This window comes from Bacillus sp. TSO22 (assembly GCF_020223595.1).
GTDB classification, from domain to species: Bacteria; Bacillota; Bacilli; order Bacillales; family Bacillaceae; genus Bacillus; species Bacillus inaquosorum.
Genome location: NZ_JAHAWO010000004.1, coordinates 1 through 115,343, shown reverse-complemented (window position 1 = coordinate 115,343; position 115,343 = coordinate 1). Strand labels below are relative to the sequence as shown.

112 protein-coding genes, 7 pseudogenes and 3 other annotated features (1 of these 122 running past the window's edge) are annotated in these 115,343 nt (G+C 46.0%); of the genes and pseudogenes, 30 read left to right on the top strand and 89 right to left on the bottom strand.

What is annotated here, in order from left to right:
* From KHQ79_RS05550 to spoIIR, 7 genes are all read right to left on the bottom strand, one after another.
* Nucleotides 1-239: the 5' portion of a TIGR01440 family protein gene (locus KHQ79_RS05550; RefSeq protein ID WP_133485653.1), read on the bottom strand. It extends 304 nt beyond the left edge of the window; only the first 239 of its 543 coding nucleotides appear in the window; the start codon lies at nt 237-239; its stop codon lies off the left edge, out of view.
* A gap of 12 nt (nt 240-251) precedes the next feature.
* Nucleotides 252-701: a ribose 5-phosphate isomerase B gene (rpiB, locus tag KHQ79_RS05545; RefSeq protein WP_029316922.1), complete on the bottom strand. Its 450-nt coding sequence runs from the start codon at nt 699-701 to the stop codon at nt 252-254.
* 157 nt (nt 702-858) lie between these two features.
* Nucleotides 859-1,311, bottom strand: coding sequence for a low molecular weight protein arginine phosphatase (locus tag KHQ79_RS05540; RefSeq protein WP_225514352.1), 453 nt, complete (start codon nt 1,309-1,311; stop codon nt 859-861).
* 75 nt (nt 1,312-1,386) lie between these two features.
* Nucleotides 1,387-1,944 carry a manganese efflux pump MntP gene (locus KHQ79_RS05535; RefSeq protein WP_003235788.1) on the bottom strand — a complete coding sequence of 186 codons (558 nt, stop codon included), beginning with the start codon at nt 1,942-1,944 and terminating at the stop codon, nt 1,387-1,389.
* A gap of 78 nt (nt 1,945-2,022) precedes the next feature.
* Nucleotides 2,023-3,063, bottom strand: a complete 1,041-nt coding sequence (locus tag KHQ79_RS05530) for an L-threonylcarbamoyladenylate synthase (protein ID WP_225514351.1) — start codon at nt 3,061-3,063, stop codon at nt 2,023-2,025.
* A 150-nt stretch (nt 3,064-3,213) separates the two neighbouring features.
* Nucleotides 3,214-3,663, bottom strand: a complete 450-nt coding sequence (locus tag KHQ79_RS05525; protein ID WP_032731818.1) for a GNAT family N-acetyltransferase — start codon at nt 3,661-3,663, stop codon at nt 3,214-3,216.
* Between the two features lie 66 nt (nt 3,664-3,729).
* Complete coding sequence (gene spoIIR / locus KHQ79_RS05520) at nt 3,730-4,404, bottom strand: stage II sporulation protein R (protein ID WP_003235794.1); 675 nt, start codon at nt 4,402-4,404, stop codon at nt 3,730-3,732.
* Nucleotides 4,405-4,545: 141 nt separating this feature from the next.
* Here spoIIR and KHQ79_RS05515 point away from each other — a divergent pair, with 141 nt between their 5' ends.
* On the top strand, nt 4,546-4,908 hold the full coding sequence (locus KHQ79_RS05515; protein ID WP_060399714.1) for a UPF0715 family protein: 363 nt from the start codon (nt 4,546-4,548) through the stop codon (nt 4,906-4,908).
* Between the two features lie 16 nt (nt 4,909-4,924).
* Here KHQ79_RS05515 and KHQ79_RS05510 read toward each other — a convergent pair whose 3' ends face one another.
* The 3 genes from KHQ79_RS05510 to prfA all read right to left on the bottom strand — a co-directional run bounded on the left by KHQ79_RS05510 (nt 4,925) and on the right by prfA (nt 7,212).
* Entirely contained in the window at nt 4,925-5,212 is a 288-nt protein-coding gene (locus KHQ79_RS05510) for a DUF5316 family protein (RefSeq protein WP_119914393.1), read from the bottom strand.
* Nucleotides 5,213-5,273: 61 nt separating this feature from the next.
* Nucleotides 5,274-6,140 (bottom strand): peptide chain release factor N(5)-glutamine methyltransferase, encoded by an 867-nt coding sequence (gene prmC / locus KHQ79_RS05505; protein WP_019259737.1) that lies wholly within the window; start codon nt 6,138-6,140, stop codon nt 5,274-5,276.
* A gap of 1 nt (nt 6,141) precedes the next feature.
* Nucleotides 6,142-7,212, bottom strand: coding sequence for a peptide chain release factor 1 (prfA, locus tag KHQ79_RS05500; protein ID WP_003235802.1), 1,071 nt, complete (start codon nt 7,210-7,212; stop codon nt 6,142-6,144).
* A 125-nt stretch (nt 7,213-7,337) separates the two neighbouring features.
* Here prfA and gloA2 point away from each other — a divergent pair, with 125 nt between their 5' ends.
* Both gloA2 and racA read left to right on the top strand, forming a co-directional pair.
* Nucleotides 7,338-7,724, top strand: coding sequence for an SMU1112c/YaeR family gloxylase I-like metalloprotein (gloA2, locus tag KHQ79_RS05495; RefSeq protein ID WP_225514349.1), 387 nt, complete (start codon nt 7,338-7,340; stop codon nt 7,722-7,724).
* A gap of 121 nt (nt 7,725-7,845) precedes the next feature.
* On the top strand, nt 7,846-8,400 hold the full coding sequence (gene racA / locus KHQ79_RS05490; protein WP_100275393.1) for a chromosome-anchoring protein RacA: 555 nt from the start codon (nt 7,846-7,848) through the stop codon (nt 8,398-8,400).
* A gap of 35 nt (nt 8,401-8,435) precedes the next feature.
* Here racA and KHQ79_RS05485 read toward each other — a convergent pair whose 3' ends face one another.
* From KHQ79_RS05485 to spo0F, 11 genes and pseudogenes are all read right to left on the bottom strand, one after another.
* Nucleotides 8,436-9,395, bottom strand: coding sequence for an AEC family transporter (locus KHQ79_RS05485; RefSeq protein WP_003235811.1), 960 nt, complete (start codon nt 9,393-9,395; stop codon nt 8,436-8,438).
* Nucleotides 9,396-9,476: 81 nt separating this feature from the next.
* Nucleotides 9,477-11,174, bottom strand: a complete 1,698-nt coding sequence (gene malS, locus KHQ79_RS05480; protein WP_003235813.1) for an oxaloacetate-decarboxylating malate dehydrogenase — start codon at nt 11,172-11,174, stop codon at nt 9,477-9,479.
* A gap of 289 nt (nt 11,175-11,463) precedes the next feature.
* Nucleotides 11,464-12,051, bottom strand: a complete 588-nt coding sequence (locus tag KHQ79_RS05475) for a thymidine kinase (RefSeq protein WP_003235815.1) — start codon at nt 12,049-12,051, stop codon at nt 11,464-11,466.
* Between the two features lie 88 nt (nt 12,052-12,139).
* Entirely contained in the window at nt 12,140-12,340 is a 201-nt protein-coding gene (gene rpmE, locus KHQ79_RS05470) for a 50S ribosomal protein L31 (RefSeq protein WP_003151132.1), read from the bottom strand.
* Between the two features lie 118 nt (nt 12,341-12,458).
* On the bottom strand, nt 12,459-13,742 hold the full coding sequence (rho, locus tag KHQ79_RS05465) for a transcription termination factor Rho (protein WP_003221939.1): 1,284 nt from the start codon (nt 13,740-13,742) through the stop codon (nt 12,459-12,461).
* Nucleotides 13,743-13,772: 30 nt separating this feature from the next.
* Nucleotides 13,773-13,935 (bottom strand): annotated as a pseudogene (locus tag KHQ79_RS05460) (hypothetical protein).
* Between the two features lie 212 nt (nt 13,936-14,147).
* Entirely contained in the window at nt 14,148-15,113 is a 966-nt protein-coding gene (glpX, locus tag KHQ79_RS05455) for a class II fructose-bisphosphatase (RefSeq protein ID WP_225514347.1), read from the bottom strand.
* A gap of 30 nt (nt 15,114-15,143) precedes the next feature.
* Nucleotides 15,144-16,433 carry a UDP-N-acetylglucosamine 1-carboxyvinyltransferase gene (locus KHQ79_RS05450; RefSeq protein ID WP_003235821.1) on the bottom strand — a complete coding sequence of 430 codons (1,290 nt, stop codon included), beginning with the start codon at nt 16,431-16,433 and terminating at the stop codon, nt 15,144-15,146.
* A 378-nt stretch (nt 16,434-16,811) separates the two neighbouring features.
* A complete protein-coding gene (gene fsa, locus KHQ79_RS05445) occupies nt 16,812-17,450 on the bottom strand; it encodes a fructose-6-phosphate aldolase (protein ID WP_003235823.1) in 639 nt (212 codons plus the stop codon).
* A 118-nt stretch (nt 17,451-17,568) separates the two neighbouring features.
* The gene (locus KHQ79_RS05440) at nt 17,569-18,426 is read right to left on the bottom strand and encodes a class II fructose-bisphosphate aldolase (protein WP_003243339.1); all 858 of its coding nucleotides are present in this window, start codon (nt 18,424-18,426) and stop codon (nt 17,569-17,571) included.
* 179 nt (nt 18,427-18,605) lie between these two features.
* Nucleotides 18,606-18,980, bottom strand: a complete 375-nt coding sequence (spo0F, locus tag KHQ79_RS05435; RefSeq protein ID WP_003227621.1) for a sporulation initiation phosphotransferase Spo0F — start codon at nt 18,978-18,980, stop codon at nt 18,606-18,608.
* A 165-nt stretch (nt 18,981-19,145) separates the two neighbouring features.
* On the opposite strand from spo0F, the gene KHQ79_RS05430 reads away from it, so the two are divergent.
* Nucleotides 19,146-19,667, top strand: coding sequence for a DUF2529 domain-containing protein (locus KHQ79_RS05430; protein ID WP_119914394.1), 522 nt, complete (start codon nt 19,146-19,148; stop codon nt 19,665-19,667).
* An 81-nt stretch (nt 19,668-19,748) separates the two neighbouring features.
* Here KHQ79_RS05430 and pyrG read toward each other — a convergent pair whose 3' ends face one another.
* The 4 genes from pyrG to KHQ79_RS05410 all read right to left on the bottom strand — a co-directional run bounded on the left by pyrG (nt 19,749) and on the right by KHQ79_RS05410 (nt 25,558).
* Entirely contained in the window at nt 19,749-21,356 is a 1,608-nt protein-coding gene (gene pyrG, locus KHQ79_RS05425; RefSeq protein WP_003235830.1) for a glutamine hydrolyzing CTP synthase, read from the bottom strand.
* A 241-nt stretch (nt 21,357-21,597) separates the two neighbouring features.
* Nucleotides 21,598-22,122: a DNA-directed RNA polymerase subunit delta gene (rpoE, locus tag KHQ79_RS05420; RefSeq protein WP_225514345.1), complete on the bottom strand. Its 525-nt coding sequence runs from the start codon at nt 22,120-22,122 to the stop codon at nt 21,598-21,600.
* Nucleotides 22,123-22,304: 182 nt separating this feature from the next.
* Nucleotides 22,305-23,444 (bottom strand): acyl-CoA dehydrogenase AcdA, encoded by a 1,140-nt coding sequence (gene acdA, locus KHQ79_RS05415; protein ID WP_003235835.1) that lies wholly within the window; start codon nt 23,442-23,444, stop codon nt 22,305-22,307.
* Complete coding sequence (locus tag KHQ79_RS05410) at nt 23,441-25,558, bottom strand: heterodisulfide reductase-related iron-sulfur binding cluster (RefSeq protein WP_225514344.1); 2,118 nt, start codon at nt 25,556-25,558, stop codon at nt 23,441-23,443. Before KHQ79_RS05410 ends, acdA begins: the two co-directional genes overlap by 4 nt.
* 154 nt (nt 25,559-25,712) lie before the next feature.
* On the opposite strand from KHQ79_RS05410, the gene cls (KHQ79_RS05405) reads away from it, so the two are divergent.
* The 3 genes from cls (KHQ79_RS05405) (at nt 25,713) to KHQ79_RS05395 (ending at nt 28,240) form a co-directional block, all read left to right on the top strand.
* Entirely contained in the window at nt 25,713-26,912 is a 1,200-nt protein-coding gene (gene cls / locus KHQ79_RS05405; RefSeq protein WP_225514342.1) for a cardiolipin synthase, read from the top strand.
* 12 nt (nt 26,913-26,924) lie between these two features.
* Entirely contained in the window at nt 26,925-27,887 is a 963-nt protein-coding gene (uvsE, locus tag KHQ79_RS05400) for a UV DNA damage repair endonuclease UvsE (protein WP_225514340.1), read from the top strand.
* An 80-nt stretch (nt 27,888-27,967) separates the two neighbouring features.
* A complete protein-coding gene (locus KHQ79_RS05395; protein WP_003235842.1) occupies nt 27,968-28,240 on the top strand; it encodes a hypothetical protein in 273 nt (90 codons plus the stop codon).
* Nucleotides 28,241-28,281: 41 nt separating this feature from the next.
* Here the strand turns inward: KHQ79_RS05395 and KHQ79_RS05390 are convergent, their stop codons facing one another.
* The 9 genes from KHQ79_RS05390 to arfM all read right to left on the bottom strand — a co-directional run bounded on the left by KHQ79_RS05390 (nt 28,282) and on the right by arfM (nt 40,103).
* On the bottom strand, nt 28,282-28,806 hold the full coding sequence (locus KHQ79_RS05390; RefSeq protein WP_225514338.1) for a dihydrofolate reductase family protein: 525 nt from the start codon (nt 28,804-28,806) through the stop codon (nt 28,282-28,284).
* Between the two features lie 9 nt (nt 28,807-28,815).
* The gene (locus KHQ79_RS05385) at nt 28,816-30,543 is read right to left on the bottom strand and encodes an ABC transporter ATP-binding protein (RefSeq protein WP_225514337.1); all 1,728 of its coding nucleotides are present in this window, start codon (nt 30,541-30,543) and stop codon (nt 28,816-28,818) included.
* An 88-nt stretch (nt 30,544-30,631) separates the two neighbouring features.
* Nucleotides 30,632-32,134: a cardiolipin synthase gene (gene cls, locus KHQ79_RS05380; protein WP_019259749.1), complete on the bottom strand. Its 1,503-nt coding sequence runs from the start codon at nt 32,132-32,134 to the stop codon at nt 30,632-30,634.
* 102 nt (nt 32,135-32,236) lie between these two features.
* Entirely contained in the window at nt 32,237-32,866 is a 630-nt protein-coding gene (locus KHQ79_RS05375) for a YitT family protein (protein WP_225514335.1), read from the bottom strand.
* A 153-nt stretch (nt 32,867-33,019) separates the two neighbouring features.
* Nucleotides 33,020-33,691, bottom strand: a complete 672-nt coding sequence (gene narI, locus KHQ79_RS05370; protein WP_003235851.1) for a respiratory nitrate reductase subunit gamma — start codon at nt 33,689-33,691, stop codon at nt 33,020-33,022.
* Nucleotides 33,688-34,242, bottom strand: coding sequence for a nitrate reductase molybdenum cofactor assembly chaperone (gene narJ / locus KHQ79_RS05365; RefSeq protein ID WP_003235853.1), 555 nt, complete (start codon nt 34,240-34,242; stop codon nt 33,688-33,690). The genes narI and narJ overlap by 4 nt, the downstream gene beginning before the upstream one ends.
* A 26-nt stretch (nt 34,243-34,268) precedes the next feature.
* The gene (gene narH, locus KHQ79_RS05360; RefSeq protein ID WP_003235855.1) at nt 34,269-35,732 is read right to left on the bottom strand and encodes a nitrate reductase subunit beta; all 1,464 of its coding nucleotides are present in this window, start codon (nt 35,730-35,732) and stop codon (nt 34,269-34,271) included.
* A complete protein-coding gene (locus KHQ79_RS05355) occupies nt 35,722-39,408 on the bottom strand; it encodes a nitrate reductase subunit alpha (RefSeq protein WP_060399729.1) in 3,687 nt (1,228 codons plus the stop codon). Before KHQ79_RS05355 ends, narH begins: the two co-directional genes overlap by 11 nt.
* A 218-nt stretch (nt 39,409-39,626) precedes the next feature.
* Nucleotides 39,627-40,103 (bottom strand): Crp/Fnr family transcriptional regulator ArfM, encoded by a 477-nt coding sequence (arfM, locus tag KHQ79_RS05350; protein WP_003235860.1) that lies wholly within the window; start codon nt 40,101-40,103, stop codon nt 39,627-39,629.
* A 143-nt stretch (nt 40,104-40,246) separates the two neighbouring features.
* Between arfM and KHQ79_RS05345 the strand changes: the two genes are divergently transcribed.
* A complete protein-coding gene (locus KHQ79_RS05345) occupies nt 40,247-40,966 on the top strand; it encodes a YwiC-like family protein (protein ID WP_225514334.1) in 720 nt (239 codons plus the stop codon).
* A 33-nt stretch (nt 40,967-40,999) separates the two neighbouring features.
* Here the strand turns inward: KHQ79_RS05345 and fnr are convergent, their stop codons facing one another.
* The 4 genes from fnr to KHQ79_RS05325 all read right to left on the bottom strand — a co-directional run bounded on the left by fnr (nt 41,000) and on the right by KHQ79_RS05325 (nt 45,232).
* Entirely contained in the window at nt 41,000-41,716 is a 717-nt protein-coding gene (fnr, locus tag KHQ79_RS05340; protein ID WP_003235867.1) for a fumarate/nitrate reduction transcriptional regulator Fnr, read from the bottom strand.
* A gap of 99 nt (nt 41,717-41,815) precedes the next feature.
* The gene (gene narK, locus KHQ79_RS05335; protein WP_225514332.1) at nt 41,816-43,003 is read right to left on the bottom strand and encodes a nitrate transporter NarK; all 1,188 of its coding nucleotides are present in this window, start codon (nt 43,001-43,003) and stop codon (nt 41,816-41,818) included.
* A 133-nt stretch (nt 43,004-43,136) separates the two neighbouring features.
* On the bottom strand, nt 43,137-44,807 hold the full coding sequence (gene argS / locus KHQ79_RS05330; RefSeq protein ID WP_060399733.1) for an arginine--tRNA ligase: 1,671 nt from the start codon (nt 44,805-44,807) through the stop codon (nt 43,137-43,139).
* A complete protein-coding gene (locus KHQ79_RS05325; protein WP_003235873.1) occupies nt 44,804-45,232 on the bottom strand; it encodes a YwiB family protein in 429 nt (142 codons plus the stop codon). The genes argS and KHQ79_RS05325 overlap by 4 nt, the downstream gene beginning before the upstream one ends.
* A 313-nt stretch (nt 45,233-45,545) precedes the next feature.
* Between KHQ79_RS05325 and sboA the strand changes: the two genes are divergently transcribed.
* The 9 genes and pseudogenes from sboA to KHQ79_RS05280 all read left to right on the top strand — a co-directional run bounded on the left by sboA (nt 45,546) and on the right by KHQ79_RS05280 (nt 52,484).
* Nucleotides 45,546-45,677 (top strand): subtilosin A, encoded by a 132-nt coding sequence (gene sboA / locus KHQ79_RS05320; protein ID WP_003222002.1) that lies wholly within the window; start codon nt 45,546-45,548, stop codon nt 45,675-45,677.
* Nucleotides 45,634-45,741: pseudogene (locus tag KHQ79_RS05315) on the top strand (bacteriocin-like protein SboX); the annotation flags it as partial. The gene sboA and the pseudogene KHQ79_RS05315, both read left to right, overlap by 44 nt.
* Before the next feature lie 70 nt (nt 45,742-45,811).
* Nucleotides 45,812-47,158, top strand: a complete 1,347-nt coding sequence (gene albA / locus KHQ79_RS05310; RefSeq protein ID WP_225514331.1) for a subtilosin maturase AlbA — start codon at nt 45,812-45,814, stop codon at nt 47,156-47,158.
* Between the two features lie 12 nt (nt 47,159-47,170).
* Nucleotides 47,171-47,332 carry an antilisterial bacteriocin subtilosin biosynthesis protein AlbB gene (gene albB, locus KHQ79_RS05305; RefSeq protein WP_003222006.1) on the top strand — a complete coding sequence of 54 codons (162 nt, stop codon included), beginning with the start codon at nt 47,171-47,173 and terminating at the stop codon, nt 47,330-47,332.
* Nucleotides 47,329-48,048, top strand: coding sequence for an ATP-binding cassette domain-containing protein (locus tag KHQ79_RS05300; protein WP_003235877.1), 720 nt, complete (start codon nt 47,329-47,331; stop codon nt 48,046-48,048). Before albB ends, KHQ79_RS05300 begins: the two co-directional genes overlap by 4 nt.
* On the top strand, nt 48,041-49,351 hold the full coding sequence (gene albD / locus KHQ79_RS05295; protein ID WP_060399735.1) for an antilisterial bacteriocin subtilosin biosynthesis protein AlbD: 1,311 nt from the start codon (nt 48,041-48,043) through the stop codon (nt 49,349-49,351). Before KHQ79_RS05300 ends, albD begins: the two co-directional genes overlap by 8 nt.
* Entirely contained in the window at nt 49,341-50,501 is a 1,161-nt protein-coding gene (locus KHQ79_RS05290) for an insulinase family protein (RefSeq protein ID WP_119914413.1), read from the top strand. The genes albD and KHQ79_RS05290 overlap by 11 nt, the downstream gene beginning before the upstream one ends.
* Before the next feature lie 4 nt (nt 50,502-50,505).
* Nucleotides 50,506-51,786 carry a M16 family metallopeptidase gene (locus tag KHQ79_RS05285; protein ID WP_003235883.1) on the top strand — a complete coding sequence of 427 codons (1,281 nt, stop codon included), beginning with the start codon at nt 50,506-50,508 and terminating at the stop codon, nt 51,784-51,786.
* Entirely contained in the window at nt 51,783-52,484 is a 702-nt protein-coding gene (locus KHQ79_RS05280) for a bacteriocin biosynthesis protein AlbG (RefSeq protein ID WP_225514329.1), read from the top strand. The genes KHQ79_RS05285 and KHQ79_RS05280 overlap by 4 nt, the downstream gene beginning before the upstream one ends.
* 6 nt (nt 52,485-52,490) lie before the next feature.
* Here the strand turns inward: KHQ79_RS05280 and KHQ79_RS05275 are convergent, their stop codons facing one another.
* Together KHQ79_RS05275 and KHQ79_RS05270 are read right to left on the bottom strand one after the other, a co-directional pair.
* Nucleotides 52,491-53,867 carry a YncE family protein gene (locus KHQ79_RS05275; protein ID WP_119914416.1) on the bottom strand — a complete coding sequence of 459 codons (1,377 nt, stop codon included), beginning with the start codon at nt 53,865-53,867 and terminating at the stop codon, nt 52,491-52,493.
* Nucleotides 53,868-53,906: 39 nt separating this feature from the next.
* Nucleotides 53,907-55,262, bottom strand: coding sequence for a YncE family protein (locus tag KHQ79_RS05270; RefSeq protein ID WP_003235891.1), 1,356 nt, complete (start codon nt 55,260-55,262; stop codon nt 53,907-53,909).
* A gap of 229 nt (nt 55,263-55,491) precedes the next feature.
* On the opposite strand from KHQ79_RS05270, the gene KHQ79_RS05265 reads away from it, so the two are divergent.
* The 3 genes and pseudogenes from KHQ79_RS05265 (at nt 55,492) to KHQ79_RS05255 (ending at nt 57,303) form a co-directional block, all read left to right on the top strand.
* A complete protein-coding gene (locus KHQ79_RS05265) occupies nt 55,492-56,637 on the top strand; it encodes a response regulator aspartate phosphatase (protein WP_225514327.1) in 1,146 nt (381 codons plus the stop codon).
* Nucleotides 56,621-56,740, top strand: coding sequence for a PhrC/PhrF family phosphatase-inhibitory pheromone (locus KHQ79_RS05260; RefSeq protein WP_014665774.1), 120 nt, complete (start codon nt 56,621-56,623; stop codon nt 56,738-56,740). The genes KHQ79_RS05265 and KHQ79_RS05260 overlap by 17 nt, the downstream gene beginning before the upstream one ends.
* A 100-nt stretch (nt 56,741-56,840) precedes the next feature.
* A pseudogene (locus KHQ79_RS05255) lies at nt 56,841-57,303 on the top strand (YbaK/EbsC family protein).
* A gap of 32 nt (nt 57,304-57,335) precedes the next feature.
* On the opposite strand, the gene speB reads toward KHQ79_RS05255, so the two are convergent.
* Both speB and speE read right to left on the bottom strand, forming a co-directional pair.
* Nucleotides 57,336-58,208 (bottom strand): agmatinase, encoded by an 873-nt coding sequence (gene speB / locus KHQ79_RS05250; protein WP_225514326.1) that lies wholly within the window; start codon nt 58,206-58,208, stop codon nt 57,336-57,338.
* 60 nt (nt 58,209-58,268) lie between these two features.
* On the bottom strand, nt 58,269-59,099 hold the full coding sequence (speE, locus tag KHQ79_RS05245) for a spermidine synthase (protein WP_003235914.1): 831 nt from the start codon (nt 59,097-59,099) through the stop codon (nt 58,269-58,271).
* A 201-nt stretch (nt 59,100-59,300) separates the two neighbouring features.
* Between speE and KHQ79_RS05240 the strand changes: the two genes are divergently transcribed.
* Nucleotides 59,301-61,379, top strand: coding sequence for a transglycosylase domain-containing protein (locus tag KHQ79_RS05240; protein WP_225514324.1), 2,079 nt, complete (start codon nt 59,301-59,303; stop codon nt 61,377-61,379).
* 27 nt (nt 61,380-61,406) lie between these two features.
* On the opposite strand, the gene KHQ79_RS05235 is transcribed toward KHQ79_RS05240, so the two are convergent.
* The 3 genes from KHQ79_RS05235 to KHQ79_RS05225 form a co-directional block, all read right to left on the bottom strand.
* Entirely contained in the window at nt 61,407-61,841 is a 435-nt protein-coding gene (locus KHQ79_RS05235) for a hypothetical protein (RefSeq protein ID WP_225514323.1), read from the bottom strand.
* 139 nt (nt 61,842-61,980) lie between these two features.
* The gene (locus KHQ79_RS05230; protein WP_003235920.1) at nt 61,981-62,499 is read right to left on the bottom strand and encodes a YwhD family protein; all 519 of its coding nucleotides are present in this window, start codon (nt 62,497-62,499) and stop codon (nt 61,981-61,983) included.
* 12 nt (nt 62,500-62,511) lie between these two features.
* A complete protein-coding gene (locus tag KHQ79_RS05225; RefSeq protein ID WP_003235922.1) occupies nt 62,512-63,171 on the bottom strand; it encodes a site-2 protease family protein in 660 nt (219 codons plus the stop codon).
* 108 nt (nt 63,172-63,279) lie between these two features.
* On the opposite strand from KHQ79_RS05225, the gene KHQ79_RS05220 reads away from it, so the two are divergent.
* The gene (locus KHQ79_RS05220) at nt 63,280-63,468 is read left to right on the top strand and encodes a 2-hydroxymuconate tautomerase (protein WP_225514321.1); all 189 of its coding nucleotides are present in this window, start codon (nt 63,280-63,282) and stop codon (nt 63,466-63,468) included.
* A gap of 42 nt (nt 63,469-63,510) precedes the next feature.
* Here the strand turns inward: KHQ79_RS05220 and KHQ79_RS05215 are convergent, their stop codons facing one another.
* The 7 genes from KHQ79_RS05215 to KHQ79_RS05180 form a co-directional block, all read right to left on the bottom strand.
* Entirely contained in the window at nt 63,511-63,930 is a 420-nt protein-coding gene (locus tag KHQ79_RS05215; RefSeq protein ID WP_060399745.1) for a MarR family transcriptional regulator, read from the bottom strand.
* A gap of 119 nt (nt 63,931-64,049) precedes the next feature.
* Entirely contained in the window at nt 64,050-65,966 is a 1,917-nt protein-coding gene (gene thrS, locus KHQ79_RS05210) for a threonine--tRNA ligase (RefSeq protein ID WP_225514320.1), read from the bottom strand.
* A 52-nt stretch (nt 65,967-66,018) separates the two neighbouring features.
* Nucleotides 66,019-66,241: a binding site (T-box leader), on the bottom strand.
* A gap of 31 nt (nt 66,242-66,272) precedes the next feature.
* Nucleotides 66,273-66,495 (bottom strand) — a binding site (T-box leader).
* A 32-nt stretch (nt 66,496-66,527) separates the two neighbouring features.
* Nucleotides 66,528-66,756 (bottom strand) — a binding site (T-box leader).
* 46 nt (nt 66,757-66,802) lie between these two features.
* A complete protein-coding gene (locus KHQ79_RS05200) occupies nt 66,803-68,209 on the bottom strand; it encodes an MFS transporter (protein ID WP_225514318.1) in 1,407 nt (468 codons plus the stop codon).
* A complete protein-coding gene (locus tag KHQ79_RS05195; RefSeq protein ID WP_225514317.1) occupies nt 68,206-68,679 on the bottom strand; it encodes an Rrf2 family transcriptional regulator in 474 nt (157 codons plus the stop codon). The genes KHQ79_RS05200 and KHQ79_RS05195 overlap by 4 nt, the downstream gene beginning before the upstream one ends.
* A gap of 111 nt (nt 68,680-68,790) precedes the next feature.
* Complete coding sequence (locus KHQ79_RS05190; RefSeq protein ID WP_003222046.1) at nt 68,791-69,291, bottom strand: YwgA family protein; 501 nt, start codon at nt 69,289-69,291, stop codon at nt 68,791-68,793.
* Nucleotides 69,292-69,326: 35 nt separating this feature from the next.
* The gene (locus KHQ79_RS05185; RefSeq protein WP_225514315.1) at nt 69,327-70,628 is read right to left on the bottom strand and encodes an HD domain-containing protein; all 1,302 of its coding nucleotides are present in this window, start codon (nt 70,626-70,628) and stop codon (nt 69,327-69,329) included.
* A gap of 160 nt (nt 70,629-70,788) precedes the next feature.
* Entirely contained in the window at nt 70,789-71,013 is a 225-nt protein-coding gene (locus KHQ79_RS05180) for a YuzB family protein (RefSeq protein ID WP_225514313.1), read from the bottom strand.
* 213 nt (nt 71,014-71,226) lie between these two features.
* Between KHQ79_RS05180 and rsfA the strand changes: the two genes are divergently transcribed.
* Entirely contained in the window at nt 71,227-72,006 is a 780-nt protein-coding gene (gene rsfA, locus KHQ79_RS05175; protein WP_003235937.1) for a prespore-specific transcription regulator RsfA, read from the top strand.
* A gap of 142 nt (nt 72,007-72,148) precedes the next feature.
* On the opposite strand, the gene KHQ79_RS05170 is transcribed toward rsfA, so the two are convergent.
* The 4 genes from KHQ79_RS05170 to pta form a co-directional block, all read right to left on the bottom strand.
* Nucleotides 72,149-73,039 (bottom strand): carboxylate/amino acid/amine transporter, encoded by an 891-nt coding sequence (locus KHQ79_RS05170; RefSeq protein ID WP_225514312.1) that lies wholly within the window; start codon nt 73,037-73,039, stop codon nt 72,149-72,151.
* A gap of 172 nt (nt 73,040-73,211) precedes the next feature.
* Nucleotides 73,212-74,057 (bottom strand): octanoyl-[GcvH]:protein N-octanoyltransferase, encoded by an 846-nt coding sequence (gene ywfL / locus KHQ79_RS05165; RefSeq protein WP_084993929.1) that lies wholly within the window; start codon nt 74,055-74,057, stop codon nt 73,212-73,214.
* A 47-nt stretch (nt 74,058-74,104) separates the two neighbouring features.
* Nucleotides 74,105-75,004, bottom strand: a complete 900-nt coding sequence (cysL, locus tag KHQ79_RS05160; protein WP_003222059.1) for a cysJI operon transcriptional regulator CysL — start codon at nt 75,002-75,004, stop codon at nt 74,105-74,107.
* A 144-nt stretch (nt 75,005-75,148) separates the two neighbouring features.
* A complete protein-coding gene (gene pta / locus KHQ79_RS05155) occupies nt 75,149-76,120 on the bottom strand; it encodes a phosphate acetyltransferase (RefSeq protein ID WP_003235941.1) in 972 nt (323 codons plus the stop codon).
* 271 nt (nt 76,121-76,391) lie between these two features.
* Between pta and hemQ the strand changes: the two genes are divergently transcribed.
* A complete protein-coding gene (gene hemQ / locus KHQ79_RS05150; RefSeq protein WP_003235942.1) occupies nt 76,392-77,156 on the top strand; it encodes a hydrogen peroxide-dependent heme synthase in 765 nt (254 codons plus the stop codon).
* A gap of 131 nt (nt 77,157-77,287) precedes the next feature.
* Nucleotides 77,288-78,067, top strand: coding sequence for an NADPH-dependent reductase BacG (bacG, locus tag KHQ79_RS05145; RefSeq protein WP_225514310.1), 780 nt, complete (start codon nt 77,288-77,290; stop codon nt 78,065-78,067).
* A 13-nt stretch (nt 78,068-78,080) separates the two neighbouring features.
* Here the strand turns inward: bacG and bacF are convergent, their stop codons facing one another.
* From bacF to spsA, 23 genes and pseudogenes are all read right to left on the bottom strand, one after another.
* Entirely contained in the window at nt 78,081-79,280 is a 1,200-nt protein-coding gene (gene bacF / locus KHQ79_RS05140; RefSeq protein WP_225514309.1) for a transaminase BacF, read from the bottom strand.
* Nucleotides 79,281-80,465, bottom strand: a complete 1,185-nt coding sequence (gene bacE, locus KHQ79_RS05135) for a bacilysin exporter BacE (RefSeq protein ID WP_225514308.1) — start codon at nt 80,463-80,465, stop codon at nt 79,281-79,283. It lies immediately after the preceding gene.
* Nucleotides 80,462-81,880 (bottom strand): alanine--anticapsin ligase, encoded by a 1,419-nt coding sequence (bacD, locus tag KHQ79_RS05130; RefSeq protein WP_225514307.1) that lies wholly within the window; start codon nt 81,878-81,880, stop codon nt 80,462-80,464. The genes bacE and bacD overlap by 4 nt, the downstream gene beginning before the upstream one ends.
* Before the next feature lie 18 nt (nt 81,881-81,898).
* Nucleotides 81,899-82,660 (bottom strand): dihydroanticapsin 7-dehydrogenase, encoded by a 762-nt coding sequence (gene bacC / locus KHQ79_RS05125; RefSeq protein WP_225514306.1) that lies wholly within the window; start codon nt 82,658-82,660, stop codon nt 81,899-81,901.
* A gap of 2 nt (nt 82,661-82,662) precedes the next feature.
* Nucleotides 82,663-83,370, bottom strand: a complete 708-nt coding sequence (gene bacB, locus KHQ79_RS05120; RefSeq protein ID WP_060399751.1) for a 3-((4R)-4-hydroxycyclohexa-1,5-dien-1-yl)-2-oxopropanoate isomerase — start codon at nt 83,368-83,370, stop codon at nt 82,663-82,665.
* A complete protein-coding gene (gene bacA / locus KHQ79_RS05115; protein ID WP_084993938.1) occupies nt 83,360-83,974 on the bottom strand; it encodes a prephenate decarboxylase in 615 nt (204 codons plus the stop codon). The genes bacB and bacA overlap by 11 nt, the downstream gene beginning before the upstream one ends.
* Nucleotides 83,975-84,125: 151 nt before the next feature.
* Nucleotides 84,126-85,364, bottom strand: a complete 1,239-nt coding sequence (locus tag KHQ79_RS05110; protein ID WP_003235951.1) for an MFS transporter — start codon at nt 85,362-85,364, stop codon at nt 84,126-84,128.
* A 207-nt stretch (nt 85,365-85,571) separates the two neighbouring features.
* Nucleotides 85,572-86,984: an amino acid permease gene (locus KHQ79_RS05105; protein ID WP_032731694.1), complete on the bottom strand. Its 1,413-nt coding sequence runs from the start codon at nt 86,982-86,984 to the stop codon at nt 85,572-85,574.
* The gene (locus tag KHQ79_RS05100) at nt 86,984-88,684 is read right to left on the bottom strand and encodes a M20 family metallopeptidase (protein ID WP_225514305.1); all 1,701 of its coding nucleotides are present in this window, start codon (nt 88,682-88,684) and stop codon (nt 86,984-86,986) included. Before KHQ79_RS05100 ends, KHQ79_RS05105 begins: the two co-directional genes overlap by 1 nt.
* A gap of 73 nt (nt 88,685-88,757) precedes the next feature.
* On the bottom strand, nt 88,758-90,305 hold the full coding sequence (pruA, locus tag KHQ79_RS05095; protein WP_225514304.1) for an L-glutamate gamma-semialdehyde dehydrogenase: 1,548 nt from the start codon (nt 90,303-90,305) through the stop codon (nt 88,758-88,760).
* Nucleotides 90,306-90,544: 239 nt separating this feature from the next.
* Nucleotides 90,545-91,819: a glutamate dehydrogenase gene (rocG, locus tag KHQ79_RS05090; RefSeq protein WP_003235960.1), complete on the bottom strand. Its 1,275-nt coding sequence runs from the start codon at nt 91,817-91,819 to the stop codon at nt 90,545-90,547.
* Nucleotides 91,820-91,995: 176 nt separating this feature from the next.
* On the bottom strand, nt 91,996-92,460 hold the full coding sequence (gene bslB, locus KHQ79_RS05085) for a biofilm surface layer hydrophobin BslB (protein WP_225514303.1): 465 nt from the start codon (nt 92,458-92,460) through the stop codon (nt 91,996-91,998).
* A 323-nt stretch (nt 92,461-92,783) separates the two neighbouring features.
* Entirely contained in the window at nt 92,784-93,239 is a 456-nt protein-coding gene (locus KHQ79_RS05080) for a dTDP-4-dehydrorhamnose 3,5-epimerase family protein (RefSeq protein WP_119914434.1), read from the bottom strand.
* On the bottom strand, nt 93,232-94,083 hold the full coding sequence (gene rfbD / locus KHQ79_RS05075) for a dTDP-4-dehydrorhamnose reductase (protein ID WP_225514302.1): 852 nt from the start codon (nt 94,081-94,083) through the stop codon (nt 93,232-93,234). Before rfbD ends, KHQ79_RS05080 begins: the two co-directional genes overlap by 8 nt.
* Before the next feature lie 13 nt (nt 94,084-94,096).
* Entirely contained in the window at nt 94,097-95,044 is a 948-nt protein-coding gene (gene rfbB, locus KHQ79_RS05070) for a dTDP-glucose 4,6-dehydratase (RefSeq protein ID WP_133485577.1), read from the bottom strand.
* Complete coding sequence (locus KHQ79_RS05065) at nt 95,044-95,784, bottom strand: sugar phosphate nucleotidyltransferase (RefSeq protein WP_084993956.1); 741 nt, start codon at nt 95,782-95,784, stop codon at nt 95,044-95,046. The genes rfbB and KHQ79_RS05065 overlap by 1 nt, the downstream gene beginning before the upstream one ends.
* Nucleotides 95,785-95,933: 149 nt before the next feature.
* A pseudogene (locus KHQ79_RS22310) lies at nt 95,934-96,134 on the bottom strand (PseG/SpsG family protein); the annotation flags it as partial.
* Nucleotides 96,124-96,223: pseudogene (locus tag KHQ79_RS22370) on the bottom strand (hypothetical protein); the annotation flags it as partial. The pseudogenes KHQ79_RS22370 and KHQ79_RS22310, both read right to left, overlap by 11 nt.
* Complete coding sequence (locus tag KHQ79_RS05060) at nt 96,223-97,092, bottom strand: GNAT family N-acetyltransferase (RefSeq protein ID WP_225514301.1); 870 nt, start codon at nt 97,090-97,092, stop codon at nt 96,223-96,225. The pseudogene KHQ79_RS22370 and the gene KHQ79_RS05060, both read right to left, overlap by 1 nt.
* Nucleotides 97,080-97,337, bottom strand: a pseudogene (locus tag KHQ79_RS05055) (DegT/DnrJ/EryC1/StrS family aminotransferase); the annotation flags it as partial. The pseudogene KHQ79_RS05055 and the gene KHQ79_RS05060, both read right to left, overlap by 13 nt.
* Nucleotides 97,338-97,340: 3 nt before the next feature.
* Nucleotides 97,341-97,451 (bottom strand): annotated as a pseudogene (locus KHQ79_RS22155) (DegT/DnrJ/EryC1/StrS family aminotransferase); the annotation flags it as partial.
* Nucleotide 97,452: 1 nt separating this feature from the next.
* Entirely contained in the window at nt 97,453-98,877 is a 1,425-nt protein-coding gene (locus KHQ79_RS05050; RefSeq protein WP_225514300.1) for a CDP-glycerol glycerophosphotransferase family protein, read from the bottom strand.
* A 4-nt stretch (nt 98,878-98,881) separates the two neighbouring features.
* Nucleotides 98,882-99,652, bottom strand: coding sequence for a spore coat dTDP-glycosyltransferase SpsA (spsA, locus tag KHQ79_RS05045; RefSeq protein ID WP_019259805.1), 771 nt, complete (start codon nt 99,650-99,652; stop codon nt 98,882-98,884).
* A gap of 318 nt (nt 99,653-99,970) precedes the next feature.
* Here spsA and gerQ point away from each other — a divergent pair, with 318 nt between their 5' ends.
* Nucleotides 99,971-100,507: a spore coat protein GerQ gene (gene gerQ, locus KHQ79_RS05040; protein ID WP_019259806.1), complete on the top strand. Its 537-nt coding sequence runs from the start codon at nt 99,971-99,973 to the stop codon at nt 100,505-100,507.
* A 43-nt stretch (nt 100,508-100,550) separates the two neighbouring features.
* On the opposite strand, the gene KHQ79_RS05035 is transcribed toward gerQ, so the two are convergent.
* From KHQ79_RS05035 to KHQ79_RS05025, 3 genes are all read right to left on the bottom strand, one after another.
* Nucleotides 100,551-100,922, bottom strand: a complete 372-nt coding sequence (locus KHQ79_RS05035; RefSeq protein ID WP_225514299.1) for a DUF423 domain-containing protein — start codon at nt 100,920-100,922, stop codon at nt 100,551-100,553.
* A 61-nt stretch (nt 100,923-100,983) separates the two neighbouring features.
* Nucleotides 100,984-102,306 carry a purine/pyrimidine permease gene (locus KHQ79_RS05030; RefSeq protein ID WP_133485569.1) on the bottom strand — a complete coding sequence of 441 codons (1,323 nt, stop codon included), beginning with the start codon at nt 102,304-102,306 and terminating at the stop codon, nt 100,984-100,986.
* A gap of 19 nt (nt 102,307-102,325) precedes the next feature.
* On the bottom strand, nt 102,326-102,643 hold the full coding sequence (locus tag KHQ79_RS05025; RefSeq protein ID WP_029316930.1) for a YwdI family protein: 318 nt from the start codon (nt 102,641-102,643) through the stop codon (nt 102,326-102,328).
* 166 nt (nt 102,644-102,809) lie between these two features.
* Here KHQ79_RS05025 and KHQ79_RS05020 point away from each other — a divergent pair, with 166 nt between their 5' ends.
* Entirely contained in the window at nt 102,810-104,180 is a 1,371-nt protein-coding gene (locus KHQ79_RS05020; protein WP_225514298.1) for an aldehyde dehydrogenase, read from the top strand.
* Between the two features lie 24 nt (nt 104,181-104,204).
* On the opposite strand, the gene KHQ79_RS05015 is transcribed toward KHQ79_RS05020, so the two are convergent.
* Nucleotides 104,205-104,882 carry a uracil-DNA glycosylase gene (locus KHQ79_RS05015; protein WP_225514297.1) on the bottom strand — a complete coding sequence of 226 codons (678 nt, stop codon included), beginning with the start codon at nt 104,880-104,882 and terminating at the stop codon, nt 104,205-104,207.
* A 14-nt stretch (nt 104,883-104,896) separates the two neighbouring features.
* A complete protein-coding gene (locus KHQ79_RS05010) occupies nt 104,897-105,703 on the bottom strand; it encodes a glycosyltransferase family 2 protein (protein ID WP_133485565.1) in 807 nt (268 codons plus the stop codon).
* A 190-nt stretch (nt 105,704-105,893) separates the two neighbouring features.
* On the opposite strand from KHQ79_RS05010, the gene KHQ79_RS05005 reads away from it, so the two are divergent.
* The gene (locus tag KHQ79_RS05005; RefSeq protein ID WP_003236004.1) at nt 105,894-106,709 is read left to right on the top strand and encodes a bifunctional hydroxymethylpyrimidine kinase/phosphomethylpyrimidine kinase; all 816 of its coding nucleotides are present in this window, start codon (nt 105,894-105,896) and stop codon (nt 106,707-106,709) included.
* An 89-nt stretch (nt 106,710-106,798) separates the two neighbouring features.
* Here the strand turns inward: KHQ79_RS05005 and KHQ79_RS05000 are convergent, their stop codons facing one another.
* The 3 genes from KHQ79_RS05000 to scrA form a co-directional block, all read right to left on the bottom strand.
* A complete protein-coding gene (locus tag KHQ79_RS05000; protein ID WP_003236006.1) occupies nt 106,799-107,047 on the bottom strand; it encodes a hypothetical protein in 249 nt (82 codons plus the stop codon).
* Between the two features lie 93 nt (nt 107,048-107,140).
* Complete coding sequence (sacA, locus tag KHQ79_RS04995; RefSeq protein WP_225514296.1) at nt 107,141-108,580, bottom strand: sucrose-6-phosphate hydrolase; 1,440 nt, start codon at nt 108,578-108,580, stop codon at nt 107,141-107,143.
* Nucleotides 108,577-109,962, bottom strand: coding sequence for a PTS system sucrose transporter subunit IIBC (scrA, locus tag KHQ79_RS04990; RefSeq protein ID WP_225514295.1), 1,386 nt, complete (start codon nt 109,960-109,962; stop codon nt 108,577-108,579). Before scrA ends, sacA begins: the two co-directional genes overlap by 4 nt.
* A 302-nt stretch (nt 109,963-110,264) precedes the next feature.
* Here scrA and KHQ79_RS04985 point away from each other — a divergent pair, with 302 nt between their 5' ends.
* Nucleotides 110,265-111,035, top strand: coding sequence for a formate/nitrite transporter family protein (locus KHQ79_RS04985; protein ID WP_225514294.1), 771 nt, complete (start codon nt 110,265-110,267; stop codon nt 111,033-111,035).
* A 39-nt stretch (nt 111,036-111,074) separates the two neighbouring features.
* Here the strand turns inward: KHQ79_RS04985 and sacT are convergent, their stop codons facing one another.
* Both sacT and KHQ79_RS04975 read right to left on the bottom strand, forming a co-directional pair.
* Nucleotides 111,075-111,905, bottom strand: coding sequence for a sac operon transcriptional antiterminator SacT (gene sacT / locus KHQ79_RS04980; RefSeq protein WP_003236015.1), 831 nt, complete (start codon nt 111,903-111,905; stop codon nt 111,075-111,077).
* Nucleotides 111,906-111,944: 39 nt separating this feature from the next.
* Complete coding sequence (locus KHQ79_RS04975; RefSeq protein WP_225514293.1) at nt 111,945-112,247, bottom strand: hypothetical protein; 303 nt, start codon at nt 112,245-112,247, stop codon at nt 111,945-111,947.
* Between the two features lie 530 nt (nt 112,248-112,777).
* Here KHQ79_RS04975 and vpr point away from each other — a divergent pair.
* Nucleotides 112,778-115,198 carry a serine protease Vpr gene (gene vpr, locus KHQ79_RS04970; RefSeq protein WP_225514292.1) on the top strand — a complete coding sequence of 807 codons (2,421 nt, stop codon included), beginning with the start codon at nt 112,778-112,780 and terminating at the stop codon, nt 115,196-115,198.
* Nucleotides 115,199-115,343 lie beyond the last annotated feature (145 nt).

The window sequence follows — 115,343 nt, the reverse complement described above, 5'->3', positions numbered from 1 at the left end:
AGCGCTCTGTTCAAATGCTCACAGCATTGAAATGCCAGATGGATACCCGTTATTTCCTTGAGCTCAGCAAGTCCGCTGTAGATGCTTTCCGCAATGTCTTCGCTGCCTGATGTTCCGATCCGGCTGCCGGCCACTTCACTCGTGCTGCATCCAAGGACAAAGAGCTGATCTTGTTTCAATCCTGCTTGTTCCTGAAACTCAGACAGCATCGTCTTCCACGTTTGTTTGATCTCACTCATCGAACAGCACCCCTACAGGTTTTTCTCTTCATAATCTGAGATTTTTCCGATGCGCTTTTGATGTCTTCCGCCGGTAAACTCTGTAGTCAGCCAGATTTCTGCGATTTCCCGCGCCAAACCGGGGCCAATCACCCGTTCACCCATCGCGAGGATGTTTGTGTCATTGTGCTCTCTCGTTGCCTTTGCGCTGAATGTATCGTGCGCCAGCGCGCAGCGGATGCCTTTGACTTTATTAGCGGAAATGCTCATGCCGATTCCTGTCCCGCAAATTAATATGCCTCTGTCAACTTCGCCGCTAACCACTTTTTCGGCCACCGGAAAAGCATAATCCGGATAATCGACAGATCCGCTGCCGCAGTCACAGCCCATATCAATATATTCAATTTGCAATTCGTCCATTAACTCTTTGATTTCATTTCGAATGTGAACGCCGCCATGATCCGATGCTATGGCTACTTTCATCAGCTTTTCCTCCCCAGCGTGTGTGATGCGGCCCGCCCGCTTTGTTGACCGCGCAGCCTGTCCGCTCTTTGATTCACACCATATGATGTGCTTTTCACTATATTCTACTCCTTCACGCAGGATTTGCAAATGACCTGTTTGCAGATTTTCTGACAACTTACCTGCTGTCTTTTTTCAGCTGTTTTGCCAGCTGCCGAAGAAGATCTTCAAGCTCATCTCTCGTTTGTTTATAGATGTCAATTGAGCCACCAAACGGATCAATGACATCCCCATAGCTGCCTGTGACGTATTCTTTTAGCGTAAATACTTTATCACGATAACGTCCAAAATGGCTGACAATGATCTGTTTGTGCTGATGGGTCATAGCCAGAACCAAATCAGCCGCTTCCATATGTTCTTCAGTTAATGGAGAAGATACATGATTAAGGGCAATGTGTTTTTCAAACAGCGCTTCGACTGCATGAGGCGTCGCTCTCGCATTAAGCGAAGCAAACACGCCTGCCGAGCGGACACTGACATTCAGCCCTTCCGCTTCTGCAATTGATTTAAAAAGCGCCTCAGCCATTGGGCTGCGGCACGTATTTCCAGTACAGACAAAAATAATGTTCATGTCAGTCACCCCTTATTTTTCTCTATTATATATGAAGAAAAAAGAAACGGCGACTTCGTTTCTTTTATTGGTATATTAAATTGGCAAAAGCAGCTTTAGGCCGAATGCGATTAATATGATGCCCCCGAGCGCTTCGCTGTATGTGCCAAGCCATGACTGCACTTGTTTTCCGATCAGCAGGCCCAGCCATGTCAAAATCATGCTGAACAGCCCAAACAAGGTAATTGTGAGGAGCGGATGCGAGCCGTATATCCCCAAGCTCAAACCAACGGAGAAGCTGTCAAGGCTGACGCCGACGGCAAACAGCAATAAGCCCGGCCCTGCCGGCGACATAAGTCGTTCTTCTGACTGTTTAAAAGAAGCCATAAGCATTTGAACCCCAAGAACAAAAAGCAGCGAACCCCCGATATAAACCGCTAACACGCCGAGGAGCCCTGACAGCATGTTACCGGCCGCCATCCCCCCGAGAGGCATGATAACGTGAAAGAGGCCGATGATAAAACCAATATAGAATATCTGCTTTTTTCTGAGTTTGACCATGCCCATTCCGAGACCGACAGAAAAAGCATCCATCCCTAAAGCAAACGCCATGATGCTTAATGTAATCAGTTCGCCTATGAACAAATCCGACATACATAAATAACCCCCTTGGACACGCCCCGCTTTTTTAGCCTATGCGTGTCCAAAAAGGGTTAGAACATCTGACTGTGTTCAGCGAATCACTCTTCCTCCGGCGGCTTTCATCAGCCTGTTCATAATGGCGAGTCCGACGCCAGTGTCCGGAAAGGATTCTGCGATAATAAAATCCACCTTCTTCTCATCAAAGCTGCGTAAAGCATCATACAGCCCTGCCGCAACAGTCTCAAGCTGAGCCCGTCTGCCGCAGTTCTTCACATAATCAGCGGAATAAACGCCCGCGTTTTCTTCTGTCGTCAGGACACCGACCCGTCTGCCGCCCTGTTGATATTCTTGAATGAGAAGCTGAATGCGCTCCGGGCTACCTTCGCAAATCGCTAGCGGCGCTGTCGGCGCGTAATGTGTGTATTTCATCCCCGGGGAAATCGGCTTCTCATTTTGATCGCTGAGCCCTTTATCCACAAGGATCGGTCCGATCTCCGCTTCAATTTGTTCTTTCGTAATGCCGCCTGGGCGCAGGAGAACAGGGATGTCGCCAGCACATGAAAGTACGGTTGATTCGACCCCAATCCCGGTAGGGCCTCCGTCCATAATTCCGGCTATGCGGCCATCCAAGTCATAGGCCACATGTTCCGCCTTTGTCGGACTTGGCTTCCCTGATAGATTGGCGCTCGGTGCTGCAATCGGCAACCCCGACTCGCGAATCAACGCAAGAGCAAGCGGATGATCCGGCATTCGAATGGCAACCGTTTCAAGCCCTGCCGTTACACGAGGTGAGAGTGCACCAGGTTTGCAAGGTAGAATGAGCGTGAGTGCTCCCGGCCAAAACCGTTTTATCAATGTTTTCGCTTTTTCCGGCGCTGGACCCGTTAAATCATCAAGCTGGCTAATGTCCGCAATGTGGACAATCAGGGGATTATCGCTCGGCCGCCCTTTCGCTTCATATATTTTTTTGACGGCATCTGTGCTTTTCGCGTTTGCGCCGAGGCCGTATACCGTTTCTGTCGGGAACGCAACAACCTCATTTTCCCGGAGCAAAGCGGCTGCTTGTGCAATTTGTGGATCATTTGTGGATAACTCATCAGTTACATCCACAAACCATCTTTTCGTTTTCATTTCTGACCAAACTCCTTATTCACAACAATAAAACGATAGTTTTACGCGTGTAATCCTTTTGAAAGTATAAAAGATGTCCTATAATAAAACAAGCGTTATCCACAAATTGTGGACAACGCTAATGAAGAAGTGGATAAGTATGTGTATAAATCAAACTGATCCAGACGCTTTTTTCATCAAGACGGCCCCTTCTGTTTGCCGCGATTCACAGAAATGATCAGAAGAAAACAGCTCTTCCGGTACACTTTCAGCTCGTTCAAACCCCATGGCCGTCAGGAAATCAGCAGAGGAATGCTGATTCGCTATTAAGTATACTGTTTTGATCTGATGCTTTTCGCACAGCAGTTCCATGCTCTGAAAGAGCGTCACAATATGGCCTTGGTGAAGCTTGTCCGATATCACAAGTGATCGCAGCAGCCCTTGATCACAGCTGATTTTTTCAATTCCGAGACATCCGGCAATGTTTTTCTCGCTGTCCTCCAGCATAAGAAACTGGGTGAAGCCTTCTTTCACGCCTTCATAATTGGTTTTCGCCTGTTTTAGAAATTCCTCGAGCACATCTCCGTCTTTTTCCCTTGCCACCCGCAGTTGATAAAACATCCGTTCACCCCGTTTTTGCATTCTTTCTTCCAATCTATGAGGCAAATCTATTTTTAGACCAGGTGATTAGGAAAAAAGGTCGGAAATCCATTCGACTAAGAAGAATTTCACTTCTGTGCCGTCTTCATTCTCTTCCTTCTCTTCTTTTTTGGCTTTTTCCGCTTTAGCGGTTACGTCCTCAAGCACTTTTTCAGTCTGCTTTTTTGAGGCTTCTTGATCTTCTTGTTCTTTTACGGCTTCTCCGTTGGAAAAATCGAGAAAGCAGAGCGGCGGGAACAGCACACACCACCAGTTGGCGCCGTCTCCATTTCCAAGCGTAATCAGAATCGCTTCATACTCGCCAGCGGGATATACCATATTGCCGTAAAGCTTTGTCGGAAATGAGATTTTGTCAAAATCAACGGATATCGATTGGTTTGCTCCTTCTTCCTCCATTGTTTCCTTTGCAATTTCTTTGATTTCAGGAAGCTTTGAGCGAATCACACGCCGCGCTTCTTCTATAGAAGTGATATCCTCTACCCAGGTTGTGATTTCTTTATTGACCGCGTCTCTGATATGCCGCTTTAATTGCTGGTCCTGATTACTATCGCTGTTTGCCAATATTCTCAGGCGAATCGCCTCATCCGGTATGACCACCGGCTGATTTTCTGATTGCTGTGCCGTCTCTTCTTTTGCCAGCCCTACAAGTGCTCCGGATAATAAAAGAAAGATATATATACAAATGATTACTGTTTTTTTCATCGGTCCCCACCGTTCCTCTCCGTGCTTTATTTCTAGCCCTATTATGGACAAGGAGAGCCCGGGGTAAACGTGCAGAGTGAAAAAAATCTAGCAAGCTGTTAATCTTATTTATGGTACGATAGTGTTTTAGGAGGTTTAAAGATGAAATATAATTACACAGTGCTGTTATCAGCCTTCACGATGTCGGTTCTTTATTCAATTATTTATATCCATTCATTCATCATTGCCGCTCTCATAACGATGGCATTTTATTTTCTGTTCCCTTATTTGATATTCGCGCTGCCGCTTCAATTCATGATGAATAAAAAGCCGAAACGGTTCAGCCCTTTGTATCTGCTGTATTACCTTGTAGCAGCTTTTATTGCCAACGCGATCATTTTCGGCGTGCTGCAGCCTTCGGGACAATCTCTGCTTCAAAATATGGCCTTCTATCTTTTCGCTGTATTAACAGCTCTTGTCTATTGGATATGGGATTCTGTTTTACTCCAAAAAAAGGAAGCCTAAGAGGCTTCCTTTTTCATTAAAACAAAACCGTCAGCAAATAACATAGAATAGAAGGTATCGCCGCGACAAAGAAAGCAGCCGCCATTTTCAAGCGGGATGTACGGCCTTCTTTAGTTTCTGAATGGTAGTTTGCCCGCTGATCACTTCCGCTTACAGCCAAACCCGATGTGATGATCGCGAGCCCAATCAAAACGAGAGACGCAACCCCAAAAATCACTTCATATGAAAGAGCCTGCGGAAAAACGGTGCCAATCATGCTCTCAATCGCAATGAACAAGATTCCTGCTGTCAGGGCCTTTTTCATCCTTTACATCCCCTTTGCTGGTGTTAAAACAGCTTGATTCATCAACTCGCCAGTAAGCTGCTTATTTATTTTTATGAATCACAGCGCATATGGTTCTGTCTTTTCCGTTAATATCTTTCAGCACTTCCACTTCCGCATGTTTAAACGCCTTGAGGATCAGCTCTTTGACCGCTTCGCCCTGTTTCCATCCGATTTCAAAAACGACAAACACTTTCTCCTTCATGACAAGCGGGATGTCTTCCATAAACCGCTTATAAAATTTCAGCCCGTCTCCGCCATCAGTGAGAGCGTGCAGCGGCTCATGAAAACGGACAATCTCTGATAGATCAGCCATTTCTTCTTCTGAAATATAAGGAGGATTTGAGACGACAATATCCGCTTTTTTTCCTGCCTTAATAAAAGGCTCAAGCAAATCGCCCTGATAAAAGCGCACATCCGCTCCGAGCTTTTCCGCATTGGCAGAGGCGACTTGCAGCGCTTCTTTTGAAATATCAACCGCCGAAACCGAAAAGTTTTTGTTTTCAAGCGCAAGCGTGACAGCTATCGCGCCGCTTCCTGTCCCGACGTCAACGACATCAAGCCGCCCGTCTTCTGAAAAGACATGCTGATATTTTTCAAGCAGATGATAGACAACCTCTTCTGTTTCCGGCCGCGGGATCAGCACGTCATCATTCACCATAAATTCCCGTCCGTAAAAAAACTCTTTTCCGATAATGTACTGAACCGGGACGCCCTCTTTATGCATCTCAACGTGACGCGTAAAGCGATACAGTTCGTCTTCGCCAATCGGTTCCTGTAAGCTGGCGAGCAGCTTGCTTCTGTCCATTCCGGTATCATAAAGCAAAAGAAGCTCAGCCGCATTTTCTTCTCTTCCCGCTTCGGTTAAATAAGAAGAAGCCCATTTCAGGGCTTCAAATATCGTCTTCATCTTAACCTTCCGACTGCTGAAGCTTGCTTGCCTGATCTTCAACAATCAGCGCTTCAACCACTTCGTCAAGTTTTCCTTCAAGAATCTGATCAAGCTTTTGAATCGTCAGGCCGATTCTGTGATCCGTCACACGGTTTTGCGGGAAGTTGTATGTGCGGATACGCTCAGAGCGGTCACCTGATCCAACTGCTGATTTCCGTGTTTGATCATATTCAGCTTGGGCTTCCTGCTGAAATTTATCATAGATTCTGGCACGGAGAACCTTCATTGCTTTTTCTTTGTTCTTGATTTGAGATTTTTCATCCTGGCATGATACAACAACACCTGTCGGCAAATGCGTCAGACGAACGGCAGACATTGTTGTGTTAACGCTTTGTCCGCCCGGTCCGCTTGATGCAAACGTATCGACTCGGATATCCTTCTCATGAATGTCAACCTCTACCTCTTCTGCCTCAGGAAGACATGCTACTGTTGCAGTTGATGTATGGATACGGCCGCCTGATTCTGTTTCCGGAACACGCTGTACGCGGTGGGCGCCGTTTTCATATTTGAGTTTAGAATATGCGCCGCTACCCGTAATCATAAAGATGATCTCTTTGTAGCCGCCAGTTCCGGTTACACTCGCTTCCATGACCTCTGTTTTCCAGCCTTGAAGCTCGGCATAACGGGAATACATTCTGTACAGGCTGCCCGCGAATAAAGCGGCTTCCTCGCCTCCCGCAGCTCCGCGGATCTCCATGATAACGTTTTTGTCGTCATTAGGATCTTTCGGGATCAGGAGCACTTTCAGGCGTTCTGACAGTGTTTCCGTTTCCTTCTGAAGTTCAGAAATCTCTTCCTTCACCATGTCGCGCATCTCAGCGTCCAGCTTCTCTTCTAGCATCGCTTTTGCATCAGCCAGCTGTTCTGACGCATCTCTGTATTGTCTATATACGTCAACTGTTTCTTGTATATCAGATTGCTCTTTTGAATATTCTCTTAGCTTTTTCGGATCGTTGACTACTTCTGGATCGCTTAAAAGCTCATTTAATTTTTCGTATCGTTCTTCGATTGACTTTAAACGGTCTAACACGGTCTTCACCTCTGTTTTCCTGTGCGTAACATTCTCATTATAGTATAGTGATTAACCCCAGTCAAAAGCATTTCAATCCCAGCTTGAAAAGCCTCCTCTGCTATACTGGGAATCGAGGAGGGATGATGTTGCTGAAATCCATACATCACATTGCAATCATATGTTCAGATTATGAAAAGTCGAAAGCTTTCTACGTACATAAGCTTGGTTTTCAAGTGATTCAAGAAACGTACCGCGAAGAGCGCGGCTCCTATAAGCTTGATTTGTCGCTTAACGGCACGTATGTCATTGAGCTGTTCTCGTTTCCCGATCCGCCCGCGCGCCAAACCCGGCCTGAAGCGGCAGGCCTGCGCCACCTTGCCTTCACAGTCAGCAGCTTGGATAAGGCGGTTCAGGAGCTTCATGAAAAAGGAATCGAAACAGAGCCGATCAGAATAGATCCGCTGACCGGCAAACGTTTCACCTTCTTTTTTGATCCGGACCAGCTTCCTTTAGAGCTGTATGAACAGTAACGGTTTTTGAAGAAAAAAAGGAGATACCCACTTTCTTTGCCGAATCTTTTCTTGTTTTGTCTAATAGGAAGGGAACCGCATTCTATGGTCGAATACCTAGCTAAAAAGGAGGTATGGGATCATGAATACAAATATGGTAGCAAGTGAACTCGGCGTCTCCGCAAAAACGGTGCAGCGGTGGGTAAAGCAGCTGAATCTTCCGGCCGAACGCAATGAGCTTGGACACTATTCGTTTACGGCAGAAGATGTAAAGGTTCTAAAATCTGTTCAAAAACAAATTTCTGAAGGCACGGCGATTCAGGATATTCATGTGCCGCAAAGCACTAAAAAGCGCACAGGCTTCCTTGTCCAAAAAACAAATGGCGACACAGAACGGAGAATCGAACAGCTCGAACAGAAGCTCGACGCCCTTTTACAGCAAAAGCAGGACGAAAACGAGCTGCTGGCAAGGATCGGGGAACTGGAACGCCAGCTAAAACAAAAAGCCGATGAGGGTGTATCTTATCAGCTGCTTCAGCACCGCAGAGAAATTGATGACATCCTTGCAGACCTACAATCACTGACCTCACAAATGAAAGAATTCACCGCCCAGCCGATCCCCGAGACTGCTGCTTCTTCTGAAAAAACAAAAACAAGAAAAAAACCGCTTTTATCACTTTTCAAATTTCAAACCTAAAGTAAAAAAGCTCCCTTTACGGGGAGCTTTTTTGATTACGCAGTAAGCGCAATAATAATCGGTAGTGAAATCAATGACAGAATCGCACTGACCACAAACGCAGTCGCAGTTTCTTCTTCTTGTTTCTCGAAACGAGTCGCAATCATGGCTGCAACAGCAGAACCAGGGAATGCTACAAGAAGGATTGCTTTTGTCATTTGGTCCGCTGGAAGTCCGACTGCAAGAGCAATCAGGAACATTAACGCAGGCTGAACCGCAACTTTTAGTAACGCAATACCGATAGCCGGCATACTGAGTTTGATTTTACGGATACCAACAGTAACACCGACAGCAAAGAGAGCAACACCAGATGTTGTGCTTCCAAGCTGATCAAGCATTTTAACACCCAGCTCAGGAAGAGTGAAGTTGAAAACCAGCACTAAGATCATACTGATTAACGGAGCAGCTGCAAGCGGCTCACAAAGGCCATGCAGGATTGATTTTCCTGTCATCTTCCAGAAGCTGTCGCCGTCCTTTTCGTTTTTCTTAGAAGACTCACCGACAGTAGCGATAATAATCGCAAGCGGATCAAGAATCGCGTTTACCACGATACCTGTAACCGCGATCGGAATCGCAACTTCATTCGCCCCGAACAAGCTTCCCAATACAGGAATACCCATAAATGCGAATGTTGGCTGTGCAGAGTTCAAAGAAAATACAGATGAGTTCGTTAAATCATACTTCAAGATAAATCTGCAAACCAAAAGAATGATGATATAGAAACCAACAATCCCAATAATTAAAGAAACCATCAATGGAACTTGTGATAAAAATTCACTTCTGGAAGTTGTCAAAATACCAGCGATAAAGTGAGCTGGAAGTGCGTATTTCGTTACTAACGTACTTACCCCTTTTGCCGACTTGGCATCATAACTTCCAAAATGTCCTGCAAACCAACCCAGCACAATAACAAAGAATATCGGTGCCAGGAGGATTAAGATATCTAAGATGCTCAAAATATTCTCCTCCAAATCCTATGTCCGTATACTTTAGCTTTACAAAAAGCTTTCCCTCGGACGAAAAAATTTACTCGCTAATTATTTCGCGATGACTTTTTTGTATTCAGGTGTCCACATTGCATCAAGGACAGCTTGTTTTACATCTTCAGGCTGACGATTTGCTACGCCTTCTTTAATTGCTGCTTCAGCAACGGCAATCGCAACTTGAATAGAAACTTCTTGAAGCTTATCGATGCTTGGAAGCAATCCTGCTCCAGGTGTTTCGAAGTCAACCATTTCAGCAATCGCATCAGCAGTTGCAGCAAACATCGCAGGCGTAATGATACGCGCTTCAGCTACAATTGAACCAAGTCCAAGACCAGGGAACGCGAATGCGTTGTTAGATTGTCCGATTTCATAAGAAACACCGTTGTATTCTACATTGTCAAATGGGCTTCCTGTTGCAATAAGCACTTTTCCGTCAGTCCATTTGAACAGATCTTCAGGAACTGCTTCAGCAAGGTGAGTCGGGTTAGACATCGGCATGATAACCGGACGGTCTACGTGAGATGCCATTTCTTTTACAATTTCCTCTGTGAACGCACCTGAAACCCCTGAAGTACCAATCAAGATCGTTGGTTTCGCTTGGCGAACCACTTCATCGAATGGAATTTGGCCTTTTTCATCGCGCTTCCAGTCTTTTACTTCATCCGCACTGCGTAGGTAAGGTTTTTGGAAATCAAGGATGCCTTCGATTTCTTCAGTCAGCAAGCCTCTGTAATCAAGTGTGTAGAAGCGTTTGTTAGCTTCTTCTTCAGATAATCCAGCAAGCACCATTGTGTCGCGGATTTGGTCAGCAATACCGATACCAGCAGAACCAGCACCGAAGACAACAACACGCTGATCTTTAATAGAAGCGCCAGTTTTCTTCATCGCCGCAAGCACACCAGCAAGTGTGATCGCTCCTGTACCTTGGATATCATCATTAAATGTAAGAATTTCATGATTGTATTTTTTCATGATATTACGTGCATTTTTGTTACCAAGGTCTTCCCAGTGAAGAAGCGCTTTAGGGAAGAATTTCAATGCCGCTTTTACATAAGCGTCAATGAAAGCTTCATAGCGTTCGCCTTGTACACGCTCATGCTTGTTACCAATATATAAAGGATCATTCAGAAGTTTTTCGTTGTTCGTACCGACATCAAGCACAACCGGGATAACACGGCTAGGGTCAATACCAGCTGCAGCAGTGTAAACAGCCAATTTACCGATTGCGATGTTAATACCGCCTACACCCCAGTCACCGATACCGAGAATACTTTCAGAGTCAGTAGCAACGATAAGATCAATATCTCCTGCAGTCGCATGAAGGTTTTCAAACGCTTTTTCAATACCGTCAATGTTGTCGATTGACAAGTAGATACCTTGAGGTCTTCTATATTCATGGCTGTATTCCTGAATCGCTTCACCAACTGTTGGTGTGTACACAACAGGAAGCATTTCGCGAAGATGGTTTTTCAGCAATTTATAGAAAAGAACTTCGTTACGGTTTGCAAGATCACTTAAGTAAACATTTTGACGAAGGCGGTCAGGCTGCGCTTGGAATTGCTCGTATGCGCGTTGTGCTTGTTGATCAAGAGAAAGTACAGTTGGCGGCAGAAGTCCTTCTAAGCCAAGTTCTTGTCTTTCTTCTACTGAAAAAGCAACGCCTTTATTTAAAGTAGGAATAGATAAAACTTCTTTCCCTCTAAGAGTTGTTTCTAAGTGGCCTTCTTTCGTTTTTTTTATGTTATTCAAGCAAATCTCCTTCTTTCTTGAAATAGTTAACCAAGTTAAGTAATAACCCATCTAAAATATGACCGATCATGATCTTTATGCGACTTTGTGACAATTATTCGAACAATGTCTCAAAACTATTTACATTACGTTAGTTATTTTATGCCTGTCAAAATCAAAATTCAAGAGAAGAAAATTACTTAATTTTTTAATACACTTAATTAAATTTTTTAATTGGATGTTATCAGAATATAAAAAAAACACCGGTGTTTTCACACGGTGCTTTCTATCTTTTTACCCATGTTTTGGGTTAATTTTTAGATTTTCCTGGGACTTCGTGATGATGTCTGCATCTTGCTTCATACGATTCGGATGCGCCCACCTTTATGACCGGATCATCGTAAGAAGCAGGTTTGCCGTCAATCAGGCGCTGTGTTCTGCTCGCCGGTGATCCGCAGACGGAACAGACGGCTTGCAGCTTCGTCACACTTTCCGCAATCGCCATAATATCCGGGACGACACCGAACGGCTCTCCTCTAAAATCCATATCAAGACCCGCTGCAATCACACGGTAGCCTTTATCGGCAAGAGATGATAATACCTCAACAATGTCTTGGTCAAAAAACTGCACTTCATCAACCGCAATCACATCCGTACTCTCACTGATGTGATCCCAAATGTCCGCAGCAGAAGAAATGGCATAGCTCGTCATGGATGTTCCATTATGGGAGACAACAGCATCTTCGCTGTAGCGATTATCAATCACAGGCTTAAATACCCTGACTTCCTGCTTGGCGTAAGTCGCTCTCTTCACTCTTCTGATCAGCTCTTCAGATTTCCCCGAGAACATGCTGCCGCAAATCAGCTCAAGCCACCCGCTTTGTTTCATTATGTACATAGGCTCCGCTCCCCTCTCTCTGCCAGCTGTGTTTTAGACAATATAAAAAACAGGCAAGACTGCTTCCTGCCTGTTGAAAAATCTATTATTACTTAAGACCGTATTTTTTGTTAAAGCGATCAACACGACCATCAGCAGAAGCGAATTTTTGACGGCCAGTGTAGAATGGGTGGCATTCAGAGCAAATCTCAACGCGTACCTCTTCTTTTACTGAGCCTGTTTCAAATTCATTTCCGCAAGCGCATTTAACTGTTGCTTTTTTGAAATTAGGATGAATTCCTGCTTTCATTGTATCCATCTCCTTCCGCCCTGAATCCCGTGTGGAAACAGAGTTATTATTTCGGAGCATTGTCCGAAACGCATATGAGAAAATTATATCAGTGATTTACTTCTTTTGCAAATACAATTTATCTTCTAGCAGATGATAGATTTGCCTGTTTCCATTCTTGATTGAGAATATCGAAAAATTCCTGGTTTGTTTTGGTTTTTTTCATTTTTCTCATGAATTTTTCTGCGAAATCAGGTGAATCAGACATCGTTTTGCGGATCGACCATAAACGATCAAGGTGCTCTTTAGGCACAAGCAGCTCTTCCTTGCGCGTTCCTGAACGGCGGATATCGATGGCCGGGAAGATGCGGCGCTCTGCCAGAGAGCGGTCAAGGTGTAACTCCATGTTGCCTGTTCCCTTGAATTCTTCATAAATGACATCATCCATACGTGACCCTGTATCGACAAGAGCCGTAGCAAGGATGGTTAAGCTGCCGCCCTCTTCGATATTTCTCGCTGCCCCGAAGAAGCGTTTCGGACGGTGGAACGCTGCTGGGTCAATCCCTCCGGAAAGCGTTCTTCCGCTCGGCGGAATCACTAAGTTGTAGGCGCGGGCAAGGCGTGTGATGCTGTCCATCAGGATGATGACATCTTTTTTATGTTCCACGAGACGCATTGCGCGCTCAAGCACAAGCTCGGCCACTTTGATATGGTTTTCCGGCACTTCATCAAACGTTGAGCTGACGACATCACCAGCTACAGAACGCTCGATATCGGTTACTTCCTCCGGTCTTTCATCGATCAAAAGCACGATGAGCTCTGCTTCAGGCTGATTCGCTGTAATGCTGTTGGCAATTTCCTTCAGCAGCATCGTTTTTCCGGCTTTTGGCGGCGCAACAATCAAACCGCGCTGTCCAAATCCGACCGGCGCCATCATATCCATAATTCTTGTAGACAAGAAGTTCGGCTTTGTTTCAAGCACCATTTGACGATCTGGATAAAGAGGTGTAAGCGCCGGGAAATGCACACGCTCTTTTGCTGATTCAGGATCATCTCCATTCACTGCTTCAACGTGCAAAAGTCCATAGTAACGCTCATTTTCTTTCGGCGGGCGAACCTTGCCTGAAACTTTGTCTCCGTTTCGCAAATCGAAACGGCGGATTTGTGAAGCTGAGATATAAATGTCTTCTGAGCTTGGAGAGTAGTTGATCGGTCTCAGGAAGCCGAAACCTTCAGACTGGATGATCTCAAGAACGCCTTCCATAAACAGCAGATCTTCCTGTTCTGCATTCGCTTTCAGAATGGCGAAAATGAGTTCTTTTTTTGTCAGTTTGCTGTAGTAGGAGATTTTATAATGTCTTGCAAGTTCATAAAGCTCTTTTAATTTCATATTTTCCAAAGAGGAAATAGATACGTCTTTCATAAAAACACCACGCTTTTCATAGTCAATATCTTACTCTGCACATGTAAATCTGCTGCTTTTGCACAACATCCGCCAAAGCACATTCTTTTTTTAACATAAAGGAACTTCTATCGGTAACACTTCCACCCATGATCGGCGCTTTTGTTAAAAGGATTGTCTTAATGAGTTTTGAAGGAAGCGAGGACAAAAACATGAGAAGATCAATACTTATATCGTCTGTATGCGGTAGAAATTGAAACTTTCCTAGTGCTTAAAAGAAGGAATTACGCAGTAAAAATCGCAGCACTCTTTATTTTTACCTTATTTCAAAAAATTATTCAACTGAAATAAGGTTTTGACACGGAATTGATAGAGTTGACTCTTTTCTGCAAAAGAAAAGCGGGCTCACACCCGCTTTTTCTTTTTTTATGGACGGATTACAAGATTTGGTTTCTTTTTCAGGCTGTGTCTGCCGTCAACGAAGCGGACTGTGCCTGATTTTGCACGGATAACTAAGCTTTCAGTTGTGCCGACAGAGCCTTTGAATTGAACGCCTTTTAACAGCTCGCCGTCAGTTACCCCGGTAGCTGCAAAAATCGCGTCATCACCCTTCACAAGGTCTTCCATACGGAGGACTTTGCTTAAATCAAGGCCCATTTTGTGGCAGCGTGTGATTTCTTCATCGCTTTGCGGAAGAAGTTTACCGATAATTTCTCCGCCCAGCGCTTTTAACGCAACAGCAGAAAGCACACCCTCAGGAGCTCCGCCTGATCCGAACAGGATGTCAACGCCCGTGTGGTCGAAAGCCGTGTTGATGGCGCCTGCGACATCGCCATCATTAATCAATTTGATTCTGGCGCCGGCGTCACGAAGCTCGGAAATAATTTTTGCGTGTCTTTCACGGTTTAAGATTGTGGCAACGACGTCCTCAACGTCCTTATTTTTCGCCTTTGCCACCGCTTTAAGGTTATCAATGACAGGTGCTTCAATATCAATACAGCCCACCGCTTCCGGACCGACTGCGATTTTTTGCATATACATGTCAGGAGCGTTCAGAAGCGTGCCGTGGTCTGCGACCGCGATAACCGTCAGCGCGTTCCAGCCGCCGCTTGCTAGGATGTTTGTGCCTTCAAGAGGGTCAACTGCGACATCGACGCGCGGGCCGTACCCGTTTCCGAGTTTTTCCCCGATATACAGCATCGGCGCCTCGTCCATTTCTCCTTCACCGATCACAACGGTTCCTTTCATCGGAACTGTATCAAAAACGTCTCTCATTGCGCTTGTTGCCGCTTCATCAGCCTCATCTTTTTTCCCCCGGCCCATCCATCTTGCAGATGCCAATGCCGCAGCTTCAGTCACACGTACCAATTCCATTGATAAACTTCTTTCCATTTCAACACGATCTCCTCTCACAAGAAACCATTATGAATTTTGAAGCTGTTCTATTTCTTCATCAGTCATTCTTTCACGCCAGATTGTTGCTCCTAGCCCCTCGAGCTTCTTCTCAAGGGTGCTGTATCCGCGGTCAATATGCTCCAAGCCCGTAATTTCCGTGACGCCGTCAGCCATCAGGCCGGCTACGACCAGACAGGCTCCGGCACGCAGATCACTCGCCTTCACTTTTGCGCCTTGAAGCTCGACAGGACCTGTGATGATGGCAGATCTGCCTTCTACTTTCATATTGGCACCCATCCGTCTCAGCTCATCAATGTGCTTGAATCTTGCCGAGTAAATGGTGTCCGTGACGACGCTTGTCCCTTTTGCCCTTGTCAGGAGTGCTGTCATCGGCTGCTGCAAATCAGTCGGAAAGCCCGGGTATACAAGGGTTTTGACATCAACCGGCTTTAAGTGCTTCTGCCCGCCGACAATGAGAAGCTGGTCGTCGCTTGTTTCGATATGATAGCCCATTTCTCTCAGCTTTGCCGTTAACGACTCAAGATGAGTGGGAATCACATTATCGATAATGACTTCCTTGCCCATTGCAGCCCCTGCAATCATAAATGTCCCGGCCTCAATTCTGTCCGGAATGATCGTATGCTTGCAGCCGTGCAGTTCCTTCACGCCATCGATTCGGATCACATTGGTTCCCGCACCTTTGATTTTGGCGCCCATGCTTGTAAGCAGTGTCGCGACATCAATGATCTCAGGCTCCTTGGCAGCGTTTTCGATGATCGTTTTTCCTTCTGCCAAAACAGCGGCAAGCATAATGTTAATGGTTGCCCCTACGCTTACGACATCTAGATAAATGCGTGCGCCTCTCAGCCTTTCAGCACGCAAATAAATGGCGCCTTGTTCATTGGTTACTTCAGCTCCAAGTGCTTCAAAGCCTTTAATATGCTGGTCAATCGGACGGGGGCCCAAGTGGCAGCCGCCGGGCAATCCGATGACGGCCTGCTTGAAGCGGCCGAGCATCGCCCCCATTAAATAATACGACGCGCGAAGCTTTTTTACTTTTCCGTTAGGAAGCGGCATGCTGATCATCGACGTGGGGTCAACAACCATTTCCCCATTCTCAAAATGCACGTTGCCGCCGATTTCCTTTAACAGGTCACGCAGCGTTTCAATATCTGAAATCTCTGGAAGCCCTTCAATTGTCACCTCGGAATTTGCCAAAATGGTTGCAGGTATTAATGCAACAGCACTGTTTTTAGCGCCGCTGATATGTACTGTACCGTTTAACGAGTCACCGCCGGCAATATTCAACTTTTCCATGATAGTCTCCTTCCATAAGAAGATAGCTGCGGAGCTAAATAAAATGTCATTTTATTCTGTCTCTGCAAATAAAGCTCATGTCCAAAATCTAGCCAATTCGAAGAGAAAGAATACAACACATTGTAAAATATCAGGAAGAAAATAGCGAAGCTTTGCGGGGCACAGGTTTCGAAAATTGCACAGAGACCCGCCGGCTCAAGAGACATCGTCGTCATCCGGCAAAAGCAGTACGCAAACCCTTCATTCCGATATCAGCTTCTGCAGCCCAATGATTCCTTCTCTGTAAAGCGGCGTTTGCATCTGAAGGTCCGCTGTATCAGGACGGTGAAAAACAAAGGCCGCGGCAAACAGGCATAAAGCTGTTTGCCGTCCTTTGCATTATTTATTCCAGTCTGCCAGGAATTGTTCGATTCCTTTGTCTGTTAACGGGTGCTTAGTGAGCGCATGAATGACTTTAAGCGGCATTGTGCCGATATGAGCCCCTCTTAAAGCGGCTTCTGTCACGTGCTGCGGATGGCGGATTGACGCCGCAATGATTTGTGTTTCAAGACCGTGAATGTCAAAAATCTGCTTGACGTCTGAAATCAGGTCAAGTCCGTTGTGGCCGATGTCATCTAAACGTCCCAGGAATGGTGATACATACGTTGCCCCTGCTCTGGCAGCAAGAAGCGCCTGGTTTGCATTGAAGATCAATGTGACGTTTGTTTTGATGCCTAAGTCAGTAAGTGCTCTTACCGCTTTTAAACCGTCAGACGTCATCGGGATTTTCACCGTAATGTTCGGTGCGATTTTCGCCAGTTCTTTTCCTTCCTCGATCATTTCCTCAGCTTTCAAAGAAATAACCTCTGCACTTACAGAGCCTTTCACGACGTCTGTGATCTCGCGAAGACGGTCGTGGAATGATACGTTAGCTTCTTTTGCTACTAAACTAGGATTCGTCGTTACACCGGCGAGAATTCCTAATTCATTCGCTTCTCTAATTTCATCGATATTAGCTGTATCAACAAAAAATAACATTTTCAAAAAGCCTCCCTGAGTAAGAAATTTTCTGAACTGTGAATATGATTGCGCTTTCTAAAGATAGACGGAAAACCGCCTGTCAAGCTGTCAGGCGGCTATAAACGTTCCAATTGAATTAAGCTTGGTTTGAAGAACCAAATTCACGCATTTTACCGATAACTGTTTCTTTGATCGCTTCACGAGCTGGTCCAAGATATTTACGTGGATCGTACTCGTCAGGCTTAGCTGCCAATGTTTCGCGAACAGCTTTTGCAGAAGAAATTTGGTTTTCAGTATTCACGTTGATTTTAGCTGTACCAAGTGAAATTGATTTTTTGATGTCAGCAGTCGGAATTCCAGTACCGCCGTGAAGAACTAGCGGAAGACCAGTTGATTTTCCGATCTCTTCCATTTCTTTGAAGCCAAGGTTTGGCTCACCTTTGTAAGGGCCGTGAACAGAACCTAATGCAGGTGCAAGGCAGTCGATGCCAGTGCGCTCAACAAGCTCTTGGCACTCTTTAGGATCAGCGTAGATTACGCCTTCAGCGATAACGTCATCTTCTTGTCCGCCTACTGTTCCAAGCTCAGCTTCTACAGATACTCCGTGGAAATGAGCAAGCTCAACAACTTTAGCAGTTGTTGCTACGTTTTCTTCAAATGGATGGTGAGAAGCGTCGATCATTACAGATGTGAAACCTGCATGAATCGCTTTCGCACAAGATTCAAAGCTTGAACCGTGGTCTAAGTGAATCGCAACAGGAACTGTCACTTTGTACTCTTCCATAAGTGCTTTTACCATAGCTACGACTGTTTTGAAGCCGCCCATGTAGCGTCCCGCACCTTCGGAAACACCAAGGATCACTGGAGATTTTTCTTCTTCAGCTGCTTGTAAAATCGCTTGAGTAAACTCAAGGTTGTTTAAGTTAAATTGTCCTACAGCATAACCTTTTTCTTTAGCTGTATTCAACATTTCCGTCATAGAAACTAAAGGCATGTCGAATGTCCTCCTTATGTAGCCTGATTGTCTTCTAGCGAAAAAAGCTTTCCACCCTAGCATGACCCATCTATTGCTGTCATATGTAAATACCAGATCGCTTTTTCTCCATAACTAGAATACCAACTTTTCGACAAATCGGCAACACAATGACATGATTCATTTGTTTCTTCTTTTTGTCAATTAGACTTCAGGGGCAGATATTTTTTCACGGCATCTCTGATTTCGTCGATGTCAAACGGCTTCGCAAAGTGCGTCAAAGCGCCCAGTTCCTTTGATTCCTGGATCATGTCGAGCTCTCCGTATGCCGTCATGATGATCACCCGGATGTTTTCATCAATGACCTTCATCCGTTTTAAGATTTCGATACCGTCCATGCCGGGAATTTTCATGTCCAGAAGCACAAGGTCGGGCCGTTCTTTTGTCACGATGTCAAGCGCCTGCAGGCCGTTTGCAGCCTGAAACGTCTGGTAGCCTTCTTTATTGAATACTTCGTTAAGCAAAATACGTATGCCGTATTGATCATCAACGATTAAAATTTTTTCATTCATCATTTTACACCCCAATATTATGATTTTCGTCAAAAGTAAGCAGTAGTGTATGTATTCTGTTTGATTTTCCTATTTCCTTTAATTATAATAGTCTACTTTACGACATTTTCTGAGCATTTTCTCTTTTGTTGTATACTGATATTGTACGTTATAAAGGAGGATTCACTTATGTTGAAAATATTTACGACGCAGTTAACAGGTATTTTTTCCCGCATTCAGGATAAGGAATCTGACGCGATTGAAGATGGGGCGCGGCTGCTTGCTCAAGCGGTGATCAGCGGGCATTCCATTTATTTATATGGAGCTAATGAGCTTCAGGGCGTCTTTTATGAGGCCACCGAAAGCAAAGAACCCTTCCCATCCGTCAAAGCCTTTCCAGAAAGCGCTGAGGAAGTGACAGAAAGCGACAGGGTGCTGATGTTTTGCTCAGGGACGGGCACAGCCGAAGAGCAGGCGCTGGCGAAAGAGCTTTATGAAAAAGGTGCGGGAGTCGTATGCGTATCGCCTTCAGCTAAAGACAGTGCGGGAATTGAACAATATTGTGATGTGCATATTGATTCTAAATTAAAAATGCCGCTTGTGCCCGATGAAGACGGCACCCGTTACGGATTTCCCTCATTAATGACTGCACTGTATGTCTACCATGCTTTATCGTTCACATTAAAAGAAATTCTGCAAGAGTATGCATAATATCTTATTGTACATGCTGTCTCTTGCCGGAAACAAATAAAAAAGACTTGCCCGCTTTTGACAAACGGCAAGTCTTTTTTATCACTTCTGATTTGCAGCTTCGACAGACGCTCCGATAAAGCCTTTGAATAACGGCTGAGGTCTTGTCGGTCTTGACTTAAACTCTGGGTGGAACTGAGAAGCCACGAACCAAGGGTGGTCTTTCAGCTCGATAATTTCAACAAGGCGTCCGTCAGGGCTTGTGCCTGAGAATACGAAGCCTTGGTCTTCCATTTGCTGTCTGAATTCGTTGTTGAATTCATAACGGTGGCGGTGACGCTCATACACCACTTCATCCTGATACACTTCAAAGGCTTTCGTGCCTTCTTCAAGCTTACAAGGGTAAAGGCCGAGACGAAGCGTTCCGCCGAGATCTTCAACATCCTTCTGTTCAGGAAGAAGGTCGATGATCGGGTATTGCGTTGACGGATCAATTTCCGCTGAGTGAGCGCCTTTTAAGCCCAGTACGTTTCGTGCGTATTCAATAGACGCAACCTGCATGCCCAAGCAAATGCCCAAGAACGGAATTTTGTTTTCGCGTGCGTATTTTGTTGCGACGATCTTACCTTCAACACCGCGGTCTCCGAATCCGCCCGGCACGATGATGCCGTCCGTTCCGCTTGTGAGCTCTTCGATGTTGCTTTCTGTCACTTCTTCCGCGTTGATCCATTTTACTTTTACATCTGTGTCAAACGCATAGCCCGCATGGCGGAGAGACTCGACAACAGAGATGTATGCGTCAGGAAGCTCAACGTATTTACCGACAAGGCCGATTGTGATCGTTTGAGACAGGTTGCTGACTTTGTTCACAAGCTCATGCCACTCGGACATTTCCGCCTCTTTGCATTCCAATTTCATGTGCTCGCAAACGAGCTTATCAAGCCCTTGTTTTTGAAGCTCGAGCGGAATGGAGTAAAGGTTGTCCGCATCTTCACACTCGATAACCGCTTTTGTATCGATGTCGCAGAATAGTGCGATTTTATCTTTCATATCTTGAGAAATCGGCATTTCTGTACGAACGACGATGATGTTTGGCTGAATGCCCAAGCTGCGCAATTCTTTTACGCTGTGCTGTGTCGGTTTTGTTTTTAATTCACCCGCAGCTTTAATGTAAGGAACAAGCGTACAGTGGATGTACATTACGTTTTCACGGCCGATGTCGCTCTTCATTTGGCGGATCGCTTCAAGGAATGGCAGTGATTCGATGTCTCCGACAGTACCGCCGATTTCTGTAATGACAACATCTGCGTTTGTTTCTTTCCCCGCTCGGTAAACACGGTCTTTCAGTTCGTTTGTGATGTGCGGGATGACCTGTACGGTTCCGCCAAGGTAGTCTCCGCGGCGTTCTTTTTTAAGAACTGTTGAATAAATTTTACCTGTTGTCACGTTGCTGAATTTATTCAGGTTGATGTCGATAAAACGCTCATAGTGACCAAGGTCCAAGTCTGTTTCAGCGCCGTCATCCGTTACGAATACTTCACCGTGCTGGTACGGGCTCATTGTTCCCGGGTCAACGTTGATGTATGGGTCGAATTTTTGAATCGTCACGTTCATTCCGCGGTTTTTCAGCAAACGTCCTAATGAAGCTGCTACAATACCCTTTCCAAGTGAGGATACAACTCCCCCAGTTACAAAAATATATTTCGTCATTTCGTTTGCTCCTCTCTTCGCTCTTAGCTACATTTTTAAAATGTACTATTTTATAAAAAATCATTTAGCCTTTTAAATGATTTATAAGAAAAATGAGGGGTGAAAATAAGAAAGCTCCCTTTCAATTTCTTGAAAGGGAGCATAACGTACTATGTTCTCTCTTCGTTTTTGAAGAGCCCAAAATACATACTACATAGTTCGACTATGAAAGTCAAGATCGTTTTGAAGATGAAATCTTTTACTATTTGAGATCCTCTTCTTCTTCTTCTTCATAGTCTTCATCATCTTCATCAATAATATCCTCTTCGATCTCAAGATCGTCGTCGTCTTCATCGAGATCTTCATCGTCAAAATCGTCGGTGTCAAGATCAAGTTCTTCCTCGACTTCATCTAAATCAATGTCGTCTTCGTCGATCTCTTCAAACTCGTCAAGATCAAGATCTTCTTCGACTGCTTTCTTCGCTTTTTTCTTTTTCGCCTTGACTGTCGGCTGCGTTTCTTCGTCAAGCTGATCATACGGATACCAGCTGCGAAGCCCCCAAGTCTGGTCAGAAAGCGCCAGGAAGCGGCCGTCAATGTTTAAATCTGTATAAAATTGAGCGATGCGGTCTCCAAGCTCTTCTTTTGTCACGCCGAGCAAAGATGCGATTTCTTTTAAAAGCTCCTGAAATGGAACTGGTTTTTTATGTTCTTCAAATAATTCGTGAGCGATTTCAACTAAAGCCATTTCCTTTAGCTCTTCCTGTGAATATTGTTTGATACCCAAGGTCGGACACTCCCTTTCTATTACATATATGTATCTGTTTTATCAATAATGAAAGCGATTTTGTATCGTTCTTATACAAACCATACCTCTCATTATAAACAAAATAAAACAGAATATGCTACCCTTAACGGCGTTAATTTAAATAATTTTACAAGAGTGATCCGACTGATAGATGTTTTGCATCAATCCGCGAGCATTCGGGAGATGACAAGTCTTTGAATTTCTTGAGTGCCTTCATAGATTTGCGTGATTTTTGCATCACGCATATAGCGTTCAACCGGATAATCTTTTGTATAGCCGTAGCCGCCGAAAATCTGCACGGCTTCGGTCGTCACCTTCATCGCCGTATCCCCCGCCAGCAGTTTGGACATGGCAGAAGCTTTTCCATATGGAAGGCCTGATGATTCAAGCCACGCCGCCTGATAGGTCAATAGCCTTGAAGCTTCTATCATTGTAGCCATATCTGCGAGTTTAAAAGCGATGCCCTGCTGCTCGGCGATCGATTTTCCGAATTGCTTTCTCTCTTTTGCGTATTGCAGCGCCGCATCAAGCGCCCCCTGAGCGATTCCCACAGCTTGAGCGGCAATGCCGTTTCTGCCTCCGTCTAGCGTCTTCATCGCGATTTTGAAGCCTTCCCCTTCTTCTCCGAGTCGGTTTGCTGCAGGCACAACACAATCTTCGAACGTGATTTCCGTTGTCGGGGACGAACGGATGCCCAGCTTCTTTTCTTTCTTGCCTGTCAAAAATCCTTCGAAATCCTTTTCTACTATAAAAGCGGAAATGCCTTTTTTCTTTTTTTCGGGATCGGTGACGGCAAAAACAATATAAATATCCGCAATCCCGCCGTTTGTGATAAACACTTTTGAACCATTTAACACATAATCATCGCCGATTCGTTCAGCAGTTGTTTTCATGCCGCCGGCGTCAGAACCGGACCCTGCTTCGGTCAAAGCGAAAGCGCCGATTTTCTCTCCGAGGGCAAGCTGTGTTAAGTGCTCTGTCTTCTGTTCTTCCGTCCCAAAGGCAAACAGCGGCCAGCTGCATAGAGAGATATGGGCGGAAAGCGTCACACCGGTGGAGGCGCACACTTTCGAAAGCTCCTCCACCGCGATGACGTAAGCCAGAAAGTCACTTCCGATTCCTCCGTAATCTTCAGGCCACGGGATTCCCGTCAGCCCTAGATTCGCCATTTCCCGAAACAGCTCGCGGTCGAAGCGTTCTTGTTCGTCGCGTTCTGCCGCTGTCGGGGCCACTTCATGCTTTGCAAAATCACGGACCAATTTCCTGATCATTTCGTGTTCTTCTGATAATGAAAAATTCATGGCTTCTCCCCCATTTTCATATCAGCGCCTAAGACAGATTGGGCCAGAAGCTCGGCGACGTCATACGTTTTGACCCGGTCTTCGGCTTCTTTCGCCTTTGTGCCGTCCCCAAGCATCGTGAGACAGTACGGACAGCCGGAGCTGATTACCGATGGGTTGACCGCGAGTGCTTGCTCTGTCCTGGCGACGTTAATCCTGTTGCCCGTTTCTTCCTCCATCCACATTAATCCCCCGCCGGCGCCGCAGCACATGCCGGTTTCCCGGTTTCTTTCCATTTCAATCAGCTGTACGCCCGGAATGGCTTTCAAAATCTCCCTCGGCGGATCATAGACTTCGTTGTACCGGCCCAAGTAACATGAATCATGGAAGGTAATCGCCTCTTGAAGCGGGTGCTGCGGTTTTAATTTCCCGTTCTTCACCAGCTCGGCCAGCACTTCTGTATGATGATAAACCTCGCCTTCAAATCCGAAATCCGGATATTCGTTTTTAAATAAATTGTATGCGTGCGGGTCGATCGTAACGATTTTTTTGATATCATTTTTTTCAAATTCAGAGATATTCTTCTCAGCCAGCTCTTGGAACAAAAATTCATTTCCGAGGCGGCGCGGCGTGTCTCCTGAATTTTTTTCTTTATTGCCGAGGATCGCGAAGGACACGCCCGCGTGATTGAGCAGCTTGGCAAAGGAGACCGCGATTTTCTGGCTTCTGTTGTCGTAAGACCCCATGGAACCGACCCAGAAAAGGTACTCAAATTCTTTTCCTTCTTTTTTCATTTCTTTTACGGTCGGAATCTCGGCTTCCGGCGCCGCGTCACGCCAATTTTCACGTTCCTTGCGGTTGAGGCCCCACGGATTTCCCTGCCGCTCGATACTGGTCATGGCGCGCTGTGCGTCACTGTCCATTTTTCCTTCTGTCAGTACGAGGTAGCGGCGGAGGTCGATGATTTTATCCACGTGTTCGTTCATGACGGGGCATTGATCCTCGCAATTCCGGCAAGTCGTACACGCCCAAATTTCTTCCTCTGTGATGACGTCGCCGATCAAGCTCGGATTGTAATCCAGCGCGGCGGCGGCTTCCTGCGATCCGCTGCCCGCTGACGCTGCCGCCAGCTGATTGCCTCTCGTATGCCGGAACGCTGCCGCGGGCACCCAAGGCGAGCGTGAGGTGACGGCCGCGCCTTTTTCTGTGAGATGGTCTCTGAGGCGCAAAATCAAGTCCATCGGCGACAGCATTTTTCCGGTGCCTGTTGCAGGACACATATTGGTGCAGCGGCCGCACTCGACACACGCGTACAGATCAAGCAGCTGGGACTGCCTGAAATCTTCTATTTTCCCCGCTCCGTAGCTTTCTTTCGTTTCGTCGGTAAAATCGATTTTTTCAAGCTTTCCGGCCGATTCCATTCTGTTGAAAAAAACATTGGCAGGTCCGGCGATTAAATGGGCATGCTTCGACTGAGGCACGTACACTAAAAAGCTCAGCAAAAACAGAAGATGGACCCACCATGCGATATAGAAAATGACCGCCGCGCCTGTTTTCCCAATTCCGCCAAGCAAAAACGCAATACCAGATGCTATCGGCTCGCTCCAAGAAAGCCCGTGCTCATGCCAGATCAGATTCATCCCGTTTCCAAGCAGAACCGTCAGCATTAACCCCCCAATAAAAATGAGAACAAGTCCTGCTTTGAAACCGCGTTTCAGCCTGACGAGCTTTTCGATATAACGTCTGTAGAATGCCCAGCCCACAGCAATTAAAATGAGAAACGTAACGATTTCCTGAAAAAAGGTGAAAGCGGGATAGACAGGGCCAAGCGGCAGATTCCGATCGGGAGCCAGTCCTTTGATGATAAAGTCAATAGCTCCGAACTGAACCAATATAAATCCGTAGAAAAACATGACGTGAATGATTCCGCTTTTCTTGTCCTTGAGCAGTTTTTTCTGTCCGAATACATTCACCCAAATGGCGTGAAGCCGTTCCTTGATCCGTTTATCAAATTGTTCTTTCTGGCCGAGCCTGATGTAGGCCAGTCTCGTTTTGACCAAGTAAACAAACAAATAGACAGCGTAAGCGGTTACAACCAGAAATAACAATGCATTTGCGATGAGAAAGCCGCTCATTCCAATTCCCCCTTTTTACTGATAAAGACCGCGATCCCCTACCCTCGAATCTGTATAAGATTATCTTTATGATAAATAATGAATGAGTGTTCAGTCAATAATTAAATTCCTGCTGTTCGGGCACACTATCTTTACTACGGAAAGGAGTGCCGGGATGAAGATATTTTTCGTGATTCTCATCATTGTCATCATACTATTGGCTTTCATTCTGCTTGATATCTTCATGGGACGCGCCATTTATAAAAAAAACGCGTACGAGCCTGTTTTTTCAAATAAGAAGAGCGATATTCAATTGATCCACTGCGGTGCTGATCTTGTGGAACGGATGATGGAAGACATCCGCCAGGCCGTTTCTTCAGTTCACGTTATGTTTTTTATTATGAAAAACGATGAGGTCAGCCACAATATGTTTACGCTGCTGAAAGCAAAAGCACAAGCCGGTGTTTCTGTTTATTTGCTGCTGGATTGGTCCGGCAGCCAAAAAATTAAAAAACCGGCGCTGATGACGATGAAAAATGCCGGGGTTCAGGTTCATTTTCTTAACAAGCCTCGTTTTCCTTTTTTCTTTTTTCATATGCAAAAACGGAATCACCGGAAAATCGCTGTGATAGACGGAAAAATCGGCTATATCGGCGGGTTTAACATCGGTGAGGAATACCTGGGAAAGAAGGCGAAGTTCGGCAATTGGGAGGATTATCATTTGCGTATGAAGGGGGAAGGCGTCCGCGATCTTCAGACGCTTTTTACCGCCGACTTGAAACGAAATACCGGATCAGCTGAACTAAGCCCGGATGTTTGGCCGGAGCTTCCACAAGGGAATATCTCTCATAAGATTTATGCGACTGACGGTTATTCTCTTGAAAAAACGTATTTGGCAAATATCGCGAAGGCAAAAGAGCGCATTACCATTTGCACACCTTATTATATTCCGACAAAATCACTTCAGCAGGCCTTGGTCAAAGCAAGAAAAAACGGTGTAGCCGTTACGATCATCGTGCCGATGAAATCAGATCATCCACTAGTCAGAGAAGCAGCTTATACGTATTATTCGGAGCTCTTGGATGCCGGCTGTCTTATCTACCGCTTTTATCAGGGGTTTTATCATGTGAAAGCCCTGATTATTGACGATCATTTCAGCATCATCGGCACCGCCAATTTTGATCAGCGAAGCTTCTTTTTAAATGAAGAGGTGAATGTTGAAATTGATGATAAAGCTTTTACAAAAGAAGTCTATGCCACGATTGAAGAGGATATTAAAAGGTCGGAGCTGCTGACTAAGGAGAATTTCAAAAAACGCACATTCAGGCAGCGCCCGGCGGAATGGCTTGGCAGAGCAATATCTTATTTTTTATAAAGGAGAGTTCCTATGATTTTCAGATTCGGGTTCGTTTCAAACGCGATGAGCCTTTGGGATGCGTCTCCCGCTAAAACATTAACATTCGCGCGTTATTCCAAGCTTGCAAAGGATGAAAGAAAAGAAGCGCTTCTGACTGTGACAAAAGCCAATTTGCGCAATACGATGAGAACCCTTCACTATATCATCGGCCACGGCATTCCTTTGTACCGTTTTTCCAGCTCGATTGTTCCGCTGGCCACGCATCCTGATGTGATGTGGGATTTTGTGACGCCGTTTCAAAAGGAATTTCGGGAGATCGGGGAGCTTGTCAAAACACATCATCTGCGAACAAGCTTTCACCCCAACCAATTCACTCTGTTTACGAGCCCGAAGGAATCCGTCACAAAAAATGCGGTAACCGATATGGCGTATCACTACCGCATGCTTGAAGCCATGGGCATTGCTGATCGCTCAGTTATCAACATTCATATTGGCGGCGCTTACGGAGATAAAGAAACTGCCACTGCTCAATTTCAGCAAAATATGAAGCAGCTGCCGCAGGAGATCAAACAGCGAATGACGCTTGAAAATGATGATAAAACATATACGACGGAAGAAACACTTCAGGTCTGTGAAAAAGAGGATGTTCCGTTTGTCTTTGACTTTCATCATTTTTACGCCAATCAAGATGATCACGCCGACCTGAATGAAGCACTGCCCCGGATGATCAAAACGTGGGAGCGGATCGGGCTGCAGCCAAAGGTTCACCTGTCTTCCCCAAAATCGGAGCAAACCATACGCAGCCATGCCGATTATGTTGACGCCAACTTTTTGCTGCCGCTCTTGGAACGCTTCAGGCAATGGGGAACAAATATTGATTTCATGATTGAAGCAAAACAGAAAGACAAGGCGCTTCTCCGCCTGATGGATGAATTAAGCTCCATCCGCGGCGTCAAACGCATCGGCGGCGGCACGCTGCAATGGAAATCTTAAATGTGCAAAATCAGGTTTACAGATCGTCGGCTCTGGGAACATACGCTATATAAGACAACAATCGATGGAGGAGAAAGATCATGAAAAACATCAAGTCTCTGAAAGTAGCCGCACAGGCATTTACTTTAAGAAATTTGATTCATCTTTATAAAATGTGCCATTCCGGAAGCCACGAGGTTTATATTTATTCGAAGAAAACGATGTGCAAAATCAAAAGCTTAATTGAGCTTGAAACGTTCCGCATGGCTCATAATGAAAAGGAATATTTGATTGTAGTGGAAGGAACCAAAGCATCACAGCTGATTGAAAAATTCCAAAATATCGTCGAGCCTGCTGAAAAAGAGGCGCTTTAACTTACATATAAAAAGGATAGACATCTTGTCTATCCTTTTTCTTATGGCCTTACATAATGGAGCTGAACCGCCTGTCCAAATTGTTTCATCCCTTTTAACCGCAGCTTTGTTTCATTTGTTAGTTCGTGAAACAGCGGGATGCCGCTCCCTAAAACGACTGGAATAATGGTGATGATGAATTCGTCGATGGCGTCTTCTTTCATAAAGGCATTCACCAGCTCTGCCCCGCCTGCTATCCAGATGTTTAAGCCTTTATCCCGTTTCAAACGGTCAGTAAAGGCCTTGGCTCTCTCATTGATAAATGTCACATGTTCATCCTGATAACTGCCGGGCGTTCCTGTGAAAACGTAGCATGTTTTATCCTGATACGGGAAAACCGGTGTGAGGATTTTGACGTGTTCATATGTGCTCCGGCCTAAGATGACGGTATCAATCGTCTGATAAAAATCACTGTATCCGTTATCGCCTTCACCTTCAAATTCATCCAGCCAATCGATGCTTCCATCTTCTCTCGCGATCATCCCGTCCAATGAAACGGCAATGTACAGCACATTTTTTCTATCCATATTTTCCTCCTATTGCTGAACCATTTGCCCGAATTGCGCTTGATGCAGCCTGCTGTATAGGCCTCCGGCTTCAATCAGGTCTTGATGGCGGCCTTGTTCTTCAATACCGTTGTTTGTGACGACCACAATTCTGTCCGCGTCTTTGATCGTCGCCAATCTGTGGGCGATCACGAGCGTCGTGCGCCCCTCCGACAATTCTTGAAGCGCCTTTTGGATCGCCGCTTCTGTTTCTGTATCAAGAGCCGAGGTTGCTTCGTCTAGAATCAGGATTGACGGATTTTTCAAGAACATCCGTGCAATTGACAGCCGCTGCTTTTGCCCGCCGGAGAGCTTCACGCCGCGTTCACCGATAATGGTATCCAATCCATCCGGCATGTTATGGACGAGCTCTTCCAGATGCGCCTGTTTCACAGCCTGCCAAATGTCTTCTTCTGATGCGTCTAATCGGCCGTAGGCGATATTTTCTCGAAGCGTGCCCGAGAATAAGAAAACGTCCTGCTGCACGACGCCAATCTGCCCCCGCAGCGAAGACAGCGTCATATCTTTAATGCTGATGCCGTCGATCGTAATGTCGCCCTCCGATGCTTCATAAAAGCGCGGAAGCAGACTGCAAAGCGTTGATTTCCCCGCGCCTGACGGACCGACGAACGCAACCGTTTCCCCCGCTTGAATGGACAAGTTAATGTCATTGAGGACGTTGTGATGGTCATCATAGCCAAATGAAACATCTTCATAGCGGATATTGCCCTTCAGGCCGGAAACGTCTCTCGCATCCGGAGAATCCTGAATATCCGGCTCTGTCTCCATCAACTCCATATAGCTTTTAAAACCGGCGATCCCCCTCGGATACATTTCGATAATGGCATTAATTTTGTCAATGGGCCTGAACAGTACATTCGTCAGGAGCACAAACGCCACAAATTCCCCGTACGATAAGGAACCGCGAATGACAAACCACGTACCGCATAAAAGGACAAACAGCGTGACAAACCGAGTCAGCATATAGCTGATTGAACCGTTTTTCGCCATGATTTTGTATGAGGAAAGCTTTGTGACACGGAAACGCTGATTGTTGACGGCGAAACGTTCTTTTTCAAACGCTTCATTGCCGAACGCCTGCACGAGCCGAATGCCGCCGATATTATTTTCTACCCGTGCGCTGAAGTCTCCGATATCTTTGTTCAGCGTGGTAAATGCTTTGGTCATTTTTTTGTTGAAATAAAGCGCAAGCCAAATAACAATCGGCATGATGATAAACGTTAATAATGCCAGCTGCCAGTTAATAAACAGCATCACCCCGAACGCCCCGAGAATGGTCATGACGGCAATGAATAAATCTTCCGGACCGTGATGGGCAACTTCGCCGATGTACATTAAATCGTTCGTCAGCTTCGACATCAGCGTTCCTGTCTTGTTGTTGTCGTAAAATTTGAACGAGAGCTTTTGCAAATGGTCAAAAAGCGACTTTCTCATATCGGTCTCGATATTGATCCCGAGCATGTGCCCCCAGTATGTAACGATATACTGGAGAGCGGAGCTGAGCGCGTACACCGCAAATAAGCCGATTGAGGTCGCGATGATCAGCCCCCAGTCCCTGCCCGGAAGCAAGGTATCAATAAAATAATTGACGATCAAAGGAAAACTCAGCTCCATTAAGCCTCCCGCGATCGCCGAGAAAAAGTCGAGAAAGAACAACGTTTTATATGGTTTATAATACGAAAAAAACTGCCGCAGCACCCTATCTTCCCCCAATGCATAAATAACTGATAACATTTCTCAATTATACTATACACCGGCTGTTTTGAAAGATCAGATTTCTTTTTTCTTACAGAACACCTGAAAACAGACGGGCAAAGGATTCTTTTGTCCGGTCGGCCATTCCCCTTTTATAAAAGCCGACAGGGCTGAGTTTTTCACTGTCCAGCATATCCTCTTCGAAATGGGCTTCAAGAGTGCGAATCGCTTCGGCATCTGCGAAGAACACGTTCACTTCAAAGTTGAGCTGGAAGCTGCGCATGTCCATATTCGCGGTGCCGACGGAGGCGAGGTCGCCATCAACGATCATGACTTTTTGATGCATGAAGCCTTTTTGATACGAATAAACTTCAATGCCCTCCAGAAGCAGCTCTGGGAAATAGGATCTCGACGCGTATTGTGTCAAAAAACTGTCGTTCTTCTCCGGCACCATCACTCTTACCTCCACGCCTTTTGTCGCCGCTGCTTTCAGCGCCGTGCGAATGGACTCATTCGGGACAAAATAGGGCGTGGCAATCCATACTGATTTCTGCGCTGAAGAAATCATTTCATAATAAAGGTCGCTCATGCTTTCCTTCATGTCAGGGCCTGTCGCGACAATTTGATAAATGCCCCCTCCCTCCACGGGAACCGGCGTATTGTACGCCTCTTGATCAATTAACACTTCATTGGAGACATATTCCCAATCCAGCATAAAAATGGCGTGAAGCGTTTGCACAATTTCTCCTTCCAGCCGCAGGTGAGTATCTCTCCAAAACCCGATGTACGGATCTCTGCTTATATATTCCTTCCCGACATTTAATCCGCCCACAAAACCGATTTTCCCATCGATGATCACGATTTTCCGGTGATTTCTAAAATTCAGTTTCTGATTGAAGAACCCGTATTTCAGGGGAGAAAACGGAACGATGTCCACTCCCGCTTGTTTCATTTTCATGATATCTCTGCTTGCCAGCTTGATGCTCCCTGCGGCGTCATATAAAAACCGCACCTCGACACCCTGACGCGCTTTCTCCATCATAATGTCCATCATGCCGCGGCCGAGCATGTCTGATTTAAACATGTAGTATTCAATATGTATATAAGATTCCGCTTTCCTCATCGCTTTGAAAATGTCCGGGAAGGTTTCTTCACCGTTTTTCAGCACTTTGATATTGCTTTTCGTATTGATATTCATATGGGCAGCCCTGATGGAATACGTAAAGAACCTTTCCTGATTGTCCTTCAGCCCTGTCACTTCCGGCGTTTCCTCCATGTCAAACAGCTTCCTGAGCTTTTCCCTGTTGTACATTCGTTTTGTCTTAAACAGCTTTCCCTTCACATAAAGCTGTCCGGAAAACAGATAAAACATATAGCCGGCGATTGGAAAAAAGACAAGAATGTGAATCCATAACAGCGTGTGCTGCGAGGTGCGGTTTTCAAGAATTAACGAATAGATGCTGAACAAAATAATACTTCCATAGCAAAGCAATCCTCCGTAAAACTCAAGTCTGGAAACCGGAAAAAACCATATAACATATGCCCCGATAAGCATCATATATAAAAAGAAAAACTCCAGTCTCCTTTTCAGCATCCTGATTCTCTCCAATCTAATCCGATTACCTCCGTATTTCCTCTTCTTTCTAACATTTAAACCTTTGCAGAAGAAAAGCCTCCCCGCACGAGGCGGAAAGGCTTATGATGAGGCTTCCTGTGATTGGCCGGGTGTGATGTTCTGGAACAAAGCCGAGTTGAGAGAGTAGCTGCTTTTAATTTTATTTTTGAAGAAACTGACGATCAGGCCCGTGGCCGCAATCGACACTAAGGAGCAGAGCCCTTTCAGCAAGCCGACTGAGAAGATGCCGGCCAGCACTACGGCAAAATCAAAGAGGAAATTAACTGTCCCAGGATTCCATCCGTACCGTTTTTGCATAAATAAAGCGAGAATATTGGCGCCGCCGAGGGATGCCTGATGATAAAACATGAGAGACAGGCCGAATCCAATCAGCGCCCCGCCGCAAATTGCCCCGGCAAGCGACGAAAAAGAGACAGACGGCAGCCAGTGATCCGCGCTTGTAAACAGAGTCAGCGCTGTGACTGCAAATACAGTTGATAAGGTGAATGTGATGCCCATTCTGATGAGAGAAAATATATAAAACGGGATATTAATCAGAAAGAAGATAATAGCAAACGAGGAATGAAACAAGTATGTCAGGCTTAGTGACAGTCCGGCTGTACCGCCGGTTAATACATGAGAATGTCTGAGTGTCAGGACCCCGGCGCTTGTCATAAGACAAGCAGTTAAAATGAGTAAAATCCGCTTCATTCTTCACTCTCCTTTTTAGATGATGTTATTTCCAAATACAAACATAACAGGATTCCTGGCCGCCCAGCCATTACCTTGGCAGAAAATATCTTGCGTTTTTATTTTTTCATCAAACGATTATCATAAAAAATCCCCCTCATTGAGGGGGGATTTTTACGAGCGTTTCCGATACACGACATAGCTTCGTGTCAAATATTTGAGCGGAAGGCTGAACACGTGAACCAATCTCGTAAACGGCCACAGGATAAAAACGACGTATCCTATAATAATATGAAGCTTAAACCATAGCGGGACACTCTCCATCAAGGAGGCGTCAGGCCTGAACAAAACGATTTCCCTGAACCACGGCCCTACAGTTGTCCGGTAATCAAATCCTTTCGAATCAATGTTGAGAAACGTGGCTGCAACACCCGACAGCATCATGAACAGCAGCAGGAGGAGCGTAAGGATATCCGATGGCGAGCTGGTTTTGCGGATTCTTTTGTCAAACAGCCTTCTGTACGTCAGGATGATAAGTCCGGTACATGCCGCGATCCCCGCCGGTAGGCCTGCGCCAATCGCCATTTTGTGATACACATGCTCTGAAATGCCAATGGAAGAGTACAAGGCTTCCGGGATCAAAATTCCCATGAGATGCCCGCCGATAACGCACACCATGCCCCAGTGAAAAAGTGTGCTGCCCGCCGCAAGTTTTTTCTTTTCCAAAAGCTCGCTTGATTTCGCCGTCCAGCCAAATTGGTCATGCTGATAGCGGTAAATATGGCCGCCGATAAAGATCGTCAATACAATGTATGGCATGACGCCCCACAGGATCTGCCCGCTCATGCCTGAACAGCCCCTTCAACGCTTTCACGCACGCCGATGTTTTCCAGCGCGGACAGCAGCACGTGCAGCAGCTCAGCATAGATGCTGTCATTTTTTTCAAGACGGGATGCCAGCTCCCTCACATTGGACAGATATTTCTCAAACACACTTCTTGCTGCTTCAATCTCCGCAATCGCGGCAAATTCCAGCATAAGCGGCAGGTAATCAGGCAGCTCTTTCTCTGTCGGCAGGAAGCCGGATTGCTCGTATGTGTTTTTTAATTGCAGCAATTCAATGCCTCGTTCCCTTTGCTCGCCTGAGTTAAAGTAGGTGACGTACATATTCGTTTTTTTCCCGAAGTCAAACGTATAGACATAGTGTTCAATCAGCGCTTCTTGAGAAAAGCCGGCTGTCGCATCGAAAAAGTGCAGCAGCTTCTCCCGGATTTGCTGGTTGCCGATTTCAAGGATAAGAGCCTTCCAATCGGGAAGCTCGGCTCTCCACTCTTCATCCGGATAAGAAAGAAGATAGGAAAGAGCGGAGAACGTGATTTGCCGGTCTGTGGTGTTCATCTTGTTACACCTCATTTAATCAAAAATTAGAAACAAGAGCCGGGGCCGCCTGAAAATGATAAGCCGCAGCTCCCTTGTTCAGCGTATAAATCAGACACTTCTTCTCGATGGCTGTTCGGAATCACAAAGCGGTCATCATATTTGGCGATCGCAAGCAGCCGATACATGTCTTCAATTTGCTGTTCTGTTAAGCCGACACTGGAAATCAGTGCCGGGTCGACGGTTTTATTCGTCTGGACCGCTCTCATATACTGGCGCATGACAGACATTTTCTTTAATGTTGACCGAATATGATCCGTATCACCGGCCGTTAATAGCTGTGCCAAATAGTCAATCGGAATTCTCATTTGGTCGATAGCCGGAAAAATATCTTCCGCAGATTGCCGGCTGCCTTTTCCTTCAAAGAGATTCATAATCGGGCTAAGCGGCGGAATGTACCAAACCATCGGCAGCGTGCGGTACTCAGGATGAAGCGGCAGCGCAATCTTCCAATCAATGATCATTTTATAGATCGGCGATTGCTGCGCGGCCTCTATCCATTCAGCCGGGATGCCTTGTTCTTTTGCCAATTTGGCAATCTCAGGATCATTCGGATCAAGAAAAACTTCTAATTGGGAATGGTAGAGATCCTTTTCATTTTCAACAGATGCCGCTTCCTCCACTTTGTCCGCGTCATACAGCATGACACCGAGGTAGCGGATTCTGCCTACACACGTCTCAGAGCAGATGGTCGGCAGTCCCGCCTCCAAGCGCGGAAAGCAGAGTGTGCATTTTTCCGCTTTGTTCGTTTGCCAGTTAAAATAGACTTTTTTATATGGACAGGATGAGACGCAATATCTCCATGAACGGCATGCGTTTTGATCGACAAGCACAATGCCGTCTTCCTCGCGTTTGTACATGGCGCCGGACGGGCAAGACGAAACACACGCTGGGTTGATGCAGTGCTCGCAAATACGCGGCAGATACATCATAAAGACCTCATCGAATTCTGTTTTGATCGATTCCTCCATCTTTTGCACGTTTGGATCTTCAAGTCCCGTAATATGGCCGCCTGCGAGATCATCCTCCCAGTTCGGGCCCCATTCAATATTCATAAAGTCCCCGGTCAAGGACGATTTCGGGCGCGCCACTGGCTGGTGTTTTTTCTGCGGGCTGTTTGTTAATGTTTCATAATCATAGTTCCAAGGTTCATAGTAATCATCAATCGACGGCTGGTTCGGATTATAGAAAAGTCCTGCAAGCCGATTCGTTTTCGGGCCTGATTTCAGCTCGAGCTTTCCTTTTTTCAATGTCCAGCCGCCTTTATATTTGTCCTGATCCTCCCATTGCTTCGGGTAGCCGATGCCCGGCTTTGTTTCTACATTATTGAAGTACATATATTCCGCACCTGAACGGTTTGTCCACGTGTTTTTGCAGGTGACGCTGCACGTGTGGCAGCCGATGCATTTATCCAGGTTCATGACCATACCGATTTGCGCTTTAATCTTCAAGCCAATCGACCTCCTTCAGCTTGCGGATGACGACGTTCAGGTCGCGCTGATTCCCTGTTGGACCGTAATAGTTAAAGCCGTAGCTGAGCTGGGCATAGCCCCCGATCATCTGTGTCGGCTTTACGTGAATCCTTGTCGGACTGTTATGGGTGCCTCCGCGGTTATTCGTCAGTTTTGTGCCGGGCACGTTGATGTGGCGGTCCTGCGCATGGTGCATAAACGCCATTCCTTTAGGAATCCTGTGAGACAAAACCGCTCTCGCGACGACAACGCCGTTTCGGTTGAAGCATTCAATCCAATCGTTGTCTTTGATATCCGTATCCATTGCATCATCTTTATTCATCCACACGGTCGGCCCGCCGCGGAACAGCGTCAGCATCGGCAAAGAGTCAAAATACATGCTGTGGACAGACCATTTATTATGCGGCGTCAAATAATTGAGGACAATTTCTTTGCCCTCTTGATCAGGCCGCTTGCTCAGAAACGGGCGATGCTGGAGGATCGGTTTAAATGTCGCCATCGTTTCACCGAATTCCATCATCAGTTCATGATCGACATAATAAGATTGTCTGCCCGTCAGCGTCCGCCATGGGATTAATTTTTCAACGTTCGTCGTAAACGGCGAGTACCTGCGCCCTCCTTTTTCTGAGCCGGTAAATGCCGGAGACGTGATGACCGTTTTCGGCTGGGCTGTAATTTGTTCAAACGTAAAGCATTCTTCCTCCCGTTCTTCCGCCAGGTCTTTCAGCTTCAGGTTTGTGATGTTTTCAAGTGATTCCCATGCTTTTACTGCGACTTTTCCATTCGAGGTGGATGATAGGGTTAAAATTGCTTCTGCCGCCTGTTTTGCTTCACTTATATTCGGACATCCCTTCGCGATGCTGTCCGAGGTGATTTCTCCCAGCCTCTTTTTGAGTGATTCATATTCATCAGCTATCGACCAGCTCATCCCTTTTGTTCCGCTCGGTTTTAAACCGGCGTAAGGCCCGAGCGCGGTCATTTTATGAAAAATATGCTTGTAATCCCGTTCAACGACTTGGATGTTCGGCATCGTTTTTCCCGGAATGGCTTCACATTCGCCTTTGCTCCAGTCATTGATTTTGCCGAACGGCTGGGCCAATTCCTGCATCGTGTCGTGGAGGAGCGGCGTTGCTACCACTTCTTTCACCGGCTCCATATCGACTTCTTCTGCCAGATCGGAAACGGCTTTTGACAGCGCCTTGAAAATATCCCAGTCTGACTTCGATTCCCACGGAGCCGAGATCGCAGGAGCAAATGGATGAATGAACGGATGCATATCCGTGCTGCTGAGATCATGTTTTTCATACCATGTCGCCGCCGGTAGCACGATATCGGAATACAGCGCCGTACCCGCCATTCGAAAATCAAGGTTGATTAATAAGTCGAGCTTTCCTTCCGGCGCCTGCTCCCGCCATTTGATTTCTTCAGGGCGGATGCTGTCGCTGTCGTCATTCATCAAACCGTTCGTCGTCCCCAGCAGATGCTTGAGAAAATATTCATGCCCTTTTCCTGAGCTGGAGATCAGATTTGCCCGCCATACGAAGAGATTCCTTGGAAAATTGGCTTCATTGTCGGGATCTTCAATCGCGAACTTCAGTTTTTTCTCTTGAAGCTGTGAGGCCACGTACGCACCGACGTCTTTAGGTGTTGCCGCCCCCGCTCTTTCAGCTTCTTTGTATAGATCAATGCCGTTTTTATTGAAGGTCGGGTAAGACGGCAGCCACCCTAAGCGCGCCGCCAGCACATTATAATCGGCGTGATGCTTGTAGCGGGATGACGCAGCGATCGGTGAAGCCAGGTCACTGATCGGCTGGTCCTCGTAACGCCACTGGTCTGTCGCAAAATAGAAAAATGAGGTGCCGTTTTGCAGCTTGGGCACGCCCTCCCAGTCCTTTGCATTGGCAATCGTCTGCCACCCTTCAGCAGGACGGAGTTTTTCCTGCCCCACATAATGGGCCCAGCCTCCGCCGTTTACGCCTTGGGCGCCTACCAGTAAAACTAGATTTAACACCGCTCGGTAGATCGTGTCGGAGTTGAACCAGTGGTTGATCCCCGCTCCTACGATAATCATGGACCGGCCGTCTGTATCAATCGCATTTTGGGCAAACTCTCTGGCAATTTTAATGACGGCTTCTTTTTTGATTCCCGTCATCTGTTCCTGCCAGCCAGGTGTAAACGGGTGAGGATCATCATAAGAGACGGCTGATTGTTCGCCGATGCCCCGGTTTACGCCGTAGTTGGCCAGTATCAAGTCAAACACGGTTGTGACACATACCTCTTCACCGTTCAGGTCCAGTTTTTTAATAGGAAGATCCCGCTCAAGCACTTTGTTTCCGTCATTTGAAAAATACGGGATGCGCACCGTTCCGATTTCGTCCTCTATTCCGAGCACAGAGAGACGGGGCTCAATCGGTTCTCCGGTTTCTTCATCGACCATGTGGAGGTTCCACTTCTGCTGCCCGTCCCAGCGGGAGCCCATTGTCCCTTGCGGTATGGCAAATGCGTTTGTCTGTTCATTCCAGACCGCAGGCTTCCACTGATCATGCTTTGTCTGCCGCCCGATGTCCTTGGCATGCAGAAACCGCCCCGCTGTATATACGCCATTTTCTTTTGACAGGGTAACGAAGAATGGAAAATCCGTGTATTGCTTCGCGTACTTAATAAAACGTTCCGTCTCTTGATTCACGTAAAATTCCTGCAAAATGACGTGACCCATCGCCATCGCAAGCGCCCCGTCAGTCCCTTGGCGGATACTCAGCCAGTCATCCGCGAACTTTGAGGATTCCGCAAAATCCGGACTGATCGAAATGACCTTAGCGCCTTTATAGCGGGCCTCCGCCAAAAAGTGCGCGTCAGGTGTTCTCGTTAACGGAACGTTGGAGCCCCATGTGATGATATAGCCTGAATTGTACCAATCACTGCTTTCCGGAACATCTGTCTGGTCACCCCAAATTTGCGGGGACGCCGGAGGAAGATCCGCATACCAGTCATAAAAACTGAGCATAGGGCCGCCGATTAATGACATAAACCGGGAGCCTGACGCGTGGCTGATCATGGACATGGCCGGAATCGGAGAAAAACCGACATTCCGGTCAGGCCCGTATTTCATAACTGTATATAGCAGAGAGGCTGAAATCAGCTTCAGCACCTCCGGCCATTCAGCACGCACAAACCCGCCTTTCCCTCTTGCCTGTTTATAGGACTTCGCTTTTCCAGGGTTTTCAACGATCGATTTCCAGGCTTCCAATGGATTTTGATGAGCCTGCAGTGCTTCCCGCCACAAATTGATCAGCACACTGCGCACGTACGGATATTTCACACGGAGCGGGCTGTAGATGTACCATGAAAAACTGGCCCCCCGCGGACAGCCTCTCGGTTCGAAATCAGGCATATCCGGGCCTGTTGAAGGATAATTCAAATTTTGTCCTTCCCACGTGACAATTCCGTTTTTCACATAAATATTCCAGCTGCAGGACCCCGTGCAGTTGACGCCGTGGGTGGAGCGAACGACTTTGTCGTACTGCCATCTGTTTCTGTATACATTCTCCCAATCGCGATCTTCGCGGGTGGTTTGGCTATGTTTATTTGAATGGTGTTCGATAGGAGAGAAATAGTTCAATCTCCTAAACAACGGACTCATTTTCTTTTTCTTCATGAGAGTTCACTCCTTCCGAGTCAGGTGCTTCTATGTTCACTATAAACAGAGACAGCGTTTTTCCTTGTGAACTATGTCACACACTATGTTTTTTTCACAAAATGTTCACACAAAGGAGAAGGAAGGACTTTCACAGGGATGTGATGAAGACGGCGTTCAGGCAGGACGCCTGAGTCATTAGCCGACTCTCATTCAAAGGTCAAAAAAACCGGTTCTAATTAAGAACCGGGTTCGGCGTTTTCATCCTGTGATGTATGCAGATACCGCAAAAATAATTGATAGGAACAAAAGACATTTTGCTGAAGCATGGCCAAAAAATTCATTTGCAGCTGCGGATTGTAAGACATCATTTTTTTAAATATGTAATAAGGGATATTGAGTATCAGAATGTCTGGAGAGGCATTGACTGAGATAAAAGGCGATAAATACAGCCCGCCTTTTTCATCAATCGGAAACACATCGCCTTTTTCCCACAGCGCAACGGTTTTCGATCCTTCAGGGAGCCTGCTGTCCATAAAACGGATACTTCCTTTTAATACAATATAAACGGATTGAGAATGGAGAAAGGATGGAGACTGATCAGATGAGCCGCGGATCAATGTCCCGTTTTTCAGCAAGGTTTCGACAATGGATAGAGGCACTTCATTAAACATGGGAAGTTGTTTCAGAAATAATAAATAGTCACACTGATTCATAGGAAAGCCTCCTGTGCTAAGGATAACTTTAGTGTAGCTCGATTGAGCCTGTACAGCAGTGATGTATTTCACAGCTTGTATGATGAATGTCACTTATCGGGGGGATGACTGCATTTATAATGAAATAAAAAAGGAGGATTTTGATGAAGGCACTGATTCCGAAGCAGCACGGCGCATGGGCGATGCTGCTGATTCCATTTTTACTCGGCATGATCAAGGGAGGTCCCGTTTTCTGGCATATTCCGCTATTCCTAGGCTGGCTTTTCCTTTACTTGGCGGTTTATCCTGTTACGCTCGCCTTAAAAAAGAAACAAATCAAACCCTATCAAAAGTGGATATGTTATTACGGTTTTCCGGCCTGCTGCTGTTTATTTGCCTCTGTCTTTCATAAGCCGCCGCTCATCTGGGTTGGCGTTTCTTTATTGCCGCTGTTTCTCATACATATGTATTACGCCCGCCGAAAAAACGAACGAGCGCTAGTGAATGATATTGCAGGTGTCTTGTTCTTTTGTTCAGGCGGACTTGCAAGCTGCTGGCTGGGGACTGGAACCCTTGACGGCTGGGCTTGGTTTATTTTCTCTCAATCTGCTTTATTTTTTATCGGGAGTTCCTTTTATGTGAAGTCGGTGATCCGGGAAAGAAAAAACAGCGCATTTGCATACTGGTCTTGGGGATATCACCTGCTGCTCCCCTTTTTATCTAGTCTTCTCGGAGCAGGATGGGCATTTCTTGCTTATATCCCAAGCAGTTTGCGGGCATGGTTTTTTCACGGAAGGGATTGGCCTGTGAAAACGATCGGTATTCTGGAAATCGTAAATGCCTGCTTCTTTTTCGCCGTCATGTATATATTTATCACAAGATAAAAAACCAAGGACCGCCGGCGGTCCTTGGTTTCTTCAGTCAATATTGCAAATCTCCAGCGGACAATTTTCACACTCAATCTCGCATCGCAAATAGTCCCGCTTGTGCAAAATAATTTTTCCGGATTCTTCTATCGAAATCACCCCTTGTTTGCGGAGATCTCCCAGCATCCGGTTGACACTCTCCCTTGCCGCCGCGCAAAACTTTGCCAAATCCTGATTTGTCAGCACAATGTTAATCAGAATGCCGTCGCTTCGTTCCACCCCGTAGCTGTTTGATAAGCGGATAAGAGTGGAGTAGAGCGCCCCCTTTTTGCCGTGAAGAAGCAGATCTCTGATTTTGGACTGAATTTTCCGGAGGTGGGTGCTCATCCATTTCATAAATTCAAATGTCAAAGCACCGTTTTGGGTTAATTCCTTTTCCAGCTTGCTTTTATTAATGACGAGCACCTCGCCATCCTCTAGCACTTTCGCACTGAGCATATATCTCGGTTCTTCAGTGAAAAGTGTTAATTCCCCGACGATATCGTTTTTTTGGCAGATTCTAAGTGTCAGGTCTTTTCCGTCAGACGTCAGCTTGCCGATTTCAATGAGTCCTGATTGAATCAGATAAAGCTCTTCTGCATCCATTCCTTCTTGAAACAAATACGTGTGTTTTTCCATTTTTCTTTTCGTGCTGATTGATTCCAGCAATTCATGCAGATCGCTGGAAAGAAAGTCACTGTCAGATGGTCGAACAGAGAGAAAATTCATGAGCTCACCTCGAAGAAAGTCACGTTGCGTATGTCTATTGTAACGTGAATTGATTTGCACCCCTCCAGAAAAAACTAACAATCTTGTGAATGCCCAGTGTTAGTTGACGCTCTGACTGTTTCTCTCCGTGTGCGTTTTCATTCTTTCCTGCCAATACATCCATATGACAAGGACAAAGCTGGCTAACGCAACTTCCGAAAGCGCCATGAAGCCGATCGCATATTGTCCTGTTGCCTGAAACACACTCGTCAAAATCAGCGGAGGGAAAAAACCGCCTAGTCCGCCCATAGCAGACACAATACCATTGGCAATCCCCGCTTGCTTCGAAAAATAGAAAGGCACCAGTTTAAAAACGGTCCCGTTTCCTATGCCTGAGCAGACTGCCACCGTTAATGACCCAAACGTATAAAGGCCGATCGTCGGCGAGAACGATAAGATAATGCCTGATAATGTAAGTCCCGCAAAAACGAACATCAAGATGCGGAGCGGGCTCATTTTATCAGCCAAGAGTCCTCCCACAGGCCTGAGCAGCGTTGATACGGCAATAAATCCAGCCGTCCGCAAACCGGCGTCCGCAGGATTCAGCCCAAAGTTCTCAACTAGAAAGTTCGGCAGATAGATGGTGAAAGCGACAAAGGCGCCGAACGTAATAAAATAAAACAGGCTCAAAAACCACAATACATGATTTCGGTAAACGGCTTTGATTTGAGTTTTTATGGAAACATTCACTTTCTTCTCATGCCGGTCGCCGAATAATACGTGCAGCAATGCGAAAACTGCCAGCAGAACCAGATACATCTGCACAGTTGTTTTCCATCCCGCAGCTTGAGCGATAACCGGCGCGGCAAATGTGGTAATGGCGGTTCCGATGTTTCCGGCCCCGTAAATCCCATTGACGACACCGTGCTTTTCTTTCGGATAATATTTCGGCAGGGATGTCACCCCAATGGAGAATACCGCTCCCCCAATCCCTAAGAAAAAACCGCCCGCGATTAAATCAAACAGAGAATCCGCGATACTGATCCAAAACACAGGAAATAAAAGCAGGATGAAGCTGATCATGAACATCAGCCTTGCGCCAAACCTGTTCGTTAAATACCCTAAAGGAATGCGGAGAAGCGACCCGAGGATTACGGGAATCGCTGTCACCAAAGAAATCTCGCCTTTGCTTAAATGAATATCTAATGTGATTTGGGAAATGAGTGATGAAATCAGCACCCAAACCATAAACCCTGCCACCAAGCTTAATGACTGTAACGATAATTGAATGTGTTGACGGTTGATCATTTGGCTTGCCCCTTTCAATGATTCAATAATCAGTCTTATCATACAAAAACCCAGCAAACAGGATTGTGAATTACATCACACGTTTTCCTCATAAAAAAAGGGCAAAGCCCGCAGGCTTTGCCCTTTCTCATCATTACATTTTTTCCGGAGCCGATACGCCGATCAGCTGAAGCGCATTGTTCAGCGTAATTTGCGTTGCTTTCATTAAAGCCAGACGCGCACGGCTTTTCTCTTCATTTTCAGGATCGATGACTTTCTCTGCATTGTAGAAGCTGTGCAGAGAAGAAGCCAAATCATAAATATAGTTTGTGACACGGTGCGGAATTCGTTTTTCCGCCGCTTCCGCCACTGCCTCCGGGAAGCCGCCGATCGTTTTCAGCAGGTCATATTCTTTTTCTGATTGAATATGGCTGAAATCAAGATCCGCCGCCGGCTTAAGTCCCTGCTCTTCCCCTTGGCGAAGCATGCTGCAAATACGGGCATGTGCGTATTGTGCATAATACACAGGGTTTTCGTTAGATGTTGATACAGCAAGATCTAAGTCAAAATCCATATGCGTATCCGCACTGCGCATCGCAAAGAAGTAACGCACGGCATCCAAGCCGACTTCTTCAATCAGGTCGCGCATCGTTACCGCTTTACCTGTCCGTTTGCTCATTTTCATTTTCTCGCCGTTTTTGTAAAGGTGAACGAGCTGAATGATTTCTACTTCAAGTGTTCCTTTTTCATAGCCAAGCGCTTCGATTGCCGCTTTCATACGCGGGATGTAGCCGTGGTGATCGGCGCCCCAAACGTTGATCAGCTTATCAAAGCCGCGGTCAAGCTTATCCTTATGGTACGCGATATCAGGCAGCAGGTACGTGTACGAGCCGTCCTTCTTGATCAATACACGGTCTTTATCATCGCCGAACGCCGTAGAGCGGAACCAAGTTGCGCCGTCTTCTTCATAGACATGGCCTTTTTCGCGGAGCGCTTCAAGCGCCTTGTCGATTTTTCCGTTTTGGTACAGTGAAGTTTCGGAATACCACACATCAAACGGCACACGGAAGTTTTCCAAGTCCTTGCGAAGCTTTTCCAGCTCGTATTTCAGACCGTAATCACGGAAAAATGCGAGGCGTTCGCTTTCCTCTTCGTTGACGAAACGGTCGCCGTATTCCTCTGCGAGACGCTTTCCGATCGCAATGATATCCTCGCCGCGGTAGCCGTCCTCCGGCATCGGTTTTTCCAAGCCGAGCGCTTCAAAATAACGGACTTCCACAGAAAGCGCCAGGTTGTTGATTTGGTTTCCGGCATCGTTAATGTAGTATTCACGGCTCACATCGTAACCAGCCTTTGAAAGCACATTGCACAGGGAATCGCCGACAGCCGCACCGCGCGCATGGCCTAGGTGAAGGTCTCCCGTCGGATTCGCTGATACGAATTCTACCTGGACTCGTTCACCGTTTCCGATGTTCGTTTCCCCGTATGCTTCTCCTGCTTCCAATACAGACGGAATCAGCTTCGTTAAATATTGATTGTTCATATAGAAATTGATAAAACCCGGGCCAGCGATATCTAGTTTTTCAATCGAAGCCTTTCCTTTATCAAAATGAGCGACAATTTCTTCAGCGATTTGGCGCGGCGCTTTTTTTGCGATTCTAGCCAGCTGCATCGCCATATTCGTTGAATAATCGCCGTGTGTTTTATCTTTCGGTGTTTCTAAAATGACATTGGGAAGCTGGCTTTCTTCAGCCAGTCCCGCTTTCAGAACGGCCGCTTTGATTTCTTCTTTCAGCACGTCCTTCATTTGTTCCGCAATGTTCATGCGTGAGTTCCTCCCTCATACGTGATCGTCATATTATGTAAATGCTGCTGCTCGTCTCCGACATGCATGTCATATGCGATGCTGATACGGCCTTTTTCTTCGCCGAGATCAGATTGAATCGATTTTGTGCTTGTTTTCAGCTCAAGCTCACCAAATGACATTTTATATTTAGCAATTGTGGAAGCTCCCGTTACGAAACGCTGATTCATTTTGACAGCGCCTGACCTCATGACCAGCACTTCGCCTTCGCTTACTTTCACAATCGTTTTCACTTTGCCTAAGTCGTGTTCCTCATAATAAGATAGATACACTTTATTTTGTTTTACATAGTAAAATCCGGTGGTGCGGAATTCGATGACTTCCTGGTTTCCGTCATCCTCGATCACAGACTTCACATGGAGTGTTATCGGTGTCTCTTGCTTCATTTTGACACGTCCTTTTCATCATTCCACTTTGACTTGAATAGTATAATCATTCAGTTTGTAAACTTCAACTGCTTCTATCTTACCATCATTGCTCATCATATTTGAAGATAAACCTCATAAAAAGCATTTCCTTAATAGAAGAGAAAATCATATCACTAATTACCTTTAGGAAATGTTACACTTTTCCGAAATCTACCGTTTTCATTTCACATTTTCTTCAAAATATATGTATTGAATTGGTAATTTATTAGTTTTATCATAAAAGTACAACATAGATCTGCTAGAAAAAACAAAAAAAAGGGAGGATTCAATTATGAAAAAAGCTGTTATTGTAGAAAACAAAGGTTGTGCAACATGCTCGATCGGAGCCGCTTGTCTAGTGGACGGTCCTATCCCTGATTTTGAAATTGCCGGTGCAACAGGTCTATTCGGTCTATGGGGATAAGGTTCTCCAAAAAGGGCATAGTGATTCTACTATGCCCTTTTTAAGTAAATTACAATTTTTAACTTAAATCTACCTCATGGTTTATACATACACAATCGTTTTTCATTTGAATCATATGTAGAGGGGATGGTATTTTGTTTATAGAGCAGATGTTTCCATATATTAATGAAAGTGTAAGAGTTCACCAGCTTCCTGAGGGCGGCGTGTTAGAAATCGACTACTTGCGCGATAATGTCTCCATTTCTGACTTTGAGTATTTGGATCTTAACAAAACGGCTTACGAGCTTTGCATGCGAATGGATGGGCAAAAAACGGCTAAACAGATTTTAGCGGAGCAATGCGCAGTGTACGATGAATCACCGGAGGACCATAAGGACTGGTATTACGACATGCTCAACATGCTTCTGAACAAGCAGGTCATCCAGGTTGGAAATCGGGCCAGCCGCCACACAATCACCACGAGCGGAAGCAATGAATTTCCGATGCCGCTGCACGCCACCTTTGAGCTGACGCACCGCTGTAATTTGAAATGCGCTCACTGTTATTTGGAAAGCTCGCCGGAAGCGCTCGGCACCGTGTCGATTGAACAATTCAAGAAAACGGCTGATATGCTGTTCGACAACGGTGTGTTGACATGCGAAATCACGGGCGGAGAAATTTTTGTCCATCCGAACGCCAATGAGATTCTTGACTATGTATGCAAAAAGTTCAAAAAGGTTGCTGTCTTAACGAACGGAACACTCATGCGAAAAGAGAGCCTTGAGCTGTTGAAGACTTACAAGCAAAAAATCATCGTCGGCATATCTCTCGATAGTGTGAATTCCGAGGTCCATGATTCCTTTAGAGGGAGAAAAGGCTCTTTTGCCCAAACTTGTAAAACGATAAAATTGTTGAGTGACCACGGGATATTTGTCAGAGTCGCCATGTCCGTTTTCGAAAAAAACATGTGGGAAATCCACGATATGGCCCAAAAGGTTCGGGATCTCGGGGCGAAGGCGTTCTCTTACAATTGGGTTGATGACTTCGGAAGAGGCAGAGATATCGTCCACCCCACAAAAAATGCCGAGCAGCACCTCAAATTTATGGAATACGAGCAAAATATCATTGATGAGTTTAAAGATCTGATACCGATTATTCCTTATGAGAGAAAACGCGCGGCAAATTGCGGCGCTGGCTGGAAGTCCATCGTAATCAGCCCGTTCGGAGAAGTACGTCCGTGCGCGCTCTTTCCAAAGGAATTTTCATTGGGAAATATTTTTCATGATTCATATGAAAGCATCTTTAACTCCCCTCTCGTCCATAAACTGTGGCAAGCGCAGGCGCCGCGATTCAGCGAGCATTGCATGAAAGACAAATGCCCGTTCAGCGGCTATTGCGGAGGCTGTTACTTAAAAGGGCTGAACTCTAACAAATATCACCGGAAAAACATTTGCTCCTGGGCGAAAAATGAACAATTAGAAGACGTGGTCCAGCTTATTTAGGAGGGAAACGATTTGTCACCAGCACAAAGAAGAATTTTACTGTATATCCTTTCATTTATCTTTGTCATCGGCGCAGTCGTCTATTTTGTCAAAAGCGATTATTTATTTACGCTGATTTTCATTGCCATTGCCATTCTTTTCGGGATGCGCGCGCGGAAGGCTGACTCGCGATGAGCATTTTGGATATACACGATGTCTCCGTTTGGTATGAACGGGACAACGTCATCTTAGAACACGTGGATTTACATTTAGAAAAAGGCGCTGTTTACGGATTGCTTGGGGTAAACGGCGCCGGAAAAACGACACTGATCAATACGCTGACCGGGGTGAACCGTAATTTCAGCGGGGGCTTTACGCTGTGCGGCATTGAAGCAGAGGCCGGCATGCCGCAGAAAACATCAGATCAGCTGAAGATTCACCGTTACTTCGCCGCCGATTATCCGCTGCTGTTTACAGAAATTACGGCTAAGGACTATGTGTCTTTCGTTCACTCGCTTTATCAAAAGGATTTTTCAGAACAGCAGTTTACCAGTTTGGCCGAGGCCTTTCATTTTTCCAAATACACCAACAGGAGAATTGCGGAGCTGTCCTTGGGGAACAGGCAAAAGGTTGTGTTGATGACAGGCTTATTGCTGCGGGCTCCCCTGTTTATTTTAGATGAGCCGCTCGTCGGTTTGGATGTGGAATCGATAGAAGTCTTTTATCAAAAAATGCGCGAGTACTGTGAGGCAGGCGGAACCATTCTGTTTTCTTCCCATCTGCTTGATGTCGTGCAGAGATTTTGTGATTATGCGGCCATTCTTCACAACAAACAGATCCAAAAGGTCATCCCGATTGGTGAGGAGACCGATCTGCGGCGGGAATTTTTTGAGGTGATCGGCCATGAATAACATATTCCCCATCATGTCTCTGCTGTTCAAACAGCTTTACAGCCGGCAAGGGAAAAAGGACGCCATTCGCATTGCCGCAGGGCTTGTGATTCTCGCCGTGTTTGAAATCGGGCTGATCCGTCAGGCCGGCATTGACGAATCGGTGTTGGGAAAAACATATATCATACTCGCGCTTCTTTTGATGAACGCATATATGGTGTTTCTTTCTGTGACATCTCAATGGAAGGAATCTTATATGAAGCTGAGCTGCCTGCTGCCGATTTCTTCACGGAGCTTTTGGCTCGCCCAGAGTGTCGTTCTGTTTATCGACACCTGTTTGAGAAGAACATTATTCTTTTTTATTTTACCGCTGTTCTTATTTGGAAACGGAACGCTGTCAGGGGCGCAAACGTTCATTTGGCTTGGCAGATTTTCGTTTTTTACCGTTTACTCAATAATATTCGGTGTAGTACTAAGCAACCATTTTGTCAAAAAGAAGAACTGGATGTTTCTGCTGCATGCAGCCGTTTTCGCCTGTGTATGCTTCAGTGCCGCTTTTATGCCGGCCGTTACGATCCCGCTATGTGCGGTTCATATGCTATGGGCGGTGGTCATTGACTTTCCTGTCTTTCTGCAGGCGCCTCCGCAGCAGAGCAAGATGCATTCTTTTTTGCGGAGATCTGAATTTTCGTTTTACAAAAGGGAATGGAACCGATTTATCTCCTCTAAAGCGATGCTGTTAAATTACGTGGTGATGGCGGCGTTCAGCGGATTCTTTTCGTTCCAGATGATGAATACCGGCATCTTCAATCAGCAAGTGATTTATATTGTGATTTCCGCCCTTCTGCTGATCTGCTCGCCGATCGCCCTTTTGTACTCTATTGAAAAAAACGATCGGATGCTGCTCATCACGCTTCCGATTAAACGAAGAACAATGTTTTGGGCGAAATACCGCTTTTATTCAGGCCTATTGGCAGGCGGATTTCTCCTTGTCGCTATCATTGTGGGCTTCATCAGCAGCCGTCCGATTTCAGCTCTCACTTTTGTGCAGTGTATGGAATTGCTGCTGGCGGGAGCGTTTATCCGGTTAACCGCGGATGAAAAAAGGCCGTCCTTCAGCTGGCAGACGGAACAGCAGCTCTGGAGCGGTTTCTCAAAATACCGGTCTTATCTATTTTGTCTTCCTCTTTTCTTAGCCACATTAGCCGGCACCGCTGTCTCCTTGGCGGTTATTCCGATTGCCGGGCTGATCATAGTCTATTACCTGCAAAAACAGGATGGTGGTTTCTTTGATACAAGCAAAAGAGAACGGCTTGGAAGTTAACCTGCTGAAGACTCATCAATTTTCAACAATCTCAATCGCCGCGAGCTTTCTGAAGCCAATCGAAAGCGCGGCGGAACCTGAAGAAGAAACAATCTATTTTTACGGTGCCGCCGCACACCTGAAGCAGCAAATCATTGACGCTTTCGGTTATGCTGCCGGCAGCCGCTTTATGTATTCAGCGAATCTCTTTTTTGACCAGCAGCTGAAAACCTGCGGAACCCGTTTGATTCACCCGTTATATGACAAGAGTCTTCATGTTGATGCCCTGATGAAGACATTTGCAGACATCTCCTTCCCTTCTTCTCTTTCAGCCGAAGCTGTTGAAAGGGCAAGGAATGAGCTGCTGCTGAAGATCGAAAAAAAATTCGCTGACCCCTTCTCCTACTCGGCGGCCCGCTTGGCGGAGGAGGCCTTCGGAAACCCAATGTACGGCACAGCCATGTTTGGCCGGAAAGACAAGATACAGACGATCCATCCTAAACGGTTTCTCGACGCAACGGACTTCATCGTTGATTTATTGTCCCATCAAAAACAGCTGAACATATTGGGACACGTACAAGCCTGTGATGTTCCGGGACATGCCCAGCACACGTCTGCCATGACGGCTGGAAGAATACCCGTGAACCGGCATGTTTTTGAAACAGAGACACGCAGCGCAGCAGGCCCTTCCGTCTTGACACTCGGGTTTGACTGCGGGGAGATGAAAGACGCCAGCGATTATATCAAAATCCAGCTGATAGACGGATTGCTCGGAAAATACGGTCATTCCGCTTTATTCAAGCATTTTCGCGAGAAGGATCTGGCAGTCTATCACGTCATCACCCGATACGACATCATGAACAATTTGCTGCTTGTTTCAATATGTACGGATCAGCTTCATGAGAAAGAGATTCCCCCGCGCGTTTTAGAAGCTGTCTCACATTTTCAAACGGATGAACAGGAACTAGAACAGGCAAAGCAATTTTTACGCAATGAAATGCTGCTGCAATTCGATTCTCCAGAAGGGCTTTTGGCCTATATGGGGATTCTGCGCCGCTTCTCCTGCACGAAGGAAGACTTGCTGGATGGCATCTCAGCGGTTACGTGCCGTGATGTGTTGGAATTCATAGCGACTATCAATTATATCGGAGCTCATGTAGTAAGGGGATGAAGAGATGGAAAAGAAAGCTTTTTTTCAACAGCTGGATGAACGAACCGATATCAGATACACAGACAGCGGACTGAAAATATTCAGATTGAAATTTCCCCGCGCAAACCTGCGGCTGTGCAATGTGAAAATCGATTTTGGGAGCCGGGATGTCCGCTTACAGGCAGAATCCGGCGACACGCAACTCCCATATGGCACAGCCCATTTTTTAGAGCATCTTCTCTTCTGGCATAATGGCCGCAATCTGTACAGTGATTTCTTTGCTCATGGCGCGCTTTTAAATGCGTTCACTACCTACACCGATACCAATTTTATGTTTACCTCATTGCCGAATCGGTGTAGACAGACGATCCCCATCCTGCTTGATGCGTTATCGAACCACTCATTTGACAAGCAGATGATCACTCAGGAAAAAGCTGTGATTACAAATGAAATTCAAACAGCACATCTCAATCATCAGCTCTCTTACCATTATCAACTGATCAGCATGCTTTCTCCCGCCTCACCTGCTGCGGTCTTCCCTGCAGGCAGAATCAAGGACATTGAGGCGATGGACATCCGTGATTTACAGAAAGCCTACAAGGCCGCCTACAAGCCCCAGCGGATGACGCTGTTTTTGATTGGAGGCTCAGAAGATTCGGAAACCCTTTTGCCTCCTCACCTCCGGCTGGAAAAGCGTCCAGATCATAAAGCAGATAGAAAAATGATTCCCGCGTGCCCTCCAACCCTTTCGCAAAAAGAGGTGCTGGGTGATGAGGAGAGGCCTGAAGACACATGGACCGGACTGCAAATCGGCGCACTCCCCGGACAAAATGATCTGTTGACGTTAAAGCTTTATTGGGACATCGCGTCTCGTATTCTATTTCAATTCGGTTCGCCTTTTTTTCAAGAAATTCAGCAAACGTACCGCCTGGAAATCAATCGCTTGTCAGCCGAGGCTCACATGTATGAGGATGGCGGTTTTTTGATCCTTCACAGCCAAGGGGCGCATTCTTCGGCTTATATCGATGTCGCTTCCTACTATGTCAGACAGCAGAAAAAACAAATCGCGGCCTGGCTCCAATACGGCAAGAACTCCTTGACGGACGCGATCATTTATGACAGCGATTATGTGCGTAAATGCTTTGAATGGGCGGCCGAGTGTGAACGGTTCGATTGCTCATTTCTCGACTTGTACCGCACCATTCACGATATGAATGTCCAGGATTTCATGTCTCTCATTGATGTATTGGGATCTTCTAAAAAAGCGGTCATTCACGTTTCACAGAAAGAGGCGATTGGACAATGAGAAAAAGCACTGTCTTTACCGTGTTATTGCTGCTCGTTGGTATGGCGGCGTATTCCTTCGGCTGGGTTCAGACCTTCGCCGAAGCCGCTGCCCAATATGTAAAGATGATCAACAATGATGCTGTGCGGCTCGGACTGCTGGCTTGTATCGCTTCCGTCCTGATGCTGCCCGCTTTTCTCTATCTTCACTATGTCACCCAATCCGTAAAAAACATGACAGCAGCCTTTCAGAAACTCACACAGTCTCATCAAAGCTGCTGTGACTTCCAGCATCACAGATTGTGCAGCCGTTATGCCGACGATGTCAAATCGCTGCGTGACAGCTATAAAAACGTCCGCCAAGCATACGTGATGGCTGCTGTATTATGCCAAGTCATCATATTCGGCTGCATGTTCGAAATCGTCAAAGCCGTCCCTTTCCGTTTTCACACGCCCCCTGCCGTTTCAACGGGACTTGCGGTGTTGCTGATTTTGTATTTATTGTTTTATATGCGAACGTACTTGATGCAGTTTTTCCAGCATGGCACCCTGTTCAGAAAAGTGCTTGTGGGAGTGCTGACAGGAGCCGGAATATGGTGGATGCTCAGTTTTACCATAAGTGAACTGCTGTTTCTGATCATCCTGGCAGCCATCCAGCAGATCGGGTCATTTATTTATAAACGATTCTCTTATCGCAGCTCTGCTTCTCTCGACCTGTGAAATAAGCTATATCGCTATCGCAGACGGACCGGCCCCAACAGGAATCACCGTCACAGCTGTATAATCACTTGTGCGGTACACTGTCACGGTATTGTCGTTGGGCTGTGCTGCATAAATGTACTGATTGTCCGGCGTTACGGCGAGGTCAGAGGCGCCGGGGAGAGAGGCAGTTGTTATAAAGGTATGCTGCGCTGTATCTACGACAGTGAGATTCTCGGGAAATGCCTCAAAATAGGGCTCAAGGAAAAACGCACGAGTCCCGTCAGCAGAAAAAACAATTGTAATTAAACCGTCAAACAGTCTGTTAATTTGTGAAGATTCGCTAAATGTTGTCAAATCTATCACAGAAACGACATTCGGCCTTAGCTCACCATTTTCCAGATAAGCAAAATCCCCTATTAACGGGGTTTCAATAAGATTTGGTGTTTCAAAGTTACTTAAACTATCAATCAGCTGCCCTGTATTGATGTCATATTTATTAACGACCCAAAATCCAGAGTTGGTCGTATAGAAAAACTGTCCGTTAGGGTCCAGGGCAAAATCGTCCGCAGCGGGTGACACCGTGAATGTATTGGTAATGGTTTGCGAGGAAATATTAATTTCATAAATGGAGCTGCCCCCTGCGAGAATATAAGCAAATTCGCCCCCAGTTTCAAACTGGATTTTTCTTGGGGCTCCTGCAAGAGGGATGGTTTGTGTAACTGTTAATGTTTCGTTGTTAATGATCGATACAAGATTCGCATTCCTATGGAGAACATACGTATACGCTTTATCCAAGGTAACACCCAGATCAGTCGGGATATCAGATAAAGAAATGGTACTTACAAGAGTATTCACGTCAGTATCAATGACCGAAACCGTGCTGTCTCCAGTGTTTGCAGTAAACACGTAAGATCGCTGATCCGGTTCCGGTACAAGCACAATCGTCCCCGTCACCGATAAAGGACTGCCGTAGAACGGCGGAACGACAACAAGGTTCTCGATCGTGATGCCACTGAAATCCGGGCAATCATCCGGGTTATCAGAATAATAGACGACTTGATCGATCTCTGCATTGTGAATGACAGAAACAGCCCCGTCCCCTTGTCCATATTGATTTCTTACAGGTGAGACACTGACAAGAAGCGTAACGGTCCCTTGCAGACGCACAGCATATTGAACACCGATATCTTCTGGTTCCGGCCCAGTCTGGATTAAGCAAGGCTCACTGATACAGGACAAATTGTCTGTACTCCACGTAACCGCTGCAGCTGCTTCGGCAGAATCAATAGTGAACCCCTCAGGAATGTCAATCGGCACTTGAAACGGCGCTTCTCGGCTGATCTCCTCATCACAAAAACAGAAACAATTTTCCTGTAAGTCAGAAAGATCATTTTTTTTCATAATTTCACGTCCTTTTAAAAATGCACAACATGCATTTGGTTAAATTGCAATGGCACTCGGTGAAACCCCAAGAGGTATGACAGTTTCCACAGAATAATCACCTGTGTTGTAAACCGTAATGCTTTGCTCTATAAAATGAGTTGCATACAGAAATTCGCCATTCGGGGTAAACGCAAAGTCATTTCCCCGTTGTGGAAGATTTCCTATTACGTCTGCACCACCTGGACTGACGGAATATAGATTGTGAGTGAAACCATCAAACAAATACACCTCTGATCCGCTCGTAAACATTAGATACTCACCTTCATACTCCAGCTCTTGGGTACTACTGATCGTAAAGGTATTTAAATCAATAATCGTCAAATAATTGAAGAAGTGATCTTCTTCTAATACATAGGCATATCGCTCCGGCGGCTTTGTTTCTATGGAATTTACAATAAGCTCTCGTTCAATCGTTCCTGTAACTTCACCGGTAGATAAGTCCACTTTTTGCACTAAACCAAAATCAAGAACATAGGCAAACAACCCATTAGGATCAATTGCAATATCATACCCTTCAACAGGAATAGACCTTTCTACAGTTGACGTTTCCATTCTGATCACATAAATGGCATTACCGGCGAGAACATATGCGAAATCATGTTCAGGCATAAATTTAATAGTTTCAGGCGGCTGATCTAGCAGAATGGATGTAGTAACAGTCAATGTGTCATAATCGATGACAGAAATCATATTATTGTTAAAATGCAAGACAAACACAGAGCTTTTATCCGGGGTTATTTCAATACCTGTCGGCTCGAACGGTAGAGCAATCGTTGTGAACACGGCATGAGTGTTTGTATCAATCACAGAAACCGATTGAGCATCTGGATTCGCTGTAAACGCATAAACAGGTTCCGGTTCCGGTACAAGCACAATCGTCCCCGTCACCGATAAAGGACTGCCGTAAAACGGCGGGACGACAACAAGGTTCTCGATCGTGATCTCACTGAGATCCGGGCAATCATCCGGTTCATCAGAGTAATAGACAACTTGATCGATCTCTACATTGTGAATGACAGAAACAGCCCCATTCCCTTGTCCATATTGATTTCGTACAGGTGAGACACTGACAAGAAGCGTAACGGTCCCCTGCAGGCGTACTGCAAATTGAACACCGACCTCATCAGGCTCAGGCCCCGTTTGAATTAAACAGCGTTCACTGACACAAGAAAGGCTGTCTGCATTCCATGTGACGTTTGCAACAGCCTCAGCCGGATCAACGACAAACCCCTCAGGCAATTCAATCGGTGCTTGAAACATTGCTTCACGGCTAGTTTCTTCCTCACAAAAACATAAACATTCTTCTTGTGCGACTCCTGCTTTTTCTTTAAAGGAAAGCTTATTTTTTCTCATACCTTCACTTCCTTTTCAGAAATACACTGCTCACGCAGATACAACAGAATATGGAAGGTGAATGTGTTTGCTTGTACAAATTGCCGAGGGTAAAAGTGGTTTTTCGAAAGTATTTCCTCCAACATGCGGTGTAACGAAAGAAAAAATTGCGGTTTTTTTGCGCTTCTCTCAAGAATGATAATGATAAAATATGACATATATAGAATAATGAAGGGAGGGATTTACAAACGTGACAGGTGTCATATCTTCTTCTTCCGTCGGAGAAAAGATTAACGAATGGTATATGTACATACGCCGATTCAGCATACCCGATGCAGAATATTTGCGAAGAGAAATCAAGCAAGAGCTGGATCAAATGGAAGAAGATCAAGACCTTCATTTGTACTATTCACTGATGGAATTCCGGCACAACCTGATGCTTGAGTACCTTGAACCGCTAGAAAAAATGCGGATCGAGGAACAGCCGAGACTGTCTGATCTGCTGCTTGAGATTGATAAAAAACAGGCTCGTTTAACTGGGCTGCTTGAGTACTACTTTAATTTCTTCAGAGGCATGTATGAACTGGAACGCCGTGAATATGTATTAGCCATTCAATTTTTTAAAAAAGCAGAGAGCAAACTGATTTTTGTAAAAGACAAAATTGATAAAGCTGAATTCTTTTTCAAAATGTCAGAAGTCTATTACTATATGAAACAAACTTATGTCTCCATGGACTATGCACGTCAAGCATTCGAAATATACAGTGAACAGACTACATATGATATTAGAATGATTCAATGCCAGTCCTTATTCGGAGCTAACTTTTTGGATTTAAAACAATATGAGAAAGCAATTGCCCATTTTCAAAAAGCTTACACACTTGCTGAAGCAGAGCAGCAGCCGCAATTAATGGGAAGAACGCTTTATAACATAGCGCTCTGCAAGCAAAATCAAAACAGTTTTGAATCAGCGATTGAGTATGTAAAAAAATCTATTCAAGTATTTGAAGGATCTAAAATGCTCCCTTCTCTGCCACAAGCCTTTTTCCTAATTACACAAATTTATTTTAAATTAGGTAAGATGGATAACGCTTGTGAATATCATATAAAAGGAAAAGAATATTCAGCAGAAGCGGGAGACACTGTGTACTTAACGGAGTTTGAATTTTTGGAATCTTTATACTTGTCTGGACCAGATGAGGAACGGATAGAAAAATGTTTTGTATTTCTTGAAAGTAAAATGATGTATGCTGATATTGAAGACTTCGCACTTGATGTTGCTAAATATTATCATCAGCAGGAAAATTACAAGAAAGCATCTAATTACTTTTTAAAGGTTGAAGAGGCAAGACAGCACATTCAAGGGGGGGTGAATTTATATGAAATGGAAGTATAAATTATTACTCGCTTGTTTAGCTGTGAGTGCTGTATTTATCACAGTCGAAGTATCAAATTCATCAACAGAACATTTTGATGTTGCACAACGCGCCATGATCTAAAACCGCCGTCCATCGGCGGTTTTTTTTGTCCCCTCTTTGCCCAGTCTTCCAATCATGCTATGATTTTTCAATACATCATAACGGAAGATGGCAAGGTGTTATGTCTCTGGAAAGTGCAAAAACCCACCTTAAACAGTGGCATCGGGAACAGGATGTCATGGTCAAGCGCGACAGTTGAACAAGCGGCTGAGACGATCGGCGTGAGGCCTGCTAGAATCGCCAAGACGCTGTCCTTCAGAGGAGAAGGAGATCAGGCAATGCTGATTGTGGCAGCCGGAGATGTCAAGATCGACAACAAAAAGTACCGGCAAACATTTGGTTTTAAAGCATGAATGCTCTCCCCTGATGAGGTGCTGGAGCAGACAGGCCATGAAATTGGAGGGGTTTGCCCGTTTGGATTGGCTCATGATCTGGAGGTTTATCTTGATATATCGCTGAAACGGTTTGAAACTGTTTTTCCGGCATGCGGCAGCAGAAACTCCGCTATTGAATTAACGTTAGAAGAGTTGTCCGAATTTTCTTTCTTAAAAGAGTGTGTTGATGTTTGCAAAGGCTGGGAATAAAAAAACATCCAGACAGGGTCTGGATGTTTTTCTTATTTCACAAACCCAAGCAGCATTTCACGGATGATTTTGCTGGCTGTGTTTGCCGTTTGTTCTGAGTGGTCATATACCGGTGCGACTTCCACTAAATCAGCGCCCTTCACGTTTACCTCTGAGCGCGCGATTTCATGGATAGATGCAAGCAGTTCTTTAGACGTGATGCCGCCGGCGTCAACCGTTCCTGTTCCCGGTGCGTGCGCAGGGTCTAATACGTCAATGTCGATGGTGACATATACCGGACGTCCCGCCAGCTTCGGAAGCACTTCTTTCAGCGGTTCAAGCACTTCAAATTTGGAGATGTGCATGCCGTTTTCCTTCGCCCAATCAAACTCTTCTTTCATGCCGGAACGGATTCCGAATGAATATACATTTTGCGGTCCGATCAATTCTGCCGCTTTGCGGATCGGTGTGGAGTGAGAAAGCGGTTCTCCCTCATAATCTACGCGAAGATCAGTATGTGCGTCAAAATGGATAATCGCAAGGTCGGGATATTTCTTGTGCATCGCTTTAATGACAGGCCATGTCACAAGATGCTCTCCACCCATTCCCATCGGGAACTTCCCTTTTTCTAAAATGCTGTCCACGTATTCCTCAATCATATCGAGGCTTTTCTGCGGATTTCCGAACGGCAGCGGAATGTCGCCGGCGTCAAAGAAGTTCAGGTCGGCCAGATCACGGTCTAAATACGGGCTGTATTCTTCAAGGCCAATTGACACCTCGCGGATTCTGCTCGGGCCAAAGCGTGAGCCCGGACGATAGCTGACCGTCCAATCCATCGGCATGCCGTAAAGGATGGCGTCCGCCCCTTCCCACTCGGGACGGCTCGCGATAAATACTTTTCCTGAATAAGCTTCATCAAATCTCATCTATAATACCCTCGCTTTCCTGTAAAAAAGCGCAAGATTCGCTCCTGCGCCATACCATCATTATTTAATCAGGTCACTCACAAATTTCGGCAGAACAAACGCCGCTTTATGAATATCTTTTGTGTAATATTTCGTATCAATATCGAAGAAACGGCTGTCTTCCACTGCAAGCGGATCATATTTTTTCGAGCCGATTGTAAATGTCCACAAACCGCTTGGGTATGTCGGAATGTTCGCCGTATACAGCTTCGTAATCGGGAAGATTTCCTTCACGTCGCGCTGTACATTTGTGATTAATTCAGGCGTAAACCATGGGTTGTCCGTTTGAGCGACGAAAATGCCGTCTTCTTTCAGCGCCTTCGCGATTCCTGCGTAGAATCCTTTTGTAAACAGGTTTACAGCTGGTCCGACAGGTTCAGTTGAATCTACCATAATTACGTCGTATTGATTTTCAGATTTCGCAATGTGCATAAATCCGTCATCCACCTGAACGTCAACGCGCGGATCATCCAGTTTACCTGCGATAGAAGGAAGAAACTTTTTAGAGTATTCGATGACCTTGCCGTCAATATCAACAAGTGTCGCTTTTTTCACGCTTGGATGCTTCAGGATTTCTCTGATGACGCCGCCGTCACCGCCGCCGACAACAAGAACGTGCTCCGGATTTGGGTGTGTAAATAATGGGACATGCGCCACCATTTCGTGATAAACGAATTCGTCTTTTTCAGATGTCATGACCATGCCGTCCAAAAACAGCATGTTGCCGAACTCTTCTGTTTCCACCATTTCTAAATGCTGAAACTCCGTTTGTTCTGTATGTAACGTTTTATTAACCTTCATTGTAATGCCAAAGTTTTTCGTCTGCTTCTCTGTGTACCAAAGTTCGCTCAATTGTCATCTCCCTTTCAAGGCTGTATTCATTTATTGTAAGCGTCTTGTCAGCTTTTATTCTCGGTTGAAATCTCATTTTCACCTAAGGAAAAAGTATAGAGGATGGCGGGGAAAAAGTAAAGATGCGTCCTGTTCTGAGATGTTTAAAAACGATCTTTTTTTCTCATAATAGTAGAAACATAAAAAAAGGGGGAACCCGTTGTGGATGCAATGACAAATAAACGGCTGAGACTGACGCTGAAAACCGTTCGCGCCTTCATCTTTTTAGGGGCTTTTGCGGCCTTGGCGGCAGCTGCTGTGTTTATGACTGTCATTTTGATAGCCAAATACCAGGGCGCTCCCTCGGTGCAAGTGCCGCAATCCACGATTTTGTATGCCAGTGACGGCTCAAAGCTCGGGGAAACGAACTACGGCGAAAAGCGCTATTGGGTCCCCTTAAAGGACATGAATCCGACGATTGTAAAAGCGACAGTGGCGATTGAAGACCAAAATTTCTACGATCACCACGGCTTTGATTATAAACGCATGGCCGGCGCGGCGCTTGCAGATCTGAAAGCATTTGCCAAGGTTCAGGGCGCAAGCACCATCACCCAGCAATATGCGAGAAACTTATACCTTGAACACGACAAAACGTGGAAACGGAAATGGAATGAGGCGTTCTACACGATCCGCCTGGAACAAAACTATTCTAAGGACGAGATATTAGAAGGCTATTTAAATACAATTTATTACGGACACGGCGCATACGGCATTGAAGCTGCTTCCCGCCTGTATTTCGGCAAGCATGCAAAAAACCTGACGGATGCGGAGGCCGCGTTATTGGCGGGAATCCCGAAAGGCCCTTCCGGCTACTCGCCGTATGTCAATGAAACAAAGGCCAAGGAGCGCCAGAAAACGATTGTGCGGATGATGGAAAAGCAGCAGATGATCGGCCATAAAAAAGCGAATGAACTGATCAAAGAACCGCTTTCCTATCAGCCTTTGAATAAACAAGTTTCCAAGAGAAAGGCCCCTTATTTCTATGACAATGCGATGAGAGAGCTGGAGAAAAAGCTCGGCATGACGCGGGAGCAAATTGAAACGAGCGGGTTAAACGTCTATACAACGGTAGATAAACGGATGCAGCGCATCGCTGAGGAGACCATTACCGAAACCGTTAACGCCGGCTCTGACATTCAAGTCGGGTTTTCAGCCATTGATCCCCGCACAGGAAACGTTCTCGCCCTTGTCGGCGGCAGGGATTATCAAAAAAGCCCGTTTGACCGGACGACACAGGCGAAGCGCCAGCCTGCTTCGACGATCAAACCGTTACTGTACTATAAAGCGATCCAGAGCGGATTTACGCCAGTCACCTTGATGAAAAGCGAAGAAACCGAGTTTCAAATTGATGCAAGGGGAGAAACCTATTCTCCAAGCAACTATAACGGATACTACGCCAACAAGCCGATTACGCTTCTGCAGGCGCTGGCGCTTTCCGACAACATTTACGCTGTGAAAACACATCTCTTTCTCGGAATGAATAAGCTTGTACAATCGGCAAAGGAATTCGGCATCACTGCGCGTCTTCAAGCACTGCCTTCCCTTGCGCTCGGCACCGAACCCGTACGTCCGATTGAGATGGTCAACGCCTACGCCATGCTCGCAAATGGCGGGAAGAAAATCGAACCGACTTTTATTTCAAGAGTTACGGACGCGACGGGACATGTGCTGTACGAAAACCGGAGCAAGCATAAACAGGTGCTCGATGAAAAAGCCGCTTTTGTCACGTCGAGTATGATGACAGGCATGTTTGATACGGATTTAAACGGCTATACGTCGGTAACCGGACGGACGATCGCCAACCGCCTGACAAGAACATATGCGGGAAAATCAGGAACCACAAGCGCAGACAGCTGGATGATCGGCTTCAATCCGAAGCTGGCCGCAGGTGTTTGGACCGGCTATGACAAAAACAGCACCATCGACTCGGTCGAAGAAAAAAGCTATGCAAAAACGATTTGGGCTGACTTCATGGAGGATGCGCTCAAAGAAGAACCGGAAACTGCGTTCAAACCGCCAAAAGGCGTAACCGGCGTGTACATTGATCCAGAAACAGGCTACTCATCCGGCCCCGGATGCGCAGCCAAGCATTACACGTATTTTGTGAAAGGCACTGAGCCATCAAACGTATGCTACGGGGCAGAAGAACCCGCAAAACAAACAAAAGACCGGCTTCCAGCCAAAGAAAAACCCGCTTCCGAGAAAAAATGGTGGGACAAATGGCTGGGGCGGAATCATTAAAAATAACCCGGCTCCTTGGAGGCCGGGTTATTCGTATGGTTCGTCAATTACCCATGGAAGAAGCGTAACACAATCGAGCTGAATAATTGGTTTTGGGAAACCCTTAGGAATGTAAATTTGGTGCCGAGGCTCTGAAAATGAAATATGCCCCGACAAATCAATCCTTTCCGGGTTCAATTCTTGTTTTCCTTCTACAATATGGCCTACTATAAAATAACTGGCTATATAAAAGTGCAGATTATCTTTAATCCCATGATAATTAATATCTGTACATTTGGACGGAATGAGACCTAAACCTTCTAAGACATGAAATTTTTCAACCGGCAGTTCGTTCACTGCTTCATAGTAGTTCAGACAGTTACCGCATTCACACATATCCTCTATATCTTTCTCATACTGCTTTCTCGTTTCTTCTACGTCGGCTTTTATCACCCAGTCTCCGACTCGAATGGTTTCGTACATCATAACCCCCTAAAAATGAAAAACCCCGAGTCTTGTTTCGGCTCGGGATTTTCCATGTCCTAGTTTCTGTATCACCAGTTTACTCAATGTTTACGAAAAATAGTTCAAATATTCTAAAAGTTCACAGAAAGTTCACAAATTAATTGTCTTCTGGAAGCAGGCCTGTTTTTAATTCATCTGAGGATCGGTCCCATAGGCCCTGATCGTGTTTTTTCAGAAACTCGCCTAGTACCCGCTTCGAGCTGTCGTCCATTTTATCGATGATAATTTTCCGCTTCATGGATTTATCCATCAGATTCACATGCTCAGGCAGCGACTTGTAGCCTCTTCTGATGCTTCTGTCGACCGTCATTTCACAGGCTGTCACACCAGCGTAATATGGCCCCTCTTCTTTTCTGTCAATCGTTACCCACACAAGCCAGTACGGTTTTCCGTTTGGAACTTCTTCTTTATTCGGCAGAAATTTAATTCCTTTTTCAACGGTGCTGCGGGCGTGCATGGCGCCGATGTCAACGAACGCTTCTTTTTCCTCTACATCGACGAATACGGGAGAAATGTTATCGAGGCTTAGCGCCCCTACACCGAAACCGCCGTGTCCATCTGTCGGATCACTTTTGATAATATTAAACCCGATTGATTTTTTCTTTTTTTCTTCCATGAGTTCTACCTCCTACAAAAGCGGTTGAAATATCGCTGAAAACAGCTGTAAAATCCGATCTCTTCCGGCATTTAGCAGCGGCCAAAGCACGTAAGATCCGAGCGGTGTCACAAACAGAACCAAAAAGACGATAAAGCCGTAGCTCTCCGCCTGCGTCATCTTGGCACGCACCCCTGGCGGAACGAGATCTTCAATAATACGATAGCCATCGAGCGGAGGAAGCGGCAGCAGATTAAATAAAAACAAGACAAGATTCAGCTGTATCCAAATGGAAAAAAACTGATCCAGCCCCGTGCTGAACGCCGCAAGCATCTCCATTCCGTATGCATGCATCAACACTAACAAAAAGAAACCGACAAACGCAAGAATCAGGTTACTGACGGGCCCTGCGATGGATACGAGCACGCCGGCAAGCCGAGGTTTCTTAAAGAAGCGGCGATTGACAGGAATAGGGCGCGCCCATCCGAATCCGGCCACCAGAATCAAAATGGTTCCGAACGGATCAAGGTGTTTAATGGGATTCAGCGTCAGCCTTCCTTCTCTTTTCGCTGTATCGTCACCGAATTTGTACGCGACATAGGCATGGGCAAGCTCGTGTATGGTAAACGACACAATTAACGTGATGACGAGGTATGGCATTAACGATAACGGATAATATAAAAAACGGTCCAAGTGAGATATCCCTCTTTCTAAAAATGCAAGAATTTACTTTATTCAGTATACTATAAGAAACCTCTTTTTCTAAAGAGAGGAAACGAAATAAAGGAGGATTCAGCACCCATGCCATACGTAACCGTCAAAATGCTCGAAGGCCGTACAGACGAGCAAAAACGCAATCTTGTCGAGAAAGTAACAGAAGCCGTAAAGGAAACAACCGGTGCTTCTGAAGAAAAAATTGTTGTATTTATAGAAGAAATGAAAAAAGACCATTATGCCATCGCAGGCAAACGCCTGAGCGATATGGAATAATCTCTATAAAGCCGGCGCTTCGCGCACCGGCTTTTTCCATCCTTATTGGGTCAGCTTCGCAATAATCGCTAATAACGCCTTTTTCTCTTCGGCTGTCAAACGTTCAAACATGCCGTCAATCAGTCCCTGGCGGTTTTCGATCATTTGCTCAGCCGCTGCCCTGCCCGATTCAGAAAGCGTAATCCATACAGTGCGGCGGTCATTGTTATTTCTGGATCTCTCAATGAATCCCTCCTGCTCTAAATGATTAAGAGCAGTGGTCGTAGCAGAGGGAGACAGTGTGACCTCCTTCAGAATATCCTTTATGGTGCAGCTCCCATGCCTGTATATGATCCGCAGAATAAATCCTCTTACATTATTTACGTGTTTCGGAACGGTGGCTTCATCTAATTGCTTCGTGCTTTTCAAATATTTTGTAAGTGCGTGATCCAGCAAATTTGCTTCCAGTTTGTCATGGTCCATGTAGATTTCCCCATTTCGAGATGCATTCATAACATACGAACGATATGATTTACTTATTATTTTACTGATTCCGGATAGGGAAAGTCAAAAAAGCAAAATGAGAATTTACAGCTTTTCTCCTAGATACTTCGATTTTTCACCTGTTTGACAAGTTTTTCTTTAAACGTCTGAAAAGGAACGTGTTCATTCTGCTGATGTCCGAATTGGCGGACGTTTACCGCACCTTCCTGCTCTTCATGATCTCCAAGCACCAGCACGTACGGGACTTTCTGCACCTGCGACTCTCTGATTTTGTAGCCCAGCTTCTCATTGCGCTCATCAATGCCTGCTCTTATCCCCAGCTGCTTCAGCTCTTCCTGCACCTTTCTGCAATAGTCCAAGTGAACGTGCGAAACCGGTAGGATTTGAACCTGGATCGGTGCAAGCCAGACTGGGAATGCCCCGCCGAAATGCTCGATCAAAATGCCGAAGAAACGGTCGATCGAGCCGAATACCGCTCTGTGTATGACAACAGGACGAACCTTTTCATTGTGTTCATTGATATATGTTAAATCAAATTTTTCCGGCATTTGAAAATCAAGCTGAATTGTCGCGCATTGGTGGCTCCGTTTAAGGGCATCTTTTATGTGAAAATCAATCTTCGGCCCGTAAAACGCCCCATCGCCTTCATTAACCTCATAAGGCAGGCCGAGCTCTTCAAGGACGTGTGCTAAGGCACGTTCCGACGCTTCCCAAAGGCTGTCATCGCCTAATGAATCCTCCGGGCGAGTCGAGAGTTCGACCGAATATTCGAAGCCAAATGTACGATATACCTCATCAATTAGCCCAATCGCTTCTTTGATCTCACTTTCAATCTGATCCTCCCGAACAAAGATATGGGCATCATCCTGGCAAAACGTACGGACGCGAAGCATTCCGTTTAATGCACCGCTGTATTCGTGGCGATGCACCTGCCCGAATTCCGCCATGCGAATCGGCAGATCCCGATAAGAATACAGGCTGTTTTTAAAGATGAGCATGTGGCCCGGGCAATTCATCGGCTTCATTGCGAATTTTGTATCATCAACTTCTGAAAAATACATATTGTCGCGATAATGATCCCAGTGGCCTGACTGCTCCCATAACCGCTGATTCATCATAAACGGCGTACGCACCTCATCGTATCCGGCCTTTGTTTGCAGCTCACGCGAGAAGCGTTCCAGCTCATTGCGGACAATCTGCCCTTTTGGCAAATAAAACGGCATCCCCGGCGCTTCTTCAGAAAACATAAACAGCTCTAATTGTTTGCCCAGCTTGCGGTGGTCTCGTTTTGCCGCTTCTTCCAGCATATGCAGATGCGCATCGAGATCTTTTTTCTTTTGAAACGCAACCCCGTACACCCGCTGGAGGACTTCATTTTCACTGTCTCCGCGCCAATAAGCGCCCGATACTCTTGTCAATTTGAACGCCTTGATCATTCCTGTAGAAGGAAGATGAGGCCCGCGGCACAGGTCAACGAATTCTCCCTGCTGATACAGCGCAATGTCCTCCATCCGCGGAATATCCTTCAAAATCTCCAGCTTAAACGGCTCGCCTTTTTTGGCAAACAGCTCTTCAGCCTCTTCGTAAGAAACCTCATTTCGTTTGATTTCAAGGTTCTCATTTATAATGTTCTTCATTTCTTTTTCGATGGCCTTTAAGTCTCCTGATGTTAAGCTTTTCTCCAGCTTCATGTCATAGTAGAAGCCGTCTTCAATCACTGGACCTATCCCCAATGACACGTCGCCGTACAGCCGTTTCACCGCTTGAGCCAGCACGTGCGCTGATGTGTGGCGAAGCACCTGCAAGCCTTCTTGGGAATCAAGTGTGACAATCGAAAGCTCAGCATCCTCCTCCAGCTTGAAGCTGAGACCAACAAGCTTGCCGTTGACCTGGCCCGCAGCCGCCTTCTTTTGCAGACTGGAACTGATAGAACCAGCCGCTTCTTTAATAGTGACGCCTTTCGGATATTCCTTGATCTGTCCGTCCGGAAGCTGAATGTGTACATGTTTACTCATTTTAAACACTCCTTATCAATTGTTGTATATAAAAAAACACACCCATCCCGCTGAAAGGGACGAGTGTGTGATTTACCCGTGGTTCCACCCAAGTTCCCGACAAACGCTATGTTTATCGGCTCGGTGCTGTAACGCAGCATAGACGGCATTGGATACTTCAGTTCCCCAATGCTGCTCCAAGGCGGTAAATGATATTCCTAAGCCGGGAAGCTCTCACCTTTCCTTCCCTCTCTGAAAACCGTAAATATCATTCATGTCCTTTTCTTCGCATATATTCAATTCATAAAAAAACACACCCATCCCTCTAAAAGGGACGAGTGTGTGATTTACCCGTGGTTCCACCCAAGTTCCCGACAAACGCTATGTTTATCGGCTCGGTGCTGTAACGCAGCATAGACGGCATTGGATACTTCAGTTCCCCAATGCTGCTCCAAGGCGGTAAACGATATTCCTAAGCTGGGAAGCTCTCACCTTTTCTTCCCTCTCTGAAAACCGTAAATATCATTCATGTCCTTTTCTTCGCATATATTTAGTTCATATAAAAAACACACCCATCCCTCTAAAAGGGACGAATGTGTTTATTATCCGTGGTTCCACCCAAATTCCCGATCAACACACATGGTGTATCGGCTTTAAGGTGCTGTAACGCAGCATGACGGTATCAGATACTTGATTTCCCCGATACGGCTCAAAGGCGGTAAGCTGCTTTCCCTGCGTTAGGAAGATCTCAGCTGTCCTTCCCTCTCTGGAAACCGTAAAAAGCATCTCGTGTCCTTATCAGTGCCTGTTGTTTCAATAATTTTTTATATCTTACTATATATTCCCACAAAGCGCAATCAGTGATTTACATTTTTTTCTGACGCGGCAGTCCCGTTATGGGCAGCCAGAAATAGCCATACAAGCAATGCGGCGAGACTGTACGCCGCTCCCATCATCAAAAACGTAAACCCGGCACCGGCATACCAAGTGGCAGACAGATGAATGATCACCCCGGATACCGCTACGCCGACCAAGGCTCCGATTTGCCGGTTCGCATTTAAAGCCGCGCCGGCGATATTCGCATGCTTTTGCCCGGCAGCCTGCATGATTACAGTTGTCATGGCAGGAACTGTAATGCCGGTGCCAAGGTTCATGACAGACATCAAAACAGCCAGCTGCCAATAAGGAAAGTCCGGTGAAACCAGCACAAATAACAGCAATGCAATGATACAGCTGACCGTCATTGACACAAACATAAGCTGCCCTGCTTCGAACCGATTCGCCAGACGGGCAAACAGCAGATTGCCGATCACGAAGACGGCCATCATCGGCAGCAGCTCAACTCCGGCCATAAAGGAGCTTGCGCCTCTTGCTTCCTGCAAAAAAAGACTCAGCATAAACATGCCGCCGAAAAGGGCAAAATTCAGCAGAAACCCGACGAACTGAGCAGCTGAGAAACGGCCGTTTTTATATAAGGATACCGGCAGAATCGATGTTTTCGCAGAGATTTCCCGCAGCAAAAACAGCACAAATGCCAAAAGCGCAGCCGCGAATGCACCGAGAATTACGGGCGAACGCCAGCCCGCTGAAGGCCCCTGTATCAATGCAAAGGAGAGAAACCCGAGAGCCGCCACTCCAAGCAGGTGCCCTGTGATATTCACGTGCCTGCTTTTTCCCGGCACGCGGTCGAGGATTCGGTAAGCTGAAATGAGCGCAGCCGCCCCTAAAGGCACGTTGATCAGAAAAATACTCTGCCAGCCTGCTGCTTGTACCAGCACACCGCCGATAAAGGGCCCAAGGCCAGAAGCGGCGGACACAAGGGCAGCCCACAGCCCAAACATTTTCGCCCGCACCCGCTCATCAGGGTAAGAGGCCGCCAAAAGGCTGAGTGAGCTCGGCATAAACAAAGCCGCGCCAATTCCCTGTATGAGACGTCCGGCAATCAGCATCTGGCCACTAATTGATACAGCACAAAGGCAGGAGGCCAGGACAAAAACGGCCAAGCCCAGTATATATATCGCCTTCGAGCCGAAACGGTCAGCCAAGGCTCCGCCCGCCAGCAGAAGTGAAGCAAACGTAAGGATGTACCCGTCCACAACCCATGTCACACCTGAAAGTGACATCGAAAGAGCATTTTTCATATCTGCCATCGCCACATTCACAACGGTTACATCAAGAGTAGCCATGAGAAAACCGAGAGCGAGCACGATCAGCACGGATATTCCTGATGATTCTGATTTCTGTAACGGCCCGCTGTTTTTCATTGCAATTGCCCTTTCAATTGCTCGTTTACCCAATCATCTATTTTTTCAAGATCATACAATTCCCCGACTCTGTCCATGACATGCTGCAAGGATTCTTCTCTCATGAGATTGGCCCATTTATACTCGATTTCCCCCATGACTGTCTCCAGCACACAGTTACTTTCACCCTCGAATACGGATTGCAGCAGGCCTTTTCCCTGATACATCGAACCTCTGCCTTCAACCGCTTGATAAACATCATAGAGCGTAATGTCAGCCAAAGGCTTCGTAAGGGTAAAACCGCCCTTCGCCCCCGGTATGGATTCTGCCAAACCGGCTTGAACCAATGTTCTCATCAGCTTCTTCAAATAAGACGGAGACACGCGCAAACGCTGGCTGATTGCCTCTGACGTTAAAGAAGACTGTACGGGCAGCCGTGACAATAACAGCAGGACAGAAACTGCCTGCTCCATTCCTGATTTCATTTTCATCATATTCACTCCCGATTCATTATGGATAACTAATATCCACAATAGATCCCTTAGCAACTTTTGTCAACAAAAAAAGCAAAAGAAACGGATCATTTCTTTTGCTTGGTATAGTTAACAAATCTGCTTCAGTTCTTCTATGTATTGAAGCGCTTCGTCATATTCTTCATTTGTATATTTTTGCTTGCTTTTGATTGTAAAGACTTTTTCTTTCTTTTCCTCAGCCTCAAGCCCGTCAAAGTAAAGGATCGTGGAAACCAGCTCTAAAAACCGTGATGAACGGCTGTTTACACTGTCGATATAGCCTTTAATATCCGGCATATCCAGATCAGCATGGTCTAAAAACGCGGAGCCTGTCTCAGTCAGTGAATAACGGTATTGAAAGTAGCCGCCCTTTTTTTCCTTCACCTCATGCAGAAATCCAAGGTTGCACAGCTCTTCAATCTGGAGCGTCAGTTCCTCTGAATACGGTCCGTAAAAGTGAAAATCATATTTCTCATAGAAAGGAAACTGCATTTTTTTAGCGATATAAATCATTTTCTGCAGCTTCTTCCGCCCGATGATTTCTCCAGAATCCGAGAACACCTTCATCAGTTTTGCATGTTCTTTCAACAAATTCCCGACATCTCCTTTTTCCTTCTTTCCAATTTCTATGTCAGTCCCAGCAGCTGCCGGATTTTCATTTTCGCTTCCGGATGTTCAGAGCCGTCACAAATCAGGTCCTTCGGATAGTACAACTTGTGGTCCGTCCGCCGTTTTCCGGAAATGGATTCCACAATAGCCGACTGTCTGGACAGCTCTTTAATTTGGCCGTTTTGCGTCAAGAGATGGATCGGCAGACGCTCCTCTTCCTCTCCCGGACGGTAAAAATCGTATGGCAGATCTGAAGAAGAATCGACGACCAAATAATAGCTCGGATCGATTCCCGCCTCTTTGAACAATGAAGTCAGCTCAAAATATGCCGACATTTCTTCGTTCGGATTGAATTCAACGTATTGGAACAGCTGGCGGTTAATGAATCTGCGGCACAAATCGGATAAAATCGCATCTTCTTCATCCTCCCAGGCCTGGAAGTAATACAAAATAATAGATTCATCCAGCTTCAAATAATCCTCCAGCGTCAATTTCCCTTCAAAAATAGAATAGAAATGAACCGGAGCGTGAGTGAACACATAGCCTTCATCGTGCAGCTGCTTCGCCCTGTGAAGAATCTTCGTTAAAATAACCTCTGCGCTTCTTGTCACAGGATGGAAATACACCTGCCAGTACATTTGGTAGCGGCTCATGATGTAGTCTTCGACAGCGTGCATCCCGCTTTCTTTAATGACGATCTGATCCTCGCGCGGGCGCATCACCCGAAGGATCCGCTCCATATCAAAATGGCCGTAGCTGACGCCCGTATAATATGCGTCGCGCTGCAGGTAATCCATGCGGTCTGCGTCAATCTGACTCGAAATCAGGCTGACCACTTGCTTGTTTTTATATGTTTTGGCAATGACTTCAGCAACATCCTGCGGGAAACTCGGGCTCACCTTTCTGAGCACCTGATTGACCTCTGTGTCCCCCAAAATGATATCTCTTGTAAAATCTTCGTGGTCAAGGTGAAAGACTTTTTCAAATGAATGCGAGAACGGCCCGTGCCCGAGATCATGAAGCAGCGCCGCGGCCAAACAGAGTTCGCGCTCACTGTCATCCCATTCATGGCGGCCTTTAAAGACGTCATCAACCATTCTCCTGACAATTTCATAGACACCGAGAGAATGGTTGAACCGGCTGTGCTCAGCGCCATGGAACGTCAAATACGTCGTGCCGAGCTGCTTAATTCTGCGGAGACGCTGAAATTCGCGGGTTCCGATCAAATCCCATATCAGCTTGTCCCGTACATGAACATAGCGGTGCACCGGATCTTTAAACACTTTTTCTTCTGATAATTTTCCATTTGGATACGCCATCGTCATTCCCTCTTTTTTTTAGCCGTGTTTCTATTATATCGACTCTATTCTTTGAAAACATCCTTGAATTTGCCCGGCGATTTGTTCCACCTTTACGAAAAACACATGATATGAAGCAAAAAAGCCTGACCTGAGGGCCGAGGCTATTGAAAATATGTTTTTACTTTTTTATTTTCTTTTTTACTTTGTCAATCAGCTCATCCTCTGTCGGAGCTGACAGCGGACGATTGTTCACAAAAGCAAATGTTTTTTTCCGTCCGGGCCCGCAATAAGATTGGCATCCTACCTCAACCTTTGCGTCCGGGTCCACTTCTTTTAAACGCGGCAGCAATGTTTTGATATTAGTGGCTTGGCAATCATCACACACTCGAAATTCATTAGCCATGACGTACGCTTCCCTTCATTTCTATGTTCATCTATGTGAATAACCTAAAATCGCTTTTCAAAAAAATCACATCACTCTTCATTTTACAAGGATTCGACTGTTCCTGCAAGCCGCTCCATCCTTCGTATCTCCTATTCTTTCAGCCAACTTGTATAAATGTTTTCCATACTGGACATTCTAATACCATGAAAAGAAAAATGGGAGTTGAGATAAATGACAAAACAGCGACAAGACGCTTGGTCAGAAGAAAATGATCTGCTTTTAGCCGAAACAGTGCTTCGGCATGTGAGGGAGGGCAGCACCCAGCTGAACGCCTTTGAAGAAGTCGGTGATAAATTGAACCGGACATCCGCAGCCTGCGGATTCAGATGGAACGCGGTAGTCCGCCATCAATATGAAAAAGCGCTACAGCTTGCGAAAAAACAGCGAAAACAGCGGATGAGAGCGCTCGGAAACGGGCAGCCAGCGAAAAAAAGACTATTATATCAGCCTCCTGCGGTTGATCCTGGAATCATTCAAGAAACCGCTGCAGAGGAGCCGGCCAAAACGGACGCACCATCAGCCGAAAATGAGCAGCAGCCTTTAATGTCAGGCGAACACATGCCTTTTGTGGATGAAAGCTTTAAGGAAGAGTTAGCTAGTCTATCACACTTATTGTCTCCTCAAACGCCTGCTGCTGCGCCTGAGATGACAATGAATGATGTGATCCGCTTCCTGCAGAATTACGAAGGCAATAACGAGCAATCATCGGCATTAAAAATGGAAAATGAACGTTTAAAGAAAGAAAATCAGGAATTGCAAAGCAAAACGGAACAGCTTGAGGCAGAAGTTCAAAAGCTTGAAAAAGACCAAAAAACAATCCAAGAAGATTATGAAACCTTGGTAAAAATTATGAATAGAGCCAGAAAGCTAGTTTTATTTGAAGAAGATGAACATGCCTCTCCGTCCTTCAAAATGGACCGGAACGGCAATTTAGAAAAATTAGCGGAATAACTTAGAAAAATCCCAAAACGAGCTGCTGTTTTGGGATTTTCGCCATGTGCAAAATCCCCTTTTCCATTAAGAAAAGAGGATTTTATCATTTTGCTGTGAGCCCCGCTATTCTTGTAAAATGAGGCCAAGCTTAGTGAATCTATTAAGACATGTGAGCTGTCTCAGCCGTTTTTTGATTACGAGGCGCAGCGGAAATGACCAGAAGCCCCAGCAGCATAAGTACAATGCCGAGCCACGAGGAAAGTGAAAGCATTTCCCCTATGAATAACACGCCCAGCAATGAGGCCGTCAGCGGTTCAGCTAAAGACAGCGTGACCGCCGCCGAGGCCGGAACCCCGGTAAGCCCTTTCACAAACAAAAAGTAAGCGGCACATGTTGCAATTAACCCGATGTAAAGGCTCGTTCCCAGTCCTCTCGGGGTCAATATCCACGAGATATCTGACTGCCATAAAAGCGGCGTCAGCAAGATGGCGCTGATCATAAAGACAACGGCGGAAGTCGCTCGCGGAGGCTGGGTTTTCATCATCGATTTACTGATTAGTGTATAGCCCGCAAAAGAAGCACCCGCTCCAAGCGCCATTAGAACACCAGCAGCATCAATCCGAACATTGGAACTGTCGGAAAACAGGAGCCAGCAACCCGCTAAAGCCAGTACAGTCGCGATCCACCAAGAGTTTCGCGGGCGTTTTTTCAATATGGCCCACTCCATGCTCCCGGCAATGATAGGTGCACTGCCGATCGCAATCACAGTCCCCACAGCGATTCCGGTTTCTTTAACGGCTGTGAAAAACAGCGGCTGGTAACACGCCATACAAACTGCTGCTGATAACACGAGCGGCCATGACCAATTTTTCACATGAAGCTCCCTGCTGATCCAAACCGCAAGCAGCATGGCGCTTCCTCCTATTAATAATCTGAACGCTCCGAATGCCAGCGGTGTGGAGCTTTCTGGAGCCATCGCCTGAACAGTTCCCGTAGTTCCCCAGAAAAAAGCCGCGATCAGCACAAACAGGCTGTAAAAATTCCCTTTCATCTGCCTCTCCCCTTTGTATATGGATGCTTCTGATGTCATTTTATCGTTTTTCTTTTTTCCATAGTTATCTGCATATAAGAAGGATTTATCTGAAAATAAGATTGTTGGGGATAAATGCCGCTTAAAATAAAAAACGCATGCCAGCCGGATATGGCTGGCATGCGAAGAACGTTCACCCAAATACCTTAGCATTCCGCTCAGCCATCCGGACGAGGTTTTTCTCAAATTCCATTTCCTCATCCATGGACAGTCCTGCTGAGTAAAGATGGGTGCTTAACGCTTTTAATTCCGTCAGTAAAGCGAACATTAAGTCTTGTACGGAGATGTCTGTTTGCAGAAGCTCGCTTAAGGACGCCATTGTTTCCGGACGTATCTCGGGATAGACGCCTTTTTTATCGTTTCGTTTGTCCTTCAGCGCCGCTTGGTAGAATCGCCGGATCAAGTCGGCCCTTTCACTGCCGCTTTTATCCGCGCAGAGATAGATTTGAACAGCGACTCCGCCGCGAACGCGTCTTTGAGAGATGCCGGCGAATTTTTTGCCATTTATGCTGAGGTCATAGCTGCCGGGACAATATGACCCTTCAATTTCATAGGCTTCGATCTTTGCGTTGTACGGCTTGAGCATCCGTCTCATCAGCTCAACCATCGCTTCATATCCTTTGTCTATATCGATGCCTTTCTTTTCGTCCTCGAATATGAGAGAGATATTCAAAACGCCTTCATCCAAAACGACGGCCAGACCGCCGGAATTGCGTACAATCACGCGGTATCCTTCGTTCTCCAGCAAGGAGATGCCGTCCTGCAAAAACGGGAGGCGCGTATCCTGAATCCCAAGGACAATCGTATCGTGGTGCACCCATGAGCGCGCTGTCGCCGGCGACACGCCTTTTCCGACGGACATGCACAGCGTATCGTCCATTGCGAAGGATTGCTTCGCATCAAATAAAGGGCCGAGACTGGATTGGTCAATGACTCTCCATGTCGGCTGCATCAGTAAATCAATCGGTTGGTTTGCCATCTATGTAAAACCCTTTCATGTTAGGCTTATGAACGAAAACTATTATATCATTTCAGCCGCTGTGATTGATAATTGCTTTTCAGCATCGTAATAAAAATTTCTTTATTTTTCGTATTCTCCATGAGAGGAGAATGAATGTAAGACAGCTTGCGCTTTAATGAGAAATCCTTAATATGAAGAATTGAAATTTCACGGTGGATCAAATCCTTATGCAGCACGCTTCTGGATAGAACAGATAGCCCCATGCCGCTGATCACCGCTTCTTTTACACCTTGATTGCTGCTGATGGTGAACATCGACTTCGGCCGCAGTCCGTTTGAGCTGAGCACATGATCGAGATATTCTCTCGTCCCGGAGCCTTTTTCCCTTGTCACCCACGCTTCGTTTTGCAAATCGCTGATCGAAATATCTCTCCGCCCGGCCAGCGGGTGCTGATTCGGCGCGGCGATACACATTTCATCCTCCATGAACGGTTCAATTTCCAGTTCATTCTCGTTTGTATGTCCTTCAATCAGCCCAATATCAGCCTGAAGCATTCGCACACGCTCGCTGACCTCCTCTGTATTGCCGATCATGACATCGAGGTTCAGCTCTGGATACAGCTTTTGCAGCTGGGCCAGAAGCGGCGGAAGAATATACTCTCCGATCGTAAAGCTGGCAGCTATTTTCAATTCGCCTTTCACATAGTGATGGTGCGCATAGATTTCAGCCTTGGCTTGCTCATAGAGAAATACCATTTGCTTTGCTCTTTGATACAAAATGTCTCCTGTCGGCGTTGTCGTAAAGTGTTTTGGCGACCGATTCAGGAGAGCCGTTTGAAATTCTTTCTCAAGATTTTTGATATGCAGACTGACGCTGGGCTGGGAGATCATCAGCTTTTCCGCTGCTTTTGTGAAGTTTTTTTCTTCTACTACCGCTATAAACGTTTTCAGCACGTCGTAATACAAAAACCCCACCCCTGTCATTAATAAAATATATAATTAAAATCAGTTTTCTTTATTGTACTCATATCATCTGTCTTGGTAAAGAAGGCTATACGGGCGCAAAAAAGGCAGCCCTCAGGAAGAGAGCTGCCATCGTCTTCATTTTTATTACAGTGCTTGCGCCGCTGTAATTAATGCGAGATTGTAAACATCTTCAGCGTTACATCCTCTTGAAAGGTCGTTTACAGGCATATTTAAACCTTGCAGGATTGGTCCTACTGCTTCAAAGTTGCCCAAACGCTGAGCGATTTTATAGCCGATGTTTCCTGCTTCAAGGCTTGGGAATACGAATACGTTAGCGTCCCCTTTGATCTCGGAATCTGGCGCTTTTTTCTCAGCTACAGATGGAACAAATGCAGCATCGAATTGGAATTCGCCGTCAAGTGTCAGTTCAGGGGCTTTTTCTTTCGCGATTTTCACAGCATCCGCTACTTTTTCTGTTTCGTCAGATTTTGCTGAGCCTTTTGTAGAGAAGCTGAGCATTGCCACGCGAGGCTCAATGTCGAACATTTTTGCCGTATTGGCACTTTCGATCGCGATCTCGGCAAGATCTTGGCTGTCAGGCGCAATGTTGATCGCGCAATCTGCGAACACGTATTGCTCTTCTCCGCGAGCCATGATGAAGACGCCAGAAGTCTTTTTCACGCCTTCTTTTGTTTTGATGATTTGAAGAGCCGGGCGGACAGTGTCGGCTGTTGAATGAGCCGCTCCGCTTACAAGTCCGTCTGCAAGGCCTTTGTACACCAGCATTGTACCGAAGTAGTTCTCGTCTAATAATGCTTTACGAGCTTGTTCTTCTGTCGCTTTGCCTTTACGGCGTTCTACGAATGCTTGTACAAGGTCTTCCATGCCTTCATATGTATGAGGATCATAAATCTTAACGCCATCCAGCGTAAGGTTCAATTCTTTTGCTTTTGCTTGGATCTCATTTTCATTGCCGATCACAATCGGATTCAGCACTTTGTTTCCTGCAAGCTTGCTGACCGCTTCTAAAATACGCTCGTCTAAGCCTTCAGGAAATACAATTTTAACGTCTTTTCCAGCTACTTTTTCTTGCACTGTTGAAAATAAATCTGCCACAACTAAAACCTCCTCAAAAAGTTACAAAAACGCTTTCTTTTACTAGCATACTCTTCTTCCAATCAAATTCAAACAGCCAACTTTCATTATAGCGCTTTCATAAAAAAATCTTATTTTTCTAACTAATTTAAGTGACTCATTCTTTTCCTTATAGCTTCTCTTATTTTTATGGAGTTATACGAAAGGGATGTTCAAGGTTTCTCTACAGTAGAATCGGATAAACTATGGTATAGTGAAGGCAATCATGAAAAGATAATAGGAGTGAAGATAAATGAGTGAACAGCAAATGACGAATGAAGCGGCGAAAACGCTTGACGGCTGGTATGCGTTACATGATTTCCGCACAATGGACTGGACTTCCTGGAAGCTGCTGTCCAGCGATGAGCGCCAATCTATCATACATGAATTCACAGGATTGCTTGAAAAATGGGGCGTGGCCCAAAAAGAAGGAAAAGGATCACAGACTCTTTACAGCATCGTCGGCCAAAAAGCTGATTTTATGCTAATGATTCTTCGTCCTACAATGGAAGAATTAAATGAAATTGAGCTCGAATTCAACAAATCAAGACTTGCTGAGTTCACCATTCCGGCTTACTCCTACGTATCAGTGGTTGAACTGAGCAACTACTTGGCAAGCGGCGACGGCGACCCTTACGAAAACCCGCATGTACGTGCGCGCCTTTACCCTGAACTGCCGGAATCTAAATATGTATGCTTCTATCCAATGGATAAAAGAAGATCCGGCAATGACAACTGGTATATGCTTTCAATGGAAGAACGCAGAAACTTGATGAGAAGCCACGGCTTAATCGGCCGCAGCTATGCTGGCAAAGTCAAACAGATCATCACCGGCTCCGTCGGCTTTGACGATTACGAGTGGGGCGTTACATTATTCAGTGATGATGTGCTTCAATTCAAAAAGCTTGTGTATGAAATGCGTTTTGACGAAGTCAGCGCTCGCTACGGCGAATTCGGTTCATTCTTTGTCGGCAACCGCCTTTCGCTTGATACACTTCCTCAATTCCTATATGTATAATATCTCCTCCCGCCCTGCCGGCGGGAGTTTTTCGATTCTCCTTTATCAGAATTTAAATAAAATTTGCTATTTTCTCCGTTTTTTCTTACGATGTAGATAATAATCCAATTTTTGCAAAGGGGTGCAGTTATTTGTCAAAACGAACCGCATTTATTATGGGAGCCAGTCAAGGGATCGGAAAAGCAATCGCTCTGAAATTAGCAGACCAGCATTTTTCTCTCGTCATTAATTCACGAAACTTGGACAATATTGAACCTGTCAAAAAAGACATTTTGGCCAAGCATCCTGAAGCGAGCGTCATTGTCCATGCGGGTGATATGTCTGACCAGCATACGAGAGCCGGCATTTTTCAAGAAATCGAATCTCAATGCGGACGCCTTGATGTTCTGATTAATAATATTCCGGGCGGCGCGCCTGACACATTTGATAACTGCAATATAGAAGATATGACGGCCACGTTCACACAAAAGACCGTTGCCTACATTGACGCTATCAAGCGTGCTGCCTCACTGATGAAACAAAACGAGTTTGGCAGAATCATCAACATTGTCGGAAACCTGTGGAAAGAACCCGGCGCCAATATGTTTACAAACAGTATGATGAATGCCGCTTTAATTAACGCCAGTAAAAATATTTCCATCCAGCTTGCTCCTCACAATATTACTGTCAACTGCCTGAATCCTGGTTTTATCGCTACAGACCGTTACCATCAATTTGTGGAAAATGTGATGAAGAAGAACAGCCTATCCAAACGGGAAGCAGAGGAACAGATTGCTTCCGGGATTCCGATGAAACGGGTCGGATCAGCCGAAGAAACCGCAGCGCTCGCCGCGTTTCTCGCCTCCGAGGAAGCCTCCTATATCACAGGACAGCAAATTTCCGCTGATGGCGGCAGCATGAAAAGCATATAAAAAAATCCCGCTTTTAGCGGGATACTTCTTGTAATGATGCAAACTGCAGGTTCAGCTTTTGAATCCGCATGACAAATTCCCGCAGATCCTCCTGCTTCGACACCATTGATATTCTGACATGCCTTTTTCCGTTGCTTCCGAATATTTCACCCGGTGTGACAACGACGTGGGCATGCTCCAGCAAATAATCGGAGAATTGGTGAGATGTTTCAAACGTTTTCGGAATTTCAGCCCATACGTAAAACGTTCCTTTTGGCTTTTCCATCTGCCAGCCCAATTCCTTTTCACACAGCTCCGTAAAAAAATCAATTCGTTCCTCGTAGATTCGTTTCAAGGATTCCATTTGCTCCGGATCTCCTGAAAGCGCCGCACTCGCCGCGTGCTGCAGTCCGCCGAACATGCCGACAAATACATGATCCTGAAACTCATTGACGGCCTGAATGATCTTTTCATTCCCGACCGCAAACGCCATTCTCCAGCCTGCCATATTAAATGTTTTTGAAAATGAATAAAGCTCTGCCCCGACAGCTTTGGCATCCTCTGCCTCAAGAAAGCTGGCCGGTTTTTTATCGAATTCAAACGCGCCGTACGCAAAATCATGGATCAAGTGGATGTTGTGCTTTTTCGCAAAAGCAGCCGCTTTTGCATAAAAAGCCGCATCGGCCACAGCTCCCGTCGGGTTATTCGGATAGTTTAAAAACATGAGCTTCGCTTTATCCAGCACGGCAGGATCAATCTTTTCAAAATCCGGCAGATAGCCATTTTCTTCATACAGCGGCATTTCGTGCAGCTCAGCTCGCGCCATCGTAATTCCTGATAAGTATTCAGGGTAGCCCGGATTCGGGACCAAAGCGATGTCTCCCGGATTGAGCAGGCATTGTGTCAGCACATACAATCCGGCTTTCCCGCCGCCGAAGAGTGCAACTTCCGTTTCAGGATTGATTGACACTCCATATTCTCTTTTGTAGAAATCAGCGATTGCTTCCTTCAAAAAAGGATAGCCTCTGAATGGGCCGTATCCGTGAAACGATGGATTCAGAGACGCCTCCCTCAAGGCCTCCACAATATGCGGCGGAGTGGGAAGGTCAGGGTTTCCCTGTCCGAGATTAATGATATGCGCCCCCGTTTTTTCCAATTCCTTCACCTTTTGAAAAACGAGAGAAAACTCTTGCCTTGGAAGTGTCTTGATGACGTCGGACGGTGTTATTTCCATCTAAAAGACTCCTTTTTGCTCCGTTTTGTTATCCCGTTCCAAAAACGATTTGTTGACGAGCTTCGTATGCAGAAACAATCCGCTTACCATCACAACAATCAGCCCCATAATGACCGGAGCGTTTAAAACGTTGATTAACATCGAACCAACAGAAATGCATAATCCGATTGACGCTTCCGCCACCGAAAAAATGCGCCCTTGAATCTGGTTTGCCGCGTTCTCCTGAACCTTCACCTTTGCAAGCACTTCCCCGTATTCCATCGCAATGAAAAAGAGGATAGCGGCGATGACCGAGACAGCGAAAATCGGCGTGAATAAAAACAGTGCCAGCGAGACAATCGATAAAACGGTAAAATACGTCAGGCCTCTATTATTGTTAAAGCCCCATTTGCTGACAAGCCCCGCTCCGATGAAGCCGCCGAAGCCGATACAGAACGTGAGAATAAAGTTGCCGATTTCCCCGTCACCCAGAAAGCGGCTGACGATTGGAAAATAGCTGTACACAATTCCCCACAGCATAGCCATCGTAATCATCGTAAACATGGCGTTTAATACGAATGCATTGGTTTTGATTTCCTTGAGTCCTTCCTTAAAAGACTGAAAGGCCTCTTTTATGTTTTCAGATTGAATCGGCACAAATTGCAGCTTGATGCGGCTGATAAAAATGGCCGAAATCAAGTATGTCACACCATTAAAAGCAACAGCCAGCTCTACAGATCCGCCTAACAGAAAAAGCCCTCCGGCAGCCGCACCGACGATAATCGAGATGGTCGTCGCTTTTGCGAATAACGTGTTGATGTTTTTAATATCTGATTCCAATGAGGACATGACCGCAAGACGGGCAGGATTAAAAAACACACCGCTTCCATAAGAGATAAACAGCAAAGCGAGAAAAATCAGCGGGTACTCGCCTTTTGGAAGAAATGTGAGCCCCAAAAAGATGACGCCCCTGATGATATCCGTCCACAGCATGATTTTAACTCTATCTAACCGATCGACCAGAACCCCCAAAAATGGCTGGAATACCATCGGAATGCTTCTGACCACGATGACCCCCGATGTCACCCAATAATCATGATAATATGTAGACAAAATGAGCAGGGCAGGGAGAACACAATAGTCTCCCATAAACGATAGCGCCTGCCCGTAAAGCAAGTATTTAGAATTGGGCTTTAACTGTTTCATACTGGCAGCACATACTTTGCCGTCAGCTTCGCATGCTGCTGAATTTGTTTGATGGATTCAGCCACATCCTGTGAATTGCTGCCTTTCAGTTCAAATGCAGCAATGGAATTGAAGGCTTCAAACAGTGTCAAATCAACTGATGTCCCTGGTGCTGCCGCCGAAAAAGAAACGATTTCGGTATCACCCTTCAAAAGCCCGTCCGGAATATCGATCGCTTCGATCACCAAATCCTCAGCAGTTTCCGGAATCTGGCCATTTTGTTTAAAATGCTGAGGGTACAAATGGCAGTCGGCGACATAGCAAGGCTCTTGATCTAATAATCCGTCCGGCAGATCGGCGTCTTTTCCGAAGCAGAGAACATCTAATAATAATTGCGCCATATCAACGCCGAAGACCTTTTTAATATTAGGAATCATATTCCAGCCTGCGAATCTCGCTGCCGACTCTATTAAACCCGGTTCTCTGTTTTTCATTAGCTTGATCTCTGTATGTGTTGCGCAATTTTCCAGTCCAAGCCCTTCATTTGCCTTTTTGGCGGCTTCGACAATTTTCTTTTTCGCCTCTTCATCCAGAATGGACGGCGTAATGTGTGATGTTTCTGTAAATCCGATTTGCGGCGTTTTGTCATGAATGGCGATTGGGAAATACTCACCGTCTGCCATGATGCCTTCTATGCTGATATAGTCGGAGTACCCTTCTGTTTGATACCAGTCTCCATACTCACCCTGTAAAAATTCTTCAGCAATAAACGGTGCTTCAAACGTGACCGCCTTTGGCACGTTAATTGATTTCAGGTAGTCATTGACTCTGTTAAATTCATCTTCTGCCGTCTCAGTGTCCGTAATCAGCGTTACGCCGATTGAACTCGCTAAATATGTAGGCTTTAAGATAAGAGGTGTGCCAATCTCTTCAAGTGCAGCACGGAAATCCTCTAGCGTTGTGACGCGTTTGTTTTTGATCGATTTGACTCCGGCCTTATTAAAAGCGTCTCTCATTTTATTTTTATCTCTGGCATTTTCGGCGGCCTGCACTCCGGCACCCCTCAGGCCCAGACGTTCGCAGGCTTTTGCCATCGGGGCAATGAATAATTCATTGTTTGTTGTGATGGCATCCGCCCCAAACATTTCGGCAACCTTAACGATTTGCTCGACGACCTCTTCTTCAGGCTTGTCATGATCTTCATGCGCCCAATAAATGGAATCGGGATGCTCAAAATCAGCTAAGCTCTGAAAATAGTCTTTATCCTTTATGACCGCGACCGAGTATTTTTCAATCAGTGCTGCATGAGAGGCTGTAATTGCAAAAGGTCTTGGAATAAAGCTGACCAGGTTATATTTTTCAGCAGCGCTTTTATAAAACATGTGCGGCGGGCAGCCTCCAAGATCAGCGATGACCAATACTGTTTTTCTCTCCATATGTAAAACACTCCTTCTCTATTGTGCGGTGTATCCTCCGTCTGCGGTGATGGCGCTTCCGGTCATATAGCTTGATAAATCCGAGGCTAAAAACAGCATCACGTTTGCGATTTCTTCGGGTTTCCCAAGCCTCAGCAGCGGATTTACCTTTGCCTTTTCTTTTTTGATCTCTTCAAGTGTGCCTTCATTATTTTCAAGGAATGATTTTTCATTTAGCGGTGTGTCAATAATCCCCGGGCATACGCAGTTGACACGAATTTGATGTTTCGCATAATCAATGGCCATCGACCTCGTCAGCTGCAAAACGCCTCCTTTGCTGGCGTTATAGGCAGGAATATCAGGCCATGCCACGAGCCCGCCGACTGAGCACGTATTAATGATGTTGCCCTTGCCGGCAGCGAGCATATGCTTAAGTGCGTGCTTGCTCATTAAAAACATGCCGGTCAAATTGACTTGGAGCACCTTGTTCCAATCGCTGAGCTCCATCTCGTGAATGGGAGCCACGATTTCGATGCCCGCATTATTAATCAATACATCCAGCCTTCCAAATGTATCGACCGCCGATTGAACAGCGTGCTGACAGGCAGATTCGTCTGTGATATCTGTTTGCACAAAGTGCAGCCTGTCACTATTTTCTTTCCGGACCATTGCTTCTCCCTGAGCCTCGTCAATATCCGCCACAACCACATTTGCCTGCTGGCTCAAAAAAGCCCGAACCGCCGCATAACCAATTCCTGATGCGCCTCCTGTTATGAGGACGGTTTTATCAGTGAGGTTCATGATTACTCATCCGCCTTTATTTTTTTTGCTTTTGCTCTGTTGTAGCGCGGCGGGAAGAAGATATTAATCGATTTTGATTCTTTTTCTGAACGGTTGATGGCGCCGTGATCTTCCCGAGGCTCACAGAAATAGGCTGTGCCGAATTCCATCTCGACTGTGCAGCCTTCGACCGTCATGTCGTAACCTCCGCCGATACAGATGCCGATTTGCTCATTTCGATGTTTATGGAAAGGCATTTCTCCGCCATTTCCAGGGATTTTGGCCAGCATGATTTCCACCCAATCCTCAACAAAGAACGTGACCTCCATGCCAGGCAATAGATCTCTCGTTTTGAAAATATTCAAAAAATAGTCTTCAGGACTTGTATATGTTTCATCAGCTTTCAGCCGTTTGATATCAATGGCAATGACTTCTTGGTCTGTGTCGTTTCTTGCCCCATGAGGCACATGCGGCGGCGCAATGTAGGCAGATTCCAAGGCCGTCATTTTTCTAGTTACATCTCCGACAGTCATCATCAGCTCACCAGAAACAACCATGCCGATCTGGACTTCCTTATGCTGATGGGGTTCAACGTTGGTATGCGGGGGAACGTAAGACATTAACACCTCGGTGTCGCCGCGCACGGTTGAATACTGTCTCACTCCGTTTTCCCATTCTATTAATTTCGGTGTCGGGAAATAAAGCTCCTGCATATCTTCTTTAGTTTTCATAATCAACGTCTCCTTTTCCGAATAATGACCAGCTCATAGGAATGCTTTTAAATGTTTTCACAAATGTAAGCCCGTACTTTTGCCGTGCAAGCTCGTTGGTTAAGGCAATGTCATACAAGCCTTCTTTTACTTTTCTTGCAGCTTGACTGGTCGAATTGACCAGTTTGAAACGTACTTCTTTGCGGGTAAAATATTTTATTAAATTTATAGGTGATGGATGTGAAACAATAACAGATGTATCAAGCATATCGTCACTGAATTCAAAATCAGGACGAACAGCCAGGCCGTACATTGGTGTATCACACCTGAAGATCTGCAAAAGCTGCAAATCCGGCCTCATGTAGAAATGCTTAATGCCGTCGTAAGCGTGTGGGACGATGGTATATTCCAGCGGGCTTTGAAGGGTCCTTTCGATGCATGATTCAAATGTATCATGCAAGGACAATTTACTGTTCAGCCCCTGTTGAAGAGTAAAATTGGAGATGAAATGCTTTGCTGCGTACTCACTGCTTGTCCCCTCAGGGCCGAGCGTGTTGACTGTAATCAGTTTGGATATTGAATCAGTTCTGTTTTTTGTCTGAATGCTATTATCCAATATAATCATGAGCACCAACCAATCTTTTAAAATTTTAAGTAAATTTTATCCAGCGACAAATGAACTGTCAACATTTTTTGAAAATATTGATAATTATCCCCATACAAACAAAAAAACCCTTAAGAAAGGGTTTTTTATTATAGGAATTTAGAAACTTTGTTTATTGGGATAAAGAATGATCCGCTTTCTGCTCATGCTTGCCGTACTTTTTATATGCGAATACACTGAGCACAAATCCGAGCACTGTGATGGCGGCGCAAATCAATCCGACAGCTGCATACCCGTATCCCACATATACAGGTCCCATCAAAGCAGAGCCTAATGTCACAGCCAGATTCGAGGCGAGACTGTAAAACGCCATAATCTTCCCGCGATGACGCTCTGAGCAGTCACTCAAAATGGTGCTGAGCAGCGTCACCGTCAAGCTTTGCATTAATCCCCAAATAAATAGGCTGACGATTAACAGAATCATTGAAGCTGGCGCATATGCTAAACATGCCAGAAGCACGCTGATGACCCCCAGCGCAATCAAAAGGGAGCGCATTTTTCCGATGCGGTCGGCCATCTTTCCTGTAATGACACTCATGGAAAACCCGATACCGTAAATCATGATAAATAAGCCCGCTGCTGTGTTTCCTCCGGTAAAAACGTCCTGAAGATAGGAGCCTAAAAATGAATACATACCGTAAAAACCAATCATATTACAAAAGGTTATCGTGATATAAACAGGTACACGCGGGACTTTCAGCGCATCCCGGAATGTTCCAGCCGGTTCTTCTTTTTCTTCCTTGCCGTTGTTTTTATGTTCGGCGTGGCGGCGCATTTCAAGCAAGATCAGCAAAACAACTAAAACGCCCATCAAGGCGAAAATCCAAAATGTCCATCTCCAATGCAGGACGCCGCCGATAAATGATCCGAGCGGCACACCGAAAATCAATGCCAGCGACCAGCTTGAAACGATCAGTCCCATCACCTTGCCCCTGTATGTATAAGGAACACGATCCCCGACAACTGCGTAAGCGGTCGGCACGAACGCTCCCGCAGCCAATCCCGAAAGTGCCCGGCCTAAAAAGAAGAAAAAGATATTTTGAGCTAAAGCGCATATCACTGTTCCTATAATAAAGATCATAAGTCCGGCCAGTAAACTAAGTTCTCTGGAATATTTATCGCCTAAAGGAACCAGGAGCGGCGCACCGATAAATATCATTACGCCGTAAATACTGATAGATAACGCAAGGACACTGACATCTGAGTTGAAGGCTTTTGCTAAATCCGGCAGCAGCGGTGAGATCACAAGCTCTTCAGACCCGGCCGCAAATACCCCCATCGTTAAAGCCAGTGCTAAAAATAGCGGAAAATGATGTTTTGTTTCGATGTCATTGTTTTGTTTGCTGTTCATTCTCCCTCAAACACCTCTTCCATAATCTTCTTATCATAAAGTTAAATTATAGTTTAGCATTGTTTTTTCGCAATTTACAATCCGAACGAAACCTTTACAATTTTTATTATTTTCATTTAAATCTCAATATAGATTTTTATATTTCATTTTAAAAATAAAGAGGATTTTAACGCGTAAAAAAGCTCTCCGGTTTCCGGAGAGCTTTTTCTATTGCGCCTCTGCCTGCTCTTTTTCTGTCGGTTCATGATTTATACGTTTTTTGAGGCTTAGATGATAGTACGCATAGCAGAAAATAATGATCGGCACGCCGCAGTACAAGCCGATTCTTTGATCCGGAATGAAAATAAGGCTGATCAATACGCATGCGTATAAACCAAATCCGAGAATCGGGACTAGCGGATATAAAGGCGTTCTGAACTCCAGGTCATTCACGTTTCCTCCTTCAGCGAGGAAACGTCTGCGAAAGAAAAATTGCGAAGCACAAATGGACATCCACGCGACAACTGTCACCATGCCTGAGATTGAGATACACCATAAATATACCGTTTCTGCAGCCATGACACTTGTTAGCAGTGAACAGCCGGAAATGCCGAGTGTAATCAGCAAGGCATTCATCGGCACGCCTTTTTTTGTCAGTCTGGTGAGGAAAGACGGGCCCATTTGATTTGATGAAAGTGACCACATCATGCGCGACGCCGCATACAAACCCGAATTGGCAACAGATAAAATCGCCGTTAAGATGACAAAGTTCATGATATCAGCCGCAAATGGGATGCCGATTTGATCGAGCACCGCTACAAACGGGCTTTCAATGACCCCCGCCGTTTTGTACGGAAGAATGGCAACCAAGACGAACATAGCAAGCACAAAGAAAAACAGCGTACGCCAAATGACATTTCGAATGGACTTTGGCAGTGTTTTTTCCGGATATTCACTTTCCCCTGCCGCAATGCCGACAAGCTCAGTCCCCTGAAAGGAGAAATTCACCATAACCAGCGTAAACATAACGGCCAGCACCCCATTAGGGAAAAGGCCCCTATCAGTCATAAAGTTAGACAAAAATGGCGTTTCCTGTCCGCCTTTAAAGTCAATCAAACCAAACACAGCAGCGCCGCCGATCACGATAAATAATACGATCGCTGCCACTTTGATGCTTGAAAACCAAAATTCCATTTCGGCAAAGCTTCTGACAGACAGCGCATTAATCAAAAAGATGACGATGCCAAACACGAGACACCATATCCAGATCGGAACGGAGGGCAGCCACCTTTGCATCAAAATGCCCGCTGACGTCAGCTCCAAGCCTACTGTATTCGCCCAGCTGAACCAATACAGCCAGCCGATCATAAAGCCTGTCGACGGTCCCAGAAATTTAGTAGCGTAGGCCTGAAACGATCCGGCCACCGGCATGGCAACAGCCAGTTCTCCTAAACAGAGCATGACAAGATACATTAAAAATCCGCCGATGATATATGCGGCAATGGCGCCGAGCGGTCCCGCCTGGCTGATGGTAAAACCGGAGCCTAAAAACAGCCCGGTTCCAATCACCCCTCCCAAGGCAATCATAAACAAATGCCTGCTTTTCATGCTGCGCTGCAATTCATTTTTATGATTCTGCATCATCCTTCCTCCTTCAGTTCTTGTGTCGTGATGGTCATCCGGTAGCTTTGCAAAAGGTGAACAGTGGTCTGCTGTATGAGGTGGGGCAATACGTGAAATGTGTACGGTTTATAGACTCGTTCTGTCCATTTATGACCATCTTTTCCGTATACGCCCATGTTGATGGATGGAATATTCAGCTTGCGTATATCCTTGAACGGAATGGTTCCAATCATATTCCATCCAGGGAAGTTTTTGATAAAGGAATCAATTTCGCCATCGGTTTCGTGCAGCGATAAGAAACTGCCGTCTGCCAAGTAGGGGAAAAACTTTTTGAAGACAAATGTTTCGCCTGTCGATTCAGCGGTTTTGTCAGCCGCTTCTTTAATCACATGCTGCAAAAGCTGATCTCTTGCGCTATCTTCTTTTAAATAGTTATGCGGCAGGTAGGGAGGTGCGTAAAATAGAATGACTTTTGCGCCTTGATCGGGATCAAACTTTTGAAGCTCTTCGATTGCCTTAAAGCATCTTATACGAAGTTCAAGGTGCTCATTGGCTTTGAATGTTTGCTCGATACACTGCTCAGGATCTACGCCGCGTCTTCTCAGCTTTTCTAAGTATTGCTCCAGACTGTACACTTGAATGTCCCATGATAAATGTTTCTTCGGAAGATCGGTTCTATTTACATATTCTTCGTAATAATCTGATAATTTTTGTTCTGTGTCCCGGCACGCTTCCTCAGCGACTTCAATAAGCAGGTCCATAATTTCCTTTGCTGTTCTTTCATAAATAAAATAATTAAAATACAAGCAGCTGCTGACAGCCGTTTGCACATTATAGGCTTCTTTGTTATCACGCTGATACAAACAGGATGGGGGCAGAACCAACTCGCCTTCGATCTTTTCTGCCAGATGAATGTTATTATGAAGACGGCTTGTGATTTCAGATGAAATCAAATTTGGATCAATCCCTGCCAGCGTATCGCCAACATGGACTTCCCGCCCGTAGATGTAAAAGCAAGGCAGCAGTTTTCCCGCGGCTCCGGTGTAGATATATCTTGTCTCATCACCATCGTAAAGCGGCGTAATAAAATCTGTATTAATAGCAGCCAGATAGTGAAGCTGTTTTTCTTTTTTGAGCCGATTCAGCTCTGAAATGCTGGCGAGAACGCCGGAATGCTGACTCTCCTCATCCGGATTTGCCATAAACAATAGATTTCCCGGCAATGTATCGAGGTTCTCTGAAAAATGCAGGAGATTGGCTAAATGAACGGCGATGCCGCTTTGCATATCGACAGATCCTCTTCCGAACATCCACTTTCCCGATTTGGCATCCCGCTGAACGTCTTGGTCGAACTCATAACGGCTGAAGTACGCGGCCAATTTTTCACAATCAAAAGCGATATCCTTTAAAGGGCCGAAATCTTCAATTCCGACTGTATCCAGATGGGCATGGTAAATGACAGTATTTCGGCTTTCTCCATGTCCTTCAATAAACGCAAAAATATTTTTGCGATTGTATGGGTCGTTCGGAATGGCCTGTTCCCACACATGACTAGGGTTTTCCTGAAAATAAGGATAGCTCATGATCACTTCTTTGATGAAATCTGCTTTTGTCCCTTCTCCGACAGTGCCGTTCACACTGCTGAGACTGACCAGAGATGTTGTCAGTGCCTCCACTCTTTCAGCCGGCTTCATGTGACTGATTTTTGTATACAGCATAAATTATCCTCCTGATCAAAAAGTTGAAATCGTGCGATCCGCTAAAGAATCGCACGATTTTATTTCTCTCAAATCAAAAAGCTTCGGACGTTGTTTTGGCTTGCATATGAAGAATTAAATAATCCGGGCCGCCTGCTTTTGAGTCTGTTCCGGACATATTAAAACCGCCGAACGGCTGATAGCCGACAATCGCTCCGGTACAGCCTCTGTTGAAGTATAGGTTTCCGACATGGAAATCCTCACGCGCCCGTTCAATGTGCGCACGATTTTTCGTCAGCAGAGCGCCTGTTAATCCGTATTCCGTGTTATTTGCAATCTCCAGCATATGATCGAAATCACGCGCTTTGCAGATCGCAACAACCGGGCCGAAAATTTCTTCCTGCATCAGGCGCGCGTTTTCATCAACATCTGCAAAGATCGTCGGCTGAATAAAGTAACCTTTTGAATCATCGCCTTCGCCTCCGGCCAACAGCTTGCCTTCAGATTTGCCGATTTCAATGTATTTCATGACTTTGTTGTAGGACGCTTCATGGATCACGGGTCCCATATACGTATCAGGATCTTCCGGATTGCCGAGAGCCAGCGTTTTGGTCAGCGCCACAGCTTTTTCCACCACTTCATCATAGACATCCTGATGGATGACCGCGCGGGAGCCTGCTGAACACTTCTGTCCTGAATATCCAAACGCTGAATACACGATAGAGGATGCAGCGAGGTCAAGATCAGCGTCTTTGTCGACAAGCACTGTGTCTTTTCCGCCCATTTCAGCAATGACCCGTTTCAGCCATTTTTGGCCCGGCTGCACCTTGGCGGCACGCTCATAAATCCGGCAGCCGACTGCACGGGAACCTGTAAATGAGACAAACCGTGTTTTCGGATGCTCCACTAAGAAATCACCAATTTCCGCTCCATCTCCCGGAATGTAATTCAGAACGCCGTTTGGCAAGCCCGCTTCCTCCATGACCTCGACGAATTTTGCAGCTACTACGGGCGCTGCGTCAGCCGGTTTTAAGAGAATCGTATTTCCTGTCACAATTGCTGCCGCCGCTGTTCCTGCCATAATCGCAAGCGGGAAATTAAATGGAGAAATGACGATGCCGACGCCAAGCGCTTCGTAATGGTATTGATTGAACTCGCCTGCCCGGCTCTTCACCGGAGACCCTTCCTTGAGGTTTAACATTTGGCGCGCATAGAACTCCAAAAAGTCTATCGCTTCAGCCGTGTCCGCATCGGCTTCCTTCCACGGTTTTCCCGCTTCCTTCACAAGATAGCTTGAAAATTCATGCTTTCTTCTGCGTAAAATAGCCGCTGCTTTAAAGAGGACATTCGCGCGGTGCTCCGGTCTTTGTTTTTTCCATGATTCAAATGCCTGCAGTGCGGCTTGCATCGCTTTTTCAGCAAGTTCTTGATCCGCTGTAGACGCGTACCCAATGACCTCTTCTTTATTTGCCGGGTTAATGGAAACAATTTTGCGGTCCGTTTCAATTTTTTCTCCATTTATCACAAGCGGATAATGCTTGCCGAGCTGAGTGTTTACAAATGCCAATGACTCTTGAAATGCTGTTTTATTCTTTGCTTCCGTAAAATCAGTAAATGGTTCGTGCGCGTATGATACTGTCATATGTAGTCCCCCTCATGTCATGAAATATGTCTTCGCATGAATAAAAATGCAAGAATCATGCCAATATTTTGTCTCTTCCTGAAAAAACTTGTTGAATTGTACAGAAATTTGTCTAACAGGAGAACACCTTTCTCTATTTCCAATCCTGAAACGCAAAATTTTTTTGCGATTTTTACTTTTCCGCAAAGAATAAACGCAAAATTTTTTTGCGACAGAAGGGGATACCTCCCCTTCCGAATTTATACCCACCCGCGGAATCGCGATGCTTCTGCCGATTTTCTGATGCCCGTCATGTAAGCCGCCAAGCGCATATCCACTTTATGTGTTGCCGCTGTCTGATAAATCGTTTCGAACGAATTGACCATGACGTTTCTCAGTTTTTCTGCAACCTCTTCTTCTGGCCAATAATATCCTTGGTTGTTTTGCACCCATTCAAAATAAGAAACCGTGACGCCGCCGGCACTCGCCAGAATATCAGGCACGAGGAGCACCCCTCTTTCATTCAGGATCTTAGTGGCATCAATGGTTGTCGGGCCATTCGCCGCTTCGACGACGATTGACGCCTGAATGTTATGTGCGTTTTTGGCTGTGATTTGATTGGCGATCGCGGCCGGCACTAAAATATCGCAATCCTTTTCAAGCAGCTCCTCATTTGTGATGACGTCTGTAAATAAGTTGGTGACCATGCCGAAGCTGTCCCGCTTATCGAGCAAATAAGGGATATCAAGGCCGTCCGGGTTGTAGAGCCCGCCATGGGCATCCGAGATCCCGATCACCTTCGCGCCGGCATCATGCATGAATTTGGCCAGAAAGCTGCCAGCGTTTCCAAAGCCCTGTATGATGATGCGCGCGTTTTGCAGCTTGATCCCTTTTTTCTTAACCGCCTCTTCAATACAAATCGTGACGCCCTGTGCCGTTGCGGTTTCCCGGCCTTGCGATCCGCCTAAAACGAGCGGTTTCCCTGTGATAAAGCCCGGAGAATCAAATTCCCGCAGCCGGCTGTACTCATCCATCATCCATGCCATAATTTGCGAGTTGGTGTACACATCGGGAGCCGGAATATCCTTTGTCGGACCGACGATCTGGCTGATGGCACGGACATATCCCCTGCTCAGCCTTTCCAGTTCTCCGAATGACATTGTCCGCGGATCACAAATAATACCGCCCTTTCCGCCGCCGTAAGGAAGATTGGCAATCCCGCACTTGAGCGTCATCCATATGGATAATGCCTTTACTTCCTCTTCATTGACTTCAGGATGGAAGCGCACGCCTCCCTTTGTCGGACCAACCGCATCATTGTGCTGCGACCGGTACCCTGTGAACACCTTGACGCTGCCGTTATCCATTTTGACCGGAATGCGGACGGTGAGCATTCTCTGCGGCTCTTTCATGAGTTCATACATATCGCCCGGATAGCCCAGCTTTCGAAGGGCTTCCTTTATGATCGTTTGGGTAGACAAAAATAAATTTAGAGCTTCTTTTTCCTCATCTTTCGCGACTTGCTTTGCTGACATCTTTTTCACCTCATTGTTTTTTTGGCCGCTTGAAAATGTAAGCGCTTTAAAAAATCAGCCGGCCAATTCCCTTCTTCAGTGGATTCACCCTTATGATCATGCAAGATCCGTACCAGTTTTTTTAATCAACAAAAAAAGAGACTGAAAACATCTCAGTCTCTGATTAAACCTATTCATTAACGAGGGTCAATCACCAGCTGCGTTTCAGCATAAAAACTGCCGATTCCCAAACCGTTTACAACATCGCCTTTAATCGTGTAAGTGCCTGCGCGCGGAAGGGTTTTGCGCACCATGACAAGGTCAAATTCGGATGCCCCTAACAAATCAAGCGTAAGCGGGAGTCTGACAGTTTTTCCATCGTTTAAGATCTGTGTTTCTTTCAGCGTTCTTCCATTCACTGAATCTCTTGTTGTAGCATGAAACCCGTCGGGAAACCGAAATTCTACCGCACCAAGAGAAAGCACCGCATTTGGTTTATATGTCACTTCAATATCAGAAGTGGTCCACTCTTTTGTGCTGTTAATCGTTTTTGCCTCGATTGATGCAGACTGCGCATGAGCTTGGCCTGAAGGAAGCAAGATTGATAGTAAGACAGCTGAACTGATCAATAATGAAGATACGAATGAAGTTCTTTTTAACATGACATTTCCTCCTCAAATCACTGTTGGGATTGGCCAGAGCGTCCTCTGCAGAAAAAGCGTTTTTTCGTAATTCTCGAATTACCAATTCTTTTTCTTAAAAATTAATCTATCATCATTTTCCATGGAAGTAAATGCTTTTTTAGGAATATTAACACTTGGAATCATTTGAGAATATCATCCTGTTTATACAAGGTTCAAATGGATGATTTTCTCTCTTTTTCTAGTAACATCATCCCGTTGTTTTCTATCTTTTAGCCCATTTTGAAAAAAGGACAAAAAAAGTCGAAGATGCCTCCGCTCTCCGATTGATCACGTTCCTATTTTTATCTATTTTCGGTATTCCAGTTAAAACCGATCGTTTCATCATTCCATGGAATTCTTTTTTCATCAGGCTGATCCGGGTTATACGACATGGTGGTGAAGTAGATAATCGTCAGCGGCGTCTCTCCCAGCACTCTGTACCCGTGGGCCACCCCTTTTGGGATCAATAACAGCATCGGGTTGTCTTCACCCATATAATAGACGTCAGTTTCTCCTTTTGTCTTTGAATCATCTCGAAGATCGTAAAGGACAACCTGAGCGTGGCCGGTTGGGAAGAACCAGAGATCATCCTGTTTCTCGTGATAATGAAATGCTTTAATCACACCCGGATAGCTTTTCGACCAAGAGGCCTGCCCAAAATGCTCAAGAAGGTTCTCATCATCCCGAACCAGCTCGGCAAAAAAGCCTCTGTCATCACTATGCTTCGTCAATTTTTTCACCTTGACTCCATCAATCACGCGGACTGCTCCTTTCCTGTAAATACTCCCGTAACGCTTCCCGCCAATGGCGAGGTCGAATGCCGGCTTCTTCAATGGCCTGATGGCTCAGCACAGAGTAAGCCGGACGGGGCGTTTTGTTCCCGTATTCTTCTGTCGTGACAGGCAAAATGACTGTGGCCAGTCCGCTTTCTTCCATAATGGCCTTCGCGAATTCATACCAGCTGCATATTCCTGAATTGCTGACATGATAGATGCCCGGCGGATGGCTGAACAGCTTGATGACCGCTTCTGCTAAATCCTTCGTATAGGTCGGCGAACCAATTTGATCGCTTACAACCCGTAGCTCTTGTTTCGTTTCAGCAAGCTTCAGCATGGTATGAACGAAATTGCTGCCGCCATGTCCGTACACCCACGACGTTCTGATGATCGTGCTGTCTTTTGTCGCTAATCGAATCAGTTCTTCTCCGAGCTTTTTGCTTTTGCCGTAGATGGTGTTCGGATCGAGGGGATCGTCTTCCCTGTAAGGCTGGGTTCCTTTCCCGTCAAAAACATAGTCCGTGCTGATATGAACATATTGAGCACCGATGCGGGTTGCCTCAAGCGCTGTATAATAAGCGCCGATCCCGTTAATTAAATACGCTTTATCAAGTTCTGTCTCGCATTTATCAACCGACGTAAACGCGGCTGCATTGACCACGATATCCGGCTGATAATGGCCAAACGAATGCCGTACTGAGCGCTGGTCGGCAATGTTCATCATCTTCTTTGTTAACGCAATGACCTCATATCCCGCTTGCTTCAGCTGGCGGCACAGTTCCAGGCCAAGCTGTCCTCCCGCGCCAGTCACCAATACCTTTGTCAATCGGATCACCTTCTCATCGGTCATTGTCTGTATACCAGCGAATCGTACGCGCAATGCCTTCTTCAAATGGCACTTCCTGCTGCCAGCCCAGTTCGTTTTTCAGCTTTGATGCATTGATCGCATAGCGCCGGTCATGCCCTTTTCGGTCTTCCACGTGGGCGAACAATTCCTCACAGCCCAGTTGCTTCATGATGATGCTCGCCAGCTCTTTATTCGTGCGTTCATTTCCGCCGCCGATGTTATACACCTCGCCGTCAGTTCCTTTTTCTAAGATCAGCTTGATGGCACGGCAATGATCCTCCGCAAACAGCCAGTCTCGGATCTGAAGCCCATCGCCATACAGCGGAACCGGAAGCCCTTGCTTCGCGTGGCGGATAATCGTCGGGATCATTTTTTCGCTGTGCTGATAGGGGCCGTAATTGTTGCTGCATCGTGTAATAATGGCCGGAAGCTTGTGGGTTTTCACATACGATAACACGAGCAAATCAGAGCTTGCCTTGCTGGCTGAATAAGGGTTATTAGGAGAAAGGGGCGTCGTTTCAGTAAACGCGGGATCATCAGCTTCTAAATCCCCGTACACCTCATCTGTTGAAATATGAATCAGCTTCTTGGCTTTTCCCCGCAAGACCGCTTCTGCCAAACGGTATGTCCCCATGACATTTGTGGTGATAAACGGCTCTGCCTGGGAAATGCTTCTGTCCACATGCGATTCCGCAGCGAAGTGAATCACGCCGTCATAGGTCTCATCAAATGCCCGGTCGATATCCTCCTGAACGCTGATATCCCCTTTTATAAAGCGAAATCGGCTGTTTTCCTTTAATGTTTCCATTTCGTCCGGGTGGCTGGCGTACGTCAGTTTATCTAAAACGGTAATGCGCGCCTCCGTTTCCTTCAGCATGAGCTTTGTAAACGTGAGCCCGATGAAGCCGGCCCCGCCCGTAATTAAATATGATTTTGCCATCACTTTTCGTCCTGTCCTTTCTGTAAAGCCTTGTGTACAAGCTGGGAGGCAAGATGAAGCGATTCGTGAGTTCCGGCATCGACCCACCAGCCTGATAACACATCATACGTAAGCTGGCTGTTTTCGATGTATAGATTATTCACATCGGTGATTTCCAGCTCGCCGCGCTTTGACGGTGATATTTGTTCAATATACGAAAATACCTCCGCATCATACATATAAATGCCGGTTACACAGAGGTTGGTCGGCGGGTGTGCGGGCTTCTCGATAATGGAACGAATCCGCTTGTTTTTTTCATCAATCTCAGCAATCCCGAAGCGTTCCGGATCATCAACTTCTTTCAGCAGCACCTTTGCTCCTTTTCCCTGCTGTTCAAAGCGCTCCGTAAAAGGCTTTAATGAATCTTCAAATATATTATCACCTAATAATAAAATGAAAGGCTCTTTTTTCGTAAAGCGTTTTGCATAAGACAGCCCATCCGAAATGCCCGATGCGGCTGGCTGAACCTGATAAGTGATTGTCACGCCAAGCTCTTCCCCGTTCCCAAGCAGTTTATAAAATTGCGGCATATGCTCTTTTTGGCTGATGAGTAAAATGTCTTTTATTCCGGCTTCCTCCAGCTTCATAATCGACCAGTAAATCATCGGATACGGGCCTACAGGAAGCAAATGCTTGTTGACGGCTTTGGTTAAGGGCATAAGGCGTGAGCCGTTTCCTCCGGCTAAAATAACACCTTTCACATTAACACTTCCTTACATGCATTTTTATACCTTTTGATCCATACAAATCTTGAAGAATAGCTGATACCCGCTTGAGGACTTGATCGGCTGCACCAGACTTTAAAAATTTCTTGCAGCCTGGAAGGCGGGTGAAGAATAAGATGATCCTATCCTTCATAGATGCGGGTGTTTCCTGCTTCTGATATCTCCGTAAACTCCGTTGATGAATCAGTTATTCAAAGAGTACAATTTTGGCATCTGTTTCCGCCTTTATTTTCCTTTACAGATCACGGGCGCGCCGAGTATAACAAACAAAGCAGATCAAGTTTCTTGCTTTTTATTTCCCGGAGAATAAATTCGTGCCGCTGCATCAATCAGCGAAAAAGCCTGCCATTCCAGCCTCGGCAATTATAAATACAGGAGCTTTTTTGCCCGTAGTTCCATTCTGAAACTCTGCCATTATTTCGCTTCCTTGCCCGGCCAAATATGATAATCGTAATACGATTGTTCAGCGGTGAATCCCATTCTTTCATAAAGGCGGATCGCCCTTACATTGTGAAGCTGCGTCTCCGCTGTTACCGTTTTATGCTCCTGGGTCTCAGGTTGTTCTATGAAATTCGCCAATAAATGAAACGCGATACGTTTTCCTTCAAATCCCGGCTTCACAGCCATCAAATCGAGAATGGATTCATCGCCTCTGGATAGGCCTTGAAGATAGCCGATGACCTCGCCATTGTGCTTAGCGACAATATTGACAGCCGCCCTTCCATTGAGATTGTTTCGTGTCCACTCCTGAAAGATCTTGTTTGCTGCTTCGCGGCTGAGATGAGGATCTTGAAAATATCTGCTTTTTGTAAACGAGTCTCGGGCCAGCTCACATATCGCTTCTGTGTCTCCGGGCTCAGGCGGGCCCAGTTCAAAAAATGACGGTGTTTTGTCATAAAAAGACGGGGGCTTTGCCAGCTTAAGCAAACTGCCGACAAAGTAAGAGGATGGCTGCTGCTGTATCACATGCGCGGCACCGATATCTTCAGCCGAAACACGGACAGAGATAAAATCAGTTTCATCCATTTGCCGTACAGAATAAAAGGCTTGAAACAGCCTCTTCAACTGCCCGGCGCTATTTGCCGCAAGAAATTTGACGTTCATGACTTTTTTCTGAAGCATCCGGCTTTCCCACAGAGAATCTTCGTAAAGCAAGATGCCTTGGAGCCTGCTGTTTTCAAAAAGGCCGAGGGAAAATTGATACGGAACGTTCAGTGTAAGCTGCCTTCTTTGGATAAATTCCTCAATCGCCTCTTTGGAGACATTTTCTTTTACCGTATACACTTAACCAGCCCCTTTTCGATATCCCGCACAGCTTCAATGACATCCTGTACATCTTCGTCCGACATTGATGGATAGAGCGGGAGTGACAGGGTTCGTTTATAGTCATTCATGGCGAGCGGGAGGTCCGCTTCCTTAAACCCGAATCGCTTTTGATCATACGGATGAATGTGTACTGGGATAAAATGAACGCTGCGCGTGATACCGGCCTGTTTTTCATCAGCTTGCAAAACATATAAATGCCAGGCGGCAAACTTTTTTTCAAATTGCTGAACCTTCGAGGCTTTAAAGAGCCATCCCGATTCCAGCGTTTCTGTGACCTCCTGAATTTCTTCCTTACTGATGTCTTGCGCTCCTATCACTTTATTCAATATCCTCCCGCCTGTAATCAATCCCTGTTTTGGCTTTCAGTTCCGCAAATAGAGCGTTTGTTGATTCTGCCACCGGATAATTGGCTGCTGTGAACGCCAGACGCGCCTCTTCTGCTTTTTCGTGCACGGCGGGACTTCGAAGAACCTCAATCAAGGTGCGCGCCAGGTCATCCGGCTGATCAAACATAAAATCGCCAAGAGATTCATAGTACGGATACGTGCGGTTTCCGGATGATTTCCCGATCAGCACAGGCTTTTGAAACAGCATGGCTTCAAGTCCGACTGTTGAGGTTTGCGTCACTGCCGCGTTAGTATACGGAAGCAAATCATACAGATCAAGCTCCTTTTTGATGACTCTGCATGCTTTATGTTTTTTCGCCGCGGCGTAATACAGATCAAGCTTGTTTTTTCCGATTTCCCAAGGATGGGGTTTGATGATAATTTGCAACTGTTTCTGATCAGAAAGCCCTTCTAGCACACCGGAATAAAAATCATCTGAAAAGGGCTGGGTCGCAATGAGCACGATTTTTTTAGACGGATGAAAAGCGAGTTTTCGATAGAATGTGGACATGTCCATAGGGGTTCTGTTAAAAATCTGATCGAAGCGGGGATGTCCCGTTATGAGAATCTGCTCGGGTTTACAGCCTTTTCGTATATACCACTCCGCTTCATACGCACCAAAAACGGCTTGATAGGTTGTAAAAACAGGAATGAAGGCTTCATCTCCCATCAACGCGCCATGCTGAAGACAAATGCTAACGGCCCCTCTCCTTTCACACATGAGCGCGAGCACCCTGCTGTAAATGTCTTCTGCCGTTCCGACGACAACGGCCGAAATCTTCTCCTGTTCAAACAGCGCATCAACCGCATCAATGGCCTCCATAAATAAAGGAATATCTTTGAAAAGCCTGTCGCGAAATGCTTGATCACCGAATGCCGGGTGGTCATCAAAAGCGGCAAGAATCGAAACGGCTGTTTCGAGATACGGCTTCGGATCGCCTTTTTGGCATGATTCCGCAAGTTCACGCTTGCTAATGACAGGCAGATCACAATAATCCGGCAAACTCCATCTGGCCAAAACAGCTGTTTTTTCAGGATCAAATTGATAGTAATTTTCGTTTGAAAAACGCAGGTAATCAAAATGCAAAATGACTTTCCCCTTAACAGGTTCGTCATTTGTTTTGACCATACTTTGTATTTTTTCTTTAAAAAACGGCTGAATTTGTCCTTCATCGACATACTGATCCACCGATCCGAATAACTCCGGTTCTTCTTCCATCATCACTCGCAGCTCAGGGCTGATGTATTGATAAAAATTACTGATAAGCCCAAGAGGAATCCCCTTGTAGCGAAGTCCGTCAAAAAGCTCCACATACTTCCTGTACAGCACCCAATAATTGCTTAAATAGGCCGACAAGCTCTCACCCCATTCCAAGCTTTTTTAATGATTCACGCAGTTCGCGGCAATTGCGCTGCGGAGGAAGGTTCCGGACGAATTCATTTTTTTCTGATTCAAACAGCTGAAAGTGAATCGATTGGTCGGTAATATAATTCAGATCCAGCTCCTCGGCCAGCGGGTAAAATGGATAAAAATGATTGACTCTCCAAAAGAAGCGGGCATCACCGATCCGGTAAAACGCCGGGCTTTCATCCCAATAGGAGCCAAACCTCTCCTTCACCTTCTCAAGCACCGAATATCTGTGCATCACCGAGCAATGATCGATGGCGCACGGCGCGTTCCACGTCACTTGAGCAGCAGGCCTGACAGTTTCTTTTACAATATCGCGATGCTCGTTTAAATGATAGGTTTTGGAGGCTGAGTAAATCACAGCCTTCTCTGGATGAGCATCGAGCTCCCGCACCATTTTCAGGAGGCGGTCCGGCATATAGATGTTGTCATCCGTCGCATAGGTAATATATTCACCCTCCGCCATCTCAATCGCCTGATTGATCAGCGCCGCGTATCTCGTTTTTTCCGTTCTTTCCTTCACTCCAGATACATCGCTTTGATAAAAACGCACTCGGTTATCATTCAAAAAAGGACGGATTACATTCAGCGTCTCTTCATTGGAGTTGTCATCCATAATAAACAATTCAAAATCTGAAAAGGTTTGTGAGAGTATGCTAGAAATGGACTTTGCCACATAATCGCTTTTGTTATAGCTTGTCATAATGACTGACACTTTCGGCAAATCCTACACCTCCTTCTTGAAACTTCACACCTGAAACTAACGTTATCTTATGTTGCTTATTCGCAAGTTGCGCTAGGAATACACACCAATATGCGAAAAGTTTGTGTATGTCTATAAAAAACAGCGGCTGCCCATGTCAAAATCTGTGCTGTCCACTGTTCTTTTTCCGCATATTCCAAGCATCAGCCTCATAAGGTGAAAGAGATAAAAATTGCACTAGCGACTAAGATCGTTTCCATCGGAGGTGAGTCATCGCGGAGCGTTCATCTATACATCCGGAACATGTCCTGAATGGTTTTCATAAAAAGGAGGAACGATATGAAACCGAAAAAAAATCAATATCAGCAAATGCAGGCATATGATAATATGCAGGTGTATCAGCCTCAATTCGGCGCCAATCCATACCCGCAGCAAGGCCAAGGCGGACAAATGCAGACGATGGGAATGCAGCAAATGATGCCAATGCAGCAGGGGCAACAGGGACAGCAAGGCTTCGGATTTCCCGGCCAGCAGCAGGGCGGCGGGTTTCAAATTCCATCGGGGCCGACACCGTCAGCGCCGGGCCAAAGCGTTCCCGGTATGCTGCCTGTTGAGGAATCATACATTGAGAACATTTTGCGCCTGAACAGGGGAAAAACGGCGACCATCTATATGACTTTTGAAAACAGCAAGGAATGGGGCTCGAAGATCTTCCGCGGCGTCATCGAGGCTGCGGGCCGGGATCACATTATCCTCAGCGACCCGAAATCAGGAACACGCTACCTGCTCCTGACAATCTACCTCGATTACATTACATTTGATGAAGAGATTGCGTATACGTATCCATATTCCATGGCGTCCTATTCGCCAAGATAAAGAAAAAGCCAATCGCTCATTTGATGAGGATTGGCTTTTTTGTTTATAGATATTTGACGGCTGCGACAACGATCATAATCCAAGAAATAATAAATGCCACACCGCCGAGCGGGGTAATGGCCCCGAGGATGGAGATTTGCGTTACACTGAGAATATATAAGCTTCCGGAAAACAGTACAATTCCCGCAAACATCAGCCAGCCCGCTGTCGTGACACTGCCGATGCCGGATAATTTATCGGCCAGAAGCGCGACAACGAAAAGTCCAAGAGCGTGATACATATGATACTGCACACCTGTGTGCCAAACCTGAAGATATTTATCAGGAATTTTCCCTTCTAATCCGTGAGCGCCAAATGCCCCGAGTCCCACGGCAAGCAGGGCGTTAATGGCCCCTAATATGATAAAAACTTTCATCTATCTCTCCCGCCTTTTCGTTAAACTCATATCATTTATCTTAACGCACCTGTACCAAAATTCAATGTTTGTTCTCCGATGACACGAGATTGTCGGATTTTCTCCTGCGCCAAAGCTGAAACTGGTCTGCCGCTATTGCAGCAAGCGTTCCTAATACAAGCCCGTTGCTTAATAGAGAAATAAATACCGGATGCAAACCCTTTAATGCAGTTTCAGGAACAAACATGATACCGACCCCTGTCAGCAGCGAGATGCCGATCACAGACCGCACCCTTTTCAGTTCTGCTTTCTCATATGAATCAAATTCTGCAAAGGCCAAGCCGCCCATTGCGGAGAACACAACAAAGTTCACCGCAAACCCAACAGGTGACGGCAGGCTCGCAAACGCATTCATAAAAAACGGGATCACACTGATCGCGACAACCAGAATGCTGCCAATCATAAACGGTTTTTTAGAAGGCATTTTGGTCGTCTCAATAAAACCCGCGGCTCCCGAAATCGGAACCGGTGCAATGGCTCCCGTCAAACCGCTCAGCAGATGGCTGAATGAGGCGGCAAAACCGGCTTGGCGTTCGTGATGCTGTTCATCCGGCTTTTTGCCGAATTTCTTCACAGCGATGTCCACAACCTTCATGCTCGCCAGCATATTCACAATCAGCAAGATGGTAATAAAAATTGAGGTGATGATCAGGCCGCTGTTAAATAACGGGGTCCCAAAAGGAAACAGGGAAGGCAGCTGAAACAGCCGATCCGGCATTTCAATCGGCTTTGCCGCTCCGGCAGCCGCAAACAGCACCCACCCGCCGAACAGGGCCAATAAAATAGAATATTGTTTCAAAAACATAATGTTCGAATTTGTCATCATAAAGGCGGCGGCGACAACAACAAGCGCCAGGACAAATACAAGACCGTCCACACTGTCTTTTCGATAGCCGATTCCGAGAATTCCTTTTATAATCGGCTGACTCAGCTGCATCACAAGCAGCAATAAATAGACGCCGGTCACAACCGGGGTAAACAAGGCGGCAAGCCGGTCAATGACCTTGAAGACACTTAACAAAAAGAAACATACAGCGCTTACAAGAAGAGCTCCCTGCAAACCGCGCAATGTATCCCCATATGTCGCAAATACAGTTCCCGTCAGCCCGCCGTAGATCGTGTACACTCCCCACCACAAACCGGCGGGGCTCTCGTTGATCGGCAGTCTGTGGCCTTTCAAACACTGAATGACGGCGGCAATTCCCAGTACAAAAAAGGTGCTTTGGATCAATCTCGCAGAATCGGAGTGATCCAGATGAAACGACTGGGCAACCGCCACCGGAACAACAATCGCCGCAGCAATGATAAACGCTGTCCATTGCAGAGCGCCAAGAACCAATTTCACGTGAGCTCAACCTTTCTTATTAAAAATCAAATAAAGACTCTCCGTTTCCATCCTCTTCCTTCTTCTCTTTTTCCTGCTTTCGATATTTGTTTAATCCCGCGCTTCCCATCATTTTTTCCATCATCAGCTGGTCTGTCGATGGCGGCGCGGCAGGACTCGGCGTGATGCTCGGCTGTATGGGGGGCGCGCTCGCGGTCTCCGGCTGATCCAGCACGACGTCACACAAAGAACGGACAACCGCTACGTAACGCTTCAGCTCCTCATCACGTTCAGCCGTCTTTGCTTTTTTCAGCTCCTCTTCCATCTTTTGAATCAAAGCAGATATGTGAATGTTCATCAAGAACCCTCCAAAAAATAAATTCGTCTTCCTGCATTTTATCAAATTCCTGCCGTAAACGCAGATATGAGTTTGTTATTTTTTCTGACAAACCTTGTGCATTTGACAAGCAGAAGAGATTTTTCACATAATAAATCACCATACCTTACAAAAAAGGAGAAACGGAATGAACAGCATCCCCTCTATCGTCAGCAAGCACAAAGCCTATTTTGCGGCGGGGCATACGAGACCGCTCGAATCGAGGCTGGACATGTTGCAGAAGCTGAAACAAGCCATCAAAATGCATGAAGCCGATTTAACAGCCGCTCTCTATCAGGATCTCCACAAATCCGAACAGGAGGCATACACAACAGAAATCGGAATCGTGCTGGAGGAAATCAACTTTGTGATGAAACGGCTGAGAAAATGGGCCAAGCCGAAACGGGTCAAAACACCGTTGACCCATCTAGGCTCCAAAAGCATCATCATCCCTGAGCCTTATGGAACCGTTTTGGTGATTGCGCCTTGGAATTATCCCTTGCAGCTGGCGCTATCTCCAATGATTGGTGCCATTGCGGCCGGGAACACTGTCATTCTCAAGCCGTCTGAATATACGCCGGCTGTTTCCGCTGTTCTTTCCAAACTCATCAGCAGCGTTTTTCCGAGTGATTATGTCGCTATGGCGGAAGGCGGGCCCGACATCAGCACAGCATTATTACAGCAGCCCTTTGACTATATTTTCTTCACCGGCAGCGTTGCCGTCGGAAAAATCGTCATGGAGGCCGCCGCCAAACAATTAGTTCCCGTCACCTTGGAGCTCGGCGGCAAAAGCCCCTGCATTGTCCATAAGGATGCTGACATACAACTTGCCGCCAAACGCATTGTATTCGGGAAATTCACAAATGCGGGACAAACCTGCATCGCACCGGATTATTTATTTGTCCACGAAGACATCAAAACGAAGCTCACAGAAGAAATGAAGCGTGCGATCAGTGAATTTTACGGCCCTCAGCCCGAACAGAATCCGCAATACGGCAAAATCGTCAGTGAGCGCCACTATCAGCGGCTGCTCAGCTTTCTGAATGATGGCGTCCCGCTCACAGGCGGACAATCTGATCCTGATCACCACAAAATAGCGCCGACAATTCTTGATCAAGTGAAAGATGACTCTCCTGTGATGCAGGAGGAGATTTTCGGGCCGATTCTTCCGCTGTTTACATACAGCGATATCGGCGAAGTCATCGAGAAAATCCAGTCGCGCCCAAAGCCGCTCGCCCTGTATGTCTTCACTATAAACCCAGAAATCGAGCGGGCTGTTTTAGAGAATCTGTCATTTGGCGGCGGCTGTGTCAATGATACGTTAATGCACGTCGCGACACCGTATTTGCCATTCGGAGGCGTCGGAGAAAGCGGCATCGGCAGCTATCACGGATTTGACAGCTTTAACACATTTACGCACAAAAAAAGCGTCGTTAAACAGACGAACCGCTTCGACTTCGCTTTCCGGTACCCTTCCTCCAAAAACGGTCTGCGAATGATTCGGAAGATACTTAAATAAAAAAGCGCAGAGTATCTGCGCTTTTTACAAATCCTTTATACACCAATCAATCGGTGCCTCTCCCATTTTCTTCAAGAACGCATTCGCCCGGGAAAACGGTCTGCTCCCGAAAAATCCGTTCCTTGCCGAAAATGGGCTGGGATGCGTCGATTCAATGATAAAATGCTTGGACGTGTCGATCCGTTCTTTTTTCATTTGGGCATGCCGGCCCCACAAAATAAAGATCACTGGCCGCTCCCTTTCATTCAGCACGTCAATCATTCGGTCCGTCAGACGCTCCCAGCCTTTTCCCTTATGGGAATTCGCCTGTCCGCGCCTTACTGTCAGCACAGTATTCAGCAAAAGAACTCCTTGCTCCGCCCAGCTGACAAGCGACCCGTGATTCGGGATGCTGCACCCGATGTCCTGCTGTAGCTCAAGAAAGATATTTTTTAATGAAGGCGGCTGCTTCACACCCGGCTTTACGGAGAAGCTCAAACCTTGAGCCTGTCCAGGCCCGTGATACGGATCTTGGCCGAGTATCACCACCTTGACATCATCGTATGAGGTATAATGCAGCGCATTAAAAATATCCCGGCTGTCCGGATATATCGTTTGCTCCGCGTATTCCCGCTTCAGCATTTCTCTGAGCTCTTGATAATACGGTTTCTCAAACTCTTCCTTCAGCTGGTTCCACCAGCTGTCCTGTAAAAGCTGTTTCAAGATTCAGGCCTCCCTTACGAACGATGAAGCCTGGAATAGACAGGCTTGCCATCCCAAACGATTTCACTTTTTGCTTCCCGTCTTTTCATATCAGGCTCTTCAAGCAGGACGGCAAAGTTTTTCGTCGGCAGTTCCCCGAGTCCGTGCTTTTCACTTAAACGGTCCAAATATTGTTTCCGCTTGGCGCCAAGGTCCGCGGACTGATTGTCTCCCGCGTCACTGAAGGCATAAATCACACTGGCGCAAGGGACACGCTTCACCCGGTACTCCTTCGCCGCGCGCAAATAAAAATCCCAGTCCCAATAATTGTGCACATCAGCATCGAAATACCCGATTTCATCATGCAGAAAACGTCTGTACATGCTGCCCGACGGCACGTATGTAGAGAACACTCTCATATCCTCATAGTCAGCGGTATAAGCAAACAGCTTTCGCGAAACTGGATATCTTGTTCCGTTTTTCTCTTCAAACGAAACAATTTCCGCATCAGAATGAACGAAATCTGCCGTCTCGATTTCCTTCGCCATTCTCTCCACATGTCCCGGCGTAAAGAAATCATCGTCATCACAAAGCATAATGCAATCGCCAGACGCCTCTTTTACACCGGCATTTCTCGCAGCCACATGCCCCGAGTTCTTTTCTAAATTGATGACAGCAATCGGCAGCTCCGGATACAGTGCTTTGACCGGCACGACCGATTCCCCGGCATCATTCACAATAATGATTTCATACGGCTTCATGGTCTGCTGCGAAATCGACTCCAGAAGCTCACACAAAGCCGGAATCCGATTATAGGTCACAATTACGATAGAAATCTTCATGATGCTCTCCTTCTCATTTTCATAGTCATGTACTATTAAAACATATATTGGACGGGAGATCAGTGGGAATATCCTACTGAAACAGGAAAGATGACGATGAGAATACTAGATGAATTGCTAAACCTTCTATATTGTGATACAGAGAAAATCTAACTATAATGAAAGACAAAACACGATGGAGGTTCAAGACATGTCTATGCATAAAGCACTCACCATTGCCGGCTCAGATTCCAGCGGCGGTGCTGGGATTCAAGCTGATTTAAAAACATTTCAAGAAAAAAACGTATACGGGATGACCGCCTTAACGGTGATCGTTGCGATGGACCCGAACAACAGCTGGGACCACCAAGTCTTCCCGATCGATACTGATACAATCCGCGCCCAGCTTGCAACGATTACGGACGGCATCGGTGTGGACGCCATGAAAACAGGAATGCTGCCAACCGTTGACATTATCGAGCTTGCAGCAAAAACGATCAAAGAAAAACAATTAAAAAATGTGGTAATTGACCCGGTCATGGTTTGCAAAGGAGCAAATGAAGTCCTGTATCCGGAGCACGCCCAAGCCCTGCGTGAACAATTAGCGCCGCTAGCCACTGTCATTACGCCGAATCTGTTTGAAGCCAGCCAGCTCAGCGGCATGGATGAATTAAAGACAGTTGACGATATGATCGAAGCTGCGAAAAAAATTCATGCGCTCGGCGCTCAATATGTCGTCATTACAGGCGGAGGCAAACTCAAACACGAAAAAGCGGTTGATGTTCTCTATGACGGAGAAACAGCGGAAGTCCTTGAAAGCGAAATGATCGATACGCCTTATACACATGGCGCAGGCTGTACGTTCTCAGCAGCCGTGACAGCGGAGCTCGCCAAAGGTGCGGAAGTCAAAGAAGCCATTTACGCAGCGAAAGATTTTATTACCGCTGCCATTAAAGAATCCTTCCCGCTCAACCAATATGTCGGGCCAACGAAGCATTCTGCGCTGCGCCTGAATAAACAATCATAAACAAAAAAGGCTGCCTTACAGAGAGGCAGCTTTTTTATATGACCGAAGACTTTTCACAGAAAAAACTGCCGATCCCATCGGCAGCCTGTTTATTTGATTTTTAAATGGTTCGCAGATTTCCTCAAAAATGTTTCTATCGACTGAACAAAAAGTGCATATTCCTTCATTTGCTCATATGCTCGCGAAAGAATTTCCGCCGTTTCACTGTGCGGCGTTGTCCCGCCAAGCATTTTTTTCAGCTGAAGCAGCACATCCTTATATTCTTCCCGCTTATCTTCAACTTGGTCCGCAGCCTTTTCCAAACATTCCGGTGTTATCTTCTGTTCATGTATATTCAAGAAAACAACTCCTTTTACAGAAAAAAATAGTAGGTTATCGTTGAAGAATAGCACAGATGGCACAGATTTCACATAAGAAAATAGAAGGATTTTCTACATAAGGGTCCAAATTCCGACGTTCATTTCAGATTTTCCTGTCGAACTGGCTGTCACTTCATGATTTCCCGGGAAAGGAAAATATCTCGCACTGAAGACCTCTTCTCCGTTATTGACAAATATTTCTACAGACGAAGCATCGATAAACATGTGCACGGTATGCAAATCCTTGATGCAGCAATGTCTCGCTTCTGTTCTTTTTTTGTCGAAGCTCGTCCGCTCCAGCGTAACAATCCCCTCTTCCTTATGAAAGGAAAACACAGCCGTACCGCGGATACTGATTGAAAAGCCAGACTCCGTATCAATGTCTTCAATCAAGATCTCAGCTCTTTCAGGGTTTTCAACTGGAAGCGTACCAGATGATCCATGCATGTTGATTTGCACTTTTTTCTCATTCCTGCGCATGGCTTTCAGTTCAGGCAGCGGCTGCTGAATCAGCTTCTGCCCAGATAGCGTCAGCTGTCTCGGCAGCGTCATACAGTGGATCCAGTGATAGTCAATCGTCGGATGAGTCCCTTCATCCTGATCAGGCACAGCCATCCATGCAAACAAAATTCGCCTTCCCTGATCGTCTTCAAGTGTTTGCGGAGCGTAAAAATCAAAACCTTGATCAAGCTCCGTAAAATCGCCATGCTTCAATTCAGGCTTGTTATAATCGAGACGCCCTACAAAATAACCCGATTGATACACGTTCTGATAACGAAAACCGTCAGTCTCAAGCCCTTGAGGCGAAACAATCAGCACGTCAGACCCCTGAATGGAAAACAAGTCAGGGCATTCCCACATGTACCCGAATTCGTCAAGCCCATTGAAGCCCGCGCCAGTTATCGGGCCGAGAAATCTCCACTCTGTCAGGTTATCAGAAGCAAACAAAACAGCGTGTCCTTGCATATTCTCCGTTTGTGCACCGACCACCATATACCATGTTCCTTCATGCTCCCATACCTTCGGATCGCGAAAATGCGGCGTGTATCCTTCAGGGAGGCGGGCGACGACACCCTTTTTCTCAAAGGACAGTCCGTCGTCAGATACAGCAAGGCATTGATACGTTTCCCGATTCCCATCCTGATCCCTGACATTTCCTGTGTAAAATAGATAGAGCCGATCGTCTTTCGTGACAGCGCTGCCCGAGTAGCAGCCGTTTTTATCAAACCAATCACTCGGCGCCAGCGCAATCTCTTCCCGCTTCCAATTCACAACATCCTGTGTCGTATAATGCCCCCAAAATTTAGCGCCGTGCCCCGTTTGAAATGGCTGCCATTGAAAAAACACATGATAGCTGCCCTTCCAATAAATCACGCCATTCGGGTCATTCAGCAGCCCAACCGGCGGCATAATGTGAAAATGCTGGCGGTGCGGATCGCTGTTCGCGATAGACTCTTTTTTCTCCACTTCTTCATAAGCCCGGCGACGAAGCTCCTGATCATGTACTGTCATTTTTTCCTCTCCTCATCCTCATTAATCTTCATGATAAACGCTGCAATGAACGCTGACACTCCCGCAATGGCCATCCCAATCAGATAGTTGATCAAGTTGCCCATGCCAAACGGCGCAGCAATGGCGATCATCGGAATACCCGTTAACCCGTAAGCGTTTGCAGCAACATGTGTAAAGACGACATATGCACCGCCCAGCGCGCCTCCAATCATCGCGGCAATAAATGGCTTACGGTAGCGAAGATTGACTCCGAATATGACTGGCTCAGTAATACCAAGAAAAGCGGAAAATGCAGCCGGAAGCGCGATTTCTTTTGTCTTTGCCTTTTTCGCCATAAAGAAGACGGCAAGCCCGGCGCCGCCCTGTGCGACATTCGCCATTGACCAGATTGGCAGCAAGTAGTTCTTGCCTATATCTGCAATAAGCCCTGCCTCAATCGCATGGAAGCTGTGATGAACGCCTGTCAGCACGATAAGTGAATACGTGCCACCGAAAATCAGACCCGCAACAAAACCTGCATGGTCATATACATAAGTTAAAGCAACCGTAATGCCGGAGCCAAGCGCTCTGCCCAGAGGACCAATCGCGATAAAAGCGACAAACCCGGTGACAATCACTGTAACAAAAGGTGTAACAAGCAAATCTACCGCATGCGGAACCACTTTTCTTGTCCATTTCTCTACCTTGCTCATCACATAAACCGCCAACAGGACAGGGATAACAGTTCCCTGGTAGCCGAGAAGCGCGATATCAAATCCGAAAAGATGCATATAATCAGGTGTTGCTTCCGCCAAACCCCATGGATTCAAAAGCGTCGGATGAATCATGATACCCCCGATGACCGCTCCCAAGTAAGGGTTGCTGCCAAACTCTTTTGAAGCACTGACCCCGATTAAAATCGGCAAGAAAATAAATGCCGCACTTGAGAACATATCGAGCAACTGCAGCAGTGCAGAATCCTTGCTCATCCAATGAAACGCATTGACCATACCCAGTAATCCCATTAATAGGCCGCTGGCCACAATAGCCGGGATGATTGGAACGAAAATATTAGAAAGCGTTTTCGCAAATCTCGCAGCGGGATTCAGTTTTTCTTTTGCTGCATCCTGGTGATTTACGTGTTCTTCACGCTCAGTATCGGCTTCCTTAGAAAAAGCATCGTACACCTTATTGACAAGGCCTGTTCCGAAAATGATCTGGTACTGGCCAGAGCTGCTGAAAGCGCCTTTTACGCCATCAAGCTCTTCTACTTGTGCTTGATCTATCTTTGATTCATCTTTCATCACTAAACGCAGTCTTGTTGCACAATGAGCCGCGCTGATAATGTTATCTTTCCCCCCGAGAAGCTCAATGAGGCGTTTTGCAGTCTCTTTGTAATCCATCTGTTTCTCCCCCTTTTATTTAAACAAAAAAGACCTAAAATTCGCCAACGAATAAAGGACACAGCGATCCTTTTTCATTTACGCAAATTTTAGGTCTTGCCTGCTTTACCAGTCACAATCCCGCTTATTTAGATTGAGAATACGCTTTCATCATAAATCATGACAGCGTTTTCGTCAACTATTTTTTTAGTTAAAAAGTTTGATAAAACATTTAGACAAAAATTCGTAAAAATTATTTGTGAAACATTTCACAATATCATGTTATACTATGCTCAACCATCAGAGAAAGCAGGAAAAAGACAATGGAAACTCGAGCATTGCAAAAGGTTGAACAGTACGCTTTGAACAAACAAAACATATTTGTTTCTAGCAAAATCCGTTATGTGCTCAGATCCATTTTGGCCAGCATGTTTATCGGATTCGGCATTACAGCCGCAAGCAAAACAGGCAGCTATTTCTCTATGGTGGATTCTCCGTTTGCTTTTCCGGCAGCCGCCGTCACATTCGGGGCCGCTATTCTGCTGATTGCTTACGGGGGCGGAGATTTATTTACCGGCAATACCTTTTATTTCACCTATACCGCACTCCGAAAAAAAATCCGCTGGCGCGACACTCTGTACCTGTGGATGTCAAGCTATGCTGGCAATTTGATTGGCGCCATTTTATTTGCCATCCTGATCAGCGCGACAGGACTTTTTGAGGAGGCTTCTGTTCATTCCTTTTTGATTCATCTGGCAGAGCACAAAATGGAACCGCCCGCTTCCGAACTGTTTTTCAGAGGAATGCTGTGCAATTGGCTTGTGTGCCTCGCCTTTTTCATTCCGATGTCTCTCAAAGGAGAAGGAGCCAAGCTGTTTGCCATGATGCTTTTCGTTTTCTGCTTCTTTATTTCCGGTTTTGAGCACAGCATTGCCAATATGTGCACATTCGCCATCTCACTTTTGATCGAGCACCCTGATACGGTGACACTGATGGGAGCAGTCAGAAACTTAATTCCTGTTACGCTCGGCAATCTGGCCGCAGGAATTGTAATGATGGGCTGGATGTACTATACGCTCAATCCCGATAAATAAAAAAAACTTCCAGAGATCACTCCCTGCAAGTCAAAGCGGTTATTCCGAGAGATCTTGAAGACGCTGGACATGCAGCGTGATATAGCCGGCCTCGGACTCCGGCAAATGTAATTGATATTCATTTTTCAAAAACTCCGCCAGCTCCAGCGCACATTGATAGGCAAATGAATACTTTTTTTGGATGAAATAAAGCATCTCCTCGTCCATACGATGGAGCGCTTCATTTGATTCCAACCGGCTGACCGCGTATCGCAAATGCGTGACAAGGCGTTGATAGGAAATGCTGTTTTCATCCACCTTTCGATTAAAGTAGTTTTCTATTTTCTCTATCATTTCTTTGATCATGGTTGTATGCTTCAGCGCTGAATACATGCTCTCCGCATCCATCTTCGCCGTATGAATGTGAAGGGCAATATAACCCGCTTCATCTTCAGGCAGAGACACGCCCAATGTCTCTTTTACGTGTCCGATCGCCCACAGGCCGATCTCATATTCTTTTTTATAGAGCGCTTTTATCTCATGCAGCAATTTATTCTGCACAAGCAGCCCATTTTGAATCCTTTCGATCGCAAAGGACAAATGGTCAGAAAGCGCGATATGAATGTGGTCGCTCAGCGGCGACGCGAGCTCTCCTTCCGCATAACTGATGATATCCTCAGCTATTTCTATATGCTCCTCCGGCAGCGTTTGCAGGATTTGTTTAAATTTTTCATTCTCGTCGTGCACGACAAAGATCTTTTCCACTTTATTCATAGGGATGAGATCATTTTTCTTTTTTTGAAAAGCGATTCCCGGTCCCATCACAATTTTTTCCTGATCGTCCTCTTTTATTAAAGCCGCATTGTTGTTTAATACTTTATAGATTTTCAAGAGGCTATCTCTCCCGCCAATTTGCTTTTGACTGGGATTTTACCTCCTTTTGACCGCCATGTAAAGATGCGGGCCAGCTCTCTCCTGCTTTGGCGATTCCTTGAAGGCTTGCAGACATCTTCTTTTATAAAGCGCAGCGGCTTTCGCTTTCTGCTTTTCTTCCTCATTCACAGCCATCCGCCATTCATAAAACGAAACAAGTCCTGCGGCCTTCACCGCCGCTTTTCTTTGGTATGTACGCTGAGCCGTATAGACCGCGGCAGCCGCAGTTTTTCTGTCCGGCGTCACCCAGTTCATCAAAAAGACCATCCACACCCGTAAAGATACAAGCAAACGTTTCATAGAAAAACATCCCTCCGCTTCTTTTTGGCAGGCAGCCTTTTTTAGCAGCCCGTTTTCTCAGCCGCAGCCCGCGTGAAAAGACGGCCGATTTCTTTTCTCGCAAACTAGCGGCTCTAGCAAAACTCATGACTCTATAATAGACCGTGGAAAAAGAATTCTTTGTCACAATATGAGTGAAAAAACCAACTAGTTTTTAGAAGTTTTGTTGAAAGCTGAAAGAAATGAAATGAAATTTGGGGAACCGCATTAAAAACTTTATACACAAGTTATCCCAAAGATAAGAACAACTTAATCACAAGAGATATCCACATGTCCACAAACTCTAACTATATTTTGTATAGGAACATATATTCCCAACTATATATATACACAGATTTATTCACTTATACACAGGATTCTGTGTATAACTCCTTCCTTATACACAAACGAAATCCAATAAATGGTCCAAATGACACAAGGATTTTTTTGAATTTTCAAGAAATATATACTAGATCTTTAACATTTTTTCTAAACACAAAGGGGGAAATACATTGAAAAATGGAATCATTCGCTTTCTGCTCCTAAGTTTTGTTTTATTTTTTACGTTATCCACAGGTATGACAGGAGTACAGGCGGCGCCGGTTTCTTCAAAAACGTCGGCTGACCTGGAAAAAGCCGAGGTATTCGGTGATATCGACATGACAACAAGCAAAAAAACAACCGTTATCGTGGAATTAAAAGAAAAATCCTTGGCAGAGGCGAAGGAAGCGGGAGAAAGCCAAACGAAAAGCAAGCTGAAAACCGCTCGAACAAAAGCCAAAAACAGTGCTGTCAAAGCGGTGAAAAACGGAAAAGTAAACCGGGAATATGAGCAGGTGTTTTCAGGCTTTTCTATGAAGCTCCCAGCTAATGAGATTCCAAAACTTCTTGCAGTAAAAGACGTAAAGGCAGTATACCCGAACGTCACCTATAAAACAGACAATATGAAGGATAAAGACGTCACGGTCTCCGAGGACGCCGTATCTCCGCAAATGGATGACAGCGCACCGTATATCGGAGCAAACGACGCATGGGATTTAGGCTACACAGGAAAAGGCGTGAAGGTAGCGGTTATTGATACTGGGGTTGAATACAATCACCCTGATTTGAAGAAAAACTTCGGACAATATAAAGGATATGATTTTGTAGACAATGATTACGACCCGAAAGAAACACCGACCGGCGATCCGAGAGGTGAAGCCACTGACCACGGAACGCACGTGGCCGGAACTGTCGCCGCAAACGGAACGATTAAAGGCGTGGCGCCTGATGCCACACTTCTTGCTTACCGCGTGCTGGGCCCTGGCGGAAGCGGCACAACAGAAAATGTCATTGCCGGCGTGGAACGTGCTGTCCAGGACGGAGCAGATGTGATGAACCTGTCTCTCGGAAATTCATTAAACAACCCGGACTGGGCGACGAGCACAGCGCTTGACTGGGCCATGTCAGAAGGCGTCGTTGCGGTTACGTCAAACGGCAACAGCGGACCGAACGGCTGGACAGTCGGATCGCCAGGCACATCAAGAGAAGCGATTTCTGTCGGCGCAACTCAGCTGCCGCTCAATGAATACGCCGTCACATTCGGCTCCTACTCTTCAGCAAAAGTGATGGGCTATAACAAAGAGGAAGACGTCAAAGTGCTCAATAACAAAGAAGTTGAGCTAGTTGAGGCCGGACTTGGCGAAGCAAAGGACTTTGAAGGAAAAGATCTGACAGGCAAAGTCGCCGTTGTCAAACGGGGCAGCATTGCGTTTGTGGATAAAGCCGACAATGCTAAAAAAGCCGGCGCCATCGGCATGGTTGTGTATAACAACCTCTCTGGTGAAATTGAAGCCAATGTACCAGGCATGTCTGTACCAACGATTAAGCTTTCATTAGAAGACGGGGAAAAACTCGTCAGCGCCTTGAAAGCAGGCGAGACAAAAACAACATTCAAGTTGAAGGTCTCAAAAGCGCTTGGTGAGCAAGTAGCTGATTTCTCTTCCCGCGGCCCTGTAATGGATACGTGGATGATTAAGCCTGATATTTCCGCACCAGGCGTCAATATCGTCAGCACCATTCCGACACACGATCCTCAAAACCCATATGGCTACGGATCAAAACAAGGAACAAGCATGGCATCTCCTCATATTGCCGGAGCGGTTGCCGTTATCAAACAAGCCAAACCAAAGTGGAGCGTTGAACAGATCAAAGCCGCCATCATGAACACCGCTGTCACCTTAAAGGATGGCGACGGAGAAGTGTATCCGCATAACGCCCAAGGCGCAGGCAGCGCAAGAATCATGAACGCGATAAATGCCGACTCGCTCGTCTCACCCGGAAGCTATTCATACGGCACTTTCTTGAAGGAAAACGGAAACGAAACGAAAAAAGAAACGTTTACGATTGAAAACCAATCTTCCATTAGAAAGTCATACACACTTGAATACTTATTTAACGGCAGCGGCATCTCCACATCCGGTACAAGCCGTGTTGTAATTCCGGCACATAAAACCGGAAAAGCCACTGCAAAAGTAAAGGTTAATACAAACAAAGCAAAAGCAGGCACCTATGAAGGAACGGTCATCGTCAGAGAAGGCGGAAAAACCGTCGCCAAGGTACCTACATTGCTGATCGTCAAAGAGCCGGATTATCCGAGAGTCACATCTGTCTCCGTCAGCGAAGGGTCTGTACAAGGCACCTATCAAATTGAAACCTACCTTCCTGCGGGAGCAGAAGAGCTGGCGTTCCTCGTCTATGACAGCAACCTTGATTTTGCAGGCCAAGCCGGCATTTATAAAAATCAAGATAAAGGCTATCAGTACTTTGACTGGGACGGCACAATCAATGGCGGAACCAAGCTTCCGGCTGGAGATTATTACTTGCTCGCCTATGCCGCGAATAAAGGCAAATCAAGCCAGGTTCTGACTGAAGAGCCTTTTACCGTTCAATAATAAAAAGCCCTGCCGATTGGGACTGACCCCATAAGATGAGACAAATAAAAACACCTTCAAGTTTGAATACGGATGATTGTTATCCGAAATTAGACTTGGAGGTGTTTTTTCTATGGGGACAAGAGTGAGTTATCCGGTTGAAGTG

Coding starts and splice junctions, on each gene's coding strand:
- bacB (WP_060399751.1), bottom strand. CDS start 83,370: ATGAAAACTAAAGAAGATATGCAGGAGCTTTATTTCCCGACACCGAAA.
- KHQ79_RS05025 (WP_029316930.1), bottom strand. CDS start 102,643: ATGAACATTCACATATCTGCTTTGATTCAAAAGATGGAAGAGGAGCTG.
- KHQ79_RS05270 (WP_003235891.1), bottom strand. CDS start 55,262: ATGAGAAAAAATAAGCTTTCCTTTAAAGAAAAAGCAGGAGTCGCACAA.
- KHQ79_RS05410 (WP_225514344.1), bottom strand. CDS start 25,558: ATGAGCGGCTTTCTCATCGCAAATGCATTGTTATTTCTGGTTGTAACC.
- KHQ79_RS04975 (WP_225514293.1), bottom strand. CDS start 112,247: ATGAAACGTTTGCTTGTATCTTTACGGGTGTGGATGGTCTTTTTGATG.
- pruA (WP_225514304.1), bottom strand. CDS start 90,305: ATGACAGTATCATACGCGCACGAACCATTTACTGATTTTACGGAAGCA.
- KHQ79_RS05450 (WP_003235821.1), bottom strand. CDS start 16,433: ATGGAAAAGTTGAATATTGCCGGCGGTGACTCGTTAAACGGTACAGTA.
- albD (WP_060399735.1), top strand. CDS start 48,041: ATGAATAACATATTCCCCATCATGTCTCTGCTGTTCAAACAGCTTTAC.
- rpiB (WP_029316922.1), bottom strand. CDS start 701: ATGAAAGTAGCCATAGCATCGGATCATGGCGGCGTTCACATTCGAAAT.
- KHQ79_RS05100 (WP_225514305.1), bottom strand. CDS start 88,684: ATGCTGTATACAAAAATCAGTCACATGAAGCCGGCTGAAAGAGTGGAG.
- KHQ79_RS05235 (WP_225514323.1), bottom strand. CDS start 61,841: ATGTACGAAACCATTCGAGTCGGAGACTGGGTGATAAAAGCCGACGTA.
- spoIIR (WP_003235794.1), bottom strand. CDS start 4,404: ATGAAAAAAACAGTAATCATTTGTATATATATCTTTCTTTTATTATCC.
- fsa (WP_003235823.1), bottom strand. CDS start 17,450: ATGTTATTTTTTGTTGATACAGCTAATATCGATGAAATTAGAGAAGCG.
- KHQ79_RS05105 (WP_032731694.1), bottom strand. CDS start 86,984: ATGCAGAATCATAAAAATGAATTGCAGCGCAGCATGAAAAGCAGGCAT.
- bacD (WP_225514307.1), bottom strand. CDS start 81,880: ATGGAGAGAAAAACAGTATTGGTCATCGCTGATCTTGGAGGCTGCCCG.
- KHQ79_RS05215 (WP_060399745.1), bottom strand. CDS start 63,930: ATGGACCATGACAAACTGGAAGCAAATTTGCTGGATCACGCACTTACA.
- KHQ79_RS05285 (WP_003235883.1), top strand. CDS start 50,506: ATGGAAAAGAAAGCTTTTTTTCAACAGCTGGATGAACGAACCGATATC.
- narI (WP_003235851.1), bottom strand. CDS start 33,691: ATGAGCGGGCAGATCCTGTGGGGCGTCATGCCATACATTGTATTGACG.
- KHQ79_RS05260 (WP_014665774.1), top strand. CDS start 56,621: ATGAAATGGAAGTATAAATTATTACTCGCTTGTTTAGCTGTGAGTGCT.
- KHQ79_RS05535 (WP_003235788.1), bottom strand. CDS start 1,944: ATGTCGGATTTGTTCATAGGCGAACTGATTACATTAAGCATCATGGCG.
- rsfA (WP_003235937.1), top strand. CDS start 71,227: ATGACAAAACAGCGACAAGACGCTTGGTCAGAAGAAAATGATCTGCTT.
- KHQ79_RS05230 (WP_003235920.1), bottom strand. CDS start 62,499: ATGGAAGAAAAAAAGAAAAAATCAATCGGGTTTAATATTATCAAAAGT.
- KHQ79_RS05220 (WP_225514321.1), top strand. CDS start 63,280: ATGCCATACGTAACCGTCAAAATGCTCGAAGGCCGTACAGACGAGCAA.
- pyrG (WP_003235830.1), bottom strand. CDS start 21,356: ATGACGAAATATATTTTTGTAACTGGGGGAGTTGTATCCTCACTTGGA.
- rfbB (WP_133485577.1), bottom strand. CDS start 95,044: ATGGCAAAATCATATTTAATTACGGGCGGGGCCGGCTTCATCGGGCTC.
- KHQ79_RS05185 (WP_225514315.1), bottom strand. CDS start 70,628: ATGGCGTATCCAAATGGAAAATTATCAGAAGAAAAAGTGTTTAAAGAT.
- KHQ79_RS05345 (WP_225514334.1), top strand. CDS start 40,247: ATGAAGGCACTGATTCCGAAGCAGCACGGCGCATGGGCGATGCTGCTG.
- KHQ79_RS05010 (WP_133485565.1), bottom strand. CDS start 105,703: ATGAAGATTTCTATCGTAATTGTGACCTATAATCGGATTCCGGCTTTG.
- narK (WP_225514332.1), bottom strand. CDS start 43,003: ATGATCAACCGTCAACACATTCAATTATCGTTACAGTCATTAAGCTTG.
- sacA (WP_225514296.1), bottom strand. CDS start 108,580: ATGACAGTACATGATCAGGAGCTTCGTCGCCGGGCTTATGAAGAAGTG.
- acdA (WP_003235835.1), bottom strand. CDS start 23,444: ATGAATTTTTCATTATCAGAAGAACACGAAATGATCAGGAAATTGGTC.
- KHQ79_RS05300 (WP_003235877.1), top strand. CDS start 47,329: ATGAGCATTTTGGATATACACGATGTCTCCGTTTGGTATGAACGGGAC.
- KHQ79_RS05275 (WP_119914416.1), bottom strand. CDS start 53,867: ATGAAAAAAAATGATCTTTCTGACTTACAGGAAAATTGTTTCTGTTTT.
- KHQ79_RS05540 (WP_225514352.1), bottom strand. CDS start 1,311: ATGAACATTATTTTTGTCTGTACTGGAAATACGTGCCGCAGCCCAATG.
- speB (WP_225514326.1), bottom strand. CDS start 58,208: ATGAGATTTGATGAAGCTTATTCAGGAAAAGTATTTATCGCGAGCCGT.
- KHQ79_RS05395 (WP_003235842.1), top strand. CDS start 27,968: ATGAAAAACATCAAGTCTCTGAAAGTAGCCGCACAGGCATTTACTTTA.
- thrS (WP_225514320.1), bottom strand. CDS start 65,966: ATGAGTAAACATGTACACATTCAGCTTCCGGACGGACAGATCAAGGAA.
- bslB (WP_225514303.1), bottom strand. CDS start 92,460: ATGTTAAAAAGAACTTCATTCGTATCTTCATTATTGATCAGTTCAGCT.
- rpmE (WP_003151132.1), bottom strand. CDS start 12,340: ATGAAAGCAGGAATTCATCCTAATTTCAAAAAAGCAACAGTTAAATGC.
- cls (WP_019259749.1), bottom strand. CDS start 32,134: ATGCTGAAAAGGAGACTGGAGTTTTTCTTTTTATATATGATGCTTATC.
- gloA2 (WP_225514349.1), top strand. CDS start 7,338: ATGTTGCTGAAATCCATACATCACATTGCAATCATATGTTCAGATTAT.
- spo0F (WP_003227621.1), bottom strand. CDS start 18,980: ATGATGAATGAAAAAATTTTAATCGTTGATGATCAATACGGCATACGT.
- scrA (WP_225514295.1), bottom strand. CDS start 109,962: ATGGATTACAAAGAGACTGCAAAACGCCTCATTGAGCTTCTCGGGGGG.
- prmC (WP_019259737.1), bottom strand. CDS start 6,140: ATGAAGACGATATTTGAAGCCCTGAAATGGGCTTCTTCTTATTTAACC.
- KHQ79_RS05390 (WP_225514338.1), bottom strand. CDS start 28,806: ATGGATAGAAAAAATGTGCTGTACATTGCCGTTTCATTGGACGGGATG.
- KHQ79_RS05530 (WP_225514351.1), bottom strand. CDS start 3,063: ATGAAAACGAAAAGATGGTTTGTGGATGTAACTGATGAGTTATCCACA.
- KHQ79_RS05180 (WP_225514313.1), bottom strand. CDS start 71,013: ATGGCTAATGAATTTCGAGTGTGTGATGATTGCCAAGCCACTAATATC.
- KHQ79_RS05375 (WP_225514335.1), bottom strand. CDS start 32,866: ATGAAGCGGATTTTACTCATTTTAACTGCTTGTCTTATGACAAGCGCC.
- KHQ79_RS05020 (WP_225514298.1), top strand. CDS start 102,810: ATGAACAGCATCCCCTCTATCGTCAGCAAGCACAAAGCCTATTTTGCG.
- KHQ79_RS05110 (WP_003235951.1), bottom strand. CDS start 85,364: ATGAACAGCAAACAAAACAATGACATCGAAACAAAACATCATTTTCCG.
- cls (WP_225514342.1), top strand. CDS start 25,713: ATGAAGATATTTTTCGTGATTCTCATCATTGTCATCATACTATTGGCT.
- KHQ79_RS05475 (WP_003235815.1), bottom strand. CDS start 12,051: ATGTACATAATGAAACAAAGCGGGTGGCTTGAGCTGATTTGCGGCAGC.
- bacA (WP_084993938.1), bottom strand. CDS start 83,974: ATGATTATATTGGATAATAGCATTCAGACAAAAAACAGAACTGATTCA.
- bacF (WP_225514309.1), bottom strand. CDS start 79,280: ATGGAAATAACACCGTCCGACGTCATCAAGACACTTCCAAGGCAAGAG.
- racA (WP_100275393.1), top strand. CDS start 7,846: ATGAATACAAATATGGTAGCAAGTGAACTCGGCGTCTCCGCAAAAACG.
- argS (WP_060399733.1), bottom strand. CDS start 44,807: ATGAACATTGCGGAACAAATGAAGGACGTGCTGAAAGAAGAAATCAAA.
- rho (WP_003221939.1), bottom strand. CDS start 13,742: ATGAAAGACGTATCTATTTCCTCTTTGGAAAATATGAAATTAAAAGAG.
- KHQ79_RS05515 (WP_060399714.1), top strand. CDS start 4,546: ATGAAATATAATTACACAGTGCTGTTATCAGCCTTCACGATGTCGGTT.
- KHQ79_RS05355 (WP_060399729.1), bottom strand. CDS start 39,408: ATGAAGAAAAAGAAAATGAGTCCGTTGTTTAGGAGATTGAACTATTTC.
- KHQ79_RS05035 (WP_225514299.1), bottom strand. CDS start 100,922: ATGAAAGTTTTTATCATATTAGGGGCCATTAACGCCCTGCTTGCCGTG.
- KHQ79_RS05525 (WP_032731818.1), bottom strand. CDS start 3,663: ATGTTTTATCAACTGCGGGTGGCAAGGGAAAAAGACGGAGATGTGCTC.
- KHQ79_RS05510 (WP_119914393.1), bottom strand. CDS start 5,212: ATGAAAAAGGCCCTGACAGCAGGAATCTTGTTCATTGCGATTGAGAGC.
- bacC (WP_225514306.1), bottom strand. CDS start 82,660: ATGAACCTCACTGATAAAACCGTCCTCATAACAGGAGGCGCATCAGGA.
- KHQ79_RS05325 (WP_003235873.1), bottom strand. CDS start 45,232: ATGAAGCAAGAGACACCGATAACACTCCATGTGAAGTCTGTGATCGAG.
- ywfL (WP_084993929.1), bottom strand. CDS start 74,057: ATGGCAAACCAACCGATTGATTTACTGATGCAGCCGACATGGAGAGTC.
- bacE (WP_225514308.1), bottom strand. CDS start 80,465: ATGAAACAGTTAAAGCCCAATTCTAAATACTTGCTTTACGGGCAGGCG.
- hemQ (WP_003235942.1), top strand. CDS start 76,392: ATGAGTGAACAGCAAATGACGAATGAAGCGGCGAAAACGCTTGACGGC.
- narJ (WP_003235853.1), bottom strand. CDS start 34,242: ATGAACACCACAGACCGGCAAATCACGTTCTCCGCTCTTTCCTATCTT.
- uvsE (WP_225514340.1), top strand. CDS start 26,925: ATGATTTTCAGATTCGGGTTCGTTTCAAACGCGATGAGCCTTTGGGAT.
- KHQ79_RS05440 (WP_003243339.1), bottom strand. CDS start 18,426: ATGCCTTTAGTTTCTATGACGGAAATGTTGAATACAGCTAAAGAAAAA.
- KHQ79_RS05200 (WP_225514318.1), bottom strand. CDS start 68,209: ATGAAAAACAGCGGGCCGTTACAGAAATCAGAATCATCAGGAATATCC.
- glpX (WP_225514347.1), bottom strand. CDS start 15,113: ATGGAAAGAAGTTTATCAATGGAATTGGTACGTGTGACTGAAGCTGCG.
- fnr (WP_003235867.1), bottom strand. CDS start 41,716: ATGAATTTTCTCTCTGTTCGACCATCTGACAGTGACTTTCTTTCCAGC.
- rocG (WP_003235960.1), bottom strand. CDS start 91,819: ATGTCAGCAAAGCAAGTCGCGAAAGATGAGGAAAAAGAAGCTCTAAAT.
- gerQ (WP_019259806.1), top strand. CDS start 99,971: ATGAAACCGAAAAAAAATCAATATCAGCAAATGCAGGCATATGATAAT.
- sboA (WP_003222002.1), top strand. CDS start 45,546: ATGAAAAAAGCTGTTATTGTAGAAAACAAAGGTTGTGCAACATGCTCG.
- KHQ79_RS05195 (WP_225514317.1), bottom strand. CDS start 68,679: ATGAAAATGAAATCAGGAATGGAGCAGGCAGTTTCTGTCCTGCTGTTA.
- KHQ79_RS04985 (WP_225514294.1), top strand. CDS start 110,265: ATGGAAACTCGAGCATTGCAAAAGGTTGAACAGTACGCTTTGAACAAA.
- KHQ79_RS05170 (WP_225514312.1), bottom strand. CDS start 73,039: ATGAAAGGGAATTTTTACAGCCTGTTTGTGCTGATCGCGGCTTTTTTC.
- KHQ79_RS05430 (WP_119914394.1), top strand. CDS start 19,146: ATGTTGAAAATATTTACGACGCAGTTAACAGGTATTTTTTCCCGCATT.
- KHQ79_RS05005 (WP_003236004.1), top strand. CDS start 105,894: ATGTCTATGCATAAAGCACTCACCATTGCCGGCTCAGATTCCAGCGGC.
- arfM (WP_003235860.1), bottom strand. CDS start 40,103: ATGAATCAGTGTGACTATTTATTATTTCTGAAACAACTTCCCATGTTT.
- KHQ79_RS05280 (WP_225514329.1), top strand. CDS start 51,783: ATGAGAAAAAGCACTGTCTTTACCGTGTTATTGCTGCTCGTTGGTATG.